Source organism: Serratia inhibens (genome assembly GCF_003591175.1).
Classification (GTDB): Bacteria; Pseudomonadota; Gammaproteobacteria; order Enterobacterales; family Enterobacteriaceae; genus Serratia; species Serratia inhibens.
Genome location: NZ_QYYG01000009.1, coordinates 114,374 through 211,676 on the forward strand (window position 1 = coordinate 114,374; position 97,303 = coordinate 211,676).

Annotated in this window: 88 protein-coding genes and 3 tRNA genes (1 of these 91 only partly in view); 56 read left to right on the forward strand and 35 right to left on the reverse strand. The window is 56.2% G+C overall.

What is annotated here, in order from left to right; all coding sequences use genetic code 11:
• A protein-coding gene (locus D4100_RS21705) for an ABC transporter ATP-binding protein/permease (protein WP_119805233.1) crosses the window boundary here: on the reverse strand, window positions 1-349 show its 5' end (the start). 1,388 nt of this gene lie to the left of the window's left edge; only the first 349 of its 1,737 coding nucleotides appear in the window; its start codon is at window positions 347-349; its stop codon lies beyond the left edge, outside the window.
• A gap of 192 nt (window positions 350-541) precedes the next feature.
• On the opposite strand from D4100_RS21705, the gene D4100_RS21710 reads away from it, so the two are divergent.
• Window positions 542-1,249, forward strand: coding sequence for a tetratricopeptide repeat protein (locus D4100_RS21710; protein WP_119805234.1), 708 nt, complete (start codon window positions 542-544; stop codon window positions 1,247-1,249).
• Window positions 1,250-1,279: 30 nt separating this feature from the next.
• On the opposite strand, the gene D4100_RS21715 is transcribed toward D4100_RS21710, so the two are convergent.
• Window positions 1,280-1,930: a DsbA family protein gene (locus tag D4100_RS21715; RefSeq protein ID WP_119805235.1), complete on the reverse strand. Its 651-nt coding sequence runs from the start codon at window positions 1,928-1,930 to the stop codon at window positions 1,280-1,282.
• Between the two features lie 83 nt (window positions 1,931-2,013).
• Window positions 2,014-2,898 (reverse strand): MBL fold metallo-hydrolase, encoded by an 885-nt coding sequence (locus tag D4100_RS21720; RefSeq protein WP_119805236.1) that lies wholly within the window; start codon window positions 2,896-2,898, stop codon window positions 2,014-2,016.
• 110 nt (window positions 2,899-3,008) lie between these two features.
• On the opposite strand from D4100_RS21720, the gene D4100_RS21725 reads away from it, so the two are divergent.
• Window positions 3,009-3,917 (forward strand): LysR family transcriptional regulator, encoded by a 909-nt coding sequence (locus tag D4100_RS21725; RefSeq protein ID WP_006318925.1) that lies wholly within the window; start codon window positions 3,009-3,011, stop codon window positions 3,915-3,917.
• 25 nt (window positions 3,918-3,942) lie between these two features.
• Here the strand turns inward: D4100_RS21725 and D4100_RS25625 are convergent, their stop codons facing one another.
• On the reverse strand, window positions 3,943-4,125 hold the full coding sequence (locus tag D4100_RS25625; protein WP_147417762.1) for a hypothetical protein: 183 nt from the start codon (window positions 4,123-4,125) through the stop codon (window positions 3,943-3,945).
• A 109-nt stretch (window positions 4,126-4,234) separates the two neighbouring features.
• On the opposite strand from D4100_RS25625, the gene D4100_RS21730 reads away from it, so the two are divergent.
• A complete protein-coding gene (locus D4100_RS21730) occupies window positions 4,235-5,389 on the forward strand; it encodes an MFS transporter (RefSeq protein WP_006318926.1) in 1,155 nt (384 codons plus the stop codon).
• On the opposite strand, the gene D4100_RS21735 is transcribed toward D4100_RS21730, so the two are convergent.
• Entirely contained in the window at window positions 5,379-6,302 is a 924-nt protein-coding gene (locus tag D4100_RS21735; protein ID WP_006318927.1) for a LysR family transcriptional regulator, read from the reverse strand. The genes D4100_RS21730 and D4100_RS21735 overlap by 11 nt on opposite strands.
• 134 nt (window positions 6,303-6,436) lie before the next feature.
• Here D4100_RS21735 and lysA point away from each other — a divergent pair, with 134 nt between their 5' ends.
• The gene (lysA, locus tag D4100_RS21740) at window positions 6,437-7,699 is read left to right on the forward strand and encodes a diaminopimelate decarboxylase (RefSeq protein ID WP_119805237.1); all 1,263 of its coding nucleotides are present in this window, start codon (window positions 6,437-6,439) and stop codon (window positions 7,697-7,699) included.
• Window positions 7,700-7,728: 29 nt separating this feature from the next.
• Here lysA and D4100_RS21745 read toward each other — a convergent pair whose 3' ends face one another.
• The 3 genes from D4100_RS21745 to D4100_RS21755 all read right to left on the reverse strand — a co-directional run bounded on the left by D4100_RS21745 (window position 7,729) and on the right by D4100_RS21755 (window position 9,529).
• Window positions 7,729-8,031 (reverse strand): helix-turn-helix domain-containing protein, encoded by a 303-nt coding sequence (locus tag D4100_RS21745; RefSeq protein ID WP_063200237.1) that lies wholly within the window; start codon window positions 8,029-8,031, stop codon window positions 7,729-7,731.
• Window positions 8,032-8,036: 5 nt separating this feature from the next.
• Entirely contained in the window at window positions 8,037-8,381 is a 345-nt protein-coding gene (locus D4100_RS21750) for a type II toxin-antitoxin system RelE/ParE family toxin (protein ID WP_006318939.1), read from the reverse strand.
• A 137-nt stretch (window positions 8,382-8,518) separates the two neighbouring features.
• A complete protein-coding gene (locus D4100_RS21755; RefSeq protein ID WP_006318940.1) occupies window positions 8,519-9,529 on the reverse strand; it encodes a LacI family DNA-binding transcriptional regulator in 1,011 nt (336 codons plus the stop codon).
• A 151-nt stretch (window positions 9,530-9,680) separates the two neighbouring features.
• On the opposite strand from D4100_RS21755, the gene D4100_RS21760 reads away from it, so the two are divergent.
• Window positions 9,681-10,136: a GNAT family N-acetyltransferase gene (locus D4100_RS21760; protein ID WP_119805238.1), complete on the forward strand. Its 456-nt coding sequence runs from the start codon at window positions 9,681-9,683 to the stop codon at window positions 10,134-10,136.
• Here the strand turns inward: D4100_RS21760 and galR are convergent.
• The gene (galR, locus tag D4100_RS21765) at window positions 10,133-11,152 is read right to left on the reverse strand and encodes an HTH-type transcriptional regulator GalR (RefSeq protein WP_006318942.1); all 1,020 of its coding nucleotides are present in this window, start codon (window positions 11,150-11,152) and stop codon (window positions 10,133-10,135) included. The genes D4100_RS21760 and galR overlap by 4 nt on opposite strands.
• A 220-nt stretch (window positions 11,153-11,372) precedes the next feature.
• Here galR and D4100_RS21770 point away from each other — a divergent pair, with 220 nt between their 5' ends.
• The 3 genes from D4100_RS21770 to lplT all read left to right on the forward strand — a co-directional run bounded on the left by D4100_RS21770 (window position 11,373) and on the right by lplT (window position 17,623).
• The gene (locus D4100_RS21770; protein WP_119805239.1) at window positions 11,373-13,631 is read left to right on the forward strand and encodes a molybdopterin guanine dinucleotide-containing S/N-oxide reductase; all 2,259 of its coding nucleotides are present in this window, start codon (window positions 11,373-11,375) and stop codon (window positions 13,629-13,631) included.
• A gap of 642 nt (window positions 13,632-14,273) precedes the next feature.
• The gene (aas, locus tag D4100_RS21775) at window positions 14,274-16,430 is read left to right on the forward strand and encodes a bifunctional acyl-ACP--phospholipid O-acyltransferase/long-chain-fatty-acid--ACP ligase (RefSeq protein ID WP_119805240.1); all 2,157 of its coding nucleotides are present in this window, start codon (window positions 14,274-14,276) and stop codon (window positions 16,428-16,430) included.
• Entirely contained in the window at window positions 16,427-17,623 is a 1,197-nt protein-coding gene (gene lplT / locus D4100_RS21780; RefSeq protein ID WP_006318945.1) for a lysophospholipid transporter LplT, read from the forward strand. The genes aas and lplT overlap by 4 nt, the downstream gene beginning before the upstream one ends.
• A 45-nt stretch (window positions 17,624-17,668) precedes the next feature.
• Here the strand turns inward: lplT and D4100_RS21785 are convergent, their stop codons facing one another.
• From D4100_RS21785 to mutH, 4 genes are all read right to left on the reverse strand, one after another.
• Complete coding sequence (locus D4100_RS21785; protein WP_006318946.1) at window positions 17,669-18,709, reverse strand: NADP(H)-dependent aldo-keto reductase; 1,041 nt, start codon at window positions 18,707-18,709, stop codon at window positions 17,669-17,671.
• 241 nt (window positions 18,710-18,950) lie between these two features.
• Window positions 18,951-19,169 carry a YgdI/YgdR family lipoprotein gene (locus D4100_RS21790; RefSeq protein ID WP_004952287.1) on the reverse strand — a complete coding sequence of 73 codons (219 nt, stop codon included), beginning with the start codon at window positions 19,167-19,169 and terminating at the stop codon, window positions 18,951-18,953.
• A gap of 171 nt (window positions 19,170-19,340) precedes the next feature.
• Entirely contained in the window at window positions 19,341-20,057 is a 717-nt protein-coding gene (locus D4100_RS21795) for a TerC family protein (RefSeq protein WP_119805241.1), read from the reverse strand.
• 94 nt (window positions 20,058-20,151) lie between these two features.
• Entirely contained in the window at window positions 20,152-20,838 is a 687-nt protein-coding gene (gene mutH / locus D4100_RS21800) for a DNA mismatch repair endonuclease MutH (RefSeq protein ID WP_006318948.1), read from the reverse strand.
• A gap of 696 nt (window positions 20,839-21,534) precedes the next feature.
• Here mutH and rppH point away from each other — a divergent pair.
• The 12 genes from rppH (at window position 21,535) to recD (ending at window position 40,148) form a co-directional block, all read left to right on the forward strand.
• Window positions 21,535-22,065 carry an RNA pyrophosphohydrolase gene (gene rppH / locus D4100_RS21810; RefSeq protein ID WP_006318949.1) on the forward strand — a complete coding sequence of 177 codons (531 nt, stop codon included), beginning with the start codon at window positions 21,535-21,537 and terminating at the stop codon, window positions 22,063-22,065.
• A 12-nt stretch (window positions 22,066-22,077) separates the two neighbouring features.
• Window positions 22,078-24,324, forward strand: coding sequence for a phosphoenolpyruvate--protein phosphotransferase (gene ptsP / locus D4100_RS21815; RefSeq protein WP_006318950.1), 2,247 nt, complete (start codon window positions 22,078-22,080; stop codon window positions 24,322-24,324).
• A gap of 181 nt (window positions 24,325-24,505) precedes the next feature.
• A complete protein-coding gene (gene lgt / locus D4100_RS21820) occupies window positions 24,506-25,378 on the forward strand; it encodes a prolipoprotein diacylglyceryl transferase (protein WP_006318951.1) in 873 nt (290 codons plus the stop codon).
• 7 nt (window positions 25,379-25,385) lie between these two features.
• Window positions 25,386-26,180, forward strand: a complete 795-nt coding sequence (gene thyA, locus D4100_RS21825) for a thymidylate synthase (protein WP_004952281.1) — start codon at window positions 25,386-25,388, stop codon at window positions 26,178-26,180.
• Between the two features lie 195 nt (window positions 26,181-26,375).
• On the forward strand, window positions 26,376-26,882 hold the full coding sequence (locus tag D4100_RS21830; RefSeq protein ID WP_119805242.1) for a prepilin peptidase-dependent protein: 507 nt from the start codon (window positions 26,376-26,378) through the stop codon (window positions 26,880-26,882).
• On the forward strand, window positions 26,870-27,448 hold the full coding sequence (locus D4100_RS21835; RefSeq protein WP_119805243.1) for a prepilin peptidase-dependent protein: 579 nt from the start codon (window positions 26,870-26,872) through the stop codon (window positions 27,446-27,448). Before D4100_RS21830 ends, D4100_RS21835 begins: the two co-directional genes overlap by 13 nt.
• Window positions 27,445-27,891 carry a YgdB family protein gene (locus tag D4100_RS21840; protein WP_119805244.1) on the forward strand — a complete coding sequence of 149 codons (447 nt, stop codon included), beginning with the start codon at window positions 27,445-27,447 and terminating at the stop codon, window positions 27,889-27,891. The genes D4100_RS21835 and D4100_RS21840 overlap by 4 nt, the downstream gene beginning before the upstream one ends.
• Entirely contained in the window at window positions 27,881-28,276 is a 396-nt protein-coding gene (locus tag D4100_RS21845; protein WP_119805245.1) for a prepilin-type N-terminal cleavage/methylation domain-containing protein, read from the forward strand. Before D4100_RS21840 ends, D4100_RS21845 begins: the two co-directional genes overlap by 11 nt.
• A gap of 10 nt (window positions 28,277-28,286) precedes the next feature.
• Window positions 28,287-31,658, forward strand: a complete 3,372-nt coding sequence (gene recC, locus D4100_RS21850) for an exodeoxyribonuclease V subunit gamma (RefSeq protein WP_119805246.1) — start codon at window positions 28,287-28,289, stop codon at window positions 31,656-31,658.
• A gap of 206 nt (window positions 31,659-31,864) precedes the next feature.
• Window positions 31,865-34,753: a pitrilysin gene (gene ptrA, locus D4100_RS21855; RefSeq protein ID WP_119805247.1), complete on the forward strand. Its 2,889-nt coding sequence runs from the start codon at window positions 31,865-31,867 to the stop codon at window positions 34,751-34,753.
• Window positions 34,750-38,301: an exodeoxyribonuclease V subunit beta gene (gene recB, locus D4100_RS21860; RefSeq protein WP_119805248.1), complete on the forward strand. Its 3,552-nt coding sequence runs from the start codon at window positions 34,750-34,752 to the stop codon at window positions 38,299-38,301. Before ptrA ends, recB begins: the two co-directional genes overlap by 4 nt.
• The gene (gene recD, locus D4100_RS21865; RefSeq protein ID WP_119805249.1) at window positions 38,298-40,148 is read left to right on the forward strand and encodes an exodeoxyribonuclease V subunit alpha; all 1,851 of its coding nucleotides are present in this window, start codon (window positions 38,298-38,300) and stop codon (window positions 40,146-40,148) included. Before recB ends, recD begins: the two co-directional genes overlap by 4 nt.
• A 96-nt stretch (window positions 40,149-40,244) precedes the next feature.
• Here recD and argA read toward each other — a convergent pair whose 3' ends face one another.
• Entirely contained in the window at window positions 40,245-41,570 is a 1,326-nt protein-coding gene (argA, locus tag D4100_RS21870; protein ID WP_006318963.1) for an amino-acid N-acetyltransferase, read from the reverse strand.
• A 240-nt stretch (window positions 41,571-41,810) separates the two neighbouring features.
• On the opposite strand from argA, the gene amiC reads away from it, so the two are divergent.
• Window positions 41,811-43,061 (forward strand): N-acetylmuramoyl-L-alanine amidase AmiC, encoded by a 1,251-nt coding sequence (gene amiC / locus D4100_RS21875; RefSeq protein ID WP_006318964.1) that lies wholly within the window; start codon window positions 41,811-41,813, stop codon window positions 43,059-43,061.
• 100 nt (window positions 43,062-43,161) lie between these two features.
• On the opposite strand, the gene D4100_RS21880 is transcribed toward amiC, so the two are convergent.
• The 3 genes from D4100_RS21880 to D4100_RS21890 form a co-directional block, all read right to left on the reverse strand.
• Window positions 43,162-43,238: transfer RNA gene (locus D4100_RS21880), tRNA-Met, on the reverse strand.
• 64 nt (window positions 43,239-43,302) lie between these two features.
• Window positions 43,303-43,379, reverse strand: a tRNA-Met gene (locus D4100_RS21885).
• Between the two features lie 63 nt (window positions 43,380-43,442).
• A tRNA-Met gene (locus D4100_RS21890) sits at window positions 43,443-43,519 on the reverse strand.
• 214 nt (window positions 43,520-43,733) lie between these two features.
• Between D4100_RS21890 and mltA the strand changes: the two genes are divergently transcribed.
• Window positions 43,734-44,876, forward strand: a complete 1,143-nt coding sequence (gene mltA, locus D4100_RS21895; RefSeq protein ID WP_119805250.1) for a murein transglycosylase A — start codon at window positions 43,734-43,736, stop codon at window positions 44,874-44,876.
• A gap of 145 nt (window positions 44,877-45,021) precedes the next feature.
• Window positions 45,022-45,828 (forward strand): tRNA cyclic N6-threonylcarbamoyladenosine(37) synthase TcdA, encoded by an 807-nt coding sequence (tcdA, locus tag D4100_RS21900; protein WP_006318711.1) that lies wholly within the window; start codon window positions 45,022-45,024, stop codon window positions 45,826-45,828.
• Here tcdA and csdE read toward each other — a convergent pair.
• Window positions 45,819-46,253 carry a cysteine desulfurase sulfur acceptor subunit CsdE gene (gene csdE / locus D4100_RS21905; protein ID WP_119805251.1) on the reverse strand — a complete coding sequence of 145 codons (435 nt, stop codon included), beginning with the start codon at window positions 46,251-46,253 and terminating at the stop codon, window positions 45,819-45,821. The genes tcdA and csdE overlap by 10 nt on opposite strands.
• A gap of 18 nt (window positions 46,254-46,271) precedes the next feature.
• Window positions 46,272-47,477, reverse strand: coding sequence for a cysteine desulfurase CsdA (gene csdA / locus D4100_RS21910; protein WP_119805252.1), 1,206 nt, complete (start codon window positions 47,475-47,477; stop codon window positions 46,272-46,274).
• A 194-nt stretch (window positions 47,478-47,671) separates the two neighbouring features.
• On the opposite strand from csdA, the gene D4100_RS21915 reads away from it, so the two are divergent.
• From D4100_RS21915 to rlmM, 4 genes are all read left to right on the forward strand, one after another.
• Window positions 47,672-47,896, forward strand: coding sequence for a YgdI/YgdR family lipoprotein (locus D4100_RS21915; RefSeq protein WP_006318705.1), 225 nt, complete (start codon window positions 47,672-47,674; stop codon window positions 47,894-47,896).
• 392 nt (window positions 47,897-48,288) lie between these two features.
• Entirely contained in the window at window positions 48,289-49,206 is a 918-nt protein-coding gene (locus D4100_RS21920) for a transcriptional regulator GcvA (protein WP_006318703.1), read from the forward strand.
• Between the two features lie 51 nt (window positions 49,207-49,257).
• On the forward strand, window positions 49,258-49,653 hold the full coding sequence (locus D4100_RS21925) for a DUF423 domain-containing protein (protein WP_006318702.1): 396 nt from the start codon (window positions 49,258-49,260) through the stop codon (window positions 49,651-49,653).
• Window positions 49,646-50,749: a 23S rRNA (cytidine(2498)-2'-O)-methyltransferase RlmM gene (rlmM, locus tag D4100_RS21930; RefSeq protein ID WP_006318701.1), complete on the forward strand. Its 1,104-nt coding sequence runs from the start codon at window positions 49,646-49,648 to the stop codon at window positions 50,747-50,749. The genes D4100_RS21925 and rlmM overlap by 8 nt, the downstream gene beginning before the upstream one ends.
• Window positions 50,750-50,775: 26 nt before the next feature.
• On the opposite strand, the gene xni is transcribed toward rlmM, so the two are convergent.
• From xni to queF, 3 genes are all read right to left on the reverse strand, one after another.
• Complete coding sequence (gene xni, locus D4100_RS21935; RefSeq protein ID WP_006318700.1) at window positions 50,776-51,534, reverse strand: flap endonuclease Xni; 759 nt, start codon at window positions 51,532-51,534, stop codon at window positions 50,776-50,778.
• 217 nt (window positions 51,535-51,751) lie between these two features.
• On the reverse strand, window positions 51,752-53,116 hold the full coding sequence (gene ppnN, locus D4100_RS21940) for a nucleotide 5'-monophosphate nucleosidase PpnN (protein WP_004952240.1): 1,365 nt from the start codon (window positions 53,114-53,116) through the stop codon (window positions 51,752-51,754).
• A 180-nt stretch (window positions 53,117-53,296) separates the two neighbouring features.
• Window positions 53,297-54,142 (reverse strand): NADPH-dependent 7-cyano-7-deazaguanine reductase QueF, encoded by an 846-nt coding sequence (queF, locus tag D4100_RS21945; RefSeq protein WP_006318699.1) that lies wholly within the window; start codon window positions 54,140-54,142, stop codon window positions 53,297-53,299.
• A gap of 63 nt (window positions 54,143-54,205) precedes the next feature.
• Here queF and syd point away from each other — a divergent pair, with 63 nt between their 5' ends.
• Window positions 54,206-54,757 carry a SecY-interacting protein gene (gene syd / locus D4100_RS21950; protein ID WP_006318697.1) on the forward strand — a complete coding sequence of 184 codons (552 nt, stop codon included), beginning with the start codon at window positions 54,206-54,208 and terminating at the stop codon, window positions 54,755-54,757.
• A 619-nt stretch (window positions 54,758-55,376) separates the two neighbouring features.
• Here syd and D4100_RS21955 read toward each other — a convergent pair.
• On the reverse strand, window positions 55,377-56,615 hold the full coding sequence (locus D4100_RS21955) for an MFS transporter (RefSeq protein WP_006318695.1): 1,239 nt from the start codon (window positions 56,613-56,615) through the stop codon (window positions 55,377-55,379).
• Window positions 56,616-56,798: 183 nt separating this feature from the next.
• Between D4100_RS21955 and D4100_RS21960 the strand changes: the two genes are divergently transcribed.
• The 3 genes from D4100_RS21960 to D4100_RS21970 are packed head-to-tail and all read left to right on the forward strand — an operon-like array spanning window position 56,799 to window position 58,381.
• The gene (locus tag D4100_RS21960; RefSeq protein ID WP_006318694.1) at window positions 56,799-57,128 is read left to right on the forward strand and encodes a YqcC family protein; all 330 of its coding nucleotides are present in this window, start codon (window positions 56,799-56,801) and stop codon (window positions 57,126-57,128) included.
• Window positions 57,128-57,901: a tRNA pseudouridine(65) synthase TruC gene (gene truC, locus D4100_RS21965; RefSeq protein ID WP_006318693.1), complete on the forward strand. Its 774-nt coding sequence runs from the start codon at window positions 57,128-57,130 to the stop codon at window positions 57,899-57,901. The genes D4100_RS21960 and truC overlap by 1 nt, the downstream gene beginning before the upstream one ends.
• A 30-nt stretch (window positions 57,902-57,931) precedes the next feature.
• Window positions 57,932-58,381: a flavodoxin gene (locus D4100_RS21970; protein ID WP_006318691.1), complete on the forward strand. Its 450-nt coding sequence runs from the start codon at window positions 57,932-57,934 to the stop codon at window positions 58,379-58,381.
• A gap of 102 nt (window positions 58,382-58,483) precedes the next feature.
• On the opposite strand, the gene D4100_RS21975 is transcribed toward D4100_RS21970, so the two are convergent.
• The 4 genes from D4100_RS21975 to map form a co-directional block, all read right to left on the reverse strand.
• Window positions 58,484-58,873: a DUF3461 family protein gene (locus D4100_RS21975; protein WP_006318690.1), complete on the reverse strand. Its 390-nt coding sequence runs from the start codon at window positions 58,871-58,873 to the stop codon at window positions 58,484-58,486.
• 128 nt (window positions 58,874-59,001) lie between these two features.
• Window positions 59,002-59,826 carry a 2,3,4,5-tetrahydropyridine-2,6-dicarboxylate N-succinyltransferase gene (dapD, locus tag D4100_RS21980; RefSeq protein WP_004952232.1) on the reverse strand — a complete coding sequence of 275 codons (825 nt, stop codon included), beginning with the start codon at window positions 59,824-59,826 and terminating at the stop codon, window positions 59,002-59,004.
• Between the two features lie 46 nt (window positions 59,827-59,872).
• Entirely contained in the window at window positions 59,873-62,551 is a 2,679-nt protein-coding gene (gene glnD, locus D4100_RS21985) for a bifunctional uridylyltransferase/uridylyl-removing protein GlnD (protein ID WP_119805254.1), read from the reverse strand.
• Between the two features lie 74 nt (window positions 62,552-62,625).
• Window positions 62,626-63,420: a type I methionyl aminopeptidase gene (map, locus tag D4100_RS21990; RefSeq protein ID WP_006318688.1), complete on the reverse strand. Its 795-nt coding sequence runs from the start codon at window positions 63,418-63,420 to the stop codon at window positions 62,626-62,628.
• A gap of 357 nt (window positions 63,421-63,777) precedes the next feature.
• Here map and rpsB point away from each other — a divergent pair, with 357 nt between their 5' ends.
• The 21 genes from rpsB to D4100_RS22095 all read left to right on the forward strand — a co-directional run bounded on the left by rpsB (window position 63,778) and on the right by D4100_RS22095 (window position 88,098).
• Window positions 63,778-64,503 carry a 30S ribosomal protein S2 gene (gene rpsB, locus D4100_RS21995; protein WP_004952226.1) on the forward strand — a complete coding sequence of 242 codons (726 nt, stop codon included), beginning with the start codon at window positions 63,778-63,780 and terminating at the stop codon, window positions 64,501-64,503.
• Between the two features lie 128 nt (window positions 64,504-64,631).
• The gene (tsf, locus tag D4100_RS22000; RefSeq protein ID WP_006318687.1) at window positions 64,632-65,483 is read left to right on the forward strand and encodes a translation elongation factor Ts; all 852 of its coding nucleotides are present in this window, start codon (window positions 64,632-64,634) and stop codon (window positions 65,481-65,483) included.
• 148 nt (window positions 65,484-65,631) lie between these two features.
• Window positions 65,632-66,357 (forward strand): UMP kinase, encoded by a 726-nt coding sequence (gene pyrH / locus D4100_RS22005; RefSeq protein ID WP_004952223.1) that lies wholly within the window; start codon window positions 65,632-65,634, stop codon window positions 66,355-66,357.
• A 123-nt stretch (window positions 66,358-66,480) separates the two neighbouring features.
• Window positions 66,481-67,038: a ribosome recycling factor gene (gene frr / locus D4100_RS22010; protein ID WP_006318684.1), complete on the forward strand. Its 558-nt coding sequence runs from the start codon at window positions 66,481-66,483 to the stop codon at window positions 67,036-67,038.
• Window positions 67,039-67,195: 157 nt separating this feature from the next.
• Window positions 67,196-68,392, forward strand: a complete 1,197-nt coding sequence (gene ispC / locus D4100_RS22015; protein ID WP_006318682.1) for a 1-deoxy-D-xylulose-5-phosphate reductoisomerase — start codon at window positions 67,196-67,198, stop codon at window positions 68,390-68,392.
• A gap of 278 nt (window positions 68,393-68,670) precedes the next feature.
• Complete coding sequence (gene ispU, locus D4100_RS22020) at window positions 68,671-69,429, forward strand: (2E,6E)-farnesyl-diphosphate-specific ditrans,polycis-undecaprenyl-diphosphate synthase (RefSeq protein ID WP_006318680.1); 759 nt, start codon at window positions 68,671-68,673, stop codon at window positions 69,427-69,429.
• 9 nt (window positions 69,430-69,438) lie between these two features.
• Window positions 69,439-70,287 (forward strand): phosphatidate cytidylyltransferase, encoded by an 849-nt coding sequence (gene cdsA, locus D4100_RS22025; protein ID WP_006318679.1) that lies wholly within the window; start codon window positions 69,439-69,441, stop codon window positions 70,285-70,287.
• Between the two features lie 28 nt (window positions 70,288-70,315).
• The gene (rseP, locus tag D4100_RS22030) at window positions 70,316-71,671 is read left to right on the forward strand and encodes a sigma E protease regulator RseP (RefSeq protein ID WP_006318678.1); all 1,356 of its coding nucleotides are present in this window, start codon (window positions 70,316-70,318) and stop codon (window positions 71,669-71,671) included.
• Between the two features lie 35 nt (window positions 71,672-71,706).
• Window positions 71,707-74,130: an outer membrane protein assembly factor BamA gene (gene bamA, locus D4100_RS22035; protein WP_006318677.1), complete on the forward strand. Its 2,424-nt coding sequence runs from the start codon at window positions 71,707-71,709 to the stop codon at window positions 74,128-74,130.
• Window positions 74,131-74,289: 159 nt separating this feature from the next.
• Window positions 74,290-74,787: a molecular chaperone Skp gene (gene skp / locus D4100_RS22040; RefSeq protein ID WP_004952213.1), complete on the forward strand. Its 498-nt coding sequence runs from the start codon at window positions 74,290-74,292 to the stop codon at window positions 74,785-74,787.
• Between the two features lie 3 nt (window positions 74,788-74,790).
• Window positions 74,791-75,813, forward strand: a complete 1,023-nt coding sequence (gene lpxD, locus D4100_RS22045; RefSeq protein ID WP_006318676.1) for a UDP-3-O-(3-hydroxymyristoyl)glucosamine N-acyltransferase — start codon at window positions 74,791-74,793, stop codon at window positions 75,811-75,813.
• A gap of 160 nt (window positions 75,814-75,973) precedes the next feature.
• Window positions 75,974-76,429: a 3-hydroxyacyl-ACP dehydratase FabZ gene (gene fabZ / locus D4100_RS22050; RefSeq protein ID WP_006318674.1), complete on the forward strand. Its 456-nt coding sequence runs from the start codon at window positions 75,974-75,976 to the stop codon at window positions 76,427-76,429.
• 3 nt (window positions 76,430-76,432) lie between these two features.
• The gene (gene lpxA / locus D4100_RS22055) at window positions 76,433-77,221 is read left to right on the forward strand and encodes an acyl-ACP--UDP-N-acetylglucosamine O-acyltransferase (protein ID WP_006318673.1); all 789 of its coding nucleotides are present in this window, start codon (window positions 76,433-76,435) and stop codon (window positions 77,219-77,221) included.
• A 3-nt stretch (window positions 77,222-77,224) separates the two neighbouring features.
• On the forward strand, window positions 77,225-78,373 hold the full coding sequence (lpxB, locus tag D4100_RS22060) for a lipid-A-disaccharide synthase (protein ID WP_013814264.1): 1,149 nt from the start codon (window positions 77,225-77,227) through the stop codon (window positions 78,371-78,373).
• Complete coding sequence (gene rnhB / locus D4100_RS22065; protein WP_119805255.1) at window positions 78,370-78,963, forward strand: ribonuclease HII; 594 nt, start codon at window positions 78,370-78,372, stop codon at window positions 78,961-78,963. Before lpxB ends, rnhB begins: the two co-directional genes overlap by 4 nt.
• A gap of 87 nt (window positions 78,964-79,050) precedes the next feature.
• Window positions 79,051-82,539: a DNA polymerase III subunit alpha gene (gene dnaE / locus D4100_RS22070; protein ID WP_006318661.1), complete on the forward strand. Its 3,489-nt coding sequence runs from the start codon at window positions 79,051-79,053 to the stop codon at window positions 82,537-82,539.
• A 12-nt stretch (window positions 82,540-82,551) separates the two neighbouring features.
• The gene (gene accA / locus D4100_RS22075) at window positions 82,552-83,511 is read left to right on the forward strand and encodes an acetyl-CoA carboxylase carboxyl transferase subunit alpha (RefSeq protein WP_006318658.1); all 960 of its coding nucleotides are present in this window, start codon (window positions 82,552-82,554) and stop codon (window positions 83,509-83,511) included.
• Window positions 83,512-83,688: 177 nt separating this feature from the next.
• Window positions 83,689-85,833: a lysine decarboxylase LdcC gene (locus tag D4100_RS22080; protein ID WP_119805256.1), complete on the forward strand. Its 2,145-nt coding sequence runs from the start codon at window positions 83,689-83,691 to the stop codon at window positions 85,831-85,833.
• 136 nt (window positions 85,834-85,969) lie between these two features.
• Complete coding sequence (locus D4100_RS22085; RefSeq protein ID WP_119805257.1) at window positions 85,970-86,359, forward strand: VOC family protein; 390 nt, start codon at window positions 85,970-85,972, stop codon at window positions 86,357-86,359.
• Between the two features lie 93 nt (window positions 86,360-86,452).
• Window positions 86,453-87,763, forward strand: coding sequence for a tRNA lysidine(34) synthetase TilS (gene tilS / locus D4100_RS22090; RefSeq protein ID WP_119805258.1), 1,311 nt, complete (start codon window positions 86,453-86,455; stop codon window positions 87,761-87,763).
• Window positions 87,764-87,780: 17 nt separating this feature from the next.
• Window positions 87,781-88,098, forward strand: a complete 318-nt coding sequence (locus D4100_RS22095) for a c-type cytochrome (protein ID WP_004952199.1) — start codon at window positions 87,781-87,783, stop codon at window positions 88,096-88,098.
• Between the two features lie 85 nt (window positions 88,099-88,183).
• On the opposite strand, the gene rof is transcribed toward D4100_RS22095, so the two are convergent.
• Window positions 88,184-88,441 (reverse strand): Rho-binding antiterminator, encoded by a 258-nt coding sequence (rof, locus tag D4100_RS22100; RefSeq protein ID WP_004952197.1) that lies wholly within the window; start codon window positions 88,439-88,441, stop codon window positions 88,184-88,186.
• A complete protein-coding gene (locus D4100_RS22105) occupies window positions 88,434-88,634 on the reverse strand; it encodes a YaeP family protein (RefSeq protein ID WP_006318652.1) in 201 nt (66 codons plus the stop codon). The genes rof and D4100_RS22105 overlap by 8 nt, the downstream gene beginning before the upstream one ends.
• 215 nt (window positions 88,635-88,849) lie before the next feature.
• Here D4100_RS22105 and D4100_RS22110 point away from each other — a divergent pair, with 215 nt between their 5' ends.
• From D4100_RS22110 to nlpE, 3 genes are read left to right on the forward strand one after another with little or no spacing between them, the layout of a single operon-like run.
• Entirely contained in the window at window positions 88,850-89,398 is a 549-nt protein-coding gene (locus D4100_RS22110) for a YaeQ family protein (protein WP_119805259.1), read from the forward strand.
• 3 nt (window positions 89,399-89,401) lie between these two features.
• Window positions 89,402-89,815, forward strand: coding sequence for an alternative ribosome rescue aminoacyl-tRNA hydrolase ArfB (gene arfB, locus D4100_RS22115; RefSeq protein ID WP_006318651.1), 414 nt, complete (start codon window positions 89,402-89,404; stop codon window positions 89,813-89,815).
• Window positions 89,816-89,845: 30 nt separating this feature from the next.
• On the forward strand, window positions 89,846-90,529 hold the full coding sequence (gene nlpE, locus D4100_RS22120; RefSeq protein WP_006318642.1) for an envelope stress response activation lipoprotein NlpE: 684 nt from the start codon (window positions 89,846-89,848) through the stop codon (window positions 90,527-90,529).
• Between the two features lie 52 nt (window positions 90,530-90,581).
• On the opposite strand, the gene proS is transcribed toward nlpE, so the two are convergent.
• From proS to metN, 6 genes are all read right to left on the reverse strand, one after another.
• Complete coding sequence (gene proS, locus D4100_RS22125) at window positions 90,582-92,300, reverse strand: proline--tRNA ligase (RefSeq protein ID WP_119805260.1); 1,719 nt, start codon at window positions 92,298-92,300, stop codon at window positions 90,582-90,584.
• A 120-nt stretch (window positions 92,301-92,420) separates the two neighbouring features.
• A complete protein-coding gene (tsaA, locus tag D4100_RS22130) occupies window positions 92,421-93,128 on the reverse strand; it encodes a tRNA (N6-threonylcarbamoyladenosine(37)-N6)-methyltransferase TrmO (RefSeq protein ID WP_119805261.1) in 708 nt (235 codons plus the stop codon).
• Window positions 93,125-93,529 carry an Rcs stress response system protein RcsF gene (gene rcsF, locus D4100_RS22135; protein ID WP_119805262.1) on the reverse strand — a complete coding sequence of 135 codons (405 nt, stop codon included), beginning with the start codon at window positions 93,527-93,529 and terminating at the stop codon, window positions 93,125-93,127. Before rcsF ends, tsaA begins: the two co-directional genes overlap by 4 nt.
• A gap of 114 nt (window positions 93,530-93,643) precedes the next feature.
• Window positions 93,644-94,459 (reverse strand): MetQ/NlpA family lipoprotein, encoded by an 816-nt coding sequence (locus D4100_RS22140; RefSeq protein WP_006318638.1) that lies wholly within the window; start codon window positions 94,457-94,459, stop codon window positions 93,644-93,646.
• A 60-nt stretch (window positions 94,460-94,519) separates the two neighbouring features.
• The gene (locus tag D4100_RS22145) at window positions 94,520-95,173 is read right to left on the reverse strand and encodes a methionine ABC transporter permease MetI (protein WP_006318637.1); all 654 of its coding nucleotides are present in this window, start codon (window positions 95,171-95,173) and stop codon (window positions 94,520-94,522) included.
• A complete protein-coding gene (gene metN, locus D4100_RS22150) occupies window positions 95,166-96,197 on the reverse strand; it encodes a methionine ABC transporter ATP-binding protein MetN (RefSeq protein WP_006318635.1) in 1,032 nt (343 codons plus the stop codon). The genes D4100_RS22145 and metN overlap by 8 nt, the downstream gene beginning before the upstream one ends.
• Before the next feature lie 187 nt (window positions 96,198-96,384).
• Between metN and gmhB the strand changes: the two genes are divergently transcribed.
• A complete protein-coding gene (gmhB, locus tag D4100_RS22155) occupies window positions 96,385-96,948 on the forward strand; it encodes a D-glycero-beta-D-manno-heptose 1,7-bisphosphate 7-phosphatase (protein WP_006318627.1) in 564 nt (187 codons plus the stop codon).
• Window positions 96,949-97,303 lie beyond the last annotated feature (355 nt).

Below are 97,303 nucleotides of genomic sequence, written 5' to 3' on the forward strand. Positions count from 1 at the left end.
AGGCCTGATGCGCCAGCCATTTATCCATGAATTTTTCCGTCATCCAGCGCCGCCAATGCATTTGCAGGCCTTGGGTCAGGTAGATTTTATACACCGCCAGCACGATGAAGATCAGCGCCAGATAGGTGAAACGCCACAGTTGCGCCTTGAACACCGGATAATTTTTGTTTTGCAGCGCGTCATAGAACACCTGGTTCCACTGATTGATCTGCACGCTGATATACACCAACCCGAGCGACAGGGCGACGATGGTGATCAGCATCGACCAGGCTCGCCATTTCTCTTCCGAAACCCAAAACGGTTTAATCAACTGCCAGACGGCACGTTTTTGCGTAGGGGGGCTATTCATAAGGTTCTCGAGTTTTTACGTTCCGATCAGCATGAGCCGCCGGCCGGTAACAAACAAACCGCGACATGTAAGCAGTTTTAACGCGGCTAACCGTTTGAAATATTGTGGATGAATCCTTAGAGGTGAAGCCGGGGGACATGAGGGTTATACTGGCGCCGAATTACCGGTTACTCACTCTGGAAAGGATAAGGCATGAAGGCGTTGGTTCCCCTGCTGTTGACCTATGGCGCGCTCGCCGGCGGCCAGGCGATGGCACATATTGATGAACCGGATATTGATGCCGATTGCCAGAAAGTGGCGGGCTATGCCGAACTGGGGAAAAGCGCTTATCAGCGGGGCGATTATGGCCGGGCGGCCGACGTTTTCCGCGATCAGGCCGCCTGGAGCGAGTTTTGCGGCCTGAACGATCAGGCGATCGCCACTGCCTATAACAACGTGGCGCTGGCGCTGATGCATGCCGGTGAACTGCTCAAGGCACGCGCTTATCTGGAGCTGGCGCCGAAGGATGCGAAATCCCAGCATAATCTGAAGCTGCTGCAGCAACGTCTGGCGAAGCAACCGCCGGTGAGCGGGCCGGGTGGCGTCTATTGGCAGTACGCCGGGCGCGGCGTATGGAGCGAAGTAGAAGTCAAGCCTCAGAGCGGGCGCTGGCTGATTAATTATTCCGGCTATTATATGCCGCAAATGGGGTTGTATTACGGGCCGAATATGGGCGAGTTCGCCGAGGTATTGCCGATTGAACGGGGCAAGGCGGTATACCGCCAGCAGGAGCCGCAGGACGGGATGGCCTGTGACGTGGTGATGCAATTTACGGCGGATGCGGTGGACATGCGTACCAAGGGCGACTGCGGATTTGGTTTTAACGTGCAGGCGCAGGGGACGTTCATTCGGGTTGAATAATCGGCTGCGGGAGGCGCAGCCGAAACAGGATCATGCCCAGGTTACCGCGCCGTTCAGCAACTCTTTCCAGGCCTCGGCATTGCCCAAATAGTTGCCTGCCGGGATCTGGCGCAGCTGGCCTCCGCTGTCTTGCAACGCAAAGGTCGGGAACCCCTGCCCCTGGACTTTGGCAAGGAACGCCCGGCTTTCCGCAATGTGTTGTGCGGTCGGCGCGCCGGCGTTAAAGCGCATCTCGGCAATGAACGGGGCAGAGGGCAGGCCCAGCTCTTTCGCCAGGGCCTCCAGCACCGGTGTATCGGCGATGCGACGGCCTTCCTGATAATGCGCTATCTGAATGCGGTGCAGCATATCCAGCCCGCGTCCCCCCAAGGCTTCAGCCGCCAGAATCGCAGTAATCGGCGGCTCGGAGTCCATGACCGCCGTGGTATCTCGCAGCAGACCATTGAAATAGGCTTCACCGAAGGTCTGGCCGGTCAGCTCCGCAATACGCTTGTCATGCGGAATCACATAGTTACGCCATTCATCCGTGATCTGGCGGCGATTATTGCCGGTCATCATGCCGCCGGCGTGCAGGGCAACAGTCAGCCCTGGAATGCTCTTGGCCGCCTGCACCAACGGCGCTGCGCCATAGCACCAGCCGCACAGCGGATCGAAAACGTAATGCAGAGTTGTACCGGTCATCTTTATTCCTCGTGATGTTCTGCGGCCGAACGCCGCAGAACATTGGGCCTGTCAAAGGCCGTGTAGTCTGATTGGCGACGCGCTTATTGCGGCCACTTCATCTCGCCCTTCAGCACTTTGGCGCTCAGTTCCAAGCTCGATTCATCTTTCAGGTTCGGGTAATGCTTTTTCATTGCCGCAATCAGCGCCGCAGAATCTTTGGCTTTCGGCAACTCGGCTTCCAGCGTGGTCAGGTAGTTCTGGGTGAAGGTCACGGATTCCAGAGTCTGCGGCGCGCCCGGCAGGAAGTGGCCAGGGACGACGACTTTCGGCTTCAGTGCCTTGATGCTTTCCAGCGTTTGCTGCCAGTGAGCGCGGGATTCCACGGTCTGGTTATCGGCGATCCACGGGTGGATATTGTCGCCGGCTACCGGGACGCCGCCCACTACCGCCTTCAGCTCGGGGATCCATACATAGGTACGTTCCGGCGTTGGGCCGGTCAGGCCTTTCACTTCCACTTTCTGGCCGTCGATGGTGAAGCTATCACCCTGCAATGCCTGTGGAACCACTACCGCTTTAGGCGCGTTCTCTTTCAAGATCGGGCCCCAGTACGCCATTTTGCCGTCTTTGGTGGCGTTGATTTCTTTGATCGTGTCCGGTGACGCGATGATTTTTGCCTGCGGGAAAGCGGCTTTAATCACGTCCAAACCAAAATAGAAATCCGGATCGGAATGACTGATGTAAACGGTGGTCAGTTTCTTGCCGGTCGCTTTGATCTTTTTCACCAGTTCTTCGGCATCGTTGCGTTGGAACTGGGCATCGATCAGCGCCACTTCGTGTTTACCGCTGATGATTTCCGAAGAAACCGGGAACACGCCTTTCTCACCCGGGTTGTACACTTCCATGGTCAGGGTGTCAGCCGCGGCGGCGTAGGTGCTTACTGTGGCGATGCCGGCGAAAGCCAGGGTCAATAATGATTTCTTAAACATGGGCAGAGGTCCTTTTGGGTATCAGTTGTTGTTGTACAGATGTTAGGTTGCATAAAGCGTTAGAAAAACCGGATAATGAGCAATTATTCATTGCGTAAATCGGACGAATCATGGATCGCATTACCGCAGCTGAGGTTTTTATCACCATCGTTGACCGCGGTAGCATGATTGCCGCTGCGGAAACGCTGGAAATGTCGCGTGCGATGGTGACGCGCTACCTGGCGCAGATGGAGCAATGGGCCGGTGCGCGTTTATTGCACCGCACTACCCGTAAGCTTAGTCTGACTGACGCCGGAGAGCGTACTCTCGAACGTTGCCGGCAGATGCTGGCGCTGGCGGGTGAGATCGATTTGGTCGAAGGCGAGCAAAGTGATGAATTGCGCGGTCTGCTGCGCATCACCTGCTCACAGTCGCTGGGCCAGACCGCGCTGGTGGGGGCGGTGGCGCAATATCTCAAACTCCACCCGCAGGTGGCGGTGGATTTGCAAATGAATAATCGGGCGGTAAATCTGGTGGAGGAGCGCATCGATCTGGCGCTGCGCATCACCAATGAGCTGGATCCCAATCTGATCGCCCGACCGCTGTCTTCGTGCGCTTCGGTGGTATGCGCTTCTCCGGCCTATCTGGCAGCGCACGGCACGCCGCGCCATCCGCAGGATTTGGCGCTGCACAACTGCCTGACTTATTCCTACTTCGGTAAAAGCCTGTGGCATTTTGATGCTCAGGGCGTGAAATCGGCGGTGGCGGTCAGCGGCAATCTCAGCGCCAACGAGTCGGTAGTGTTGATGGCGGGGACGGTGCAGGGCGCCGGCATTTCCATGCAGCCTTATTATTCGGCGGCACCCTTGCTGGCAAGCGGTGAATTGATAGAACTGATGCCGGATTATCGGCCGCAGTCGATGGGGATTTACGGCATTTATACCTCGCGTCGCCAAATGCCGGCGACCTTGCGCACCATGCTGGATTTTCTGGTGGAGTGGTTTGCCAACGATCCCGCCTGGCGGGCGACACTGCGCTGATAGCGTTAACATGATAGTAACATTTTCACACATTTTTCATCGCCAGCGCATTCAAGCGTTTAGCGGGGTGATGATGGCTTTTTGTGCTCAGCGGGGCTTTGTCACTGGTTTCAAGGCCGGTTGTCGTGCTATTTCTGTAGCGTGAAAAGAGCGAATAAGACTTAATAATTATAGGGTTAAGAAAATAGCCCCGCGCTTTGAACAACATCTTCTGACCCTTTTTCGCGGGCAGCCTGTCAGGCTGTCCGGCAATTCCGCGAGTTTTTACCGGCCCTGTGCGCCTGATGCCGGGGCTTTGTCGACTGGGAGCGTTACACATGCCTGTTTCTCTGCTTGCACTGGCGTTAAGTGCATTTGCCATTGGCACCACCGAGTTCGTGATTATGGGGCTGCTGCCTGAGGTGGCGGGGGATCTTCAGGTCTCCATCCCTTCCGCCGGTTGGCTGATCAGTGGCTATGCCCTTGGCGTGGCGATCGGCGCACCCATCATGGCGCTGCTGACGGCGAAGTTGCCGCGCAAGAATACGCTGTTGTTGCTGATGGTGATTTTTATCTTCGGCAATATCATGTGCGCGCTGGGTTACAGCTACGATTTCCTGATGCTGGCGCGTATTGTCACCGCGTTGTGTCATGGTGCATTCTTCGGCATCGGTGCGGTGGTGGCCGCCAATCTGGTGCCGCCGAATCGCCGTGCTTCCGCTGTGGCGCTGATGTTCACCGGCCTGACGCTGGCCAACGTGCTGGGGGTGCCGCTCGGCACCGCGTTGGGGCAGGCGTTGGGCTGGCGCTCCACCTTCTGGGCGGTGGCGGTCATCGGCGTACTGTCCTTGCTGGCGTTGTACAGCAAACTGCCGGCGGTGGAGGATGAGGCGCCAACCGATCTGAAAAAAGAGCTGGCGGCCCTGCGCGGCGGCGGTATCTGGCTTTCGTTGCTGATGACGGTGGCTTTTGCCGCGTCGATGTTTGCACTGTTTACCTATATCGCGCCGTTGCTGACTGAAGTGACCGGCATTTCGTCGCAGGGTGTGAGCTGGACGCTATTGCTGATGGGCGTAGGTTTGACGCTGGGCAATATCGTCGGCGGCCGTTTGGCAGACTGGCGCTTGCCGGTTACGTTGACCTGCACGTTCCTGGTGATTGCCTTCTTTGCCGCGCTGTTCAGCTGGACCAGCCATTCTATGGTGCCGGCGGAAATGACCTTGTTCCTGTGGGCGGCTGCGGCGTTTGCCGCCGTGCCGGCGCTGCAGATCAACGTCGTGACTTACGGTAAAAAGGCGCCGAACCTGGTTTCCACGCTGAACATCGCCGCGTTTAACGTGGGCAATGCCATCGGTGCCTGGGTTGGCGGCGTGGTGATCGCCCAGGGTCTGGGGCTGACCAGCGTGCCGCTGGCCGCCGCGGCGATTGCGCTGCTGGGGTTGGTGCTGTGTCTGGTGACTTTCAGCCGCGCCAAGCGGCCGGCTAGCGCTTAATCACTGCGGCCAGGCGGGCGGGAAGCGCTTCCGCCTGCTGCTGCATATGCTGAATGAAGGCCGTGACCAGCGCCGATGACGGGCGGTGCAGCGGCCGGATCAGACTGACGGTAAAAGGCACTTCAACGCTGAACGGCCGTACGTGCACGCCGCCGTTGGCGTAATCGAGCGCCGTCAGCGGATTCACTATCGACAACCCCACACCTTCTTTCACCATGGCGCATACCGATGCCGCGCTGTGGGTTTCCATGACCAGACGGCGGTTAACGCCCTCCTCATTAAACAGCGAGTCGAGCAACTGACGGTAGCTGTCGGTACTCGACAGGCTGATAAAGTTTTGGCCATCGAAGTCTTGCGGCGTCAGCGCCGTTTTCGCCAACAGCGGATGCCCGGCCGGCAATACGCACACCTCGTTCAGCGTCATCAACGTCATCCGCTCGGTGCCCGCCGGGGTCAGGGTGTTTTCCGTCAGGCCCAAATCGTGGCGCTGCGCCGACAACCACTCTTCCAGCAGCGGCGACTCCTGCGGTATCACGCTGAAGCTGACTTCCGGGTAGCGATCGATAAAGGGTTTGCACACCGCCGGCAGCAGCGACTGCGAGAATACCGGCAGACAGGCGATGGAAAGCTGCGCCTGCTGGAACTGGCGGATGCCTGACGCGGCGTTGACGATGCGTTCCAGACCGTAATAGGAGCGCTGTACTTCTTCGAACAGCCGCAGGCCTTGCACCGTCGGGTATAAACGCCCGCGCAGCCGATCGAACAGCTGCAATTGGAGCAGTTTCTCGAAACGCGCAAGCTCACGGCTGACGGTGGGCTGAGAGGTTTGCAGCAGCGCCGCGGCCTCGGTCAGATTGCCGGTGGTCATCACCGCATGGAAAATTTCAATCTGGCGCAGGGTAATTGCGTGCATCGGTGCGCTCCATGAACGGGTAAGTCCATATCATAAATGAATAGACTTCGGCTAAATAGATATTTTCCACACGAGAAAGAGTGCGGCACTATTGATGACATGACTTCAGCCACATTTGATCCGGGAACATCACCATGCCATTCGCTTTGAACGACACTTCTACCGCCCTCAACGCGGCTAACCTGCTGGCTTTGCCTCAAGGGTTTGGTTGCCCGGTCTGGGCCTATGACGCGGCTATCATCAGCGAGCGCATCAGCCAGTTGCGCCACTTTGACGTGATCCGTTTTGCCCAAAAGGCCTGCTCGAATATTCATATTCTGCGCCTGATGCGCGAACAGGGCGTCAAGGTGGATTCTGTTTCGCTGGGCGAGATTGAACGTGCGCTGCAGGCCGGTTTTCAGCCGGGCGGTGAGCCAAGCGACATCGTGTTTACCGCCGACGTACTGGACCATGCGACGCTTGCGCGCGTCAGCGAATTGAAAATCCCGGTCAATGTCGGTTCGATCGACATGCTGGATCAACTGGGCCAGGTTTCCGTTGGTCATCCGGTGTGGTTGCGTATCAACCCGGGCTTTGGTCACGGCCACAGCCAGAAAACCAATACCGGCGGCGAGAACAGCAAGCACGGGATTTGGTATGCCGATTTGCCGCAGGCGGTGGAAAAAATTCAGCAATACGGCCTGAAGCTGATCGGTGTGCATATGCATATCGGTTCGGGCGTGGATTACCAGCATCTGGAGCGCGTGTGCGATGCGATGGTGCAGCAGGTGATTGAATTGGGCCATGATATCAGCGCGATTTCTGCCGGCGGCGGGCTGTCGATTCCCTATCAATGCGGCGAAGAGGCGATTGATACCGAACACTATTTTGGCCTGTGGAACAGCGCGCGCGAGCGCATTGCCGCCCATCTGGGCCATCCGGTGAGCCTGGAGATCGAGCCCGGTCGTTTCCTGATGGCGGAAGCCGGGGTGTTGGTCGCCGAGGTGCGTGCGGTGAAAGACATGGGCAGCCGCCACTTTGTGCTGGTGGACGCCGGCTTTAACGATTTAATGCGTCCGGCGATGTACGGCAGCTATCACCATATTTCCCTGCTGCCGGCCGATGGCCGCAATACCGAGCATCAGCCGCTGCGCGACACCGTGATCGCCGGGCCGCTGTGCGAATCCGGCGACGTGTTCACCCAACAGGCCGGTGGCGGCATTGAAACCCGCGAGTTGCCGCCGGTACAGGTAGGCGACTATCTGGTCTTCCATGATACCGGTGCCTATGGCGCTTCGATGTCTTCAAACTACAACAGTCGTCCGCTGCTGCCGGAAGTGTTGTTCGAGAAGGGTGAACCACGGCTGATCCGCCGCCGGCAGACCATTGAAGAGTTGATTGCGCTGGAACTGATCTGATGCCGATGGGCGCAGCGCACTGCGCCCATTCAGAGTGTCATCCGCCGATGCTGGCCGTTGGGCAGCTCAACCTCTAGCGAAAGCGTGCCGCCCATGGCTTCAATGTAGCGTTTCAGTGAAGAGAGTTTGATTTCGCTACCGCGTTTTTCCAGATTAGCGACCGACGGCTGGCTGATGCCAAGCCGTTTCGCCAGCTCGACCTGAGACACCGCAAGTTCTTCCCGCAGCATCGCCAGACGCAGTTCAAAAATTTCTTTCTCCGCCTTTTGCCGGGCTGCCGCAACGACGGTGGGATCGAGTTTATCGATCAGATTTGATAAAGGCTTGGCCATTTGCGTTACCTCTGGGTTGCCAGATAATGTGAAAATTCCATGGCGGCGATAGGCAACAGGCGCTGGTAAAAGCGTTTATCGCCGGTTTTATCGCCACCGCATAGCAGTACCGCCTGCCGTTGCGGATCAAAGGCGAAAAATACCCGAAACGGGCGGCCGCGGTGCTGAATGCGCAGCTCTTTAAGATGCCTTATTGAGCCTGAAAAATGCAGAGTGTCGGCATGCGGACGCGCCAACAGCGGGCCGAATTCCTGCAATTTGAATATTCCTGCCAACAGGCTTTTTTGTTCATCGCCGTTCAGTGATAAAAACCAGTCGTCGAATCTTTCGACGGTTATGACCTGCCACATATCACGCCCGAATATAGCTTTTATGCTATATAGTGTAAAGGTTATTATGGTGACAATATGCGTACTGGTGGGGGATGGGAAATCGCAGAAAAAGAAATGCGGCGCAGTACGCAATCAGCGCACTGCGCCCAAAAATATCAACCGGCGTAGGGGCCAGGGGCCACGGAGTCGCGCAGCCGAAGTTCGCCGGTGAACGGGGAAAGCGGCGGAAGGTTTTCGCCATTGATCAGGCGGAAAGCCTGGCTGATAGCCGCTTCAATCATCACGTCGATCGGCAGGTAAACGGTGGAAAGCGCGGGTTGCAAATAGGCGGCGCTCGGCTCGTCGTCAAAACCGAATAACGAGACGTCCTGCGGCAGGCGCTTGCCCGCTTCGTGCAGTGCCTTCATCGCACCGACGGCCATATCGTCGTTGCAGGCGAACAGCGCACTGAAACCGGTATCGCCGGCCAGCAGGCTGCGGCTGCCCTGATAGCCACTTTGTACGCTGCTGTCGCCATAGGCCACGCGGGCATCGTCGAAGGCAATTTTGTGATACTCAAGCGCTTGTCGATAACCCGCCAGCCGCGCCTGGGCAGTGGGGGTGGCGATAGGGCCGGTAATGCAGGCGATCTCGCGGTGCCCCTGTTGAATCAGATAATCCACCGCATGGAAGGCGGCCTGCTGCTGTTCGAAGAAAACACAACGCGCACGTGCCTGCGGCAGATCGCGGTTGATCACCATGATCGGTACCGGCAGGCTGTCCAGCAGGGCCATTAACGCCGATTCGGACATGAAACGGGTATACAGAATGATCGCGTCGCAGCGGCGATCGGCCAATAACTGCACCGCCTGCAGTTCATCTTCCGGCGTATCGTGGCCATCGGTGACTATCAGGTGCTTGCCGCTGGCCTCGATAAGCTTGGCTGCCCGGCGCAGCAGACGCCCGAAATAAGGGCCGTCGAAGTTGGATACCACCAACCCGATGCTGTTGGAGCTTTTATTCGCCAGTGACTGGGCGAGGAAGTTCGGGCGGTAACCCAATTCGTTCATCGCTTTGAACACCGCGTCGCGGGTGCTTTTTTTCACCTGGCCGGTGCCATTCAGCACGCGTGAAACCGTGGCTTTGGATACCCCAGCGCGAAGGGAAACATCCAACATGGTGATCATCAGTGGCTAACCCCTTTTCAACATCCGCTGTGGTAAATAACGCTCAGTTTAGCATAGGGTTAGCCCTTGGCTGCGGGGCTTTTTGCCATCTGGTTTACGCGGTGACGTAACGGCACTAGACTGCTATCGGGCAACAAGAGGAAGCGGAAATATGATTAACATTGTGCCTCTGGCGGATTACCCGCAGTACCTGCAACAGGTGGTTGACTGGCAGTGGCGGGCGTTCGGCAGCGAAAACAGCCGGGCATTCTTCGCCAGTGTGGTAGAAAGCGGGCTGCGGGGAGCGGATTTACCGATCACCTTTATTGCCTTGCAAGAAGATAAACCGGTGGGCACCGTCGGTCTGTGGCGCTGCGATCTGATTAGCCGCCAGGATCTGACCCCCTGGCTGGCGGCGCTGTACGTGGATGAAAGCCAGCGCGGCAGCGGTCTTGGCCTGAGGTTGCAACAATTCGTGGAGGACTACAGCCGGCGCGCCGGCTTCAGTGAACTGTATCTGTACAGCGACTTCAGCGGTTATTACGAACGCCACGGCTGGCGTTACATCGGCGACGCGCTGGATTATCCGGACCGCCCGGTGCGGTTGTACCACCGGGCGCTGGTTTAATTCTGTTCGTAAACGTTATTGATACTGGCAACGGAGTGCCGCCGTACCAGCGTCGGGCTGAACATGTTGGTGATCTCCGGCAGCGGCTGGTTGTTGGCCAGCGCCAGCGCCAGTTCGGCAGCCTGGGTCGCCATCGCTACCACCGGATAGCGGATGGTCGTCAGGCGTGGCCGCAGGTAGCGTGAAATCAGCACGTCATCAAAACCGATCAATGACATTTGGCCCGGCACGTCCACGCTGTTGTCGCTCAACACCGAGAGCGCGCCGGCGGCCATTGAGTCGTTATAACAGGTCACTGCGGTGAAGTGCTTGCCGCGCCCGAGCAACTCGGTCATCGCCTGTTCACCGCCAATTTCGTCCGGTTCACCGTAGGCAATCAGTTTTTCATCCACCGCAATGCCGTGCTCCTGCAACGCATCGAGATAACCCTGCAGACGGTCCGCCGCGTCGGAAATTTGGTGGGTGGAGCAGACGATGGCAATGCGCTGATGCCCCTGCTGGATCAAATGACGAGTGGCCAGCCAGGCACCATAACGGTCGTCCAGCGCTACGCAGCGTGCCTCAAAACCTGGCAGCGTGCGGTTTATCAGCACCATGCCCGGTATCTGCTGCATCCAGCCGCTCAGTTCGTTATCGGTCAGTTTTTTGGCGTGAACCACCAGCGCGGCACAGCGGTGCCGTACCAACTGCTCAATCGCCTGACGCTCTTTTTCAGCCTCGTGGTAACCGTTGCCAATCAGCAGGAAGTTGTGGGTGGCGTAGGCCACCTGTTCCACTGCCTTGACCATGGCACCAAAGAAGGGGTCGGAAACGTCGGACACGATCAGCCCAAGCGTTTCGGTCGATTGCTGCGCCAGCGCGCGGGCGTTGGCGTTAGGGTGGTACTGCAGTTGTTCCATCGCCGCCAGCACCGCAGAGCGCGAACTTTCGCTGGCTTTAGGGGAATTGTTTATTACGCGAGACACCGTGGCCACGGAAACACCCGCCAGCCTGGCAACATCCTTTATCGTAGCCATATCTGTAATACATCCTGGGTAATCGCTTACATTCCCCAGTTTTGCGGAAAAAGCCCGGGGCTGCAAGCGGTGGTGATCGCAACTTGTGGTGGCCGTTGCAGATATGTGCGATTTAATGTGCGCTTAGGCCCGCAGGGTACAGTGATAGAGCAATTTGTGCTTTGAAACCCTGCGCCGGCTGATGTTACTTTTGTGCATCTATTGATTGCCCGAGAACCTCATGTCCATTAAACGTTACCCGCAACTTGCACACTGGGGGGCGTATACCGCCGTGGTTGAAGACGGCAGGCTTATCCGTTGCGAGCCGTTCGCCGACGATCCGGATCCTTCTCCGCTGCTCGGTTCCATTGCGCCAATGGTCTACTCAGACAAACGTATTCGCAAGCCGGCGGTTCGCCGTTCCTGGCTGCAGAAGCGCGAAGGTAGTGACCGCACGCTGCGTGGCCGGGAAGATTTTGTTGAAGTGGACTGGGATCTCGCCCTCGATCTGGTGGCGGAAGAAAACCGCCGCGTGCGCGATCGCTACGGCCCTTCCGGCCTGTTTACCGGTTCCTATGGCTGGTCATCCGCCGGGCGTCTGCATCACGCGCGCTCGCTGGTGCGGCGTTTTTATTTCAGTGGCGGCGGTGGCGTTGACCAACTGGGCAATTACAGCTGGGGGGCGGCGCAGTTTTTCCTGCCGTACGTTATCGGCACCTTTACCCCGTTGACCGGGCGCGTGACCAGTTGGCCGAGCGTGGTCGAACACTGCGAGCTGTTTGTCGCCTTCGGTGGGCTGGCGTTGAAAAATGCCCAGGTATCCTCCGGCGGCGCAGCAGAGCATACGCTCAAACCCTGGCTGCAGAAACTGGCGCAGAAAGGCACCCCGGTGATCAACATCAGCCCGATGCGCGATGACTGCCCGGCCTTTGTGAATGCCGAATGGATCCCGATCCGCCCGAACACCGACGTGGCGCTGATGCTGGCGCTGGCGTACGAAATTCAGCGCCTTGGCGCGCAGGATGAGGCTTTCCTCTATAGCCATTGTGTGGGCTACGACCAGTTGGCGGATTATCTGCGCGGTACGGGCGACGGCGTGGCGAAAACGCCGGAATGGGCCAGTGCCATCACCGGCATTCCGGCGGCGCGCATCAGCCTGCTGGCGCAGCAATTGATCGGCGTACGCAGCTTTATTACCTGTTCCTATTCGGTTCAGCGCGCCCATCGCGGTGAACAGCCGTATTGGATGATGATCGCCCTGTCGGCGATGCTTGGCCAGGTCGGCTTGCCGGGCGGCGGTTTTTCGTTTGGCCACGGTTCAATGAACGGCGTCGGTAACCCGCGGGTGGATACGCCGGGGCCTATGATGCCGGTGGGCAACAATCCTTGCGGGCTGGCGATCCCGGTGGCGCGCATCTGCGACATGCTGTTGCAACCCGGCGAACCTTACTCGTTCCGTGGGGAAACGCTGCACTATCCGGATATTCATCTGGTTCACTGGGCCGGCGGCAACCCATTCCATCACCATCAACAGCTGAACCGTCTGGTGGAAGGGTGGCAAAAACCGGATACGGTGATTGTGCAGGATATTTGGTGGACGCCGGCGGCGAAGATGGCGGACATCGTGCTGCCGGTCACCACCTCGCTGGAGCGCAACGATATCGGTGGCTCATCGCGCGATCGTTATGTGCTGGCGATGCATCAGGCGATAGCGCCGCAGCATCAGGCGCGCAACGACTTTGATATTTTCGCCGATCTGGCGGAGCGGCTCGGTTACCGTGAACAATTCACCGAAAACCGCGACGAACAGGCCTGGATCGAATCAATCTATCAGCAGTGCGGGCAGGCGCAGGCGGGTACTGGCGTCGAGTGGCCGGAGTTCGCGGATTTCTGGCGTAAAGGTTATGTGGAACTGCCGGCACCGGCGAAGGAATTTGTGTTCTTCGACGGCTTCCGTGCCGATCCGCAGGCCAATCCGTTGCAAACCCCAAGCGGCAAAATCGAGTTGTTCAGCGAGAAAATCGCCGGCTACCGCTATGCGGATTTTGCACCGCATCCGCAGTGGCAACCGCCGGTCGAGTGGCTGGGCGCGCCGCAGGCCAAAGAGTGGCCGCTGCACCTGATTTCCATCCAGCCGGGCGACCGGCTGCACAGCCAGATGGATCCGGCGCCATTGGCGCAAGGCAATAAAACGGCGGGCCGAGAGACGCTGTATATGCACCCGGAAGATGCGGCAACGCGCGGTATTGCCGAAGGGGCCGAGGTGCAGGTCAGCAATGCGCGCGGCCGTTGCCTGGCGGGCGTTGCCATTACCGATGGTGTCACTCGCGGAGTAGTATTGATGGCCACCGGAGCCTGGTTCGACCCAGGCTTTGGCGCGCAGCGCCTGGCGGTGGAGCAGTCCGGCAACCCGAACGTTTTGACGCTGGATATCGGCACCTCGCCGTTGACGCAGGGGCCGAATGCCATGAGCTGCCTGGTTGAGGTAAGCACGCGGTAAACATCTACACCTTTCCAGCCAGGGTAGGGGCGCTGCATGTTGCGCCCGCATTAATCGGGGAGCGTATATTCGCCCTCCTATCGCAACAGAGCGCAGCCAAGGATGCTGAAGTTTCAACGGTGGCGGGTATACACCGCTGGTTACACTTTGCACCCTAATGTTGCGATTGCCCGCTGGCTGGTTTTCGACGCAAGGGGGTAAATTGAACGTCCCAGAGGTATTGATTGGTGAGTTTCAACAACTCGTGTGTTGAGCCCATATTAATTGCACCAACCTACGCAGATGCGTAGGTTTTTTTTTGCCTTGCATCCTTCCAGCCCGCTTGCGCAGGATCCGATTTTGTCTCTTTCCTGCCCCAGGATTGTTTAAGTTTCATTGAGTTATTTCCATAAATTGCGGGAAATTTACAGCTGGTTGCATTTAGAGCAGAACTCTTGCGATTCGTCGGTAGTTTCTTGCGTGCCATCTCTCTAGAGTAGGTAGTCCCAGAGGTATTGATTGGTGAGAAATCAGCATACTCTGTATGTTGAAGCCATTTTCAATTGCACCAACCTACGCGGATGCGTAGGTTTTTTTTTGCCTGCCGTATAGTATTCTTTTCCCTGCAACTGTTTACGCTCATCTTGGCTTAAGGGAGAAGGCATGATCCTTTCCGTGCTGCGCACGCTGTTTCGCCTGCTGTATCGAATTCGCGTTGAGGGTGATGCCCGGCACCTCGATCAGCCCAAGCTATTGATTACGCCTAATCATATCTCTTTTATCGACGGTATTTTGCTGGCGCTGTTTTTGCCTATCAAACCGGTGTTTGCGGTCTACGCCAGCATCGGCGATCGCTGGTTTATGCGCTGGCTTAAACCCTATATCGATCTGGTCTATCTCGACCCGACCAAACCTATGGCCATCAAGCAACTGGTGCGTATGGTGGAGCAGGGCAGGCCGATAGTGGTATTTCCCGAAGGGCGCATCACCGTTACCGGCTCGCTGATGAAGGTTTATGACGGTGCCGCGTTTATCGCCGCCAAATCGGGCGCGACCCTGGTACCGGTACGGTTGGACGGCGCCGAGTTCAGCCCCTTTGGCCGTATGGCCGGCGTGTTCAAGATCCGCTGGTTTCCGCAGATCAGCATCCGTATTTTACCGCCGACTTCGCTGCCGATGCCGGAAGCGCCGCGTGCCCGCGATCGCCGGGCGCTGGCCGGTGACCGGCTGATGCAAATTATGATGCAGGCGCGGATGGACACTCGCGAACCGCAAACGCTGTTTCGCGCCCTGCTGGCGGCTCAGCACCGCTATGGCAGCAACAAGCCGTGCATTGAAGACATCGCCTTCAAGGAAGACAGTTACCGGCAGCTGATCAAAAAATCGCTGGGCGTCAGCCGCATCCTGCAGCGCTTTACCGCCGAAGGTGAACATGTCGGCATGTTGTTGCCGAACGCCACCATCACCGCCGCGGCGATTTTCGGCGCCTCGCTGCGCAACCGTATTCCGGCAATGCTCAACTACACCGCCGGTTCCAAGGGTTTGAAAAGCGCGATGACCGCGGCGACCATCAAAACCATTGTCACCTCGCGCCAGTTTCTGGAAAAGGGCAAGCTGACTCACCTGCCGGAACAGGTGCCGGAAGCCAACTGGGTGTACCTGGAGGACCTTAAAGATACTCTGACCCTGGCGGACAAACTGTGGATCCTGCGCCACTTGTTCCAGCCGACGCATGCCATGCTGCCGCAACAGCCGGATGATGCCGCCTTGATTTTGTTCACCTCGGGGTCGGAAGGTAACCCAAAAGGCGTGGTGCACTCCCACGCCAGCCTGTTGGCCAACGTTGAACAGATCCGCACCATCGCCGATTTCACCCCGCGTGACCGTTTTATGTCATCGCTGCCGCTGTTCCATTCGTTCGGCCTGACGGTCGGGTTGCTGACCCCGCTGATGACCGGCAGCCGCATTTTCCTTTACCCCAGCCCATTGCATTACCGCGTGGTGCCCGAGCTGGTGTATGACCGCAACTGCACCGTGCTGTTTGGCACCGCCACCTTCCTCAATAATTACGCGCGTTTCGCCCATCCGTATGATTTTGCCCGCTTGCGTTACGTGGTGGCCGGGGCGGAAAAGCTGGCTGACAGCACCAAACAGATTTATCAGGACAAATACGGTATCCGTATCCTGGAAGGTTATGGCGTTACCGAATGCGCGCCGGTGGTGTCGATCAACGTTCCGCTGGCGGCGAAGGTAGGTACCGTGGGCCGCATTATGCCGAAGATGGAGGCGCGTTTGATGAAGGTGCCGGGTATCGATAACGGCGGCCGTCTGCAGTTGAAAGGTCCGAATATCATGAAAGGCTATCTGCGTGTGGAGCGTCCGGGTGAACTGGAACCGCCGGCGGCGGAAGATGAAAACGGCAATCTGCAACCGGGCTGGTACGACACGGGCGATATCGTCACGTTGGACGAGCAGGGTTACTGCGTCATTCGCGGCCGGGTAAAGCGCTTTGCCAAACTGGCCGGCGAAATGGTTTCGCTGGAGAGCGTGGAGCTGCTGGCACAGCGCGTGGCACCGGAAGGGCAGCATGCCGCCACGGTGAAAAGCGACAGCAGCAAGGGGGAAGCGCTGGTGCTGTTTACCTCCGACGCCAGCATCACCCGCGAAGCCTTGCTGCGTGCGGCGCGTGAGTTGGGTAGCCCCGAACTGGCGGTGCCGCGTGATATTCGTTTCCTTAAAACCTTGCCGGTGCTCGGCAGTGGTAAACCGGACTTTGTAACCCTGCGTAAAATGGCCGAACAGCCGGAGAATGCCCGATGAACCCGTCGTTGAATACCGACTCACCTTTGCTTTCGCGCAGCATGATTGCCGTGATTTGCGCGCAGTTTTTGTCCGCTTTCGGCGACAATGCGCTGCTGTTCGCCACGCTGGCCCTGATCAAGCAGCAGCTGTACCCCGACTGGAGCCAACCGATTTTGCAGATGGCATTTGTCGCCACCTATATCATTCTGGCGCCTTTTGTCGGCCAAATCGCCGACAGCTTCGCCAAGGGGCGGGTGATGATGGTGGCGAATGGTCTGAAGCTGGCCGGCGCGTTGGTCATCTGTTTCGGGCTTAATCCGTTCCTCGGTTATAGCCTGGTAGGCGTGGGTGCTGCGGCCTATTCCCCGGCCAAATACGGCATTTTGGGTGAAATAACCCGCGGTGAAAAGCTGGTCAAGGCCAACGGCCTGATGGAAGCCTCCACCATTGCCGCGATCCTGATTGGCTCGGTTGCCGGTGGCGTGCTGGCCGACTGGCACATTGTGGCGGCGTTGGCGATCTGCGCGCTGGTGTATGCGGCGGCGGTGATCGCCAACCTGTACATTCCACGCCTGCCGGCGGCGCACCCGGCGGCCTCCTGGACGCCGCGCGCGATGACCCGCGCCTTCTTCGACGCTTGCGTTGTGCTGTGGCGCGACGGCCAGACACGTTTCTCATTGATTGGCACCAGCCTGTTCTGGGGGGCCGGCGTGACGCTGCGTTTTCTGTTGGTGCTGTGGGTGCCGGTGGCGCTTGGCATCGCCGATAACGCCACACCGACGCTGCTGAACGCCATGGTGGCGGTAGGGATTGTGATTGGCGCCGGGGCGGCCGCGCGTTTCGTCACGCTGGAAACGGTGAAACGCTGTATGCCGGCCGGGATCCTGATTGGTGTGGCGGTGGCAATCTTTGCGCTGCAAACCACCCTGTTTAATGCCTATGCGTTGCTGCTGACGATAGGTGTACTGGGGGGCTTCTTTGTGGTGCCGTTGAACGCGCTGTTGCAGGAGCGTGGAAAGCGTTCGGTGGGCGCCGGCAATGCGATTGCGGTACAAAACCTGGGGGAGAATACCGCCATGTTGCTTATGCTGGGTCTGTACTCTCTGGCGGTGAAAGTGAGCGTGCCGGTGATCGGCGTGGGGATTGGTTTTGGCGTGGTGTTTGCGCTGGCGATTACCGCGCTGTGGTTTTCACAGCGCGGTGCGAAATAACCGTAGTGAACGCTGTCGGGGCGCAGCCAGCGCGCCCCGACGTATTCACGGCGCGGGAATGGTAAAGCGGGTGTGGATCTCTTCCAACCCCTGCAACACCTCTTCATCCAACACCACGTCAAAACTGTCGATGTTGGTTTTCAACTGCTCCAGCGTGGTGGCGCCCAGCAGGGTGCTGGCCACGAACGGTTGTTGCCGCACGAACGCCAGCGCCATCTGCGAAGGATCCAGTCCGTGCTTTTTGGCTAACGCGACATATTCGGCAATCGCCTGTTGCGTTTGCGGAGCAGAATAGCGGTTAAAGCGGGTGAACAGCGTATTGCGCGCTCCGGCCGGTTTGGCGCCGTTAAGATACTTGCCGCTCAGGGTGCCGAACGCCAGGCTGGAATAGGCCAGCAGCTCAACGCCCTCGTGCTGGCTGATCTCCGCCAGAGCGATCTCAAAACTGCGGTTCAGCAGGCTGTAGGGGTTTTGAATCGATACAATGCGCGGCAGTTCGTGTTTTTCAGCCAATTGCAGATAACGCATTACCCCCCACGGCGTTTCATTGGATACCCCGATATAACGGATTTTACCGGCGCGTACCTGCTCGGTCAGCGCTTCCAGCGTTTCCAACAGGGTAACGGTGGCTTTATCGTCGGTGTATTGATAATTGAGTTTGCCGAAGTAGTTGGTTTGGCGCTGCGGCCAGTGCAACTGATAAAGATCGAGATAATCGGTGTTCAGCCGTTTCAGGCTTGCGTCCAGCGCGGCGCGGATATTTTTGCGGTCCAGCGCCTGTTGCGGGCGGATGCTGCTGTCGGTGCCGCGTACCGGCCCGGCGATCTTGCTGGCCAGCACTATTTTCTCACGGTTGCCGCGCGCCTTGATCCAGCTACCGATGTACTGTTCGGTCAGCCCCTGGGTTTCAGGACGGGGCGGTACCGGGTACATCTCTGCGGTATCGATCAGATTGACGCCAGCGGCTAATGCATAGTCGAGTTGCGCATGGGCATCGGCTTCACTGTTCTGTTCGCCAAAGGTCATGGTGCCCAGTCCCAGCATGCTCACTTCTAAAGAACTGTGGGGAATACGGTGGTATTGCATTAACGGCCTTCCTTTCATGTTAGCGCTTACGGGCCTTTACGCCCGGTGAAACAGGAGCCTAATAACCTGCAAGGCGGTGATATCGCCTTTCTCGACTATAACCAAGCCGTGAAGATGGGGGAAGTGGATTCCGTGCGGAGAAGGCTATCGCGCAGGAGAGGGGGCAATATAGCCGTCGTCTTTCAAGCTACAGCCAGGTGCCCTGCTGTAGCTTGAAAGCCATAGGGCATAGTTAGGGGGATTAACGTTCGATGACCTGTGAAACCTGATCGCCGTTGATTTGGCGGTTGTTGCCTTTTTCATCTTTATAGCTGATCAGGCCGGTATCCTGGTCGATCTCGGGTTTGCCCTGAGTCAGGATCATATTGCCGTCCTTGGTCGCCATCACGTAGTCGCTGGAGCAGCCCGTCAGCCCGGCGGCGATCACCAACGCAGAAACTGCCATTACCCACTTTTTCATCCTGCCGATCCTCAATTATGTATGCTGAAAAGAGCCCTCTACCAAGATTAGCAAACTCTGGATACCTCGTGTTTCGGATAAGTCCTTATCTTGGGAAGAGAAAATATGCGGAAGAGGTGAAAGAAGGAGAAAAATGCGAACGGGAGCGGTTTTCGCTCGCTCCCGTGGGGATTACTCTACTGCCTGGCTTTTCTTGCCACGCATCAGGTTGAGCGCTTCGACGGACATTGAGAAGAACATCGCAAAATAGATGTAACCTTTCGGGATATGCACCTGGAAGCTTTCCAGCATCAGGGTGAAGCCGACCAGAATCAGGAACGCCAGCGCCAGCATTTTCACTGAAGGATGGCGGTTAACGAACTCGCCGATCGGCCGGGCGGCAAACATCATTACCCCCACCGCAATCACCACCGCTGCCATCATAATAAACAGATGATCGGACAGGCCTACCGCCGTAATCACCGAGTCCAGGCTGAAGATGATATCCAGTAACATAATCTGCACGATGGCGCCGAAGAAGCCGTTCACTTTGGTGTGGTGCTCTTCATCGGACCCTTCGATGGTTTCGTGGATCTCTTTACTGGCTTTCCAGATCAGGAACAGTCCACCGAGCAGCAAGATCAGATCGCGTGCCGAGATGCTGTGGTCCATAACGGTAAACAGCGGGTGGGTCAGACGTATCACCCAGGCGATAGAAGCCAGCAGCCCCAGACGCATCAGCATTGCGCCGGCCAGACCGATACGGCGTGCTTTGTTCTGCTGCGCCTTCGGCAGTTTGGCCACCACCAGAGACAGGAAAATAATATTATCAATACCCAGAATGACCTCAAGAATGGTCAGCGTACCTAACGCTAACCAAGCATTGGGATCCATAATCCAATCGAACATTGCCCAGCACACCTTAATAAAATGCAAAGGCTGAATTATACGCGTTTATTGATGCGGCGACACTGTTAGCTAAACATGGCTTAAACAAAGAGGATCATATTAAGAAATGTCTTGCCAATAATGCGGCGGTGAAGCTTTTTTTGAGATAAAAACCGCGCGGCAACGTGAGGATCGGCTGGCCCTGTTCGCCGATGGCCTCGGTCAGCGCCTTGCTGTTGGCCGCCTTGGGCCGCAGTTGCAGTACCTCACCGTGGCGTGCGGTGATCCGTTCCACGTGGCCGAGCACGATCAGGTCCATCAGTTCCTCCCAGTCACGGCGCAGCATCTCTTCTTCAGCGGCATTCGGGCTCCACAGCAGCGGTGATCCTATGCGCCGTTGCGCCAGCGGGATCTGTCGTTCGCCTTCTACCGGTATCCACAGTACCCGCGCCAACTTATGGCGCACATGGCTACTGGCCCAGGTAACGCCGCTGTTGCCGGTAAGCGGCGCCACGCAGACGAAGGTGGTCTCCAGCGGCTTGCCGGCGGCGTCAATCGGGATGGTTTTCAACTCAATACCCAGTTCGGGGAAATCCTGCTCCGGCTTGCTGCCCGCCATGGCGCCAAGGTACAGCTCCAGCAGCATGCCCACCCAACCTTTATCGCGTTTCAGATCCTTGGGGATCGGCAACTGGGCGCGTGCGGCCAGTTCACCCAGGGTAAAGCCGGCAAGCTGCTGCGCTCGCTCAAACAGCCGCTGTTCGTTTTCCGGCGGAGAGGGGAGAGGGGATAAAAACGCCATAATACAAGCCCGTCAGGTTTGGTTGAAAAATGTACTGCATTTGTGCACAGCGAACATCGGCGGGAAAAGATGCGGGAATAAACAAATAGCAGCATGATTTTGCATGACTTTTTTTCTTCCGCCGCACAGTAAACAAATTTCGTCCGGTGCTTGTGCACCTGAAGCCACCGACAATAAACAGGATCTTACACCTATTTATCCACAGATTTGTGGGATAACCCAAATTTTTCCCGATCACTGGTTCGATTTACAGCCTTGACGCGGGCGCTTTTTTGCGAAATCGTCCGTTTTGTGCGTAACTCATACGGATAATCTGTGGATAAAAACGACGTTGGTGGATCTTTCGCCAGGGTAAGATCCTTAACGTGCATAGATCACATTTTTACCTTGCCAATGCCTGTTGATAATAATTTATGTTGTTGTTTTTATTTAATTAATATCAAATCACTTTTAGCGTCATTTTTGGGTTCACCAGAGTTTTACCGGCTTATCCCTTGAGTTCTTCACACACCTATCCACAGAAAAAGTGAATAAAACCGCCGTGAAATCGCCTCGCTTGTTTATAACTTTGCCATTATCTGTGAGTTATCCCAATGTTATCCGGTTTAGGGTGCTGCAAAGCAGTGGTTTACCGCCTGTAGCTTGTGTGAAACAATCAGGACATCTATGCGAATTTAAGCTTATCGAGGTAGTCCGGTGATCGATGATGATGGCTACCGCCCGAATGTTGGTATCGTAATCTGTAATCGTCAGGGGCAGGTCCTTTGGGCCCGCCGTTACGGTCAACACTCCTGGCAGTTTCCCCAAGGTGGGATTAACCCTGGCGAAACCGCAGAACAGGCAATGTACCGTGAGCTGTTCGAAGAAGTGGGGCTGAGCAAAAAGGATGTGCGCATCCTGGCCTCTACCCGCAACTGGTTGCGCTATAAATTGCCAAAACGTTTGGTGCGTTGGGACACAAAGCCGGTTTGTATCGGCCAAAAGCAGAAATGGTTTTTGTTGCAGTTAATGTGCAATGACGCGGATATCAATATGCAACGCAGCAGCACGCCGGAGTTCGACGGTTGGCGCTGGGTGAGCTTTTGGTATCCGGTGCGCCAGGTGGTGTCGTTCAAACGCGACGTTTACCGCCGGGTGATGAAAGAATTCGCCGTCACCGTGATGCCGATGCAGGAGCAGGCAACACAGCGGCAGCAGCCCCCCGCTTATCGCCGGAAGAGAGGTTAAGTTAAGCCGACTATGCTCACGCGCTTGCGAGAAATTGTTGAGAAGGTGGCCGCGGCGGCCAGTCTGACAGATGCGCTGGATCTTTTGGTCAATGAAACCTGTCTGGCGATGGATACGGAAGTCTGTTCCATTTATCTGGCGGACAACGATCGCCGCTGCTATTACCTGATGGCGACGCGCGGGTTGAAAAAACCGCGCGGGCGCGCTATCGCGTTGGCATTTGATGAAGGTATCGTCGGGTTGGTCGGGCGCCGTGCGGAACCGATAAACCTGGCGGACGCGCAGAGCCACCCCAGCTTCAAATACATACCCCAGGTAAAGGAGGATCGTTTCCGATCCTTCCTTGGCGTGCCGATTATTCATCGCCGCCAACTGCTGGGGGTGTTGGTGGTGCAGCAGCGCGAACTGCGCCAGTTCGACGAAAGCGAAGAATCCTTCATGGTGACTCTGGCTACGCAAATGGCCGGGATCCTCTCGCAGTCGCAGCTTAACGCCATTTTTGGCCAATATCGCCAGACGCGTATCCGAGCGCTGGCGGCATCCCCCGGCGTAGCGGTGGCGGAAGGTTGGCAAGACAGCAGCCAGCCGTCGCTCGATCAGGTTTACAAGGCTTCGACGCTCGATACCGTGAGCGAGCGGGAACGCCTGACGCAGGCGCTGGAAGAAGCAGGCGCGGAATTCCGCCGCTTCAGCAAGCGCTTTGCCGCCAGCTCGCAAAAAGAGAGCGCGGCGATTTTCGATCTGTACTCTCACCTGTTGAACGACGCTCGCCTCAAGCGCGAACTGTTCGCCGAAATTGACGCCGGCTCGGTGGCTGAATGGGCGGTTAAACAGGTGATCGAAGTCTTTGCCGCCCAGTTCGCCAGCCTGCAAGACACCTATATGCGTGAGCGCGCCAGCGATTTGCGCGCGCTCGGCCAGCGCCTGCTATTCCACCTCGACGACACCACCCAGGGGGCTACTCAGTGGCCGGCGCGTTTTGTGCTGGTGGCGGACGAACTGACCGCTACCCTGCTGGCCGAAATGCCGCAGGATAGACTGGTCGGCGTGGTGGTGCGCGACGGTGCCGCCAACTCCCATGCGGCGATTCTGGTGCGGGCGATGGGCGTGCCGACGGTGATGGGCGCTGATATCCAGCCTGCCTTGCTCAGCCAGCGGTTGCTGATTGTCGACGGCTATCGCGGCGAACTGTTGGTGGACCCTGAACCTGTGCTGGTTCAGGAATACCAGCGGCTGATCAGCGAAGAACTTGAATTAAGCAAACTGGCGGAGGACGACGTCGAGCAGCCGGCCCAGCTCAAAAGTGGCGAGCGTGTCCAGGTGATGCTTAACGCCGGCCTCAGCCCGGAACACGAACAGCTGTTGGGCGGACGAGTCGATGGCGTCGGCCTGTACCGAACCGAAATCCCTTTTATGCTGCAGAGCGGCTTTCCTTCGGAAGAAGAGCAGGTTGCGCAATATCAGGGCATGTTGCAGCTCTATCCGAACAAGCCGGTCACGCTGCGGACGCTGGATATTGGCGCCGATAAACAGCTGCCTTATATGCCGATCAGCGAAGAAAACCCCTGCCTGGGCTGGCGCGGTATCCGCATCACCCTTGATCAGCCGGAAATATTCCTGATTCAGGTGCGTGCGATGCTGCGCGCCAATGCCGGGACCGGTAACCTGGGTATCCTGCTGCCGATGATCACCAGCCTGGAAGAGATCGACGAGGCTCGACGTCTGATCGATCGCGCGGGGCGCGAAGTGGAAGAGGTGCTGGGTTATGAAATCCCGAAACCCAAACTTGGCGTAATGCTGGAAGTGCCGTCGATGATTTTCCTGATCCCCCATCTGGCCGGGCGGGTTGAGTTTATTTCGGTCGGTACCAATGACCTGACCCAATATCTGCTGGCGGTAGACCGCAACAATACCCGCGTGGCGGCGTTGTACGACAGTCTGCACCCTTCAATGTTGCAGGTGTTGAAGCTGATCGTCGTTCAGGCCAACTCGGCCGGATTGCAGGTGAGCCTGTGCGGTGAGCTGGCCGGGGATCCGATGGGTGCGTTGCTGCTGGTGGGCATGGGCTATCGTAACCTGAGCATGAACGGGCGCAGCGTGGCGCGTATCAAGTATTTGCTGCGGCATATTGAGCTATCCGACGCCGAAGTGCTGGCGCAGCGGGTGCTGAACGCCCAGATGACCACCGAAGTGCGCCACCAGGTCGCGGCGTTTATGGAACGGCGCGGTATGGGCGGTTTGATCCGTGGCGGCAAGTAAAGGCTGCTGTTGACTGATTTTTTTACAGAACTTTTCCCTGACGGTCAGTCCGGAGGCGGTTAAGCTTATGCTATTATCCGCCTCCTCGACTGCGTTGAAAGCAACGAAAAAGAGTGTTTTAGCGCGTTTGGCACCTGCCGCCCCCGGTTGGGGAAGAATAATAGACATGTTGTGGTGATAGATGACCAATAGCTATCTGGCGTTTCCTAAATTTGATCCGGTGATTTTCTCTATCGGCCCGGTTTCTCTGCACTGGTACGGTCTGATGTACCTGGTTGGCTTTGTTTTTGCCATGTGGCTGGCGGTGCGCCGTGCCAACAAACCGGGCAGCGGCTGGACCAAGGATGAAGTGGAGAACCTGCTGTATGCCGGTTTCCTCGGTGTGTTCGTCGGTGGCCGCGTTGGCTATGTGCTGTTCTACAACCTGCCGCTGTTCCTGGATAATCCGCTCTACCTGTTTAAAGTCTGGGATGGCGGCATGTCGTTCCACGGCGGTCTGTTGGGGGTGATCCTGGTGATGTTCTGGTTCGCCCGCCGCACCAAACGCACCTTCTTCCAGGTTTCCGATTTTATCGCTCCGCTGATCCCGTTTGGCCTGGGGGCCGGTCGCTTGGGCAACTTTATCAACGGCGAGCTGTGGGGCCGCGTGACCACCGATACGCCTTGGGCGATGTTGTTCCCCGGTTCGCGTGGCGAAGACGTCGCCATTGCCGCTGCCGATCCGCAACTGTTGCCATTGCTGAATCAGTATGGCGTGCTGCCGCGCCATCCGTCTCAAGTGTATGAACTGCTGCTGGAAGGCGTGGTGCTGTTTATCATTCTGAACCTGTTTATCCGCAAATCGCGGCCGATGGGGGCCGTATCCGGCCTGTTCCTGATTGGCTACGGCATATTCCGCATTATCGTCGAAGCTTTCCGCCAGCCGGATGCTCAGCTCGGCCTGTTCGACGGCGTTGTCAGCATGGGGCAGATTCTGTCCGTCCCGATGGTGGTGGCCGGTATTATTATGATGATTTGGGCGTATCGTCGTCGCCCGCAGCAGCAACTATCGTGAGGAACAAATGAAACAGTATCTGGATTTGATGAACAAAGTGCTCGCCGAGGGCACCCCTAAAGCCGACCGTACCGGCACTGGCACGCTGTCGATTTTCGGCCACCAGATGCGTTTCAATTTGCAGGAAGGCTTCCCGTTGGTGACCACCAAGAAGTGTCACCTGCGTTCCATCATCCATGAGCTGTTGTGGTTCCTGAACGGCGACACCAACGTGGCTTATCTGCGCGAAAACAACGTCAGCATTTGGGACGAATGGGCAGATGAGCATGGCGATCTTGGCCCGGTGTACGGCAAGCAGTGGCGCGCATGGGGGGCTGCGGACGGCCGCCAGATAGACCAGTTGAGCAACGTACTGAAACAACTGAAACAGGATCCGGATTCACGCCGCATCATAGTTTCGGCCTGGAACGTGGGCGAGCTGGATCAAATGGCGCTGGCACCCTGCCATGCGTTCTTCCAGTTCTACGTGGCGGACGGCAAGCTCTCTTGCCAGCTGTATCAGCGCTCCTGCGACGTGTTCCTCGGCCTGCCGTTCAACATCGCCAGCTATGCACTGCTGGTGCATATGATGGCGCAGCAATGCGATCTCGAGGTCGGCGATTTTGTCTGGACCGGTGGTGATACCCATTTGTACAGCAACCATATGGAGCAGACCCGGTTGCAGCTGACCCGCGAACCGCGTGCGTTGCCGAAGTTGGTGATCAAGCGCAAACCGGCTTCGCTGTTCGATTATCGCTTTGAAGACTTTGAAATCGAAGGTTACGATCCGCATCCAGCCATCAAGGCACCGGTTGCCATCTGATATCGGCCGCATGATTTATCCCCAAGGGCGCACTGGTTGCGCCCTTACTTTTTCTCCCCCCGCCCTGGCCCTGTTTGCGCTCCGCTTCGCATTTCGTTTTGATTTTCTGCCCGTTGCATCGAAAGGTTGCGCAGGGCGCTTCAGCCTGAATAAGCCGCGCTTTCCCGTTTTGCCGCCTTGACTACACTGACCGCCATGAACGACAACCTGACTTTCAATACCGAAGACCAGCGCGGCATGACGCTGATTGAACTGCTGGTGGTGATCACTCTGGCGGGCATGCTCACTGGTTGGGGCGTCAGCCAGTGGCGCTATTATCAGCAGAGTCTGCGGCTGGAACATACCGCTCAGCAGTTGCTGGCGTTTCTCACCCGGATACAGGTGGACGCCAACTGGCGCAACCGCACGGCGCTGCTGTGGTTTAAAACCGGCGATCCCTGGTGCATCGGGAGCAATCAGCCACTTTCGGGGTGTGAGGGGCATAGCGATGACCTGTTCAGCCCGCATTACCGGGATGTCAGGCTGGCAGCGCACACCCAAAAGGAGATGGGGTTTTATGGATTACGCAATAACGCGCAGGCTGGGCATATTGTGCTCGCCAATGGCGCAGGCAGCCTTCGATTGGTGCTGTCCGCCAAAGGGCGGCTACGCCTGTGCAGTGAGGATGTAAGCATACGGGGGATTACGGCATGCCAGCCATAGAGCGCGGTTTCACGCTGCCGGAGGTGATGCTGGCGTTGACGTTCGGCAGCCTGATTATGCTGGCGGCGGCTAAAACCTACCCGGTGTTGCGGCAGCACAGTGTCGATGTCGGCCGGCACTATCGGCTGGAATCGGTACTTCGGCAGTTGGCGTTCGGCATTGAGAAAGATCTGCGCCGCGCCGGCTTCTGCGCAGGCATATGCCGGGGGCGGGCATTGCTGATTGGCCATGCGCCCGGGGAGGCGGCGGGCAGCTGTGTGATCATCGCTTACGACATCACCCGTAATGGCCGCTGGGAAACGCTCGGTGCAGACGCCGGATATTTTGGTTACCGGCTGCGGCAGGGGGCTCTGGAAGGGCAACGCGGCGTAACACATTGTCACGGCACGGGTTGGGAGCGGTTACTTGATAATGACGAAGTGCGCATTGAAACTTTCAGCGCCAAATCGGTCGCGGGCAGCGGTGGCAAAACATGGGTTATGCTGTCGCTGGCCGGGCGTTCGAAGGCGGATGACGCTATACGCCGCAACTTGCACTGGGCGATTAACATGGCCTCGTTACCATGAGTGCGGTGGGGCAGCGTGGCGGCAGCACCTTGGCGGCAGTGATGCTGCTGTTGGTGATGGGGCTGATGTTGTTGAATGCCCAGCACCGTCAACTGGATAGCGCTCTGCTGCTGGCCGCCGATCAACAGCGCTATCTGAAGGCATACAACCAGGCTGCTTCGGCGCTCAGCTGGGGCGTGGCGCAGTCCTGGCCCCGCAACCGGTTAGGTGCCAACGGCTGGTGGTGCCAGCAAACCGAAGAGCTGCGCGCCTGCGCCAAATTGTCCGCTCAGGCGGGGATTGTGGTGGTGCGGGGTGATGGGGCAATGAGTGAAGGGGAGCCGTTGCGGCTATATCAATTGACCAAACCGGATGGCACGGGCGGTACCTTTGAGCTAAGGGTGGAAATCGGCGGTTGGCTGGATTTTTGCCCCGAAAAACGGGAAACGGACTGTGCGGATTAACGTGCGGCTGGCTCCCGCAGCAGGGCGATTGCGCCAACAAGGGTTCAGCCTGCCGGAAGTGCTGATTGCCGCATTGCTGTTCTCTGTGTCGTTGCTGGGATTGTTACAGTATCATCAGGTGCTGTTGCACTCTTTCCAGCGCCAGTGGCAGTATCGGCAAGCCTGGTCGTTGGCGCACCAACAACTGGAAGTCTTTGCCGCCACAGGTCGTACGGATGCCGAACTGCTGCCGTTGCCGCCGGGGTGGCAGCGCGTGATGCGGCTGAACTCCCCGCAAGCCGCTTGCCAAAGGCTGACGGTAAGAATACAAACGCCTCAGCGGCAGTGGGCTGAATTGAACCGCTGGTACTGCACCGCCGGTAATCCGGCAGATATCATGTTTTAAGGGAGCACCCATGTTTAGGGTTTATCATTCCAATCAGCTGGATTTGCTGAAAACGCTGACCAGCACCTTGATAGCCAGAGAGCCATTGGCCGACCCTTTTCAACAGGAAGTGGTGCTGGTGCAAAGCCCCGGTATGGCGCAGTGGTTGCAGATGCAGCTCGCGGAACAGTTTGGCATCGCAGCCAATATCGCCTTCCCATTGCCCGCAACCTTCATCTGGGAGATGTTCACCCGGGTTTTGCCAGGGATCCCGAAAGAGAGCGCCTTCAGTAAAGACGCCATGACCTGGAAACTGATGTGGCTGTTGCCGGATCTGCTCACCCGGCCGGACTTTGCCCCGTTGCAACATTACCTCACCGACGACGGTGACAAGCGTAAAATTCATCAGCTTGCCGGCCGAGTGGCAGACCTGTTTGACCAATACCTGGTGTATCGCCCACACTGGCTGGAAAGCTGGCAAAAGGGCGAAAGCATTGATGGGCTGGCGGAGGCCCAGCAATGGCAGGCTCCGCTGTGGGCGCGACTGGTCGAATATACCCACGAGTTGGGGCAGCCGGAATGGCACCGTGCAAACCTGTATCGTCGTTTTATCAGCGCGTTGGAAAAAGCGGATCATTGCCCGGAGGGGTTACCGCCGCGGGTGTTTATCTGCGGTATCTCGGCGCTGCCGCCGGTGTATCTGGAGGCTTTGCAGGCGCTGGGACGCCATATTGATATTCACCTGATGTTCACCAATCCGTGCCGCTACTATTGGGGGGATATTCAGAGCCAATCATTCCTGGCGAAATTACAGAGCCGCAAGCGGCGCCATTATCAGGATAAAACGGAATATGCGTTATTCAGAGATCCCGATAACGCCGCCGCGCTGTTTAATGCGGAAGGCGAACAAGACCTGCCCAATCCGCTGTTGGCCTCATGGGGCAAGTTGGGGCGTGACCATCACTTTTTACTCTCGCAGATAGAATCCGCGCAGGAGGTTTTTGCGTTTGTAGATATCCCTGCGGACAACTTATTGCACGCCATTCAGCACGATATGCTGGAGTTGACAAATAGCGCCGTCATCGGCACCACGCCGGAAACGCTGGAGAGCAGTAAGACCAAGCGCCGGCTTAATCTTGAAGACCGTTCTATCAGCCTGCACGCTTGCCACAGCCCGCAGCGCGAAGTGGAGGTTTTGCACGACCAGTTGTTGACCATGCTGGCGGAAGATCCTGCCCTGACGCCGCGCGATATCATCGTGATGGTGGCAGATATCGACAGCTACACGCCTTATATTCAGGCGGTGTTCGGCAACGCCTCCCCGGAACGCTATCTGCCGTTTGCGATTTCTGACCGGAAGGCGAGTCAGGCGCACCCGGCGTTGCAGGCGTTTATCTCGCTGCTGGATCTGCCGCAGAGCCGTTTTACTTCGGAACAGGTGCTGGCGCTGCTGGAGGTACCGGCACTGGCGGCGCGTTTCTCGATCCAGGAGGAAGGGCTACGCCTGTTACGTCACTGGGTGGGGGAGTCCGGCATCCGCTGGGGGCTGGATGACGACAACGTACGCGAACTGGATCTGCCGGCCACCGGCCAGCATACCTGGCAGTTCGGCATTACCCGAATGCTGTTGGGCTACGCCATGGACAGCAATGCCGGAGACTGGCAGGGCGTGCTGCCTTATGATGAATCGAGCGGGCTAGTCGCGGAGTTGGCCGGGCAGTTGGCCGAGCTGTTGGCCTCCCTCAGCCGTTGGCGGCAACGATTGACAGAGGCGCGTTCTTTGCCGGAGTGGTTGCCGCTTTGCCGCCAACTGCTTGATACCTTCTTTGAGCCGGACGGTGAAACCGAGGCGGCACTGGCGCTGATTGAGCAGCAGTGGAACAAAGTGTTCGAGTACGGGCTGGCGGCGCGTTACCCCGATGAAGTACCGCTGACCATTCTGCGCGACGAACTGGCTGCGCGTCTCGATCAGGAGCGTATCAGCCAACGCTTCCTCGCCGGGCAAATCAATTTTTGCACGCTGATGCCGATGCGTTCCATTCCGTTCAAAGTGGTTTGTCTGCTGGGCATGAACGACGGGGTTTATCCGCGCACTTTGCCGCCGCTGGGCTTTGATCTGATGGCACAGCAGGTGAAGCGCGGCGATCGCAGCCGCCGTGATGACGATCGCTATCTGTTCCTGGAGGCGATTCTGTCGGCACAGCAGCGGCTGTATATCAGCTTTATTGGTCGTTCCATTCAGGATAACGGCCTGCGTTACCCTTCGGTGCTGGTGACCGAACTGCTGGAGTATCTGGAGCAAAGTTATTGCCTGCCGGGTGATGAGGCGCTTGACGCCGATGCCAGCGCACAGAAGGTCGGTAAACACTTGCTTAACTGGCACGCCCGCATGCCGTTCGCCGCCGAGAATTTTTTGCCCGGCACGGAAGCACAAAGCTATGCCGCCGAATGGCTGCCTGCAGCCGTTGGACGCGGCGTGGCGCATCCACCCTTTAATCAACCGCTATTGCCTGATGAGCAGACCCAGATCTCGCTGGATGATTTGCTGCGGTTCTATCGCCACCCAATCCGCGCGTTCTTCCAACTGCGGCTGGGGGTCAGTTTTATCCTCGAAGAGACCGAATTGCCGGACGAAGAGCCCTTCATCCTGGATAATCTCAGCCGCTATCAGTTCAACAGCCAATTGTTGAATACCTTGATCGACGGCGAGGATGCCACCCGTTTGTTCCAGCGGGTGCGTGCCGCCGGCGGTTTGCCTTTTGGCCCTTTCGGTGAGATTTACTGGCAGAAACAGCAAGAGGAGATGAGTGAGCTGGCCGAGCAGGTGCGCGCCGAACGCAGCGAGGGACGCAGTCTGGAGCTGGATATCGACATCGCCGGGGTGCATATCAGCGGTTGGCTGCATCAGGTACAGGAGGACGGGCTGCTGCGCTGGCGGCCGGCTACCCTGTCGGCGGTTGATGGCATACTGTTGTGGCTGGAACATCTGGCGTACTGCTGCGCCGGTGGCACGGGGGAAAGCCGCATTTATGGGCGCAAAGGCGCCGCGTGGCGTTTTGCCGCGTTAACCGCAGAGGATGCCCGTGAGCAGTTGGCTGAGCTGGTGGCGGGTTATCAGCGCGGCTTATGCCAGCCGTTGTTCTTGCTGAATAAAAGCGGTTGGGCTTGGCTGAGCCAGTGCTATCAACCGGAAACCCGGAGCATTGACTGGGATGAAGAGGTACAAATCAAGGCGCGGGCCAAACTATTGCAAACCTGGCAGGGCGATCAGCGCATTCCTGGAGAAGGCGAAGACGCTTATGTTCAACGGGTATTCCGCCAATTGGATAATGCCTGTTTAGAGCAAATTCTGGCCGAAACAGAGCGTTACCTGTTGCCGGTGGCGAAGCATAATTTAGGCTGATCTCTTGGCATGACCTTGGGTCACATCCCCGGTGGTACTGCTCGCCGGGAGGTGGTAAAAATAAGCAGGATTATATTCAACTATCGGGGTTAGCTCCGGTCTTACATAACGTACAGGTATATAGCCTTTTGTTGTGTTGTTTTGATGCACATCGTCAACGTCAGGGATTTGGCGTAGCGGTGTCAGAATAGGGGTTTATTTTGGATATGCGCAGACAGTTGGCCCGCATTACCGGGTTAGTATTATTGGCCATGTGTTGGGCACCGTTGAGCTGGGCCGCACAGGGATGGCAACCGCTGGCGGAGAAGATCAATAAAAGCGATCACGATCCACGTCAATATCAGGCGGTCAAACTGGCAAACGGCATGACCGTATTGTTGGTATCCGATGCTCAGGCGCCAAAATCGTTGGCGGCACTGGCGTTGCCTGTGGGCTCGCTGGAGGATCCGAACAGCCAGCTTGGGCTGGCGCACTACCTGGAGCACATGGTGCTGATGGGGTCCAAGCGCTATCCGCAGCCGGAAAACCTGGCGGAGTTTCTGAAAAAGCACGGGGGTAGCCATAACGCCAGCACCGCGTCTTATCGCACTGCGTTCTACCTGGAGGTGGAAAACGACGCGTTAGCGCCGGCGGTAGACCGCATGGCGGACGCCATTGCCGAGCCTCTGCTGGATCCCGGCAATGCCGATCGCGAACGTAATGCGGTCAACGCCGAACTGACGATGGCGCGTTCACGCGACGGCATGCGCATGGCGCAGGTCGGGGCGGAAACGCTGAATCCGGCTCACCCGAGCGCGCGTTTCTCCGGCGGCAATCTCGATACCCTGAAGGACAAACCGGGCAGCAAATTGCATGATGAGCTGACGGCATTTTACCAGCGTTATTATTCTGCCAACCTGATGATGGGCGTGTTGTACAGCAACCAGCCATTGCCGGAATTGGCCAAACTGGCGGCCAATACTTTTGGCAAAGTACCCAATCGCGAAGCCAGCGTGCCGCCAATTACCGTCCCGGCGGTCACCCCTGAACAGCAGGGCATCATTATCCACTATGTGCCGGCCCAGCCGCGCAAACAGCTGAAAGTAGAGTTCCGCATTGATAACAACAGTGCAGAATTCCGCAGCAAGACTGATACCTATATCAGCTATCTGATTGGCAACCGTAGCCAAAATACCCTGTCAGACTGGTTGCAAAAGCAGGGGTTGGCGGATGCAATCAACGCCGGGGCAGATCCGATGGTGGATCGCAACGGCGGGGTATTCTCAATAAGCGTCTCCCTGACCGATAAAGGCCTGGTCAAGCGTGACGAGGTGATAGCAGCCATCTTTAACTACCTGAAAATGCTGCGCAGCGAAGGTATCAAACAAAGCTATTTCGATGAGATCTCCCACGTTCTCAACCTGGATTTCCGCTACCCGTCGATCACCCGCGATATGGACTACATCGAATGGCTGGTGGACACCATGCTGCGCGTGCCGGTAGAACACACGCTGGATGCGCCTTACCTGGCCGATCGCTATGACGCCAAGGCGATTGCCGAGCGTCTGGACGCCATGACCCCGCAAAATGCGCGCATCTGGTTTGTCAGCCCGAATGAACCGCATAACAAGATGGCCTATTTCGTCAACGCGCCTTACCAGGTTGATAAAATCGCGCCGCAGCGTTTCGAACAGTGGCAGCAGTTGGGCAAGGGGATCAGCCTCTCGTTGCCTGCGCTGAACCCGTATATTCCCGATGATTTTACCCTGAACAAACCGTCCCACGAGTTCAAGAAACCGGAAATGGTGGTCGATCAGCCGGGTCTGCGGGTGTTGTATATGCCGAGCCGCTACTTTGCCGACGAGCCTAAAGCCGATGTCACAGTGGCGTTCCGCAATGCAAAAACCATGGACTCTGCGCGCAATCAGGTGCTGTTCTCGCTGACCGACTATCTGGCGGGTATTTCTCTGGATCAACTGAGTTATCAGGCTTCGATTGGCGGGCTGAGCTTCTCGACTTCGCCGAACAATGGCCTGATGTTCAATGCCAACGGCTTTACCCAGCGCTTGCCGCAGTTGCTGACCTCGCTGATTGAGGGTTATTCCAACTTCACGCCGACGGAAGATCAACTGGCGCAGGCCAAATCCTGGTATCTGGAACAGCTGGATTCGGCTGAGAAAGGTAAAGCGTTTGAGCTGGCGATCCAACCGGTGCAGATGGTTTCCCGTGTGCCTTACTCTGAACGTAGCGAGCGCCGCGAAGTACTGAAAACCCTGACGCTGAAAGACGTGCTGGCGTACCGCGACAGCCTGTTGGCCGACGCCACACCGGAGTTGCTGGTGGTGGGTAATATGAGCAAGCAGCAGGTGGATACCCTGGCCTCAACGCTGAAACACCGCCTGGGTTGTACCGGCATTGAATGGTGGCACGGCGAAGACGTTGAAGTGGCTAAAAAACAGTTGGCTAACCTGCAGCGTGCGGGCAGCAGCACCGACTCGGCGCTGGCGGCAGTCTATGTGCCGACCGGGTATGACGAAGTGACCGGCATGGCTTACAGCTCGCTGCTGGGGCAGATTATCCAGCCCTGGTTCTACAGCCAACTGCGTACTCAGGAACAATTGGGTTACGCGGTGTTTGCTTTCCCAATGTCCGTGGGCCGCCAGTGGGGGATTGGTTTCCTGCTGCAAAGCAACAGCAAGCAGCCGGCGTATCTGTACCAACGCTACCAGGATTTCTACCCGAAAACCGAAAAGCGCCTGCGTGAAATGAGTGAGGCGGACTTTGCACAGTACAAGCAGGCGATGATCAACGAACTGAAACAGCGCCCGCAAACCCTGAGCGAAGAAGCCAGCCGCTTTGCCAATGATTTCGATCGCGGTAATTTTACCTTTGATACCCGCGAGAAGCTGATTGAGCAGGTTAAGCAGCTGACGCCGACCAAGCTGGCGGATTATTTCCACCAGGCGGTCATTCAGCCACAGGGGCTGGCGGTGCTGTCGCAGGTTAGCGGCAGCGGGCAAGAGAAAGCGGATTATGCCGTGCAGCAGGATTGGGCTACCTATCCAAACGCTTCCGCACTGCAGCAAACTCTGCCGCGTAAGGTGGCGACACCATGACAGAGGCCGCCCCGCAGCGGCTTGATCCGCTGACGCTGCCGCTGTTTGGCGAACGGCTGATAGAAGCGTCGGCGGGGACCGGCAAAACCTTTACCATCGGTGCGCTGTATCTGCGCCTGTTGCTTGGCCTGGGCCAGGCGGCGGCCTTTCCCCGGCCGCTGACGGTGGAGGAGATTCTGGTGGTGACCTTTACCGAGGCCGCCACCGAGGAGCTGCGTGGGCGTATTCGCAGTAATATCCATGCGTTACGCATTGCTTGCGTCCGCGGTCTCAGCAAGGATCCGTTATTGTCTGCGCTGATGGCGGAGATTGACGATCTTCCCGATGCCGCCGCGCAACTGCTAGCGGCCGAGCGGCAGATGGACGAGGCGGCGATCTACACCATTCACGGCTTTTGCCAGCGCATGCTGACCCACAACGCCTTCGAGTCCGGCATTCTGTTTGAGCAAACGCTGGTGCAGGATGAACTGCCGTTGCGTCGCCAGGCCTGTGCAGACTTCTGGCGTCGCCATTGTTATCCGCTGCCATTGGGCGTTGCACGGGCCGTGAGCCAGGAATGGAGCGGCCCGGAGGCACTGCTGGCGGATCTTTCCGGCTATCTGAGCGGTGAAGCGCCAACGCTGCGTCGGCCGCCGAAAGATGAAGAAACGGTATTGATACGCCATGAGCAGATCGTGGCGCGAATTGATGCCATTAAAGCTCGGTGGCTGGCGGCGGCGGGGGAGCTGGAGGCGCTAATCAGCCAGTCCGGCGTTGATAAGCGCAGCTACAGCAGCAAACACCTGCCTAACTGGTTGCATAAGGTAGGCGAATGGGTGGTGCTGGAAACCCAGGATTACCTGCTGCCGAAAGAGCTGGATAAATTCCGTCAGTCGGTGCTGCTGGATAAAACCAAAAAGGGCGAACCGCCCCGCCATGAACTGTTTGTGGCGATAGATGAATTATTTGATGAACCGCTGACGCTGCGCGATTTGATTATGGCGCGGGCACTGAGTGAGATACGTCTCTCCATACAACAAGAGAAACGCCAGCGTGCCGAGCTGGGCTTTGACGATCTGCTAAGCCGGTTGGACAGTGCGCTGCAAAGTGAAGGCGGCGATCGATTGGCGCAGGCGATTCGCCAGCGTTATCCGGTGGCGATGATCGATGAGTTCCAGGATACCGACCCACAGCAATACCGTATCTTCCAAAAGCTCTACGTTGGCCGGCCGGAATGCGGCCTGTTGCTGATAGGCGACCCAAAACAGGCCATTTACGCCTTCCGCGGTGCCGACATTTTTACCTATATGCGCGCCCGTTCTGAGGTAAGCGCCCACTACACGCTTGAGACTAACTGGCGCTCGTCACCGGCAATGGTGGATAGCGTTAACCATCTGTTTACTCAGGTGGAAAAGCCCTTCCTGTTCGGTCAAATTCCCTTTATTGAGGTGGCGGCCGCCGAGAAAAATCGAGGGTTGGCTTTTGAGCTGCATAAACAGTTGCAGCCGGCGATGCAGTTTTGGTTGCAGCAGGGTGAAGGTGTTGGCGTTAGTGAGTACCAACAATTGATGGCGCGCCTGTGCGCCACGCAAATCCGTGACTGGCTCAGTGCCGGGCAAAGTGACCAGGCCTGGCTGGTGGACGGCGATAAACGGCGGGCGGTGCAGGCCTCCGATATTACCGTGTTGGTGCGTAGCCGTAATGAAGCGGCGTTGGTGCGTGATGCACTCAGCGCCCTGGCCATTCCTTCGGTCTATTTGTCCAACCGCGACAGCGTGTTTGATACCCCGGAAGCCAAGGATTTGCTGTGGCTGTTGCAGGCGGTGTTGGCACCGGAGCAGGAGCGCACGTTGCGCAGCGCCATGGCGACCGGTTTGATGGGGTTGGATGCGCAAGCGTTGGACGGCTTGAACCGCAACGAACGCGACTGGGATTCGCTGGTCAATGAGTTCGATAAATACCGTACGCTCTGGCTGCGTCGCGGCGTGTTGCCCATGCTGCGTGAGGTGATGAATCAGCGCCACCTGGCGGAAAACCTGCTGGCCAGCCACGGCGGTGAGCGTCGGTTGACCGACATAATGCACTTGGGGGAGCTGTTGCAAGAGGCCTCTGCGCAGCTCGACAGCGAACATGCGTTGGTGCGCTGGCTGGCGCAGCAGATTGCCCAGCCAAATCGTCAGTCCGACAACCAGCAACTGCGACTGGAAAGCGATCGCCATCTGGTGAAGGTGATCACCATCCATAAATCGAAAGGGTTGGAGTTCGATCTGGTTTGGCTGCCGTTTGTCGGCAATTTTCGCCAGCAGCAGCAGGTGCTGTACCACGATCGGCAGAGTTTCCAGGCCCTGCTTGACCTCAACGCCAATGAAGAAAGTATCGAATGGGCGGAAGAAGAGCGGTTGGCGGAGGATTTGCGCCTGCTGTACGTAGCCTTGACCCGCTCGGTATACCACTGCAGCATCGGCATAGCGCCGTTGATTCAGGGCACGCGCAAGAAACAGGGTGATACCGATTTGCACCGCAGCGCGCTGGGTTACCTGGTGCAGGCCGGCCAGGCCGGAGATGCGGCCTGGCTGCAACAACGTCTACAGCAACTGGCTGGAGAGGGCGTTGCGCTGTCGTTGGTGGAACAATTGGATGAACAAGCCTGGTTGCCGCAGACGCCGGCGTTAACCGAACTGGCGGCAAAAAGCTTCACGCGTCCGGTGCAGGATTTCTGGCGTGTGACCAGTTACACCGGCCTGCAGCAACAGGGTTCTGGCCTGATGCAGGATCTGCTGCCACGGCTGGATGTCGATGCCGCAGGCGAACAGGCGCTGGACAGTGAGCCAGCGCTCACACCGCATACCTTCCCGCGCGGCGCAGCACCGGGAACCTTCCTGCACAGCCTGTTTGAAACGCTGGATTTCACCCAACCCCTTGATGAGCAATGGCTGCTTGAACAGTTGCAACAGCAAGGGTTTGCCGAGCACTGGCAACCGATACTGCAGGCATGGATGCAGGTGTTGCTGAATGTCCCGCTCAATGATGCCGGTGTTTCGTTGTCGGCGCTGGCACCGCAGTATAAACAGGCCGAGCTGCAGTTTTACTTACCCATAGAAAAACTGTTGCAGGCGGGGGAACTGGATAAACTGGTGAAAAAGCACGATCCGCTTTCAGCCCGCTGCCCGGAGCTGGCTTTCCAGCAGGTGCAGGGAATGTTGAAGGGGTTTATCGACCTGGTATTTTGCTGGCAGGGAAAATACTACCTGCTGGATTACAAATCCAACTGGTTAGGCGAGGACAGCAGCGCTTATACCCGAGCGGCGATGGAGCAGGCGATGGCGGAACACCGCTATGACCTGCAATATCAGCTGTACACGCTGGCACTGCATCGTTATCTGCGCCATCGGTTGCCGGATTATGACTATCGGCGCGACTTCGGCGGGGTGATTTACTTGTTCCTGCGCGGAGTAGACGCACAGCACCCAGGCAACGGTATTTTCGCCTGTTGCCCAGCTCCGCAGTTGGTGGAGGGCATGGACCGCCTGTTCAGCGGCGAAGCCATTACGGCGGAGGATGAACCATGATCGCTCTACTGGAGCAGGCGCAGGCACTTGGCGTGCTGCGCCCGCTGGACCTGCAGTTCGCCCGCATAGTGGCCAGGGAGGAAGAGCCGGATATTCTGCTGGCCGCAGCTTGTCTCAGCGCGGAGGCCGGTGCCGGCCATGTTTGCCTGATGCTGGAGCAGTTGCTGCCGGAAAACTTGTTTGAAGGGCGTCAGCCGGAACTGGCGCAGGCCGTGTGGCTGGCGGCCGGGCAACCGGATATTGCCCGCTGGCAGCAGCGTCTGGCGGCCAGTGCGGCGGTGGGGGACGGCAGCAGTGCCATGCCGATGGTGTTGCAGCGGCAGCGTTTGTACCTGCAGCGCATGTGGCAGAACGAAGGCGCGGTGGCGGAGTTTATCAGCAGCGACAGTATCCATCAGGCGGTTGACGAGCCTGAACTGCGCGCCATCCTCGATCGTCTGTTCGGCGAGGCGACGAATGAGCCGGACTGGCAGAAAATTGCTGCCGCAGTGGCCGCGACGCGGCGTATTGCGGTGATTTCAGGTGGGCCGGGCACCGGCAAAACCACCACCGTCGCCAAATTGCTGGCGGCGCTGGTACAGCTTGCCGAGGGCAGGCGTTTGCGCATTCAACTGGCGGCGCCAACCGGCAAGGCGGCGGCGCGGCTGACCGAGTCGCTCGGCAGCGCCGGCAGGCAGTTGGCGTTAACCCCGGAGCAACGTGCGCTGTTCCCTACCGATGCGTCGACGCTGCACCGGCTGTTGGGCGCTCAGCCCAATAGCCAGCGCATGCGTTATCACCGCGGCAACCCGCTGCATCTGGATGTGCTGGTAGTAGACGAGGCTTCAATGGTCGATCTGCCGATGATGGCCCGTCTGATTGCCGCATTGCCCGCTCAGGCACGGGTGATTTTCCTTGGTGACCGAGATCAGTTGGCATCAGTAGAGGCCGGGGCTGTGCTGGGGGATATCTGCCGTTTTGCCGAGCAGGGGTACAGCGCTGCTCGCGCGGAACAACTCACCCGTCTGACCGGCTGCCTGTTGCAGGGGCAAAGTGCGCAGACGGAAGCTGCGGTGCGAGACAGCCTGTGCCTGCTGCGCAAAAGCTATCGTTTTGATGCCGATTCGGGCATTGGTCAATTGGCCTTAGCGGTGAATGCCGGTGACGGCAAGCGGGCGGCTTGGGCACTCAGCGGCAGCTTCAGTGACGTTGCGGGTTACCCTTTGGCAGAAACGGAAGACTATCAGGCACTGCTGAACGCCTGTGTGGCAGGCTATGGCGATTATTTGCAACGGGTTGCTGCCAGAGCGGATGCGGGAGAGGTATTGGCGGAGTTTGGCCGTTTCCAGGTGCTGTGTGCGTTGCGGGAAGGACCATTCGGTATCGCCGGGCTGAACGAGCGTATCGAGGCGGGGTTGCAACGGGCCGGGCTGAGCCAGCGTACGCCAGGGGCTTTGGGGCGTTGGTATCCCGGTCGTCCGGTGATGATTGGCCGCAACGACAGTGCGCTGGGGTTGTTTAACGGCGATATCGGCATCGCCCTGCGTGATGAGAGCGGCGAGCTGCGCGTGCACTTCCAGTTGCCGGACGGCAGCATCAAGTCGGTGCAACCAAGCCGTTTACCGGCGCATGAAACTGCCTATGCGATGACGGTGCATAAGTCTCAGGGGTCGGAGTTTGATCATACGGTGCTGGTGTTGCCCAATCACTTCTTGCCGGTACTGACCCGCGAACTGGTGTATACCGCTATCACCCGGGCTCGCAGACAGCTTTCGCTGTATGCCACCGATGCCGTGCTGATGCGGGCGATCCGTACGCCAACCCAACGCCGCAGCGGGTTGGCGGAGCGCTTGCAGATAACGACATAAAAGCGAAACGGGTACAGCCTATCCTGGGGCTTTAAAATTGCAGCCAACAGCGCTGCAGCTTGAAAGACGAGGGGTATCGGCTGCACCCGCGGAGGACTACAAGTCCGCCAGCAGAATCTTCGAGCGGCGTTGGTAGTTGTATAGCGCCTGTTTTTGCATCGGCAGCACGTCCACTTCCGCCGGAGTGAAACCACGTTCCTGGAACCAGTGGATGCTGCGAGTGGTCAGCACGAACAGCTTTTGCAAACCCATCTGGCGCGCCTGGCTTTCCACCCGTTGCAGCAGCATTTCACCGCGTGATGAACTGCGGTAGTCCGGGTGTACCGCTACGCAGGCCATTTCGCCGATTTTCTCTTCCAGGAATGGATACAGTGCCGCACAGGCGATGGTCAGATTATCGCGCTCAATAATAGTGAATTTGTCGATCTCCATCTCCAGTTGTTCACGGGAGCGGCGCACCAGAATACCCTGTTGCTCAAGTGGGCGGATCAGTTCCAGAATGCCACCGATATCGTTAATGGTCGCCCGGCGTACCTGTTCGGCGCTCTCCATGACGATCTGGGTACCGATACCGTCGCGTGAGAACAACTCTTGCACCAGCGCGCCGTCTTCCTGATAGCTGATCAGGTGGCTGCGGCGCACGCCGCTGCGGCAGGCCTTCACCGCACCGCGCAGGAAACGTACGGTGCCCGAATGGTAATCGCCGTTGGCTTCGCGTTCTTCGATACGTTTCTGCGCGTCATTGGGGAATAGCTCGGAAATGATATTGCCTTCCTGATCGGTGACGCCCTGCGACGAGCAGAACCCGATCATTTTTTCCGCCTTCAGCTTGATGGCCAATTGGGTCGCCACTTCTTCTGAGGTCAGGTTAAAGCTTTCGCCGGTAACGGAAACGGCGACCGGGCCGATCAGCACTATGGCATTACTGTCGAGTTGACGGTGGATCGCTTCTTCATCAATACGGCGAATACGGCCGCTGTGGCAGTAATCCACGCCGTCATCAATCCCTAACGGCTGGGCAATGATAAAGTTGCCGCTGACCACGTTGATGTGCGCGCCCTGCAGCGGCGTATTGTTGAGGCTCATCGACAGCCGTGCGGTGATGTCCAGTTGCAGCAGGCCCGCCGCCTGCTTAACCAGCTCAAGCGTATGGGCGTCGGTGACCCGGGTATGCTTGTGATAAATAGGTTCGTAGTTATGCTGCGCCAGATTGCTGTCGATCTGCGGCCGTGCGCCATAGACCACCACCAAACGAATCCCCAGGCTATGCAGCAGCCCGATATCGTTGACGATGTTGGAAAAATTCTCATGCTCTATGGCTTCTCCCCCCAGCATGACGACAAACGTCTTGCCGCGGTGGGCGTTGATATAGGGAACTGAGTGACGGAATCCTTGAACAAGCTCGGTACTACGTTCCTTCACGGCAAAACCTCTTTTGCATATTTATACGATATTTTTGTATTTTTATTCTTTTATTGCCCCGATGGCAAGCGGGAAATTGTCTGTATTTATTTGCGGAAGGGGCTAATTGGTTAATAAATTGAAAAACCTTGGAAAGATTTTCTGATGACAGCGCCGGGAGGATTCGTTAAAGTTTTTCCCATTCCCGCTTTATCGGCGTTTTTTTCATCTGTTTTAACCTGTTATCACTGCCGGAGTCGCATGCCAAACTCAAATCACAATCTGGGCCGCCGTCGTATATTGCAGGGGGTTGCCGCCAGTTGGTTGCTGAGTGTGAGTCGCGTAGGCTTCGCCGCATCATCGCATGTGATTGCCGTGCGTGTCTGGCCTTCTTCTACCTATACCCGCGTGACGCTCGAATCAAACACCGAACTGAAATACAAACAGTTTGCGCTGACCAATCCCGATCGCGTGGTGGTGGATATCGAAGGGGTGCATCTCAATAGCGTCTTGAAGGGCATTGTCGGGCAGGTTCGCGCTGACGATCCCTATTTGAAACAGGCGCGAGTCGGTCAGTTTGATCAAAACACCGTTCGGCTGGTGCTGGAACTCAAGCAGAGCGTCAGCCCCCATATGTTTACTCTGGCGCCGGTACCTGAATATCGCAACCGTCTGGTGATGGATCTGTATCCCAGCAAGGGCGGCACTGGCGAAGACTATGATCCGCTATTGGCATTACTGGAAGATTACAACAAGGGCGATCTCGAGCGCACTTTGCCGGCGGAGGCGCCGCAGGCCGGCAAGGCGGGGCGCGATCGTCCGATTGTCATCATGCTGGATCCCGGCCACGGCGGCGAGGATCCGGGGGCGATCGGCAAATTCAAAACGCGCGAGAAGGACATAGTGTTACAGATTGCCCGCAAACTGAGTGCGTTAATCAAGCGCGAGCCGAATATGAAAGTGTTTATGACGCGCAATGAAGATGTGTTCATTCCGCTGAAGGTGAGGGTGGCGAAGGCGCGCAAGCAGCGTGCCGATCTGTTCGTTTCTATCCATGCCGATGCCTTTACCAGCCAGGCCGCGCGCGGATCTTCGGTATTTGCACTGTCGACCAAGGGGGCCACCAGTTCGGCGGCGAAATTCCTGGCGCAAACTCAGAACGAATCTGACCAAATCGGCGGTGTAAGCAAAAGCGGCGATCGTTATCTGGATCACACCATGTTTGATCTGATACAAACCGCAACCATCAACGATAGCCTGAAATTCGGCAAGGAAGTGCTGAACCGGATGGGCAAAATTAACCGTTTGCACAAGAATCGCGTCGATCAGGCCGGTTTTGCAGTGTTAAAAGCGCCGGACATTCCTTCTATCCTGGTTGAGACGGCATTTATCAGCAATATAGAAGAAGAGCGCAAGCTGCGTACCAGCCATTTCCAGCAGCAGGTGGCGGAATCCATTCTGGCGGGTATCAAGGCGTATTTCGCCAACGGCGGCGCGGCGGCACGCGGATAAGGTTTAAGCAGATACGGCTGGGCGGGCACCCGGCCGGGTTTTGGCAGATTTCAGATACAAAAAAACACCCGTTAAGGTGCTTATTTGTAGTCATCAAGATTGGTTGCGGAGGCCGGATTTGAACCGACGACCTTCGGGTTATGAGCCCGACGAGCTACCAGGCTGCTCCACCCCGCGTCCGTCTTGATGCTTGTATTATCGAAACCCAACATTCATGTGATACCGCTGGTACAGTATCGGTTGGTTGCGGGGGCCGGATTTGAACCGACGACCTTCGGGTTATGAGCCCGACGAGCTACCAGGCTGCTCCACCCCGCGTCCGTATAATACTTTTTTCATCGAATCCCAACCTTTACGTGATACCGCTGATGCAGTATCGGTTGGTTGCGGAGGCCGGATTTGAACCGACGACCTTCGGGTTATGAGCCCGACGAGCTACCAGGCTGCTCCACCCCGCGTCCGATGGAAGCGCACTATACTCTCCGTGCATTTTGTTGCAACCCTTTTTGCAATTAATTGAGTTAAAGCCATCTTTATGCTGAATTAGTCCGCAATTTGCGTTCTTTTTCATCGTTATCCGCCGTGCGGTTTTTTTTATTTGCGGCGATTCCCTTATCTATGGGCGTTTGTTATCGTTCGCCGGTAGATCATATCTGTTTGAGAGTGTGTGCGATGAAAGGACGTTGGGGCAAATACCTGCTGGGCGGGTTGATGGTAGCGGTACTGGCTGGCTGTTCGTCAAAGCCGACCGACCGGGGACAGCAGTATAAGGATGGCCGTCTGGAGCAGTCACTGGAGTTGGTGAATCAACCCAACGCCAAAGGCATGCCGGTTAACGCCAGGGATTACTCGAATCAGCTGATGGAGATTAAAAACGCTTCTCCTTCACTGTTTAATCGCAATAACACCACCTTTCAGGCAGTGCAAAGCTGGATGGCCGCGGGTGCCGATACCCGTCAACTGAACCAATACGGTCTCAGCGCCTATCAAATGGAAGGCGTGGACAATTACGGCAACGTGCAGTTTACCGGTTACTACACACCGGTCGTGCAGGCGCGCTACAGCCAGCAGGGCGAGTTCCGCTACCCGCTGTACCGCATGCCGCCAAAAGGCAAAGGCCGCCTGCCGAATCGCGCGGGCATATACTCGGGCGCGCTGGATGACCGTTATATCGTCGCTTACACCAACTCGCTGATGGACAACTTTATGATGGAAGTCCAGGGCAGCGGCTATGTGGATTACGGCAATGGCCAGCCGCTGGTGTTCTTCGGCTACGGCGGCAAGAACGGCCACGCTTACCGCAGCATCGGTAAAGTGCTGATCGATCGCGGCGAAGTGGCCAAGGTGGATATGTCTATGCAGGCGATTCGCCAATGGGCCGATACCCACAGCGCTGCAGAAGTGCGTGAGCTGCTGGAGCAGAATCCTTCCTTTGTGTTCTTCCGTCCGGAGGCTTTTGCGCCGGTGCGGGGCGCCAGTGCGGTACCTTTGATTGCCAAAGCCTCGGTAGCTTCCGACCGTTCACTGATCCCGGCAGGTACCACGCTGCTGGCAGAAGTGCCTCTGCTGGACAACAAGGGTAAATTCACGGGAAAATATGAGATGCGCCTGATGGTGGCTCTGGACGTGGGCGGCGCTATCAAAGGCCAGCACTTCGATATGTACCAGGGTATCGGGCCGGACGCCGGCCACTCGGCGGGGTATTACAACCATTACGGCCGAGTATGGGTGCTGAAAGGCGGTAACACCGGCACGCCATTGTTCACCAGCCAGACCTCTTCCGCTAACGGCGGTTCGTTGTTGGTTACCCGCTGATGACAATAAGTCATACCCTATGAACTGCAAGTTGCAGCTGGTCGCCCAGCTGTGGCTTGAAAGGCGATGGGTACACCGATATTGACCCGCAAGGGCCGGATCTTCCGGCCCTTATCATTTGCATTGTTAAGGTAAGTAAAGCGTTATGAGCACAGCCTATTCTGAAGCCTATCTGCAGCGTTTTGGCGGCACGGCACGTTTGTACGGTCAGCAGGCGCTGGCGCTGTTTGCCCAGGCGCATGTGTGCGTGATTGGCATCGGCGGCGTGGGTTCCTGGGCGGCCGAAGCTCTGGCCCGCACCGGTATCGGCGCCATTACGCTGATCGATATGGATGATGTCTGCGTCACCAATACCAACCGCCAGATCCATGCATTGCGTCAGCATGTTGGCCAGTCAAAGACAGAGGTGATGGCGGAGCGCATTCTGGCGATCAACCCTGAATGCCGGGTGACCTGCGTCGACGACTTTATTACTGCGGACAATGCGGCTGAGCTGCTGAACAACAATTTCAGCTATGTGATCGACGCGATTGACAGCGTACGGCCGAAGGCCGCGCTGCTGGCTTATTGCCGCCGTTACAAGATCCCGGTGGTCACTACCGGCGGCGCGGGTGGGCAAATAGATCCGACGCAGATTGCGGTGGCCGATTTGGCGAAGACCATTCAGGATCCGCTGGCCGCCAAGCTGCGCGAGCGGTTGAAGAATGATTTCAACGTGGTGAAAAACAGCAAGGGCAAGCTCGGCATCGATTGCGTGTTTTCCAGCGAACCACTGGTATACCCGCAGCCGGACGGTACGGTTTGCGCATCGCGCAGCACCGCAGAAGGACCGAAAAGAATGGACTGCAGCGCGGGATTTGGCGCGGCGACCATGGTTACCGCTACCTTCGGCTTTGTCGCCGTGTCCCACGCTTTAAAGAAAATGGTAGCGAAAGCCGCGCGTCAGGCGTAACGGGCGGCGATTGTTTTCACCCCGGTGGCCAGCGCTTCTAACCCGCTGGCGCGGGTGGCGCTGAGCTGGGTGCGCAGCGCCAGTTGTTCAAACAGCGCCAGCGGATCCATTGCTGCTATTTGCTGCGGCGTTTTACCTTCCACTGCCGTCAGCACTATCGCCAGCAGGCCGCGTACTATGCGGCCTTCGCTGTCGCCATAAAAGTGCAGAGTGCCGTCAGCCAATAATTGATGCCCCAGCCAGACGCGATTTTCACAGCCACTGAGCTCCATTTCTGCCGTGCGTAACGGCTCTGGCAGCGGCGGTAGTTGTTTCGCCAGCATAATCAGTTGGCGATAGCGATCTTCCCACTGCTTCAGCGCGGTAAATTTTACGATCAGCGCCTCGGCGGTAATTTCGTTGCCAAAGGGATGTGGGGCAAGCATAGCGTCTCCGAAGTTAATTTAGTCGGCCAGCAGATCGATGGCGTTGATCAGCGCTGTCACCAGGGTTTCAACATCTTCCGTACTGTTGTAAGGCGCGAATGACGCGCGCAGTGTACCGCTGACTCCCAACGCCGCGATCAGCGGCTGGGCGCAGTGCTGGCCGGCGCGCAGTGCGATACCTTGCTCTGCCAATAGGGTGACGATATCACTGTGATGAATGCCGACAATATCGAACGCCAGCAGGCTGGAACCTGAACAGCGGAAGCTGCGAAAGCCCGGCAACTGCGCCAGCCGTTGCTCGGCCAGATCGGCCAGGCCACGGCTGTAGCGCTCGGCACCTGCCATATCCTGCGTGCTCAGCCATTCCAGCGCGGCAGCCAGCCCCAGCACGCCGGCGATATTTGGCGTGCCGGCCTCAAAGCAGTGCGGCGGTTTTTGCGGTGTAAAGCCCTCGAATGACGCCTGGGTCAGCATTTTGCCGCCGCCTTGCCACGGCACCATCTGTGTCAGTAATTCGCTTTTCCCGTATAGCGCGCCGATGCCGGTCGGGCCATAGAGTTTGTGACCGGAGAAGGCGTAAAAATCAATATCAAGCCGCTGAACGTCGGCCGGGCAGTGCACTATGCCCTGCGCCCCGTCGATCACCACGCGCGCGCCGACGCCGTGGGCCAGAGTGATGGCTTGCGCCAGATCCGGGCACCCGCCGGTGACGTTGGACATTTGCCCCAGCGCCAACAGCCGGGTTTTACCGTTGAGCAGCCTGGGTAGCTGTGCCAGGTCCGGCAAGCGATCGGCGCCAAGCGGCAATTTTACCACCCGCGCGCCAGTTTGCTCCGCCACCATCAGCCAGGGGATCAGGTTGGCGTGGTGTTCGGCTTCGCTCACCAGGATTTCATCACCCGGTTGCAGTCGGGGGCGGGCATAGCTTTGCGCCACCAGATTGATTGCCTCGGTGGTGCCGCGGGCCCAAATAATGTCATCGGCCGTGGGGGCATTGATCAGCATAGCGACCTGCCGGCGTGCCTGCTCGAAGCGGGCGGTTAAATCTTGCGCCGCGCGGTGCTGGCTGCGATGCACAGTGGCTGCGTCGTCACGGTAAAACTGCTGCGTTACCGCAATAACCGCCAGCGGTTTCAACGCGGTGGCGGCGCTGTCGAGATAAATTCCCGCCTGTTGCAGGGCAGGAAACTGATTACGAAAATCGGTGGGATTAAAAGGTGTCATACCCTGATTGTCACTGGCTTGAGTCAATGGGTGATCCTGTCCTATTTTTTCGTCGGAGACAAGTTCTCCCGCCCATTAGGACTTATCGCCTGGAAATCCCTGATAAGTTTGTTATGCTATTAAGTGCCTGCCAGGTAATGGCGTTAAATAATATAAAAGGTTTTTACAGCATTTTTATCTACAAGGAGTCCGCAATGAAGAAAACAGCCGCAGTTATTTCTGCTCTGATGCTAACGTTTACCCTGGCTGCATGTTCCAGCAATTACGTAATGCATACCAATGATGGACGCACCATTGTCGCTGACGGAAAACCAAAGGTGGATAACGACACTGGCATGATCGGCTATAAAGACGCTAACGGCGTTGAACAGCAGATCAACCGTTCAGACGTGAAAGAGATGGTTGAAAGCAACCAGTAACCTCGTCAAAAAACGGGCAAAAAAAAGCACCGCAAATATTGCGGTGCTGCATAAAATCACTATGGACAGACAGGGTAAATGTACAGGAAGTGAAAAAACAGTAGCTTAGCTACCATGTCTGGATTGCCAGACAATTTGCAAACACAACATCACAACCACAAGCCAAAAGTTCATCGGCGTCCTCGACACCCACTCCCTTTTCGTTCCGGCCCGGGAAGTGCCGCCACTATAGGTATTTGCTGGCGCATGCTCAACGGACAATTTATAATGGCTCGGATTAAAAAAACTAATGATAGCGGTTTGCTGTCGTGGACCTGCAACTTGGTGCACAACGCCGCCTGATTTTTTATGCCGAATCATTCGGAATATTGTTACACAAAAGTAGCTAATAAATGTCTAAACGCTTACCACCTCTCAATGCGCTGCGGGTCTTCGACGCGGCTGCTCGCCACCTGAGTTTCACCAAAGCGGCAGAAGAGTTGTTCGTTACCCAGGCCGCCGTGAGCCATCAGATCAAGTCGCTGGAGGACTTCCTCGGCCTGAAGCTGTTTCGCCGGCGCAATCGTTCGCTGTTGCTGACGGAAGAAGGGCAAAGTTATTACCTGGATATCAAGGAAATCTTCTCTTCGATCACCGAGGCTACCCGCAAGTTGCAGGCGCGGAGTGCCAAGGGGGCGTTAACCGTCAGTTTGCCCCCGAGTTTCGCCATACAGTGGTTGGTGCCACGGCTCTCTGGCTTTAACTCAGCTTATCCGGGGATCGACGTGCGTATCCAGGCGGTGGACCGTGAGGAAGAGAAGCTGGCGGATGATGTCGATGTGGCGATTTTCTATGGCCGCGGCAACTGGCCAGGAGTGCGCGCCGAGCGTTTATATGCGGAATATCTGTTGCCGGTGTGTTCACCCAGCCTGCTGACCGGGGAACATGCGTTAAAAGTGACGGACGATCTGGCTTATCACACGCTACTGCATGATACTTCACGCCGCGATTGGCTGGCCTATACGCGTCAGTTGGGATTGCAGCACATTAATGTGCAACAGGGGCCGATTTTCAGCCACAGCGCAATGGTGGTTCAGGCTGCGGTTCATGGTCAGGGAGTCGCATTGGTGAACAACGTTATGGCGCAGACCGAAATCGAAGCCGGGCGGCTGGTTTGCCCGTTTAACGATGTGCTGGTCAGTAAAAACGCTTTTTATCTGGTATGCCATGACAGTCAGGCAGAACTGGGTAAAATAGCCGCCTTTCGTCAGTGGATCCTGGCTCGGGCAGCCAGCGAGCAGGAGAAGTTCCGCTTTCGCTATGAACAATAAGGCTGGCCGCCGCTCTGCCGCCGCCGGTTTTCTTCAATAAGGTAAATAACGATGAGCAGTCGCTCAATGCTGATTTTTGCTGCTATCAGCGGCTTTGTATTTGTTGCCCTGGGTGCGTTTGGCGCACATGTATTAAGCGGCACGCTGGGCGCTAACGAGATGGCCTGGATCCGTACCGGGCTGGATTATCAAGGGTTCCATACTCTGGCGATCCTGGCGCTGGCGGTGGCGATGCAACGCCGCGTCAGCCTGTGGTTTTATTGGAGCGGGGCGCTGTTGGCGCTCGGCACCGTACTGTTCAGCGGCAGCCTGTACTGTCTGGCGCTGTCACACCTGAAGGTCTGGGTTTATATCACGCCGGTTGGCGGCGTGTGCTTCCTGATCGGTTGGGCATTGATGTTGATTGGCGCTTTGCGTCTGAGGAAAAAGGCCGAGCGCCATGAATAAGATTGCGTTGTATTGCCGCCCTGGTTTTGAAAAAGAGTGTGCGGCGGAAATCACCGCCAAGGCAGCCGAGCTGGAAGTCTTTGGTTTTGCCAGGGTAAAAGATAACAGCGGCTACGTGCTGTTCGAGTGCTATCAACCGGATGACGCCGACCGCCTGGCGCGGGAAATCCCGTTCCGTGAACTGATTTTTGCCCGTCAGATGCTGGTGGTTGGCGAGCTGCTGCGCGACCTTCCGCCGGAAGATCGCGTGTCACCGATTGTCGGCATGTTGATTGGCGTGGTCGATCGCGGCGGCGAGCTGCGAGTGGAAGTGCCGGATACCAACGAAAGCAAAGAGCTGATGAAGTTCTGTCGTAAACTGACCGTGCCGCTGCGTGCCGCAATGCGTGAGCAAAAGGTGCTGATGGCGCGCGAGAACGCGACCCGTCCGGTGGTTCATGTGTTCTTTATCGCACCGGGTTGCTGTTACGTCGGCTACTCCTTCAGCAACAACAATTCGCCGTTCTATATGGGTATTCCGCGCCTCAAGTTTCCATCCGACGCGCCGAGCCGTTCTACGCTGAAACTTGAAGAGGCGTTCCACGTGTTCATTCCTGCCGATGAGTGGGACGAACGTTTGAGCAGTGGTATGCATGCGGTCGACCTGGGGGCTTGCCCGGGCGGCTGGACCTATCAACTGGTGCAACGCAGCATGATGGTGCATGCGGTGGATAACGGGCTGATGGCACAGAGCCTGATGGATACCGGGCAGGTTACGCATCACCGCGCCGACGGTTTCAAATACGAACCGAGCAGCAGCAAGATTTACTGGCTGGTGTGCGACATGGTGGAGAAACCGGCCAAGGTGACCAGCCTGATGATCCAGTGGTTGGTCAAAGGTTGGTGCCGTGAGGCAATTTTCAACCTGAAGCTGCCGATGAAAAAGCGTTACGAAGAGGTTTCGCAGAATCTGCAGACCATCAAGGAAGCGTTGGACGCGGTGGGCATCAGTTCAGAAATTCACGCCAAGCAGCTGTATCACGATCGTGAAGAAGTCACGGTACATGTGCGCCGCATGTGGTCGGCGGTGCCGGGCCGCCGCGACGAGCGCGAATAATTGACCGGGCGCTGCTTGCAGCGCCTTTAGCTAACCGGTAACCGCAACTGCTGCAGGTTGCCGGTTAACGTCAAATCGGTGCGCAGCGTGGCGACCTTTTTACTGACGTAAGCCATGTCGCGGTGTTGTTGCAATTTGCCGCGCCATTTTTCCGCCACCTGCTCCAGATCCTGATACAACCCATCCAACGTACCCGCTTGTTGTAACAACAATACCGCCGTTTTCGGCCCGATACCGGCCACGCCAGGAATTTTGCTGCTGCTTATTCCCGCCAGCCCCCAGTAATCCGCCAATTGCTGTGGCGCTACCCCGAACTCCTGCTGCACAAAGGGCATGTCCAGCCAACGTTTCTGGAAATAATCGCGGATCTGCACGCTGGGCGCCAACAGTTGGCAATAGCCTTTGTCGGTAGACACTATCGTCACCTGATGGCCGCCGCCGGCGACCTTTGCCGTCAGCGTTGCCGCCAGATCGTCCGCCTCATTGCCTGGCGAATGCCAACAGGCGACGCCGAGCGCTTCGAATGCCTGCCGCAGCTGTGGCATTTCCAGCTGTAAATTTTCCGGCATCGGCGAACGTCCGGCTTTGTAGTCGGGCAGAATTTGGTGACGCCAGCTTTCACTGCGGTCATCTTCGTCGAACACCGCCACCGCGTGCGTTGGCCGGCTATGTTGGATCAACTGTTGCAATGCATGCTGGCAGGCATTCACGCAGGGGGACCCCTGCACGGCGTGGATGCGGCGAATTAAGTTCAGGGCGTCAACAATCAGTAGGTGTATAGGCATTTACTCGTCGTCTTTCAAGCCGCAGCGTTGTTGACTTCACATACCCACCTCAGTTTCTGCAGGGGGCGAATATATTCGCCCGACCAATAAGGGCACTGCATACAGTGCCCCTGCAATACCTGAGTATGTTTGCCGCCTGGCTGCAACTTGAAATCCATAGAGGAGAGGCGGAGTAAAGTCAGATAAAAGAAGGGCGGCTTTACGCCGCCCGGAGGTATCAGGCTACGATTTCATAGCAGGGCACATAGGCGCTGCCCGGTAGCTTCATGCGGTGCTGGGCGACAAAACCCTGCAACAGGCTGTCCATTTGTTTCATCATCTGCGGCTCGCCATGCAGCTTGTACGGGCCGAATTGCTCGATGGCATGAATGCCATTTTCCTTCACGTTACCGGCCACAATGCCGGAAAACGCGCGGCGCAGCGCAGCGGCCAACTGTTCGGCCGGTTGGTCCGGATACAGATTGAGGTTCGCCATGTTTTCGTGGCTTGGCTCAAACGGCAACTGCAGATCGGGTGCGATGCGGATCGACCAGTTAAAACTGTAGGCATCACCGGTGTTGCGACGGTTCTCTTTCACCAGCGGCATGGCTTTTTTCATCTGCCGTGCCACTTCGGCCGGATCGTCGATGATGATGGTGTAATGGCGGCGCGCTTCGTCACCCAGGGTGTTCATGATGAACTCGTCCAGAACGCGGAAGTAATCTGCGCTCTCTTTCGGCCCGGTGAGGATTAGCGGTAATACCTGTTCGCTGTTTTCCGGATTCATCAAAATACCCAGCAAGTACAGCAGCTCTTCCGCCGTGCCGACGCCACCCGGGAAGATGATGATGCCGTGGGCGATGCGCACGAAGGCTTCCAGACGCTTTTCGATGTCCGGCATGATCACCAGCTCATTGACCAGCGGGTTAGGTGGTTCGGCGGCGATGATCGAAGGCTCGGTCATGCCGATAAAACGGCTGTTGCGGTAGCGCTGTTGCGCATGTCCCACGGCGGCGCCTTTCATCGGCGCTTCCATCGCTCCCGGCCCACAGCCGGTACAGATATTCAGTTCGCGCAGGCCAAGCTGGCTGCCGACCTTGCGGGCGTACAGGTATTCATTTTCATTGATGGAGTGACCGCCCCAGCACACCACCAGATTAGGATCTTCATCGAGGTGCAACGCTCGGGCGTTGCGCAGGATGGAGAATACCAGGTTGGTGATGTGGGCCGAATTTTCCAGGTTCAGATGCTGGAAACGGCCGGCGCTGTCGATCTGGCCGTGAACGAACAGGATATCGCGCAGCACGGCGAACAGGTTGGCCTGCAGAGAACGGATAATTCTGCCGTCGACGAAGGCGTCTTCCGGCGGATTGACCAGCTCGAGTTTGACCCCGCGCTCACGGCGCAGGACGTTGATATCAAAGGTTTCATAGCGTGAAAGCAGCTGTTTGCTGTTGTCGGTTTGACTGCCGGAATTCAACACGGCCAGCGAACAGTTGCGGAACAAACGGTACAGATCGCTGCTGGCGGTGCGCTTCAGCATGTCTACTTCCAGCTGCGACAGCAAATCCATAGAGCCAAGCGGGCTGATGTGTGTAATCAAGGTAACTCCTTTGCACCCGAAACGGGGCAGTAGTAATCCATACGCAGCAGAACAGCATCTCGTTATTGTTAGCGCACTGCGGTCAATTACTGGCCGCAGCCTTTCTTAACCTTACCGCCGTCCCCGGATTTTTACCAATACAAACCGCTCGTTAGCTTAGTTGTTGAGCAATGCTTCGCACTATTGGCGCGCCAGACGGCCATGCGACGGAACAAAGTCAAGGTTACTGCGCCAGGGATTGATGTCCAGCCCGCCGCGACGGGTGTAGCGGGCATACACCGACAGGCTCTCTGGCCGGCAATAGCGCATCAGATCGTTGAAGATGCGCTCAACGCACTGTTCGTGGAATTCGTTGTGGTGACGGAAGGACACCAGATAGCGCAGCAGCGCTTCACGATCGATTTGCGCGCCACGATACTGGATTTGCACCGACCCCCAGTCGGGTTGGTTGGTGATCAGGCAGTTTGACTTCAGCAGGTGGCTGACAAGCTGCTCTTCAACCTGACGGGTGCCGGTGGCGTTCAGCAGGTAATCGGCGTTGAACTCGTAGTTATCGATACGGATGTCTTGATGATCGATGCATTCTCCGTCCAACCGGGCGATCGGGCTGCCTTCCACCTGAGCGAGGCTGAACAAGGCGACGCTGACATCACCCTGCGCACAGGCGGACAGATCGCGTTGCAGCGTGCTGCGCACGGTCTCCCAGTCGGTAAATGGGGTCTGGTTAAAGCTGTTGAGATAAAGCTTGAAGCTTTTGGATTCAATCAGGTTGAGGCTGTTGGCGTTGAGGCTAATCTCGCCCACCGCGACCTGCGGCAAACCGTTGTCGTTCAGCCAGGAGAGCTCATACAGCGTCCAGATATCGGCACCGTGGAACGGCAGGCTGTCCGGATACAAACCCAGCGGTTCACGGTTCATGCTGCGCGGCACTGCCTGCAGCAGCTGAGCGTCGTAGCGATCGCGGTACGCGGTAGGTTTGCCCAGAGTCAGTTCCGACAGGGCGTGATGGTCTTGATAGGAGGACATCTGCTGTCACCTCGGTGATAGATAGGTACAATGGTCTCCAGTTTACCGTATGCGAGAAGAAATATGGACCATGATGTATCGCACGCTCTGCGTGAATTCACCCAGCGCTATGTCGATCTTTGGCAACTGGAGCGCGGTCATGCGCCGGCGAGCCAGGATTTGTACGGCGTGCCATCGCCTTGCATTATAGAAAACCGCGATGATGAAGTGCTGTGGTTGCCGCAGCCGTTCACCCCGGCGGCGACGCTGGAAAAGGTAGAGGCCGCGCTTGAGTTACGGTTGCAGCCAGACATTGGCCTGTTTTATACACAGCAGTATGCGGGGGATATGAGAGCGCAGTTTGGTGAGCATGATATAACCCTGTTGCAGGTGTGGAGCGAAGACGATTTTATTCGCCTGCAGGAGAATTTGATCGGCCATCTGGTGACGCAAAAGCGCCTGAAGCTGTCGCCGACGTTATTCCTGGCAACCACTGAATCAGAGATGACTATGGTCTCGCTGTGCAACGTCAGCGGCAATGTCGTACTGGAACAATTCGGCAGCGATAAACGCACCTTGCTGGCGGCTTCGCTGGGGAATTTCCTTGATGCATTGCGCCCGCAACTGAGTGTTTGACGCCGTACTGAGCATTATCTGTGTGCGAGATCTCTCACACGGGCTGTGAGAGATCGCTTTTAATTTTTCCTGGCTGATGACTTCAGTTGGGTTTATTGTTATCCAGATCAATTGGTTAGATTTACTTTAGGATAACTCTTAGCGCTAATTTCCCGTCATCCCTTCTCCGATCCCTTGTGAAGCCGGGATAATTAAGCGATCTTATGGTTACCGGAACGGATACGGTGGAGCAGGAAAGCGTCAGGACGATGCAGCTTCAGGAAGAAGAAGTGGATGCGCTCAGTGAAGAGCGAAGGATGGCGTCAGGAGATGCCCAGGATGTTTCAGGATTGAAACCAGGGACACCTCCAGGATGGAGATTGAGAGCCGGCACCGGATGGTTGGCGGGTCATGAAGACTAAGGAACCGCGTCAGGATGATGCTGCAGGACAGAGCAAGGATGGTTGGGTCAGGATGGCCGCAGGAAAAGTTTTCAAGGATTGAGCAGGGAGCACACTGTGTAGCGGGACAGCTATAAAACGAACCGGGGGCGCTGTTAACACAGTGCCCCCAACTTTTTATGGCGGTTTGTACCTTAAGTATCAAGGATACTTAACCCATCTCGAACTCTTCGGTATTGTTAACCAATAGCTCCCAGCGTATCGCCATTGCTCTGCTTTTTCGGCAGCAGGAACAGCGTGGCATAAATATCCAGTAGATATATCGCCGCCAGCAGGCTGATTGCCGCAGTGAAGGAAACCTGCGTAACCAATGCCCCAATCACCAATGGCCCCAGCCCGCCTACGCCGCGCCCGAGATTAAACAGAATATTTTGTGCGGTAGCGCGCGCCTGGACCGGATAGGTATCGGAGATCAACGCGCCGTAGCCGCCAATCATACCATTGACGAATAACCCCATTAGCGCGCCGGCGAACAGCATCCACATAGGGTCGCTAAGTTGCGCATAAGCCACGACCATTACCACTGCGCCAATCTGATAGGCAATAAATATCTTCCAGCGGGCAAAGCGATCGGCCAATACGCCAAACAGCCAGATGCCCAGTGTCATGCCGAGCACCGTTACCGCGGTCCACAAGCCAGACTTGGTCAGCGAAAAGCCGAAATTTTTTGCCAGGTAGGTCGGCATCCAAATCATCAGCCCGTAATAGCCGAAGTTCTGCACTGAGCACAGAATAAAAATGCCGATGCTGGCTTTGCTGGTGGCCCGGTCTTTAAACAGCAGCTTTACGCGCCGGGTAAAGGAGAGTTGCTGGCCACTATTTTGCTGGCGCACGAACTCTTCCGGCTCGCCCAGTGTGCGGCGGATCAGGAATGACGCCATTGCCGGCAGCAAGCCCACCAGAAACATGCCGCGCCAGCCGATATGCGTCAACAACAGCGGAGTGAGAAAAGCCGCCGCCAGTACGCCAAGCTGCCAACCCATGCCAACATAGGCAGAGGCGCGGTTGCGTTTTTCCGCCGGCCAGGCCTCGGCTATCAGCGCCATGCCGATACCGAACTCACCCCCCAACCCGATCCCCGCCAGCGTGCGATAGGCGAGCAAATCCCAGTAGCCCTGCGCCAGAGCGCACAGGCCGGTAAACAGGGAGAACATCAGGATGGTGATGGTCAGTACCCGGATGCGGCCAAAGCGATCGCTGAGGTGGCCGAAAATCACGCCGCCCAATACGGCGCCGATCAGCGTCCAGGTGACCAGCGAACCGGCTGCGGAAGAGCTCAGACCCAGTTCGATGCTGATGGCCGGCAGCATAAAGCCGAGGATCAGCAGATCAAAGCCGTCCATAGCGTAGCCGGTGACCGAAGCCAGCATGGCTTTGCCGGGCGTAGCATGATTTCTTATTGGTGTGATTGCAGGCATGTGTCTAATCTTTGCGGTTTATTCGGTGAGCTCATTGTGCCGTGTGGCGGCGGGCGTCACCAGATCAAATCGGTCGATATCACCAACTCAGCCGAATTTGGGCTATAAAGGGTAAAATGCTATGCTTTGCCGCCTTTCAGCCGCGCCGCTGAATATCATGGTTTAAACAGATCGGGAATGCAGATGAGTATACAAAATCAGGTTCGCCTTAGTTTGCAGGCGATTGAACAATCAATGCGAGAGCTGGCGCTGTGGCAAACCACACCGCCCGAGCCTGAAGCCTTCGCCAGCACCGAACCCTTCTGCGTAGACAGCATGCTGGCCGAAGAGTGGCTGCAATGGGTATTTCTGCCGCGGATGTACGCGCTACTGGATGCGCATGCGCCATTGCCGACGCGTTTCGCCATTACGCCTTACTTTGAAGAGGCGATGAAAGATAAGGATCCGAACTGCATGCCGCTGCTGGTGCTGCTGGAACGTTTGGATCTTATGTTGAATAAAGAACCGCAATAATGATTGAGATCCTTTACCAGGATGAGCACTTGGTGGCGGTGAACAAGCCATCGGGCTGGCTGGTGCATCGCAGCTGGCTGGATCGCCATGAAACCCGGTTTATGATGCAGACGGTGCGTGACCAGATCGGTCAGCACGTGTTTACCGTGCACCGCCTCGATCGCCCGACCTCCGGCGTGCTGCTGATGGCGCTGTCCAGCGAGGTTGCGCGCCTGCTGTCGCAGCAGTTCGAGCAACACCAGGTGCAAAAAACCTATCATGCGGTGGTACGTGGCTACGTACAGGAAGGGGCGACCCTCGACTATCCGTTGACGGAAGAACTGGACAAAATCGCCGATAAGCATGCCGCGGCCGATAAAGGCCCGCAGCCGGCGGTCACCCACTATCGGCCGCTGGCGCAGGTGGAGATGCCGGTCGCCATTGGCCGTTATGACAGCGCGCGTTACAGCCTGCTGGAACTGAAGCCGGAAAACGGCCGCAAGCATCAGTTGCGTCGCCATATGGTGCATCTTCGTCATCCGATCATTGGTGACAGCAAGCACGGCGACCTGCGCCAGAACCGCGGCATGGCCCAGCACTTCGGCTGCCCGCGCTTGATGTTGCACGCCAGCCATCTGCAGTTGAATCATCCTGTGACCGGTGAGCCATTATCTATTTCTGCACGCTGGGACGAACCCTGGCAGGGTGTCATGTCGCAGTTTGGCTGGGCAGGGTGTTTCCCCGAGCTCGCCGGGGTTGAGTTTAGTGCGGCTAACGGTCAGGATAACGGGTAATTTTTAAAGGTAATTGAGGGAGTAGGGGCAATGGCTCAGGTTGGAATCTTCGTGGGAACAGTCTACGGCAATTCATTGTTGGTGGCGGAAGAAGCGGAAAATATCCTTAGCGAACAGGGCCATGAGGTCAAACTGTTTGAGGAGGGGACGCTTGAGGCCTGGCAATTCTACCGCCAGCACCATGTGCTGGTGGTCACCTCCACCACCGGCCAGGGCGATTTGCCGGACAGCATTGCGCCTCTGTTTCATGCCATCCGCGATCAAATCGGCTATCAGCCGGAACTGCGCTATGGGTTGATTTCACTCGGTGATAGCAGTTACGACAATTTCTGCGGTGCCGGGCGTGCTTTTGACGCACTGTTGCAAGAGCAGGGGGCAACCCGCGTGGGTGAGGTGCTGGAGATAGATGCGATGGAACAGCCCGAGCCGGAAGTGGTTTCCTGCCCATGGGTTGAGCAATGGGGCACGCTGCTGAAATAATTTCCCCATCGCCTTTCAAGCCGCAGCGTTGTTGTCTGCAACTTGAAATTCATAGAGTAAACAAATAGTCACGCTTGTGGGCCGGGTGAACCGGCCCTGAGTTTATTTTCCGCGAGTCAGTTTTTCCAGATCGGATTCGATCTCGGCAATTTTGTGGGATACCACGCCTTCCAGATGACGCAGGTCATCAAGAATTTTGCGTTTCAGATCCACTTCAACCTGATCGCGCTGGCACAGCTGATCCAGTTCATCAATGACGTAACGCAGGTTCGGGTTGATCTCGTGAATTTCTTTGTAACCCTGGCCGGCGTTATCCGCCACCACGGTTTTGCGTTGACGCGGGTATTTGAACTTCACGCTCTTGGCAAAGAATTCGCCCTTATCCTTGCGGAAGTAAATCTTAAGAATGTCGTTATTGGCCTCCTGACGCAGGCTATAGCGATCGACATCTTCCGGTTGATTGATTCCCAAGCTTTTCAGGTTGTCATACATAATAGCGCCACCTTATAAATAGACTTTATTCCACGGTCTGGGATTATGGCGAAAAACCGTGCCAGAGACTGTGACTGCTCGCGTACTGAAGACAAAAAAATAGCGGGTTAATTACCCGCTATTTTAATTTAGTCGATGGTGCGCAATAACTCATTAATGCCGACTTTACTGCGGGTCTTGGCGTCGACTTTCTTGACGATGACCGCGCAGTACAGGCTGTAAGAACCGTCTTTGGACGGCAGGTTGCCTGAAACCACCACCGAGCCGGCCGGGACGCGGCCGTAATGCACTTCGCCGGTTTCACGGTCATAAATGCGGGTGCTTTGGCCGAGGTAAACGCCCATGGAGATCACGGAGCCTTCTTCGACGATCACGCCTTCAACCACTTCTGAACGCGCGCCGATGAAGCAGTTGTCTTCAATGATGGTCGGGTTGGCCTGCAGCGGCTCCAGTACGCCACCGATGCCGACGCCGCCGGACAGGTGAACGTTTTTGCCGATCTGCGCGCAGGAACCCACTGTAGCCCAGGTATCGACCATGCTGCCTTCGTCAACGTAAGCGCCGATATTCACGTAGGACGGCATCAATACGGTGTTGCGTGCGATGAATGCGCCCTGGCGAACGGTCGCCGGCGGCACCACGCGGAAACCTTCTTTCTGGAATCGCGCTTCGTCGTAATCAGCAAACTTCATCGGCACCTTGTCGTAATAGCGGGTTTCGGCGCCGTCCATCACTTTGTTGTCGTTGATACGGAAAGAAAGCAGCACGGCCTTTTTCAGCCACTGATGCGTTACCCACTGACCGTCAATCTTCTCGGCAACGCGCAGGGCGCCGCTGTCCAGTAGGCCGATCACCTGGTTTACCGCTTCGCGCGTTACGGTGTCCACGTTCGCCGGAGTGATATCCGCGCGGCGTTCGAAGGCGCTTTCAATAACGTTTTGTAATTGCTGCATGCTGTTCTCTGTCCTGATGTTGTTGTCTACGAAAAGGTTACTTGTATCACATTTTATCGTTTGGATTGAGGGCCTCTGTCAACCGTTGTTCCAACTTTCTGCGCGTTTCCGGATTAAGGGCGCGTCGATCGCTGTCGGCCAGAATAAATAAGTCCTCAACTCGCTCGCCAATGGTGGAAATGCGCGCGCCGTGCAGCGACAGGCCGAGATCGGCGAATACCTCGCCCACCCGCGCCAGCAGGCCGGGCTGGTCAAGTGCGGTCAGTTCCAGATAGCTGCGACGATCGGTATGCGTCGGCAGGAAGCTGACTTCGGTCGGCACGCTGAAATGGCGCAATTTGGAGGACGGCCGGCGCACGCGCGGCGGCTGATATTCCCGCTGGGTGATGGTCTGAACCAGCGCGTGGCGGATCGCCGCGTGGCGGTCCTGAGCCAGCGGGCTGCCGTCCGGTTCGAGCACGATGAAGGTATCCATCGCCATGCCGTCGCGGTTAGTGAAAATCTGTGCGTCATGCACGCTCAGGTTACGGCGGTCCATCTCGCCAGCCACGGCGGCAAAAAGGTAAGGGCGGTCCGGGCTCCAGATGAAGATTTCGGTGCCGCCGCGCGTCGCCTGGCGGCTGACCAGTACCAGCGGTTTGGTGGAGTCATGGGCCAGCAGATGGCGGGCGTGCCAGGCCAGTTGATTGGGCGAGTGGCGCAGGAAGTAGTCGGCCCGGCAGCGGCTCCAGATGCGGTGCAGCGCCTCTTCATCGATATTATCCATGCGCAGCAACGCCAACGCCTGCAGGCGATGGTGGCGTACCCGCTCGCGCAAGTCGGGGCTGTTTTGCATGCCGCGACGCAGCTGTTTTTCCGTAGCGAAGTACAGCTCACGCAACAGGCTCTGTTTCCAGCTGTTCCACAGGGTTTCGTTGGTGGCGCAGATATCGGCCACCGTCAGGCAAACCAGATAGCGCAGGCGGGTTTCGCTCTGCACTTCAGCGCTGAATTGCTGGATAACCGTGGGGTCCTGAATATCGCGGCGCTGCGCGGTCACCGACATCAGCAAATGGCAGCGCACCAACCAGGCTACCAGTTGAGCCTCACGCGAATTCAGACCGTGCAGTTCGGCGAACTCCAGCGCATCCTCTGCGCCGAGAAGCGAGTGGTCACCGCCGCGGCCTTTAGCGATATCGTGGAACAGCGCTGCCAGCAGCAGCAATTCCGGATTCGGCAGGCGCGGATAGAGTTCCACACACAGCGGATGGCGTGGCCGCGTTTCCGCATCGGCGAAGCTTTCCAGCTTTTGCAGTACGCGAATGGTGTGTTCGTCGACGGTATAGGCGTGGAACAGGTCGAACTGCATTTGCCCGACGATCTTGCCCCACTGCGGCATATAGGCCCAGAGCACGCTGTGGCGGTGCATCGGCACCAGCGCGCGCGCGACTGCGCCCGGATGGCGCAGAATGGCCATAAACAGATCGCGCGCCTCCGGAATGTTGCACAGTGGCTGCTTCAGATGGCGGCGCGCATGGCGCAACTGACGTACGGTGGTGGAATAAATTCCCTTGATTTCGCGGTTGCGCACCATCAGGTAAAACATCCGCATGATAGCTTCCGGCTGGCGGATGAACAGCGTTTCGTCACGCAGATCGATCAGATCGCCGCGCAGCTGGAAATCCTCGTTCAGCGGGCGTGGCTTTTCCGTGGCGTCCAATGCCAGTATCGCTTCGTCGAACAACTGGAGCAGCATGTGATTCAGTTCGCCGACGCGGCGCGTCATGCGGTAGAAATCCTTCATCATGCGCTCAACCGGTTCGTTGCCTTCGCCCTCATAACGCAGCAATTGCGCCACATTGAGTTGGCGATCGAACAGCAGCCGGTTGTCGTAACGCGGCAGCACCAGATGCAGGGCGAAGCGGATACGCCACAGGAAGCTCTGGCATTCATTGAGCTCGTTGCGTTCGGCCTGGGTGAGGAAGCCGAAACCGACCATTTCGTCCAGTGAGGTGGCGCCGAAGTGACGGCGCGCCACCCACAGCAAGGTGTGAATGTCCCGCAGGCCGCCGGGGCTGCTTTTGATGTCGGGTTCCAGATTGTAGCTGGTGCCGTGGTAACGCTGGTGGCGTTCCTGCTGCTCAGCCACCTTGGCGTGGAAAAATTGGGGGGAGGGCCAGAAACCGTCGCTGAAAATGTGTTTTTGCATCTGCAGGAACAGTGCGACGTCGCCGCAGATCATGCGCGACTCAATCAGGTTGGTGGCCACGGTCAGATCCGCCAGCCCTTCAAGCAGGCACTCTTCCAGCGTGCGTACGCTGTGGCCCACTTCCAGTTTCAGATCCCACAGCAGGGTGATAAATTCCCCTACGCGCTGCGACTGTTGCTCACTCAGGCGGCGCTGGCTGAGCACCAGCACGTCGATGTCAGAAAGCGGGTGCAGCTCGCCGCGGCCATAGCCGCCGACCGCCACCAGAGCGGTTTCCGGGATATCCTCGAAACCATAAAAAATCCACAGACGACGCAGCAGGCGATCGATAAAATCGCTGCGGGCCGCGACCAGGCTTTCGGCGCTGGAGCCGGCGTTGAACGCGGCCGCCAGCCACAGCTGAAATTGTTCAAGACGTTGTTTCAGCGCGCCGCAATTAATATCTTCATCACCGTAGGCATTGGGATACTCAGGCTGCTTCGGCACGGCCTGTTGCTCAATGACCGAGTGGCTCTGTTCGCGAAAATTTTCAGACATAGTACGCAGCCCATAAAAAAGGCCGGCAAAAGCCGGCCTGTGACATCATGCGTCGCGGCAGAACGCCGCGGCGCTTACATCTCGTGCGTAATGATGTTGGGGATGGTGTCATCCTTGCGCAACGTCATTATCTCGCAGCCGTTATCTGTGACCACAATAGTATGCTCATACTGCGCCGACAAGCTGCGATCTTTAGTTTTTACCGTCCAGCCGTCTTTCATGGTGCGGATGCGGTAGTCACCGGCATTGACCATGGGTTCGATGGTGAACGCCATGCCGGCCTGCAGCACCACACCGCCGTCATCGGCGTCATAGTGCAGCACCTGAGGTTCTTCGTGGAACACTTCGCCGATGCCATGACCGCAGTATTCGCGCACCACGGAAAACTTCTCGGCTTCGACGAATTTCTGGATCTCTTTGCCCAGGGTGCGAAGGCGGATGCCCGGCTTCACCATTTTCAGCGCCAGATACAGGCTTTCCTGGGTGACGCGACACAGCCGCTCGCCCAGAATAGTCGGCTTGCCGACGATGAACATCTTGGAAGTATCTCCGTGGAAGCCATCTTTAATGACGGTCACGTCGATATTGACGATATCGCCGTCCTTCAGCGCTTTGTCATCGCTCGGGATGCCGTGGCACACCACTTCGTTCACCGAGATGCAGACGGATTTCGGGAAGCCGTGATAGCCGAGGCAGGCGGAGATGGCCTGTTGCTCGTTGGTAATGTACTCGTGACAGATACGGTCCAGTTCGCCGGTGGTCACGCCAGGTTTGACGTGCGGCTCGATGATCTCCAGCACTTCGGCGGCCAGACGGCCTGCCACGCGCATTTTTTGGATGTCATCAGGTGTTTTAATTGAGATTGCCATGAAATTCGTCCGCAGGTGTCGTGCTCGCCGACAACAGAAAGAAATAGGAAGCAGTCTCTTATGGTATCAGCCCGGCCAGAGGCTGCCAAATTTGATTTCTCGGTGGCCCGGGAAACGCAACTAAAGTTGGTGTCGGTGGCGGGTTTATGGTATAAAGCGCGCCGGCGATCCGTAAGTTGGTCCTTGTGACCATAACGGAAAAAGCCGAAAATACTTTAACTGCACTCACATTGTGTAAATAACACACACGTATCGGCACATTCGCCGGGGTGCCCTGAGGTGATTTATCACCGCCGGGGTCGGCGTTATGGGATACGTGGAGGCATAACCCCAACTAATCTATATAGAGGTTTAATCATGGCAACTGTTTCCATGCGCGACATGCTCCAGGCCGGTGTACACTTTGGTCACCAGACCCGTTACTGGAACCCGAAAATGAAGCCTTTCATCTTCGGCGCACGTAACAAGGTTCACATCATCAACCTGGAAAAAACCGTACCAATGGCCAACGCAGCACTGGCTGAACTGACCAAGATCTCTTCCCGTAAAGGCAAGATCCTGTTCGTTGGTACCAAGCGCGCAGCAAGCGAAGCGGTAAAAGAATATGCCAACAACTGCGATCAGTTCTTCGTGAACCATCGCTGGTTGGGCGGCATGCTGACTAACTGGAAAACCGTTCGTCAGTCAATCAAGCGTTTGAAAGATCTGGAAATCCAGTCTCAAGATGGCACCTTTGACAAGCTGACCAAGAAAGAGGCGCTGATGCGTACTCGCGAACTGGCCAAGCTGGAAAACTCTCTGGGTGGTATCAAGGACATGGGTGGTCTGCCTGACGCTCTGTTCGTAATCGATGCAGATCACGAACACATCGCGATCAAAGAAGCCAACAACCTGGGTATCCCGGTATTCTCTATCGTTGATACCAACTCTGATCCAGACGGCGTTGACTTCATCATCCCTGGTAACGACGATGCAATCCGTGCAATCAAATTGTACCTGACTGCCGTTGCTGCCGCCGTCCGTGAAGGTCGTTCTCAAGATCTGGCCGTTCAGGCGGAAGAAAGCTTCGTAGAAGCTGAATAATAAGGCAAGCTCGTCACAGAGCCCTTATTAACCAGGTATTGAATATGTTGGTTAGAGGGGCCTAAATAGGCCCCTTTTGCTTATCTGAATGAGAACTATCTCCGTGCGAGATAACCGAGGAAAAAGAAATGGCTGATATTACCGCTGCCCTGGTAAAAGAACTGCGCGAGCGTACTGGCGCTGGCATGATGGATTGTAAAAAAGCTCTGGTCGAATCTAACGGCGACATCGAGCTGGCAATCGAAAACATGCGTAAATCCGGTGCGATCAAAGCAGCGAAAAAAGCAGGCAACGTAGCTGCTGACGGCGTGATCAAAACCAAGATCGAAGGCAACTACGGCGTGATCGTAGAAGTTAACTGCCAGACTGACTTCGTTGCTAAAGATGCCGGTTTCCAGGCGTTCGCGGACAAAGTGCTGGAAGCCGCTGTTGCAGGCAAAATCACTGATGTTGACGTCTTGAAAGCACAGTTCGAAGAAGAACGTGTAGCACTGGTTGCAAAAATCGGCGAGAACATCAACATCCGTCGCGTAGCTTCCCTGGAAGGCGAAGTGTTGGGCAGCTACCTGCACGGCGCACGCATCGGCGTTCTGATTGCCGCCAAAGGCGCTGACGAAGAACTGGTTAAGCAAATTGCCATGCACGTTGCGGCTAGCAAACCTGAATTCGTGAAGCCTGAAGACGTGTCTGCTGAAGTGGTAGAAAAAGAGTACCAGGTTCAGTTGGACATCGCCATGCAGTCTGGCAAGCCGAAAGAAATCGCAGAGAAAATGGTTGAAGGCCGCATGAAGAAATTCACCGGCGAAGTTTCTCTGACCGGTCAACCTTTCGTTATCGAGCCAAGCAAAACCGTTGGCCAAGTGCTGAAAGAGCACAACGCTGACGTTGTTAACTTCATCCGCTTCGAAGTGGGCGAAGGCATCGAGAAAGTTGAAAATGACTTTGCTGCTGAAGTTGCAGCAATGAGCAAACAGTCTTAATGACTGTTAATGGAGCCGCCATCTGGCGGTTCCATTTTATCCAGCCAGAATTACACCGGTGGCAGGCCCTGTGGCACTATACTCAGCACAGGCGCGCTTCATCGGCTGAAATCCCCAATACTAATACTGCTTCTTAGGACAGAACACCATGGCAACCAATGCAAAACCCGTATATCAGCGTATTCTGCTCAAACTGAGTGGCGAAGCCCTGCAAGGCGCAGAAGGTTTTGGTATCGACGCCAGCGTTTTGGATCGCATGGCTCAGGAAGTGAAAGAGCTGGTCGAACTGGGAATTCAGGTCGGTGTAGTGATTGGCGGCGGTAACCTGTTCCGCGGCGCGGGTCTGGCGCAGGCCGGAATGAACCGCGTAGTGGGCGACCACATGGGAATGCTGGCTACCGTGATGAACGGCCTGGCTATGCGTGATGCACTGCACCGTGCCTATGTGAACGCCCGCCTGATGTCGGCCATCCCGTTGAACGGCGTGTGCGACAACTACAGCTGGGCCGAGGCAATCAGCCTGCTGCGTAATAACCGCGTGGTTATCTTCTCTGCCGGTACCGGCAACCCGTTCTTCACCACCGATTCAGCAGCTTGCCTGCGTGGGATTGAGATTGAAGCCGACGTGGTACTGAAAGCGACCAAAGTCGATGGTGTATACTCCGCCGATCCGGTCAAAAACCCGGATGCGACGCTGTACGAACATATAACCTATCAGGACGTGCTTGAGCGCGAGCTGAAAGTGATGGACCTGGCGGCGTTTACGCTGGCCCGCGATCACGGTCTGCCGATCCGCGTATTCAACATGAACAAACCGGGCGCGTTGCGCCGCGTGGTGATGGGTGAAAACGAAGGTACGCTGATCAGCAAATAAAGCTGTTCTGCCAAATTTAGCGGGAGCGGGTAACGCCGAGCGTTGAGCGCTTTCCTCAAGTAAAATTCACGGGCTATACTGATGTATGGCCTGCCAAGTAACCCGTTTCTAAAGGTTCGCAACGTGATTAATGAAATCAGAAAAGATGCTGATTCACGCATGGAAAAAAGCGTAGAAGCATTCAAAAACCAAATCAGCAAAATCCGTACCGGCCGTGCTTCCCCAAGCATCCTGGACGGCATCATGGTGGAATACTATGGTTCTGCTACGCCGCTGCGTCAGCTGGCTAACGTGACCGTAGAAGACTCCCGCACTCTGGCCATCAACTTGTTTGATCGTTCCCTGGGTTCAGCGGTAGAAAAAGCCATCATGTCTTCAGACCTCGGGCTGAACCCAAGTTCAGCAGGCAGCGTGATCCGCGTTCCGCTTCCTCCTCTGACCGAAGAACGCCGTAAAGATCTGATCAAAGTTGTGCGCAACGAAGCCGAGCAGGGCCGCGTGGCCGTGCGTAACGTTCGCCGCGACGCCAACGACAAAGTTAAAGCGCTGCTGAAAGACAAAGAAATCAGCGAAGACGAAGATCGTCGTTCACAGGAAGATGTTCAAAAATTGACCGATGCTTACATCAAACTTCTGGATGCCGCTCTGGCGGATAAAGAAAAAGAGCTGATGGATTTCTAATCAGCATCGCGCAGAAAAAAAGCGTCGCCTGGGCGGCGCTTTGTTTTTTGTGGCGCAGATCCCGTTTCATCGTACTGATTGATCATGGACAAGCGGTGGCCAAGGTTACACACTGGAACACCTCCGATCTCATCAGACAGTTATTCAGAGTGAACTCATGAAGCAACTGACTATTCTTGGTTCCACCGGCTCAGTGGGAACCAGCACCCTGGCCGTGGTCAGGGAAAATCCCGACCGTTTTGCGATTAAAGCGCTGGTAGCAGGCCGCAATGTAGCGGTGATGGCGCAACAGTGTATGGAGTTTCGCCCGGCTTATGCTGCGATGGCGGACGAAGGCGCTGCGCGCGAACTGCGTGACGTACTGGCGGAAAACGGCGTTGGCACAGAGGTGCTGGCGGGTGAACAGGCCGCCTGTGAGTTGGCGGCGCTGGATGATGTCGATCAGGTCACCGCTGCTATTGTTGGCGCTGCCGGACTGTTGCCGACGCTGGCGGCGATCCGCGCCGGCAAGCAGGTATTGCTGGCGAACAAAGAGTCGCTGGTGACCTGTGGCCGACTGTTTATGGACGCGGTACAAAAGAGCCAGGCACAATTATTGCCGCTGGACAGCGAGCATAACGCGATTTTTCAGAGTTTGCCTGAAAGCATTCAGCGTCAGTTGGGATACTCTTCATTGGTCGAACATGGTGTTTCGCGCATTGTGCTTACCGGTTCCGGCGGTCCGTTCCGTACTACGCCGTTGGACCAGTTTGCCACAATGACGCCGGACCAGGCTTGCGCCCACCCTAATTGGTCAATGGGGCGCAAGATCTCGGTGGATTCCGCCACCATGATGAACAAAGGACTGGAATATATTGAGGCCCGTTGGCTGTTCAACGCTTCGGCTGAACAAATGGAAGTGATTCTGCACCCGCAGTCGGTGATTCACTCGATGGTGCGCTATGCTGATGGCAGCGTGTTGGCCCAGTTGGGCACGCCGGATATGCGTACGCCAATCGCTCATGCGATGGCTTACCCGCAGCGGGTCAACTCTGGCGTGGAAGCGCTGGATTTCTGCCGTATCGGTTCGTTGACCTTTGCCGAACCTGAGCGGGAGCGTTACCCCTGCCTTTATCTGGCGATTGACGCCTTTGATGCCGGTCAGGCGGCAACTACCGCGCTGAATGCGGCTAACGAAGTGGCCGTTGCGTCCTTCCTGCAAGAGCAGATTCGCTTTACCGATATTGCGGCAGTGAACCAAAAAGTAGTCGAACGGTTGTCTTTGCAGGAACCGTCCTGCATTGATGCGGTCTTAGACATAGATCGTCGGGCCCGTGAAGTTGCCGTTGGGGTAGTGAAGTCACTGCGTGGTTGATACCGGCTATTATCCTATTTTGTTCGTAAATTACGCGTGCCGCAGTGGGGCCGTTTGTTCATGCCCGGCTGAGGTGGTATAGTCTGCGCCACTTGTCAGCGGTTATACCGTTGAATTATGGCCTGATTGGCATCTTGGATGCCGATAGCGCCCCGGATATCACCGGGTGTGCGCAGGCAGACTGAAAAGCCGTGTCGGGCACACGGCTTTTTTTGCGCGTAAGGGCCTGATGTTCCGGAAGGGCAGTTGTATTTCTATTGAGGAAATAAGTACGAGTTATGTCGTCCGCAAATCAACAAGAGGCTAATCCGTCCGTCTTTGGGCCACGACATGTCGCCATTATTATGGACGGCAACGGGCGCTGGGCTAAACGTCAGGGCAAGTTACGTGTCTTCGGTCATAAAGCAGGGGTGAAATCGGTACGTCGCGCGGTCAGTTTTGCCGCCAACAACCATTTAGATGCACTCACGCTTTATGCCTTCAGCAGTGAGAACTGGAATCGTCCGGTACAGGAAGTCTCCGCGCTAATGGAGCTCTTTGTCCGTGCCTTGGATAGTGAAGTAAAAAGCCTGCATAAACATAACGTCAGACTGCGGGTGATCGGCGACATCAGCCGTTTCAGCACGCGTTTGCAGGAGCGGATCCGTCGCTCTGAGCAGCTGACAGAAAATAACGATGGCCTGACGCTCAACATCGCCGCCAACTATGGTGGTCGTTGGGATATCATTCAGGGAGTAAGAGGGCTGGCTGAGCAGGTGCAGGGTGGTTTGCTGCGTCCGGATCAAATCAGCGAAGAGTTATTGGGCGAACGGGTCTGCATGAACGATTTGGCACCGGTGGATCTGGTTATCCGCACCGGTGGCGAACATCGCATCAGTAACTTCTTGCTGTGGCAAATTGCTTATGCCGAGCTTTACTTTACTGATGTACTCTGGCCTGATTTTGATGAACTTGTCTTTGAAGGTGCGCTGAATGCATTTGCACAACGTGAGCGTCGCTTCGGGGGAACAACACCTAACGGCGCCGATGCGTCCTAGGGGGAACTTTTGCTGAAGTATCGCCTCATAACCGCTCTGATCTTGATTCCGATTGTTATCGCGGCGCTGTTTTTGCTGCCGCCGGTGGGCTTTGCCCTGGTAACGCTCGTTGTGTGCATGTTAGCTGCCTGGGAGTGGGGCCAACTGGCCGGTTTTACTTCCCGCTCGCAGCGCATCTGGTTGGCGATACTGTGTGGTTTCCTGCTGGTTCTGATGATGCTCAGTATTCCAGCCTATCACCAGTCGGTCCATTTGCCTCAGGTAGGCGGGCCGCTGTGGCTGTCACTGGCCTGGTGGCTGGCGGCGCTGCTGCTGGTGCTGTTTTATCCCGGCTCCGCGGCGCTGTGGCGTAATTCACGCCCGATTCGCCTGCTCTTTGGCCTGTTGACCATTGTGCCGTTCTTTTGGGGCATGCTGGCATTGCGTCAATTCGGCTACGAACAAAATCATTTCACCGGTGCCTGGTGGTTGCTGTATGTGATGCTGCTGGTCTGGGGCGCGGATTCCGGCGCTTATATGTTCGGCAAGCTATTTGGCAAGCACAAGCTGGCGCCGAAGGTTTCTCCAGGGAAAACCTGGGAAGGATTAATCGGCGGTCTGGTTACCTCGGCATTGATATCCTGGCTGTTTGGTCGTTATGCACCCTTGAATGTGGTGCCGGCAACCTTACTGATTTGTTCGGTGATCGCCGCGCTGGCCTCGGTGCTGGGCGACCTTACCGAGAGCATGTTCAAACGCGAAGCGGGTATCAAAGACAGTGGTCATCTGATCCCGGGTCATGGCGGAATACTGGATCGTATCGACAGCCTGACCGCAGCAGTGCCTGTATTTGCCTGCCTGATGCTGTTAGTGTTTTAATCCGTCAACGGCGGGGAGTGAAGGGATTATGGTTAGCGTGCTCTGGAACTTGGTCGCATTTCTTGTTGCGCTCGGTGTTTTAATCACCGTGCATGAGTTCGGGCACTTTTGGGTCGCCCGTCGCTGCGGCGTCCGTGTAGAACGCTTCTCCATTGGTTTTGGGCGCGCATTATGGCGCCGCACAGACCGCCAGGGCACCGAGTATGTGATTGCCCTGATCCCGCTGGGCGGTTATGTGAAGATGCTTGATGAGCGGGTTGATTCGGTTGCGCCGGAACTCCGTCATCAGGCATTTAACAATAAAACCGTATGGCAACGCGCAGCTATTATCAGCGCCGGCCCCATCGCCAACTTCCTGTTTGCTATCCTTGCTTATTGGCTGGTGTTCATTATCGGCGTGCCCAGTTTCCGTCCGGTGATTGGTGAAATATCACCACAATCGATTGCCGCACAAGCCGAAATTTCGCCCGGAATGGAACTAAAGTCCGTTGATGGCATCGAAACGCCTGATTGGGAGTCAGTTCGTTTGGCTCTGGTGGCGAAGATTGGCGACGCGGAAACCGAAGTGGGTATCGCTCCGTTCGGCTCTTCGCAGGTAGTGACTAAAACCCTGGATTTACGCCAGTGGAATTTTGAGCCTGACAAGCAAGATCCCGTGGTAGCACTGGGTATTATTCCGCGCGGCCCACAGATAGAATCAGTTCTTGCCGAAGTGCAGCCGGATTCGGCGGCGCAAAAGGCGGGTTTGCAAGCGGGGGACAGGATCGTTAAAGTCGATGGTCAGTTGTTGGGCCGTTGGCAAACGTTGGTCAAGCGGATCCACGATGGTCCTGGGCAACCGCTGGTTTTAGAGATTGAAAGAAACGGCGCCCCCTTGTCTTTGACGCTGATACCGGATACAAAGCCGGTGGGAAAAGACAAAAGCGTGGGGTTTGCGGGCATCATTCCGAAAGTGTTGCCGCTGCCGGCCGAGTATAGAACGATTCGTCAGTATGGACCTTTCCCGGCGCTGTATCAGGCCGGGGACAAGACTTGGCAGCTTATGCGGCTTACGGTCAACATGCTGGGTAAATTAATAACCGGTGATGTAAAGCTGAACAACCTGAGTGGCCCGATTTCGATTGCACAGGGAGCAGGGGCGTCAGCTGGGGTCGGGTTTGTGTATTATCTGATGTTTCTCGCGTTGATCAGTGTCAACCTGGGTATCATCAACCTGTTCCCATTACCGGTGTTAGATGGTGGGCATCTCCTCTTCCTGGCGATAGAAAAGCTGAAGGGTGGGCCGGTTTCCGAGCGAGTACAGGACTACAGTTACCGCATTGGTTCGATCGTGTTGGTGCTTTTAATGGGTCTTGCACTTTTCAATGATTTTTCTCGTCTTTAGGGGCGAGAATAGGTTAGGAAGAACGCATAACAACGATGGCGATGAAAAAGTTGCTCATAGCGTCGCTGCTGTTTGGCAGCGCCACCGTATACGGTGCAGACGGGTTCGTAGTGAAAGATATTCATTTCGAAGGCCTGCAGCGAGTCGCCGTCGGTGCGGCGTTACTCAACATGCCGGTTCGCGTAGGCGATACCGTCACTGACGATGATATCAGTAATACCATCCGTGCCTTGTTTGCCACTGGCAACTTCGAGGACGTTCGCGTGCTGCGCGATGGTAATACGCTGATTGTTCAGGTTAAGGAACGCCCTACCATTGCCAGCATCACTTTCTCCGGCAACAAGTCGGTGAAGGATGACATGCTCAAGCAAAACCTGGAGGCCTCTGGCGTTCGGGTTGGCGAGGCGCTCGACCGCACCACGATTTCCAGCATTGAAAAAGGGTTGGAAGACTTCTACTACAGCGTCGGCAAATACAGTGCCTCGGTGAAAGCCGTAGTCACGCCATTGCCGCGTAACCGTGTCGACCTGAAATTGGTGTTCACGGAAGGGGTTTCCGCCAAGATTCAACAAATCAACATTGTCGGCAACCATGCCTTCACTAACGATGAGCTGATTTCACGCTTCCAACTGCGTGATGAAGTACCGTGGTGGAACGTGGTTGGCGATCGCAAATACCAGAAACAAAAGCTGGCGGGCGATCTTGAAACCCTGCGCAGTTTCTATCTGGACCGCGGTTACGCACGCTTCAACATTGATTCGACTCAGGTCAGCCTGACGCCGGACAAAAAAGGCATCTACATCACCATCAATATCACCGAAGGTGAGCAGTACAAGCTCAGCGGCGTGATGGTGAACGGCAATCTGGCCGGGCACTCGGCGGAAGTCGCACAGTTGACCAAGATCGAACCGGGTGAACTGTATAACGGCAGTAAAGTGACCAAGATGGAAGACAACATCAAAACGATGTTGGGCCGTTATGGTTATGCTTACCCGCGAGTTGCCACTCAGCCCGAGATCAACGACGCGGATAAAACCGTCAAGTTGCACGTGAATATCGATGCGGGCAACCGCTTCTACGTGCGCCGTATCAAGTTTGAAGGCAACGACACCAGTAAAGACTCCGTTCTGCGCCGTGAAATGCGTCAGATGGAAGGTGCGTGGCTGGGCAACGCTCAGGTCGAACAGGGTAAAGAACGTCTGAACCGTTTGGGTTATTTTGAAACGGTCGATGTGGAAACCCAGCGCGTGCCGGGTACTGCCGATCAGGTTGACGTTACCTACAAGGTGAAGGAGCGCAACACCGGTACCTTCAACTTCGGCGTCGGTTACGGCACCGAGAGCGGCGTCAGCTTCCAGGCTGGCGTGCAGCAGGACAACTGGCTGGGTACCGGCTATTCCGTCGGCATCAGCGGCACCAAGAACGACTACCAGACGTATACCGAGCTGTCGGTAACCAACCCGTACTTCACCGTTGACGGTGTTAGCCTGGGTGGCCGTATCTTCTACAACGACTTTAAAGCGGATGATGCGGACCTGTCCGACTATACCAACAAGAGTTACGGTATAGACGGTACTTTGGGCTTCCCGATCAACGAAAACAACTCGTTGCGTACCGGCTTGGGTTATGTGCATAACGGCCTGTCGAACATGCAGCCACAGATTGCCATGTGGCGTTATCTGGACTCGATGGGTCTGAACCCGAACACCACCGATCGCGCCAGCTATTCTGCCGATGACTTCACGCTGAATCTGGGTTGGACCTATAACAACCTTGACCGTGGTTATTTCCCAACCTCGGGTAACCGCACCACGCTGAATGGTAAAGTCACCATTCCGGGGTCGGATAACGAATACTACAAGATGACGCTGGACAGCGTGCAATACGTGCCGATCAACGACGACCGCACCTGGGTGCTGTTGGGTCGTGGTCGTCTGGGTTATGCCGATGGTCTGGGCGGTAAAGAGATGCCGTTCTACGAGAACTTCTACGCCGGCGGCTCAAGTACGGTTCGTGGTTTCGGGTCGAATACCATTGGTCCGAAAGCGGTGTACTACAATTCCAACTCTTACAATTGCGCATATACTGGCGGGAACACGACTACGCGTCCGGGCATTTGTAATTCGGATGATGCAGTGGGTGGTAACGCCATGGCAGTTGCCAGTATGGAGCTGATCACGCCAACGCCATTTATCAGTGAAAAATACGCCAACTCAGTGCGTACCTCACTGTTCATGGATGCAGGCACCGTGTGGGATACCAACTGGGATAACAGCAAGACGCAAGGCTACGACATTCCGGACTACAGTAAAGCGAGCAATATCCGCGTTTCTGCCGGTATTGCCCTGCAATGGATGTCACCGCTGGGGCCGTTGGTGTTCTCTTACGCCAACCCGCTCAAGAAATACGAAGGCGACAAGTCCGAACAGTTCCAGTTTAACATTGGCAAGACCTGGTAACAGGTCCCGCCTCTGGGTATAGCAGTTATTAAGAATCGCAAATGCCAGATGCCCGAAAGGACACAGAGAGATGATTCTCATTGTTTCACGGGATAAGTCTGGCAGATTGTGTACTTCAAGTGTCATATGACACAAATGGGTGATGGTAAGGAGTTTATAGTGAAAAAGTGGTTGTGTGCCGCAGGCCTCGGTTTAGCAATGGCTGCTTCAGCTGGCGTTCAGGCAGCAGATAATATCGCTGTAGTTAACGTCTCCAGCATTTTCCAACAGTTGCCAGCACGTGAAACCGTGGCTAAACAGCTGGAAAACGAGTTCAAAGGCCGTGCGGGCGAACTTCAGAACATGGAGCGTAGCCTTCAGACCAAAATGCAACGTTTGCAACGTGATGGCGCTACCATGAAAGCCAGCGATCGCAGCAAATTGGAAAAAGACGTGATGGCTCAGCGCGAGCAGTTCTCTCAGAAAGCTCAGGCTTTTGAGCAGGACAACCGTCGCCGTCAGATGGAAGAGCGTAACAAGATCCTGAGCCGTATTCAGGACGCTGTGAAATCTGTTGCCAGCAAAGAAGGCTACGACGTAGTTATCGATGCTAACGCCGTTGCTTACGCAGGTTCTTCTAAAGACATCACTGCCGACGTGCTGAAACAGGTTAAATAACAAATGCTTTCAATTCGACTGGCTGATTTAGCGCAGCAGTTGGATGCACAATTGCACGGTGATGGCGATCTCGTCATCACCGGCATTGCTTCTATGCATTCGGCACAGGCTGGCCAAATCACGTTTTTGTCAAACAGCCGCTATCAAGAGCAGCTGGCCTCCTGCCTGGCAAGCGCAGTAGTGCTTACCGAGGCAGATCTACCACACTGCCGTTCTGCGGCGCTGGTGGTTAAAAACCCTTATCTGACTTACGCGCGCATGGCGCAACTGATGGACACCACGCCGGCTCCGGCTCAGGATATCGCCCCAAGCGCGGTCATCTCACCTGCAGCTACTCTGGGGCAGAATGTTGCCATCGGGGCGAATGCGGTGATCGAGTCAGGTGCAGTACTCGGCGATAACGTGGTTATCGGCCCGGGTTGCTTTATCGGCAAACGCGCACGCATTGGCGCAGGTACGCGTCTGTGGGCGAATGTAACTATTTATCATGAAGTCGAGATCGGCCAGCAATGCCTGATCCAATCAGGCACTGTGATTGGCGCTGATGGTTTCGGCTATGCCAACGAACGCGGCGACTGGATTAAAATCCCCCAGTTGGGCACGGTGATTATCGGCGATCGCGTCGAGATCGGCGCTTGCACCACCATTGACCGCGGCGCGTTGGATAACACCCAGATCGGGAATGGTGTTATCATCGACAACCAATGCCAGATTGCACATAACGTTGTGATTGGCGACAATACTGCCGTCGCCGGCGGTGTGATTATGGCGGGCAGCCTGAAAATCGGCCGCTATTGCCAGATCGGCGGAGCCAGCGTGATCAACGGTCACATGGAGATCGCCGATAAGGTTGTTGTCACTGGAATGGGAATGGTTATGCGACCAATCACCGAACCTGGGGTATACTCTTCGGGCATTCCGTTACAACCCAACAAAGTTTGGCGTAAAACCGCTGCGTTGGTGATGAATATCGATGAGATTAGCAAGCGCTTAAAAGCTGTCGAACGAAAAGTCGAAAAAGACTAATCACTGCCGCCCGCCTCGCTGGGTACAAAACGAAACGCGTTGGTCATAAGACCAAAAGCGCAAAGAGTTGTTAATTTGCGGCCTGCATGATGATCTCCTTTTGGGGTCAGCGCAGGCCGTGTTGTTGATGCCATCAGTTTTTAGAGACAGGAAGAGTATTTTGACTACTGACACTCATACTCTGGATATTGCAGAAATTTTGGAGTTGCTTCCTCACCGTTACCCGTTCTTGCTGGTCGATCGCGTCCTTGATTTTGAGGAGCACAAATTCCTGCGTGCGGTGAAGAACGTATCTGTAAATGAGCCGTTTTTCCAGGGGCATTTCCCTGGCAAGCCGATTTTTCCAGGCGTATTGATTCTGGAAGCAATGGCGCAGGCCACCGGTATTCTGGCGTTTAAAAGCGTCGGCAAGCTGGAGCCGGGCGAATTGTATTACTTTGCCGGTATCGACGAAGCCCGTTTCAAACGACCGGTAGTGCCAGGCGATCAGATGATCATGGAAGTCACCTTTGAGAAAACTCGTCGCGGTCTGACGCGCTTCAAAGGCGTAGCAACCGTTGACGGCAAAATTGTTTGCGAAGCAACCATGATGTGTGCGCGCAGCCGGGAGTCTTAATCCGTGATTGACAAAACCGCCTTTATCCATCCAAGCGCGATTATCGAAGAAGGCGCCATTATCGGCGCTGGCGCGCACATCGGTCCCTTCTGTTACGTCGGCTCCCAGGTGGAAATCGGCGCTGGCACGGTACTGAAATCCCACGTTGTGGTGAATGGTGTGACCAAAATCGGCCGCGACAATCAGATCTATCAATTTGCCTCTATCGGCGAAGCGAATCAGGATCTGAAATACGCGGGTGAACCGACGCGTGTCGAGATTGGCGATCGCAACCGCATCCGCGAAAGCGTCACCATTCATCGCGGCACGGTGCAAGGCACCAGTCTGACCAAGATCGGCGACGACAACCTGTTCATGGTGAACGCGCACATTGCCCATGACTGTATCGTCGGTAATCGCTGTATTTTCGCCAACAACGCGACGCTGGGCGGCCACGTTGAGGTTGATGATTATGCGATCATTGGCGGCATGACGGCAGTGCACCAGTTCTGTGTGATTGGTGCTCACGTTATGGTTGGCGGCTGTTCAGGCGTTGCTCAGGATGTGCCACCTTTTGTCATCGCGCAGGGTAATCACGCCACGCCATTCGGTATCAACATCGAAGGGTTGAAGCGTCGTGGTTTTGATAAAGAGGCGCTGCATGCCATTCGCAATGCCTACAAACTGCTTTATCGCAGCGGTAAGACGCTGGACGAAGCCAAGCCTGAAATCGAAGCCCTGGCCAAAGAGCAGCCGGTCGTGCAGCAGTTCCTCGATTTCTTTGGCCGTTCAACCCGCGGTATTATTCGCTGACCTATGCAAAATCGTCCATTGACTATCGGATTGGTCGCCGGAGAAACTTCCGGTGATATTCTTGGCGCCGGTTTAATCCGCGCGCTCAAGGCGCAGATCCCCGACGCGCGTTTTGTTGGCGTCGCCGGCCCGCTGATGCAGGCTGAAGGCTGCGAAACCTGGTACGAAATGGAAGAGCTGGCGGTAATGGGCGTGGTGGAAGTGCTTGAGCGCTTGCCACGCCTGTTGAAGATCCGCAAGGATCTTACCCGCCGGTTCAGTGAGTTGAAGCCGGACGTGTTTGTCGGCATCGATGCGCCCGACTTCAATATCACGCTGGAAGGCCGTCTCAAGCAGCGCGGCATCCGCACTATCCACTATGTCAGCCCGTCGGTCTGGGCCTGGCGTCAGAAGCGCGTTTTCAAAATTGGCAAAGCCACCGATCTGGTGCTGGCGTTTCTCCCTTTCGAAAAAGCGTTTTACGATCGTTTCAACGTTCCCTGTCGGTTTATCGGCCATACCATGGCCGACGCCATGCCGCTGCAGCCGGACAAACTGGCCGCGCGCGCTACGCTGGGCATAGCCCCGGATGCACGCTGCCTTGCCCTGTTACCGGGGAGCCGTGGTGCGGAGGTCGAGATGCTGAGCGCCGACTTCCTGAAGACCGCCCAACTGCTTCGTACCCGTTATCCTGAGCTGGAAGTGGTGGTGCCGCTGGTCAACGCCAAACGGCGCGAACAGTTCGAACGTATCAAGGCTGAAGTGGCACCGGAGCTGACCGTTCATCTGCTGAACGGCCAGGGACGTGAGGCAATGATCGCCAGCGATGCGGCATTGCTGGCCTCGGGCACTGCAGCGCTGGAGTGTATGCTGGCCAAATGCCCGATGGTGGTGGGTTATCGCATGAAGCCGTTCACCTTCTGGTTGGCGCAGCGGTTGGTGAAGACGCCGTATGTCTCGCTACCTAACCTGCTGGCCGGGCGTGAAATCGTCACCGAACTGTTGCAGCACGACTGCGTGCCGGACAAATTGGCGGCCGCTCTGATGCCGTTGCTGGAAGACAGCCCGCAGACCGAAGATCTGAAACAGACTTTCCTTACCTTGCACCAAAGCATCCGTTGCGGTGCTGATGAACAGGCCGCTCAGGCTGTGTTGGAGCTGGCAAAAGCATGATTGAACCCTTTATCTATCCCGCCGCCACGTTGATTGCCGGTGTGGACGAGGTAGGCCGTGGCCCCTTGGTGGGCGCAGTAGTGACCGCCGCAGTGATCCTCGACCCCGCGCAGCCGATTATTGGCTTGGCGGACTCGAAAAAACTCAGTGAAAAACGCCGTCTGGCACTGTATGACGAAATCGTGGAGAAGGCCTTGTCCTGGAGCCTGGGGCGCGCAGAGCCGGACGAGATCGATCGGTTGAACATCCTGCATGCCACCATGTTGGCGATGCAGCGTGCGGTTGCCGGATTGCATATCGCGCCGGACATGGTATTAATCGACGGTAACCGTTGCCCGAAATTGCCAATGCGCTCGCAGGCGATGGTGAAGGGAGATAGCCGCGTGGCTGAAATCAGCGCCGCCTCCATTCTGGCGAAGGTGACGCGCGATCGCGAAATGACCGAATTGGACCGCGAGTTCCCGGATTACGGTTTTGCGCAGCATAAAGGCTATCCGACCGCCTTCCACCTGGAGCGCTTGGCCGTGCTGGGTGCGACCGAACATCATCGCCGCAGCTTTGCCCCGGTAAGAAGGGCGCTGGAGCTGTAATCTGCCGGCCTGGGCATCCGGGCTGGGCGCGCGATAGCGTTAACCCGGGTTCAGCTTGCTGAGCCCCCTAGTTTCAGGTATCTGGATATGGCCGAACCTCGTTTTATTCACCTGCGCGTTCATAGTGACTACTCCATGATTGATGGATTGGCCAAGATCGGACCGTTGGTGAAAAGAGCCGCCGCGTTAGCCATGCCTGCTTTGGCAATTACCGATTTCACCAACCTGTGTGGTTTGGTGAAGTTCTATGGCAGCGCGCACGGCGCCGGGATCAAACCGATCATCGGCGCGGACTTTCATGTGCAAAGCGAAGTGTTGGGCGATGAACTGGCGCAGCTCACCGTACTGGCCGCCAACAATGAAGGTTATCAAAACCTGACGTTGCTGATTTCCCGCGCTTACCAGCGAGGTTACGGCGCCGCCGGCCCCATTATTGACCGTGACTGGCTGATCGAACACCGTGAAGGGTTAATCCTGCTTTCTGGTGCCCGTCAGGGGGATGTCGGCAAGTTTTTGCTGCGCGGCAACCAGCAACAGGTAGATCAGTGCCTGGACTTCTATCAGCAATATTTCCCGGACAGCTATTATCTCGAACTGATCCGCACAGGCCGGCCGGACGAAGAAAACTACCTGCATGCAGTCGTAGCGCTGGCCACTGAACGTGGGTTGCCGGTGGTGGCCACCAACGACGTGCGTTTTCTGGTAGAGGACGATTTTGACGCCCATGAGATCCGCGTCGCGATCCATGACGGTTTCACGCTTGACGATCCCAAACGCCCGCGCAACTACAGCACTCAACAATACATGCGCAACGAAGACGAGATGTGCGAGCTGTTTGCCGACATCCCCGAAGCGTTGCTCAACAGCGTCGAAATCGCCAAGCGCTGCAATGTCACCATCCGCCTCGGCGAATACTTCCTGCCGCAATTCCCGACCGGTGATATGACCACCGAGGATTTCCTGGTGCTCAAATCGAAGGAAGGGCTGGAAGAGCGCCTGGAATTCCTGTTCCCGGATCCTGAGGTTCGCGCACAGCGTCGTCCTGAATATGACGAACGTCTGGATATTGAGCTGAAAGTGATCAACCAGATGGGCTTCCCGGGCTACTTCCTGATCGTAATGGAGTTCATCCAGTGGTCGAAGGATAACGACGTACCTGTTGGTCCGGGACGTGGTTCCGGTGCCGGTTCGCTGGTGGCTTATGCGCTGAAAATCACCGACCTCGATCCGCTGGAATTTGACTTGCTGTTCGAACGTTTCCTCAACCCGGAACGTGTTTCGATGCCCGACTTCGACGTCGACTTTTGCATGGAAAAACGCGATCTGGTGATTGAGCACGTGGCGGAGATGTATGGCCGCGAGGCGGTATCGCAGATCATCACCTTCGGCACCATGGCGGCGAAAGCGGTTATCCGTGACGTGGGCCGCGTGCTGGGCCACCCGTATGGTTTCGTCGATCGTATCTCCAAGCTGGTGCCGCCCGATCCGGGCATGACCCTGGAAAAGGCCTTTGCCGCCGAACCGCAACTGCCGGAAATTTACGAGGCTGACGAAGAAGTCAAAGCGCTGATCGACATGGCGCGCAAGCTGGAAGGGGTGACGCGTAACGCCGGTAAGCACGCCGGTGGCGTGGTTATCGCACCCACCAAGATCACTGACTTCGCGCCGTTGTATTGCGACGCGGAAGGAAATCACCCGGTCACCCAGTTTGACAAGAATGATGTGGAATACGCCGGGCTGGTGAAGTTCGACTTCCTTGGTTTGCGTACCCTGACCATCATCGACTGGGCGTTGGGGATGATCAATGCCCGGCGAGCGAAAACCGGGTTGGAACCTATTGATATCGCGGCTATTCCGCTCGAAGACAAAAAAAGCTTCGATATGCTGCAGCGCTCGGAAACCACTGCGGTATTCCAGCTCGAATCACGCGGTATGAAGGATCTGATCAAGCGTCTGAAGCCTGACTGTTTCGAAGATATGATCGCGCTGGTGGCGCTGTTCCGCCCGGGACCGTTGCAGTCCGGCATGGTAGATAACTTCATCGACCGCAAACACGGCCGTGAAGAGATTTCTTACCCGGACATCCAATGGCAGCATGAGTCGCTGAAACCGGTGCTGGAGCCGACGTATGGCATCATCCTGTACCAGGAACAGGTCATGCAGATTGCCCAGGTGCTGGCCGGCTATACGCTGGGCGGGGCGGACATGCTGCGTCGTGCGATGGGTAAAAAGAACCCGGTTGAGATGGCCAAGCAGCGCGGCGGTTTCGAGGATGGGGCGAAATCGCGCGGTATCGACGGTGAACTGTCGGTAAAAATCTTCGATCTGGTTGAGAAATTCGCCGGTTACGGTTTTAACAAATCGCACTCCGCCGCCTATGCGTTGGTGTCATATCAGACGCTGTGGCTCAAAGCTCACTATCCGGCCGAGTTTATGGCAGCGGTAATGACCGCCGATATGGACAACACCGACAAGGTGGTGGGGCTGGTGGATGAATGCTGGCGCATGGGCCTGAAAATCCTGCCGCCGGACATCAACAGCGGCCAGTACCACTTCCACGTTAACGATGAAGGCGAGATCGTTTATGGCATCGGCGCCATCAAAGGCGTTGGCGAAGGGCCGATTGAAGCCATTCTCGAAGCGCGTAACAGCGGGGAGCAGGGCTACTTTAAAGACCTGTTCGATCTGTGCGCGCGCTCAGATATCAAAAAACTGAACCGCCGCATTCTGGAAAAACTGATCATGTCCGGGGCGTTCGATCGCCTTGGGCCGCACCGTGCCGCATTGATGAGCTCACTGGGCGACGCGTTGAAAGCGGCCGATCAGCATGCGAAAGCCGAAGCGATCGGCCAGGTGGACATGTTTGGCGTTCTGGCGGAAGCGCCGGAGCAGGTGGAGCAATCCTACGCCAACGTGCCACGCTGGCAGGAGCAGGTGGTGCTGGATGGTGAACGGGAAACGCTGGGGCTGTACCTGACCGGCCACCCGATCACCCAGTACCTGAAGGAGATCGAACGTTACGCCGGTGGCCAGCGTTTGAAAGATATGCACCCGACGGATCGGGGCAAAATGACGACCGCTGTTGGGCTGGTGATCGCCTCGCGGGTTATGGTCACCAAGCGCGGTAACCGCATCGGTATTTGTACGCTGGATGACCGTTCAGGTCGTCTGGAGGTGATGTTATTCACCGATGCGTTAGAAAAATACCAGCATTTGTTGGAAAAAGACCGTATCCTGATCGCCAGTGGACAGGTCAGCTTTGATGACTTTAGCGGTGGGCTTAAAATGACGGCCCGCGAACTAATGGACATCAGTGAAGCCCGTGAAAAATACGCTCGTGGGCTTGCTATCTCGCTGACGGACAGGCAAATTGATGACCAGCTTTTGAACCGTCTCCGTCAGTCGTTGGAACCCCATCGCTCGGGGACGATTCCAGTGCATCTTTACTATCAACGGGAAGATGCGCGGGCCAAGCTGCGTTTTGGCGCAACCTGGCGCGTGACGCCCACCGACCGCTTGTTGATAGATTTGCGGACTTTGGTAGGTAATGAGCAGGTGGAACTGGAATTTGACTAATATAGGAATGCTATGAGTCTGAATTTTCTTGATTTTGAACAGCCGATTGCAGAGCTGGAAGCGAAAATTGACTCGCTGACTGCAGTCAGTCGTCAAGACGAAAAATTAGATATTAATCTGGACGAAGAGGTTCAGCGCCTTCGTGAAAAGAGCGTTGAGCTGACGCGCAAGATTTTTTCCGATCTTGGGGCTTGGCAAATTGCCCAATTGGCACGCCACCCGCGCCGTCCTTATACCCTGGATTATATCAAACACATCTTTACCGACTTCGAAGAGTTGGCCGGCGACCGCGCTTATGCCGATGATAAAGCGATCGTTGGTGGTATTGCGCGCCTGGATGGCCGCCCGGTGATGATCATTGGTCATCAGAAAGGCCGCGAAACCAAAGAGAAAATCCGCCGTAACTTCGGTATGCCGGCACCAGAAGGCTACCGCAAGGCACTGCGTCTGATGGAAATGGCTTCCCGCTTCAAGTTGCCGTTGATCACCTTCATCGACACGCCAGGGGCCTATCCGGGCGTGGGCGCGGAAGAACGCGGCCAGTCGGAGGCCATCGCCCGCAACCTGCGTGAAATGTCTCGCCTGAATATCCCGGTGATCTGCACCGTGATCGGCGAAGGCGGTTCTGGCGGCGCGTTGGCGATCGGCGTTGGCGATAAAGTGAATATGCTGCAATACAGCACTTATTCGGTGATCTCGCCGGAAGGTTGCGCCTCAATTCTGTGGAAGAGCGCCGACAAAGCGCCATTGGCCGCAGAAGCGATGGGCATTACCGCACCTCGCCTGAAAGAGCTGAAGCTGATCGATTCGGTGATCCCGGAACCCTTGGGTTCTGCCCACCGTGACGTACCGGCAATGGCAGCCTCGCTGAAAGCGCAATTGCTGGCTGACCTGAAAGATCTCGATGGCCTGAACAACGAAGAGTTGCTCAATCGCCGCTACCAGCGCCTGATGAACTACGGCTATTGCTGAGTTTTGTCCTGTGTTGCAAAAAACCGCCTTCGGGCGGTTTTTTTATTTCTGATGAAAAAGCCGCGGTTGTACGCAAGCTTTTTGCGCTGCGGCGCGCAGCATGCCGATGACGGGGTACACAGCGCCGTATTTTCATGTTGTTATAGAGGTTTGGCGGTTAACTGACAGGAGCAGCCGATGAATATCATCGCAATCATGAGCCCAACGGGCGTCTATTACAAAGATGAGCCTATTCGTGAGCTGCACACCGCATTGGCTACGATGGGTTTCCAGTTGGTTTATCCGAAAAACGGCGGTGACCTGCTAAAGCTGATCGAAGCCAATGCGCGTATTTGCGGGGTGATTTTCGACTGGGACGATTACAGCCTGGAGCTGTGCAGCGAAATTAACGAGCTGAATGAATATCTGCCGCTATATGCGTTTATCAACCAGTATTCCACCTTCGACGTCAGCCTGCATGAAATGCGCATGGTGCTGTATTTCTTTGAGTACGGCCTGAATGCGGCGGATGATATTGCACAGCGCATCCGGCAATATACCGCAGAATATATCGATACCATTACACCGCCCTTAACCAAGGCGCTGTTCAACTATGTGCGTGAGGGCAAATATACCTTTTGCACCCCAGGGCATATGGCCGGTACCGCTTTCCAGAAAAGCCCTGTTGGTTGCCTGTTTTACGATTTTTTCGGTGCCAACACCTTAAAAGCCGATGTCTCCATATCGGTGACCGAACTGGGTTCGCTGCTGGACCACACCGGCCCGCACCTGGAGGCCGAAGAGTATATCGCGCGCACCTTTAACGCCGAGCAGAGCTATCTGGTGACCAATGGCACTTCCACCGCCAACAAGATTGTCGGTATGTATTCGGCACCGGTCGGCAGCACGGTATTGATCGACCGCAACTGTCATAAATCGCTGTGCCATCTGCTGATGATGAGCGATATCGTGCCGATTTACCTGCGTCCGTTGCGTAACGCCTACGGCATTCTTGGCGGCATTCCGCAGCATGAATTTACTCATGAGAGCATTGCCGGCCGGGTCGCCGCCACCGCGAATGCCAGTTGGCCGGTACATGCGGTGATCACCAACTCAACCTATGACGGCCTGCTGTATAACACCGATTACATCAAGCAGACGCTGGACGTGCCATCCATCCATTTTGACTCCGCCTGGGTACCCTATACCAACTTCCATCCGATCTACGAAGGCAAGAGCGGCATGAGCGGTGAGCGCATGCCCGGCAAGGTGATCTACGAAACGCAGTCCACGCACAAACTGCTGGCGGCATTCTCGCAGGCCTCGATGATTCATATTAAAGGCGATTACGACGAAAGCACCTTTAACGAAGCCTATATGATGCATACCACCACCTCACCGAACTACGGCATTGTGGCATCGATGGAAACCGCCGCCGCGATGCTGCGCGGCAACCCTGGGCGGCGCTTGATCAACCGTTCGGTAGAGCGCGCACTGCATTTTCGTCGCGAGGTACAGCGACTGCGAGAGGAGAGCGATAGCTGGTTCTTCGATATCTGGCAGCCCGAAGAGATCGATGAGGCGCAATGCTGGCCGCTGAATCCGGATGATAACTGGCATGGGTTTGGCAATACCGACAGCGATCATATGTACCTCGATCCGATCAAGGTGACGATCCTGACGCCGGGAATGAACGAGCTGGGTACGTTGGAAGAGAGTGGGATCCCGGCGGCGCTGGTGGCGAAATACCTGGACGAACGCGGCATCGTGGTGGAAAAAACCGGGCCTTATAATCTGTTGTTCCTGTTCAGTATCGGCATTGATAAAACCAAGGCGATGAGCCTGTTGCGCGGCCTGACCGATTTCAAACGTGCTTACGATCTTAATCTGCGGGTGAAGAACATGCTGCCGGATCTGTATGCGGAGGATCCTGATTTCTACCGTAATATGCGCATCCAGGATCTGGCTGCCGGGATCCACCGTCTGATCTGCAGGCACGATCTGCCGCAGCTGATGCTGCGGGCGTTCGACGTGCTGCCGGAAATGAAGCTGACGCCGCACCAGATGTTCCAGCAGCAGGTACGCGGGAATGTGGAAACCTGCGAGCTGGATCAACTGGTGGGCAAGGTGGCAGCCAATATGATCCTGCCTTATCCGCCAGGGGTGCCGCTGGTGATGCCGGGGGAGATGATCACCGAGGAGAGCCGTGCGGTACTCGATTTCTTGCTGATGCTATGCTCCATCGGTGAGCGTTATCCCGGCTTTGAAACCGATATCCACGGTGCGAAACTGACCGAGGACGGGCGTTATCTGGTGAAGGTGCTGAAAACACCATTGGCTTAGGAGGCGCCGGCCGATCTCAACGCTTAAGTGGCATGACCTGAATGACGACCCCGTTTTATCCTGCGGGGTTTTTGCCGTTGACGTTGTAACCCCTGCCGGATACCGTGCTTCATCAGGCAGACAATGAGGCATTACCATGTTGGCATTACGTCAGGTGCACCACATCGCAGTCATTGGTTCAGACTATGCGGCCAGTAAACATTTCTACTGCGACATCCTCGGTTTTACCCTATTGGGTGAGTTTTATCGTGAAGAACGAGACTCATGGAAGGCGGATCTGGCGCTCAATGGCCAATACAGCATCGAACTGTTCTCCTTTCCGTCACCACCGGCCCGTGTCAGCCGCCCGGAAGCATGTGGCCTGCGCCACCTTGCCTTCAGCGTGGACGATATCGAACAGGCTATCGCGCATCTGCAGGACGCTGGGGTAGTGTGCGAGCCGGTACGCGTCGATCCTTATACCCAGTCCCGTTTTACTTTTTTCAGCGATCCTGATGGATTGCCGCTGGAACTGTATGAACGATGAAAGCTTGCCTGAAGGCGGCGGGGTGGTTAACGTGCTGTCCTATGGGTGTTATGGCGGTCTCCAGCCGCCTGTCAGGCGATAAACGATAAACCAATGAATACCGATCAACTTTCCGTACAGGTCAGCCGCCAATTGGGTCCTCACCGGCGTTTGCTGGTGGCATTCAGCGGTGGGCTGGATTCCAGCGTGTTGTTGCACCTGCTGGTGCATCTGCAACGGCAATTACCGGATTTGCAGTTGCGCGCGGTGCATGTACACCATGGCCTGAACGCTTTTGCCGACGAATGGGTGGCCCACTGCCAACGGCAATGCGCCGCCTGGCAGTTGCCGCTGGTGGTCCAACATGTGCAGGTGGATGGCAGGCAGGGCGGGATTGAAGCTGCGGCCCGCGCGGCGCGTTACTCGGCTTTCGTCGCTACGCTGGCTGCCGATGAGGCCTTGCTCACCGCGCAACATCTTGATGACCAATGCGAGACCTTCCTGTTGGCGTTGAAACGCGGCAGTGGCCCGGCTGGCCTGTCGGCGATGGCTGCTCAGGCCTCATTGGGAAGTAACCCTTTGCTGCGTCCGTTGCTGGGTATATCGCGTCTGCAGTTGGAGGATTACGCACAGCGGCATCAGCTTGCCTGGATTGATGACGACAGCAATCAGGACCCGCGTTTCGACCGCAATTTCCTGCGCCTGCAGGTGTTACCGCTGCTGAACCAGCGCTGGCCGTATTTTGCCGCTGCGACGGCTCGCAGCGCCAGCCTGTGTGCGGAACAAGAGCAACTGCTGGATGAGCTGCTGTCAGAACAGCTGCACTCGTTGCTCGATGAAGATAATGCGCTGGCGATCGACGGCCTGTTGGGCTGTAGCCCAGCGCGGCGTTTTGCCTTGCTGCGCCGTTGGATCGCACTGTTTGGCGTTACCATGCCTTCACGCGAGCAGTTGCAGCGGCTATGGGACGAGGTGGCGCTCTGTCGGGATGACGCCGAACCGCAGTTGCAGCCGGGGCAATATCAGATCCGTCGTTTTCGCCGGCGTTTGTATCTGCTGCCGATAATGGCGGATTTGCGCGAACTCTGCCTGAACTGGTCGTTGGTGGAGCCACTCGAGCTGCCGGATGGATTGGGTAAGCTGAGTAGCGGGGCGGGCGATATTTGTCTGCGGGCACCGCAGCGGCAACAGAAGGTGAGCGTTCGTTTTACCGCTCAGGGAAAAATCCGCATCCTTGGCCGAACTCATTCCCGGTCAGTTAAAAAACTGTGGCAGGAATTGAGTGTGCCGCCGTGGCAGCGCGAACGTACCCCGTTGATTTATTATGATGACCAGCTTATCGCTGCGCTGGGCGTGTTTGTCAGCGAAGCCGGCCAGACGCCAGAAGGGGAGCAATCCTGGCGGCTGCATTGGCATAAAAAATAATAATAATGTGAGGAGCAATGATGAAATTTGTTAGTGCAATGGCTGTGGTGTTCGGTCTTTTCAGCCTGTCGGCCATAGCGGCGGGTGATGTGGCCGCAGGGAAGGGAAAATCCGCCAGCTGTGTCGCGTGCCACGGCGCGGAGGGGAAGGTGTCGGTGCCGATGTATCCGAATCTGGCCGGGCAAAACGCCATGTATCTGGAGCATGCGCTGCAGGCGTATAAAAAAGGGGAGCGCAACGGCGGGCAGGCTGAAGTGATGAAGGCCTATGTCTCAGCGTTGTCTGATGATGATATTGCCGATCTGGCCGCGTATTATGCCAGTCTTAAACCATAGCCAGTCTTAAACCATCGCCGGCCTGAAGCCATAAATGACGAGGGCAGCCGTTGGGCTGCCCTGTTGGGATGGCGTTACCGAAAAATCAATCAGACAGGCTGACGACTACGGTACCGATTTCCGGATGACTGAAACTGAGGATGTGATCCAGACGCAAGCTGAGAGCATTGCCAGCCTGATCGATAATCAGGTACTCAACGCCCTTGGTAAATTTCAGCTCGGTGGCTTTGCCTTCGAGTTTTTCTCCGTCGCGTAACTCCAGCTTCAGAATGTAGTTATGCTGACAGGCGAGTTCCAGGCTTTCATAGTCATCGCAATTGATGGATTGGTACTCATCATTCATCAACATAGTCGCTCACCAATAAGTTAGCGGCGGCAAAGGCCGCCTGTTCCCTAACGGAGGACGGTAGCGCGTTATCCGCAGCAACTTCGTCCAATGCCTTTAATACACATGCTAACGCATCAGGCACGTAGCCGAGATCCCCACTGCCGATCTCGGCGTAAAAACGGCGTACTAACTCACAGTATTGTTGCACAGTTTCCTCCCTTAAGAACCTCTGCGTCATCGAAGTCTCGTATGGCGATGAGGCGCAGGCTCTCGGAGCTTTACTTAATCCTAGTCGACTATAGCACAGCTGTTGGGGAGTTATTAGCACCTCAGCGTGGCTTTCGCACTGCGCTTTGCCCAGCCGCGCTGGCTGCGGATGGGCCAAATCTAGTACACTGTCGCCTGATAATAATGAGGTCACCCATGGCGCTGAAAGCAACTATTTATAAAGCCACGGTCAATATCGCTGATATGGATCGTCACTTCTACCACGACGCCACGCTCACCCTGGCCCAACATCCTTCCGAAACCGAACAGCGTATGATGCTGCGCCTGCTGGCCTGGATCTGCCACGCCGATGAACGTCTGGTGTTTACCAAGGGCTTGAGCGCCGAAGACGAACCGGAGATCTGGCGGCGTAATGACCACAACGGGCTGGAAATGTGGATAGAAATGGGCCTGCCTGATGAGAAGCGAATCAGGAAAGCCTGCAACCAATCACCGCGAGTGGTGCTTTACGCCTACGGCGAACGCGCCGGGCACGTTTGGTGGCAGGGTATCCAGAGCAAAGTGGCAAACCACAAAAACCTAAGCATCCGTTTTCTGGATGATGAACAATTAGGCAAATTGGCAGCGATGGCCAGCCGCAATATGACGCTGCAAGCCACGTTGCAAGAAGGAACTATCTGGCTTTCCGATGCTCAGAATTGTCTGGAAATCCAGTTTGCCGAGTGGCAACAGGCGCAGGTGTGACCGGTGCTTGAACTGTCAAGAAACGTAGCCATACCGGATAACGAGCTGGAACTGACGGCGATCCGCGCACAGGGCGCGGGTGGCCAGCACGTGAACAAAACCTCAACGGCTATCCATTTGCGCTTTGACATCCGGGCGTCCAGCCTGCCAGAGTATTATAAGGAAAGGCTGCTGGCCCTGAATAATCATTTAATTACCGCCGACGGCGTGGTGATTATTAAAGCGCAGGAATATCGTAGCCAGGAATTAAACCGCGAGGCGGCGCTGGCCAGGCTGGTGGCGTTGATTCAGCAGGCGATGGTGGTGGAAAAAACGCGCAGAGCGACCAAGCCCACGAAAGGGGCAAAATTACGTCGGCTGGAAGGCAAGGTACGTAAAGGCGCGACTAAAGCGCTGCGCGGCAAGATCCGCACTTAAGGATACATGAAGCACAGTAGGAGAATAGCTGTGAAGAAAATAACAATAGCCCTGTTTTTAGCGGCAGGGGCGCTCTCATTATTGGGATGTAATAATCAGTATCAGCCGAAAGAACAACCTCTTCAGGCGATGCAGCAGAGTTATCAGGGCGTACTGCCTTGTGCTGATTGCGGTGGCCTGGATACTGCGCTGTTCCTGGATGAAGACGGTACTTTCGTTTTGCAGGAAACCTATCGCGAAACCAAAGACGGGAACCAGACTTTTGCCGATTATGGCAGATGGGCGCGAACCGCAGATAAGCTGGTACTGACCGACAGCCATGGAGAAAAACGCTATTTCCGCCCAGTGGGCAAGAGCCTGGAAATGCTGGATCAAAGCGGCGCTGTGATTGAGTCCAGGTTGAACTACCGCCTGGAACCGGTGGAAAAAGCATTGCCTAAAACGCCGATGGCGCTCAAAGGTAGCTACACCTACATGGCGGATGCCGCGGTGTTCAAGGATTGCGCTACCGGCAAGACTTTCCCGGTAGACAATACTATCGCGCTGGAACAAGGATATGCCAAGGCGTACAAAACCCCGGGTGAGCCGGTGTTCCTGACCTTGAATGGCCATTTCAGCGTTCAGCCGTCAATGGAAGAAGGGCAAACCGAGAGGGCGTTGGTGCCGGACGGCAAGATAGCCTTCGACAACAACAAGAACTGCGACAGCAAATAATCGCCATAAAAAAACCCGCCTCGGCGGGTTTTTTACTTTCTGATGCAGCAGGTTAGCGCTTGATCTGCCCCAGCAGGAAATCAACGATTTCGCCGGTTTTAATCATTTGCTTCTCGCCGATGCGGCGGTTTTTGTATTCAATCTCTTCGCTGTCGAGGTTACGGTCGCCGATGACGATTGAATGCGGTACGCCAATCAATTCCATATCCGCGAACATCACGCCCGGGCGCTCTTTACGATCGTCCAGAATAACGTCGATACCGTGCGAACGCAGGGTGTTGTACAGTTCTTCAGCCAGCGCCTGTACGCGGAAGGATTTGTGCATGTTCATTGGCAGAATAGCCACCTGGAACGGGGCGATGGCGTCCGGCCAGATGATGCCGCGATCGTCGTGGTTCTGTTCGATGGCGGCAGCCACCACGCGAGTCACCCCGATCCCGTAGCAACCCATGGTCAGCACCTGGTTGCGGCCATCTTCACCCTGAACGGTGGCTTTCATCGCTTCAGAGTATTTGGTGCCGAGCTGGAAGATATGACCCACTTCGATACCGCGTTTGATCAACAGCGTGCCTTTACCGTCCGGGCTGGCGTCGCCTTCTACCACGTTACGAATATCGGCAACCTGCGGCAGCGGCAGATCGCGCTCCCAGTTAATGCCGAAGTAGTGTTTGCCGTCGATATTAGCGCCGGCACCAAAATCGCTCATCGCCGCTACGCTGCGATCGGCCACGACCGGAACCTGCAGATTGACCGGGCCGAGGGAACCTGGGCCGGCACCGACGATGGCGCGGATTTCTTCTTCGGTAGCAAAGGTCAACGGAGTGGCTACCTGTGGCAGCTTCTCGGCCTTGATTTCGTTCAGCTCGTGGTCGCCGCGTACCAGAAGGGCAATCAGCTTGTGGCCGCTTTCTTTTTCGGCGTGCACCAGCAGCGTTTTGACGGTCTTCTCAACCGGTAGTTGGAATTGCTCTACCAACTCGGCGATGGTCTTGGCGTTCGGCGTATCCACAACACGCAGTTCTTCGCTGGCGGCCGCGCGCGGCTGAGCCGGTGCCACTGCTTCTGCCAATTCGATATTGGCGGCAAAGTCAGAACCGGTAGAGAACACGATATCGTCTTCACCGCTGTCGGCCAGTACCTGGAACTCGTGTGATGCACTACCGCCAATCGAGCCGGTGTCTGCATGCACAGGGCGGAAATCCAGGCCCATGCGGCTGAAGATTTTGCTGTAGGCTTCGTACATTGCATCGTAGGTCGCCTGCAGAGACTCCTGCGAAGTATGGAACGAGTAGGCGTCTTTCATCAGGAATTCGCGAGAACGCATCACGCCGAAACGCGGGCGCACTTCATCACGGAACTTGGTCTGAATCTGGAAGAAGTTCAGTGGCAGCTGTTTGTAAGAGCTGATCTCGTTACGGATAAGATCCGTAATCACTTCTTCGTGCGTTGGGCCCAGCACAAACGGACGTTCGCCGCGATCGACAAAGCGCAGCAGCTCAGGACCATACTGTTCCCAACGACCGCTTTCCTGCCATAAATCGGCGGGCTGTACCACCGGCATACAAACTTCGATCGCGTTGGCATTGTTCATTTCTTCGCGGACGATGTTCTCAACCTTTTTCAGAACGCGCAGGCCGGTTGGCAACCAGGTGTAAAGACCTGAGGCCAGCTTGCGAATCATCCCGGCGCGCAGCATCAGCTGGTGGCTGATCACTTCGGCGTCGGCAGGTGTCTCCTTCAGGGTGGAGAGCAAATATTGGCTAGTACGCATGGTGTTTTGGTTCCGTTAGAACTGCAAATTGCATCGGGCTGCCACAGTGGCGGCCAAAAGTGACAAAAGTGCTTTAGTTTACCAGTGCGAGCGGGTTGTCAAAAGAGAGACGGTGGAATTTTAACGCAGGTCGAGTGACAACACCTCGGTTTGCTGATCCACCACCCGCCAGCGCACGTTGAAATCCAGTAGCCAAACAGCATAATCCCGTTCCGCTTCTTGTCCCTTGCGGTAGGCCGGACGGGGATCCTGGGCCAGCACCTGGGTGATAAAACGCCGCAACTGCGGATAGCGTTGTTGGTGCTGTTGTAGCTGTTGTTCAGCCTTGGGAGCAAAGCGTACTGACATATCGCCGGCGGGCGCCGTCTGAGCAAACCCGGCGCGGGCCTGCGGTTGGCTTTCGGCAAATGGCAGGTAGGGCTTGATATCCACCACCGGTGTGCCGTCAACCAGATCGAGGCTGCCCAACTCCAGCACCACTTCGCTCCCCTTAATGCGCACGCCTTTTAATTCTATTAACGACATGCCGAGCGGGTTGGGGCGAAAGGTGGAGCGGGTGGCAAACACGCCCATCCGGGTATTGCCGCCAAGACGCGGTGGCCGCACGGTGGGGCGCCAGCCACCTTCCAGGGTTTGATGGAAAATAAACATCACCCACAGATGGCTGAAATCGCTGAGGCCGCGCACTGCCTCCGCCTGATTGTAGGGCGGTAGCAGCACCAGTTCACCGCCACCGTCTTCGACTAACCCCGGCTGGCGGGGTACGGCGAACTTTTCTTTATACGGTGAACGGATGGTTCCGATCTGATTGAAGACAAACTCGGTCATTTGGACGAAACGTTAAGCGCTGAACCCTGGCAAATAGCCTGTTGGTAGCAACCGGCAACGCCGCTGACAATCTGGCAATCATGCAATAGCACGGCGTTTGCTTTCATGTAAGACGCGCGGATTTGCATGCGTTTACGGGCTGTCGCCAGATTTGGCGGTGAATCCTGTACGGTGGTCTGGCATGACTCACCAGAGACCTCACCCAGATCGCGGAAAGGTTTGCCCACTAATTCTTCTGCGCTTTTATACAGTTTTACCGGCGCTGGACGTGCCGCTGATGTGGTCTTTGTCGGTGTGGTTACAGTCGGTTTGCTGGTGTTGTTTGTTGAGGAGGGCGCGATACGCTGCGACGAACACCCTGCCAGCGCGAGCGCTAACAAACAGAGAGATAAAACACGCATTGAGATTCCTCTGTCTTTTATAGAAGTGGCGCTATTGAAGCAATCTACGGCGGAAATAACAAGACGGGCCGGAGCCCGTCTTGCAATTATAGGAATAAAATCGGTAATTAATGATTACCAGCCTTTTACTGCACCACCGTTAAAGATCTTGTTAGCCGCTGCGTTAACTTCGTCAGACTGGTATGCCTGCACGAACTTCTTCACGTTTTCCGCGTCTTTGTTGTCTTCGCGGGCAACCAGCAGGTTAACGTACGGTGAGTCTTTATCTTCAACAAACAGACCGTCTTTTGCCGGAGTCAGGCCGATCTGGCTGGCGTAGGTCGTGTTGATCACCGCCAGTGCGATTTGCTGATCGTCCAGGGAGCGCGGCAGCTGTGGGGCTTCCAGCTCTACCAGCTTCAGGTTTTTCGGGTTCTCCGTTACGTCCAGCACGGTCGGCAGCAGGCCAACGCCGTCTTTCAGTTTGATCAGGTTAACCTTCTGCAGCAGCAGCAAAGAACGACCCAGGTTGGTCGGGTCGTTAGGCAGGGCTACCTGGGAGCCGTCTTTCAACTCATCCAGTGATTTGATTTTCTTGGAGTAACCGGCAATCGGGTAAACGAAGGAGTTGCCTACCGATACCAGTTTATAGCCGCGATCCTTGATTTGCTGATCCAGATAGGGTTTGTGCTGGAAGGCGTTCAGATCGATATCGCCTTTGCTCAGTGCTTCGTTTGGCAGCACGTAGTCATTGAACGTCACCAGTTCAACGTCCAGACCGTATTTCTCTTTTGCCACTTTCTGAGCTATTTCAGCAACCTGCTGCTCAGCACCGACGATGACGCCCACTTTAATATGGTTTGGATCTTTTTCTTCCTGACCGCAGCCTGCCAGAGCCAGAGTACCGATCAGTGCGCCGATTGCCGCGATGGATTTAAATTTTAACGACATATCCCTTCCTCATTAGACTCGCATTAAAAATACGCTGTGTGAGCGCAGTTGCTGTGAAAACTATTTGTGGGTGACGGTCTTTACAATCCGATCGCCAGAGAACTGAATCAGATAGACCAGCACTACCAGTAATACTAATACGGTATTCATCACTGTGGCGTTATAACCGATATAACCGTACTGATAACCGATTTGGCCCAGACCGCCGGCGCCAACCGCGCCACCCATGGCGGAATAGCCAACCAGGGTAATCAGCGTGATGGTGGCAGCATTCACCAGACCGGGCAGGGCTTCCGGCAACAGCACCTTTTTGATGATTTGCATCGGGGTTGCACCCATCGCGCGGGCCGCTTCCACCAAACCGGATGGGATCTCCAGCAGGGCGTTTTCCACCATACGGGCGATAAACGGCGCGGCTCCTACGGTCAAGGGTACGATGGCTGCCTGAAGGCCAATCGAGGTACCGACGATAAGACGCGTAAACGGAATCATCCACACCAACAAGATAATGAACGGAATGGAACGGAACACATTCACCAGCCCGGACAGGGTTTTATACAGCGTATTGTTGGCGACAATCTGCCCCGGACGGGTCACATACAGCAGCACGCCAACCGGCAGGCCGAGCACGAAACCGAAGAAGCCGGAGACAAAGGTCATCATGACGGTTTCCCATACGCCACGTGCCATTAACCACATCATTGCCTCAGACATAACCCAGAACCTCTACTTTTACCTGATTTTCCTGCAGGAACTTAATCGTTGCCAGCGCGTCTTCATCGCTGCCGTGCAGCTCCGCCAGCATTACGCCGAATTTCACACCGCCGGCATAATCCATCTGGGCGCTGATGATGTTGTTATTAACGTTGAAGCGGCGAGCGGCCTCTGACAGCAAAGGTGCATCGACGGACTGGCCGGTGAACTCGAGACGCAGCAGCGGTTGACGGCCGCCACTGCGTTCCGGCGCCAAACGCTTGGCATAATCGTCCGGGATATCCAGATGCAGCGTGGATTGAATAAATTGTTGGGCCAGCGGTGTTTTCGGGTGTGAGAACACTTCGCTGACGCTATCTTTTTCAATCAACTGCCCCTGGCTGATAACCGCAACCTGATCGCAGATGCGTTTTACCACGTCCATTTCATGGGTGATCAACAAAATGGTCAGGCCGAGGCGGCGATTGATGTCTTTCAGCAGTTCCAGAATTGAACGGGTGGTTGCCGGATCCAGCGCGCTGGTGGCCTCGTCACACAGCAGCACTTTAGGCTGGCTTGCCAAGGCTCGGGCAATCGCTACACGCTGCTTCTGGCCACCGGACAAATTGGCAGGGTAGGCGTCGTGTTTGTCCGACAGCCCGACCAGCTCCAACAATTCGGTCACGCGCTTTTTGATTTCAGCGCGCGGGGTATTGTCCAGTTCCAATGGCAGCGAAACGTTGCCAAATACCGTGCGGGAAGACAGCAGGTTAAAATGTTGGAAAATCATGCCGATCTGACGGCGAGCGCGTGTCAGTTCGCTTTCGGACAGCGAGGTCAGATCCTGTCCGTCAACCAGCACCTGGCCGGAGGTTGGTCGCTCAAGCATGTTGGCGCAGCGGATCAGCGTACTTTTACCGGCCCCGGAGGCACCGATAACGCCGTAAATTTGCCCGGCAGGGACGTGAAGAGTCACGTCAGAGAGCGCATTAATAGAGCGCGAACCCTGCTGGAACACTTTGGTGATGTTAGAAAGTTTAATCATATTCTTCTTATTTTAGCGTGGTTGCCCGTGGCTAGATAAAAGTAAACCCCGGCGTGGACCAAGGTATGGGTCAGATGTTAAGGCGTCTAGACGTCCAAGTCAACGACCAACACTGTTCTCTGCCGTTCTCAGCACCGGGTAAAACATGCGATACTGTACGCGTTTTCAGGCCCTCAGGAGTAAACCGGTGACACAAAGCGTTCCAGCAATTTTCCTAGATCGTGACGGCACGATTAATGTCGATCATGGCTACGTCCATGAAATCGATGACTTCCACTTTATTGATGGCGTGATTGACGCCTGTCGCGAGCTTAAAAAGATGGGCTTTGCCCTGGTATTGGTCACCAACCAGTCCGGTATCGCGCGCGGCAAGTTCGACGAAAAACAGTTTATGTACCTGACCGAGTGGATGGACTGGTCACTGGCCGATCGCGACGTTGACCTGGATGGCATCTATTTCTGTCCGCATCATCCAGAAGCGGTAATAGAAGAGTACCGTCAGACGTGTGATTGCCGTAAACCGCAGCCGGGCATGTTGTTGCAGGCGCAGCAGGAATTAAACATCGATATGGCCTCTTCTTATATGGTTGGCGACAAACCGGAAGATATGCAGGCGGCCATTGCGGCAGGCGTTGGCACCAAAGTGCTGGTGCGTACCGGCAAGCCGGTCACCGATCAGGGAGAAAAACTGGCGGATTGGGTGTTAAACAGCCTGGCAGACCTGCCGGAAGCCATCAAAAAGCGGGTTTAGTAGGCGTTATGCATGAATAGTGAGCGGTCGGAAAAAAAGTGAATATTAATCCTTGTCATTCTGAACCGGCTCCCTATAATGCGCCTCCATCGACACGGAACATGTGAACAACTTCACAGAGTCTCCGGGGTTCGAAGAGAAAAAATCCTGAAAATTAGGGTTGACTCTGAAAGAGGAAAGCGTAATATACGCCACCTCGAGATAGCAAGCTACGGCGGCTAACTCACTGCTCTTTAACAATTTATCAGACAATCTGTGTGGGCACTCCACAAGACGATATCCAGTACCTTCGGGTACGAAAAAATATCAAGTCTTGAAGAGTGACTACTGAAGTAAAATTCATTTAGTAACCTTT

Excerpts from the sequence above, each read along its gene's own strand:
- ptsP (WP_006318950.1), top strand. The coding sequence starts at position 22,078 with ATGCTCACGCGCTTGCGAGAAATTGTTGAGAAGGTGGCCGCGGCGGCC.
- D4100_RS21770 (WP_119805239.1), top strand. The coding sequence starts at position 11,373 with ATGTCCATTAAACGTTACCCGCAACTTGCACACTGGGGGGCGTATACC.
- D4100_RS21975 (WP_006318690.1), bottom strand. The coding sequence starts at position 58,873 with ATGTATGACAACCTGAAAAGCTTGGGAATCAATCAACCGGAAGATGTC.
- D4100_RS21830 (WP_119805242.1), top strand. The coding sequence starts at position 26,376 with ATGAACGACAACCTGACTTTCAATACCGAAGACCAGCGCGGCATGACG.
- ispC (WP_006318682.1), top strand. The coding sequence starts at position 67,196 with ATGAAGCAACTGACTATTCTTGGTTCCACCGGCTCAGTGGGAACCAGC.
- dnaE (WP_006318661.1), top strand. The coding sequence starts at position 79,051 with ATGGCCGAACCTCGTTTTATTCACCTGCGCGTTCATAGTGACTACTCC.
- glnD (WP_119805254.1), bottom strand. The coding sequence starts at position 62,551 with ATGTCTGAAAATTTTCGCGAACAGAGCCACTCGGTCATTGAGCAACAG.
- D4100_RS21915 (WP_006318705.1), top strand. The coding sequence starts at position 47,672 with ATGAAGAAAACAGCCGCAGTTATTTCTGCTCTGATGCTAACGTTTACC.
- amiC (WP_006318964.1), top strand. The coding sequence starts at position 41,811 with ATGCCAAACTCAAATCACAATCTGGGCCGCCGTCGTATATTGCAGGGG.
- D4100_RS21955 (WP_006318695.1), bottom strand. The coding sequence starts at position 56,615 with ATGCCTGCAATCACACCAATAAGAAATCATGCTACGCCCGGCAAAGCC.
- pyrH (WP_004952223.1), top strand. The coding sequence starts at position 65,632 with ATGGCAACCAATGCAAAACCCGTATATCAGCGTATTCTGCTCAAACTG.
- D4100_RS21755 (WP_006318940.1), bottom strand. The coding sequence starts at position 9,529 with ATGATCACCATGTTGGATGTTTCCCTTCGCGCTGGGGTATCCAAAGCC.
- metN (WP_006318635.1), bottom strand. The coding sequence starts at position 96,197 with ATGATTAAACTTTCTAACATCACCAAAGTGTTCCAGCAGGGTTCGCGC.
- D4100_RS21785 (WP_006318946.1), bottom strand. The coding sequence starts at position 18,709 with ATGCAATACCACCGTATTCCCCACAGTTCTTTAGAAGTGAGCATGCTG.
- recD (WP_119805249.1), top strand. The coding sequence starts at position 38,298 with ATGATCGCTCTACTGGAGCAGGCGCAGGCACTTGGCGTGCTGCGCCCG.
- D4100_RS21710 (WP_119805234.1), top strand. The coding sequence starts at position 542 with ATGAAGGCGTTGGTTCCCCTGCTGTTGACCTATGGCGCGCTCGCCGGC.
- accA (WP_006318658.1), top strand. The coding sequence starts at position 82,552 with ATGAGTCTGAATTTTCTTGATTTTGAACAGCCGATTGCAGAGCTGGAA.
- lysA (WP_119805237.1), top strand. The coding sequence starts at position 6,437 with ATGCCATTCGCTTTGAACGACACTTCTACCGCCCTCAACGCGGCTAAC.
- lpxB (WP_013814264.1), top strand. The coding sequence starts at position 77,225 with ATGCAAAATCGTCCATTGACTATCGGATTGGTCGCCGGAGAAACTTCC.
- tsf (WP_006318687.1), top strand. The coding sequence starts at position 64,632 with ATGGCTGATATTACCGCTGCCCTGGTAAAAGAACTGCGCGAGCGTACT.
- D4100_RS21720 (WP_119805236.1), bottom strand. The coding sequence starts at position 2,898 with ATGTTTAAGAAATCATTATTGACCCTGGCTTTCGCCGGCATCGCCACA.
- D4100_RS21745 (WP_063200237.1), bottom strand. The coding sequence starts at position 8,031 with ATGGCCAAGCCTTTATCAAATCTGATCGATAAACTCGATCCCACCGTC.
- lpxD (WP_006318676.1), top strand. The coding sequence starts at position 74,791 with ATGCTTTCAATTCGACTGGCTGATTTAGCGCAGCAGTTGGATGCACAA.
- recC (WP_119805246.1), top strand. The coding sequence starts at position 28,287 with ATGTTTAGGGTTTATCATTCCAATCAGCTGGATTTGCTGAAAACGCTG.
- D4100_RS21715 (WP_119805235.1), bottom strand. The coding sequence starts at position 1,930 with ATGACCGGTACAACTCTGCATTACGTTTTCGATCCGCTGTGCGGCTGG.
- D4100_RS21760 (WP_119805238.1), top strand. The coding sequence starts at position 9,681 with ATGATTAACATTGTGCCTCTGGCGGATTACCCGCAGTACCTGCAACAG.
- rof (WP_004952197.1), bottom strand. The coding sequence starts at position 88,441 with ATGAATGATGAGTACCAATCCATCAATTGCGATGACTATGAAAGCCTG.
- csdE (WP_119805251.1), bottom strand. The coding sequence starts at position 46,253 with ATGCTTGCCCCACATCCCTTTGGCAACGAAATTACCGCCGAGGCGCTG.
- bamA (WP_006318677.1), top strand. The coding sequence starts at position 71,707 with ATGGCGATGAAAAAGTTGCTCATAGCGTCGCTGCTGTTTGGCAGCGCC.
- rnhB (WP_119805255.1), top strand. The coding sequence starts at position 78,370 with ATGATTGAACCCTTTATCTATCCCGCCGCCACGTTGATTGCCGGTGTG.
- D4100_RS21735 (WP_006318927.1), bottom strand. The coding sequence starts at position 6,302 with ATGCACGCAATTACCCTGCGCCAGATTGAAATTTTCCATGCGGTGATG.
- D4100_RS21795 (WP_119805241.1), bottom strand. The coding sequence starts at position 20,057 with ATGTTCGATTGGATTATGGATCCCAATGCTTGGTTAGCGTTAGGTACG.
- ispU (WP_006318680.1), top strand. The coding sequence starts at position 68,671 with ATGTCGTCCGCAAATCAACAAGAGGCTAATCCGTCCGTCTTTGGGCCA.
- D4100_RS21840 (WP_119805244.1), top strand. The coding sequence starts at position 27,445 with ATGAGTGCGGTGGGGCAGCGTGGCGGCAGCACCTTGGCGGCAGTGATG.
- rlmM (WP_006318701.1), top strand. The coding sequence starts at position 49,646 with ATGAATAAGATTGCGTTGTATTGCCGCCCTGGTTTTGAAAAAGAGTGT.
- tilS (WP_119805258.1), top strand. The coding sequence starts at position 86,453 with ATGAATACCGATCAACTTTCCGTACAGGTCAGCCGCCAATTGGGTCCT.
- D4100_RS21920 (WP_006318703.1), top strand. The coding sequence starts at position 48,289 with ATGTCTAAACGCTTACCACCTCTCAATGCGCTGCGGGTCTTCGACGCG.
- dapD (WP_004952232.1), bottom strand. The coding sequence starts at position 59,826 with ATGCAGCAATTACAAAACGTTATTGAAAGCGCCTTCGAACGCCGCGCG.
- D4100_RS25625 (WP_147417762.1), bottom strand. The coding sequence starts at position 4,125 with ATGTTGTTCAAAGCGCGGGGCTATTTTCTTAACCCTATAATTATTAAG.
- rcsF (WP_119805262.1), bottom strand. The coding sequence starts at position 93,529 with ATGCGTGTTTTATCTCTCTGTTTGTTAGCGCTCGCGCTGGCAGGGTGT.
- D4100_RS22080 (WP_119805256.1), top strand. The coding sequence starts at position 83,689 with ATGAATATCATCGCAATCATGAGCCCAACGGGCGTCTATTACAAAGAT.
- rseP (WP_006318678.1), top strand. The coding sequence starts at position 70,316 with ATGGTTAGCGTGCTCTGGAACTTGGTCGCATTTCTTGTTGCGCTCGGT.
- D4100_RS21960 (WP_006318694.1), top strand. The coding sequence starts at position 56,799 with ATGAGTATACAAAATCAGGTTCGCCTTAGTTTGCAGGCGATTGAACAA.
- map (WP_006318688.1), bottom strand. The coding sequence starts at position 63,420 with ATGGCAATCTCAATTAAAACACCTGATGACATCCAAAAAATGCGCGTG.
- truC (WP_006318693.1), top strand. The coding sequence starts at position 57,128 with ATGATTGAGATCCTTTACCAGGATGAGCACTTGGTGGCGGTGAACAAG.
- D4100_RS22095 (WP_004952199.1), top strand. The coding sequence starts at position 87,781 with ATGATGAAATTTGTTAGTGCAATGGCTGTGGTGTTCGGTCTTTTCAGC.
- recB (WP_119805248.1), top strand. The coding sequence starts at position 34,750 with ATGACAGAGGCCGCCCCGCAGCGGCTTGATCCGCTGACGCTGCCGCTG.
- aas (WP_119805240.1), top strand. The coding sequence starts at position 14,274 with ATGATCCTTTCCGTGCTGCGCACGCTGTTTCGCCTGCTGTATCGAATT.
- thyA (WP_004952281.1), top strand. The coding sequence starts at position 25,386 with ATGAAACAGTATCTGGATTTGATGAACAAAGTGCTCGCCGAGGGCACC.
- mutH (WP_006318948.1), bottom strand. The coding sequence starts at position 20,838 with ATGGCGTTTTTATCCCCTCTCCCCTCTCCGCCGGAAAACGAACAGCGG.
- D4100_RS21790 (WP_004952287.1), bottom strand. The coding sequence starts at position 19,169 with ATGAAAAAGTGGGTAATGGCAGTTTCTGCGTTGGTGATCGCCGCCGGG.
- syd (WP_006318697.1), top strand. The coding sequence starts at position 54,206 with ATGGACCATGATGTATCGCACGCTCTGCGTGAATTCACCCAGCGCTAT.
- D4100_RS22140 (WP_006318638.1), bottom strand. The coding sequence starts at position 94,459 with ATGTCGTTAAAATTTAAATCCATCGCGGCAATCGGCGCACTGATCGGT.
- D4100_RS22085 (WP_119805257.1), top strand. The coding sequence starts at position 85,970 with ATGTTGGCATTACGTCAGGTGCACCACATCGCAGTCATTGGTTCAGAC.
- rpsB (WP_004952226.1), top strand. The coding sequence starts at position 63,778 with ATGGCAACTGTTTCCATGCGCGACATGCTCCAGGCCGGTGTACACTTT.
- D4100_RS21730 (WP_006318926.1), top strand. The coding sequence starts at position 4,235 with ATGCCTGTTTCTCTGCTTGCACTGGCGTTAAGTGCATTTGCCATTGGC.
- tcdA (WP_006318711.1), top strand. The coding sequence starts at position 45,022 with ATGAGCACAGCCTATTCTGAAGCCTATCTGCAGCGTTTTGGCGGCACG.
- galR (WP_006318942.1), bottom strand. The coding sequence starts at position 11,152 with ATGGCTACGATAAAGGATGTTGCCAGGCTGGCGGGTGTTTCCGTGGCC.
- queF (WP_006318699.1), bottom strand. The coding sequence starts at position 54,142 with ATGTCCTCCTATCAAGACCATCACGCCCTGTCGGAACTGACTCTGGGC.
- mltA (WP_119805250.1), top strand. The coding sequence starts at position 43,734 with ATGAAAGGACGTTGGGGCAAATACCTGCTGGGCGGGTTGATGGTAGCG.
- tsaA (WP_119805261.1), bottom strand. The coding sequence starts at position 93,128 with ATGACCGAGTTTGTCTTCAATCAGATCGGAACCATCCGTTCACCGTAT.
- D4100_RS22145 (WP_006318637.1), bottom strand. The coding sequence starts at position 95,173 with ATGTCTGAGGCAATGATGTGGTTAATGGCACGTGGCGTATGGGAAACC.
- csdA (WP_119805252.1), bottom strand. The coding sequence starts at position 47,477 with ATGACACCTTTTAATCCCACCGATTTTCGTAATCAGTTTCCTGCCCTG.
- D4100_RS21725 (WP_006318925.1), top strand. The coding sequence starts at position 3,009 with ATGGATCGCATTACCGCAGCTGAGGTTTTTATCACCATCGTTGACCGC.
- D4100_RS22110 (WP_119805259.1), top strand. The coding sequence starts at position 88,850 with ATGGCGCTGAAAGCAACTATTTATAAAGCCACGGTCAATATCGCTGAT.
- D4100_RS21835 (WP_119805243.1), top strand. The coding sequence starts at position 26,870 with ATGCCAGCCATAGAGCGCGGTTTCACGCTGCCGGAGGTGATGCTGGCG.
- lplT (WP_006318945.1), top strand. The coding sequence starts at position 16,427 with ATGAACCCGTCGTTGAATACCGACTCACCTTTGCTTTCGCGCAGCATG.
- xni (WP_006318700.1), bottom strand. The coding sequence starts at position 51,534 with ATGCCTATACACCTACTGATTGTTGACGCCCTGAACTTAATTCGCCGC.
- D4100_RS21970 (WP_006318691.1), top strand. The coding sequence starts at position 57,932 with ATGGCTCAGGTTGGAATCTTCGTGGGAACAGTCTACGGCAATTCATTG.
- ptrA (WP_119805247.1), top strand. The coding sequence starts at position 31,865 with ATGCGCAGACAGTTGGCCCGCATTACCGGGTTAGTATTATTGGCCATG.
- lgt (WP_006318951.1), top strand. The coding sequence starts at position 24,506 with ATGACCAATAGCTATCTGGCGTTTCCTAAATTTGATCCGGTGATTTTC.
- D4100_RS21750 (WP_006318939.1), bottom strand. The coding sequence starts at position 8,381 with ATGTGGCAGGTCATAACCGTCGAAAGATTCGACGACTGGTTTTTATCA.
- D4100_RS21925 (WP_006318702.1), top strand. The coding sequence starts at position 49,258 with ATGAGCAGTCGCTCAATGCTGATTTTTGCTGCTATCAGCGGCTTTGTA.
- proS (WP_119805260.1), bottom strand. The coding sequence starts at position 92,300 with ATGCGTACTAGCCAATATTTGCTCTCCACCCTGAAGGAGACACCTGCC.